Annotated in this window: 109 protein-coding genes, 3 tRNA genes and 1 riboswitch (1 of these 113 cut by a window edge); of the genes, 78 read left to right on the top strand and 34 right to left on the bottom strand. The window is 67.6% G+C overall.

Going from position 1 to position 112,855, the window contains the following annotated elements; translation table 11 throughout:
- Positions 1-350, bottom strand: partial view of an MFS transporter gene (locus ACYVI5_RS14805; protein WP_460580881.1) — the start only. Its footprint begins 1,237 nt before the window's first position; only the first 350 of its 1,587 coding nucleotides appear in the window; its start codon is at positions 348-350; the stop codon falls past the left edge of the window.
- A gap of 195 nt (positions 351-545) precedes the next feature.
- Between ACYVI5_RS14805 and ACYVI5_RS14800 the strand changes: the two genes are divergently transcribed.
- Both ACYVI5_RS14800 and ACYVI5_RS14795 read left to right on the top strand, forming a co-directional pair.
- On the top strand, positions 546-2,441 hold the full coding sequence (locus tag ACYVI5_RS14800) for an ABC transporter ATP-binding protein (RefSeq protein ID WP_460580880.1): 1,896 nt from the start codon (positions 546-548) through the stop codon (positions 2,439-2,441).
- Positions 2,442-2,563: 122 nt separating this feature from the next.
- A complete protein-coding gene (locus ACYVI5_RS14795; RefSeq protein WP_460580879.1) occupies positions 2,564-2,932 on the top strand; it encodes a VOC family protein in 369 nt (122 codons plus the stop codon).
- Between the two features lie 11 nt (positions 2,933-2,943).
- On the opposite strand, the gene ACYVI5_RS14790 is transcribed toward ACYVI5_RS14795, so the two are convergent.
- Genes ACYVI5_RS14790 through ACYVI5_RS14780 form a run of 3 tightly spaced genes read right to left on the bottom strand, consistent with a single transcriptional unit; the run spans position 2,944 to position 6,181 of the window.
- Complete coding sequence (locus tag ACYVI5_RS14790) at positions 2,944-3,243, bottom strand: DUF1905 domain-containing protein (protein WP_460580878.1); 300 nt, start codon at positions 3,241-3,243, stop codon at positions 2,944-2,946.
- Between the two features lie 33 nt (positions 3,244-3,276).
- Positions 3,277-4,686, bottom strand: a complete 1,410-nt coding sequence (locus tag ACYVI5_RS14785; protein WP_460580877.1) for an aspartate aminotransferase family protein — start codon at positions 4,684-4,686, stop codon at positions 3,277-3,279.
- A 10-nt stretch (positions 4,687-4,696) separates the two neighbouring features.
- The gene (locus tag ACYVI5_RS14780; protein WP_460580876.1) at positions 4,697-6,181 is read right to left on the bottom strand and encodes a CoA-acylating methylmalonate-semialdehyde dehydrogenase; all 1,485 of its coding nucleotides are present in this window, start codon (positions 6,179-6,181) and stop codon (positions 4,697-4,699) included.
- A gap of 139 nt (positions 6,182-6,320) precedes the next feature.
- On the opposite strand from ACYVI5_RS14780, the gene ACYVI5_RS14775 reads away from it, so the two are divergent.
- Positions 6,321-8,087 carry a PucR family transcriptional regulator gene (locus ACYVI5_RS14775; protein WP_460580875.1) on the top strand — a complete coding sequence of 589 codons (1,767 nt, stop codon included), beginning with the start codon at positions 6,321-6,323 and terminating at the stop codon, positions 8,085-8,087.
- A 150-nt stretch (positions 8,088-8,237) separates the two neighbouring features.
- On the opposite strand, the gene ACYVI5_RS14770 is transcribed toward ACYVI5_RS14775, so the two are convergent.
- The 3 genes from ACYVI5_RS14770 to ACYVI5_RS14760 form a co-directional block, all read right to left on the bottom strand.
- Positions 8,238-9,455 (bottom strand): ABC transporter ATP-binding protein, encoded by a 1,218-nt coding sequence (locus ACYVI5_RS14770; protein ID WP_460580874.1) that lies wholly within the window; start codon positions 9,453-9,455, stop codon positions 8,238-8,240.
- Positions 9,456-9,511: 56 nt separating this feature from the next.
- Entirely contained in the window at positions 9,512-11,074 is a 1,563-nt protein-coding gene (locus tag ACYVI5_RS14765; RefSeq protein ID WP_460580873.1) for an arylsulfotransferase family protein, read from the bottom strand.
- 167 nt (positions 11,075-11,241) lie between these two features.
- Positions 11,242-11,775: a putative immunity protein gene (locus ACYVI5_RS14760; RefSeq protein ID WP_460580872.1), complete on the bottom strand. Its 534-nt coding sequence runs from the start codon at positions 11,773-11,775 to the stop codon at positions 11,242-11,244.
- A 168-nt stretch (positions 11,776-11,943) separates the two neighbouring features.
- Here ACYVI5_RS14760 and ACYVI5_RS14755 point away from each other — a divergent pair, with 168 nt between their 5' ends.
- The 10 genes from ACYVI5_RS14755 to ACYVI5_RS14710 all read left to right on the top strand — a co-directional run bounded on the left by ACYVI5_RS14755 (position 11,944) and on the right by ACYVI5_RS14710 (position 26,778).
- Complete coding sequence (locus ACYVI5_RS14755) at positions 11,944-13,392, top strand: HNH endonuclease signature motif containing protein (RefSeq protein WP_460580871.1); 1,449 nt, start codon at positions 11,944-11,946, stop codon at positions 13,390-13,392.
- Between the two features lie 104 nt (positions 13,393-13,496).
- Positions 13,497-14,684 carry a MarP family serine protease gene (locus ACYVI5_RS14750; protein ID WP_460580870.1) on the top strand — a complete coding sequence of 396 codons (1,188 nt, stop codon included), beginning with the start codon at positions 13,497-13,499 and terminating at the stop codon, positions 14,682-14,684.
- Positions 14,685-14,846: 162 nt separating this feature from the next.
- Entirely contained in the window at positions 14,847-16,034 is a 1,188-nt protein-coding gene (locus ACYVI5_RS14745) for an imelysin family protein (RefSeq protein WP_460580869.1), read from the top strand.
- Positions 16,031-17,305, top strand: a complete 1,275-nt coding sequence (gene efeB / locus ACYVI5_RS14740; RefSeq protein WP_460580868.1) for a Dyp-type peroxidase — start codon at positions 16,031-16,033, stop codon at positions 17,303-17,305. The genes ACYVI5_RS14745 and efeB overlap by 4 nt, the downstream gene beginning before the upstream one ends.
- A 55-nt stretch (positions 17,306-17,360) precedes the next feature.
- On the top strand, positions 17,361-19,148 hold the full coding sequence (locus ACYVI5_RS14735) for a phospholipase C (protein ID WP_460580867.1): 1,788 nt from the start codon (positions 17,361-17,363) through the stop codon (positions 19,146-19,148).
- A 67-nt stretch (positions 19,149-19,215) separates the two neighbouring features.
- Positions 19,216-20,142: an aldo/keto reductase gene (locus tag ACYVI5_RS14730; RefSeq protein WP_460537282.1), complete on the top strand. Its 927-nt coding sequence runs from the start codon at positions 19,216-19,218 to the stop codon at positions 20,140-20,142.
- Positions 20,143-20,328: 186 nt separating this feature from the next.
- A complete protein-coding gene (locus ACYVI5_RS14725) occupies positions 20,329-21,117 on the top strand; it encodes a ThuA domain-containing protein (RefSeq protein WP_460580866.1) in 789 nt (262 codons plus the stop codon).
- Positions 21,114-22,148: a Gfo/Idh/MocA family protein gene (locus ACYVI5_RS14720; protein ID WP_460580865.1), complete on the top strand. Its 1,035-nt coding sequence runs from the start codon at positions 21,114-21,116 to the stop codon at positions 22,146-22,148. The genes ACYVI5_RS14725 and ACYVI5_RS14720 overlap by 4 nt, the downstream gene beginning before the upstream one ends.
- A gap of 143 nt (positions 22,149-22,291) precedes the next feature.
- Positions 22,292-22,885, top strand: a complete 594-nt coding sequence (locus tag ACYVI5_RS14715) for a MarR family winged helix-turn-helix transcriptional regulator (protein WP_460580864.1) — start codon at positions 22,292-22,294, stop codon at positions 22,883-22,885.
- Positions 22,882-26,778, top strand: coding sequence for an ABC transporter ATP-binding protein (locus tag ACYVI5_RS14710; protein WP_460580863.1), 3,897 nt, complete (start codon positions 22,882-22,884; stop codon positions 26,776-26,778). Before ACYVI5_RS14715 ends, ACYVI5_RS14710 begins: the two co-directional genes overlap by 4 nt.
- Before the next feature lie 22 nt (positions 26,779-26,800).
- Here the strand turns inward: ACYVI5_RS14710 and ACYVI5_RS14705 are convergent, their stop codons facing one another.
- A complete protein-coding gene (locus ACYVI5_RS14705; RefSeq protein WP_460580862.1) occupies positions 26,801-29,098 on the bottom strand; it encodes an FUSC family protein in 2,298 nt (765 codons plus the stop codon).
- 10 nt (positions 29,099-29,108) lie between these two features.
- Complete coding sequence (locus ACYVI5_RS14700) at positions 29,109-30,299, bottom strand: AI-2E family transporter (RefSeq protein ID WP_460580861.1); 1,191 nt, start codon at positions 30,297-30,299, stop codon at positions 29,109-29,111.
- A gap of 175 nt (positions 30,300-30,474) precedes the next feature.
- Between ACYVI5_RS14700 and ACYVI5_RS14695 the strand changes: the two genes are divergently transcribed.
- The 6 genes from ACYVI5_RS14695 (at position 30,475) to ACYVI5_RS14670 (ending at position 37,204) form a co-directional block, all read left to right on the top strand.
- Complete coding sequence (locus ACYVI5_RS14695) at positions 30,475-32,046, top strand: amino acid permease (protein ID WP_460580860.1); 1,572 nt, start codon at positions 30,475-30,477, stop codon at positions 32,044-32,046.
- Positions 32,047-32,078: 32 nt separating this feature from the next.
- Complete coding sequence (locus ACYVI5_RS14690; RefSeq protein ID WP_460580859.1) at positions 32,079-32,804, top strand: FadR/GntR family transcriptional regulator; 726 nt, start codon at positions 32,079-32,081, stop codon at positions 32,802-32,804.
- A gap of 68 nt (positions 32,805-32,872) precedes the next feature.
- Positions 32,873-34,231, top strand: a complete 1,359-nt coding sequence (locus ACYVI5_RS14685; protein WP_460581285.1) for a glutamine synthetase family protein — start codon at positions 32,873-32,875, stop codon at positions 34,229-34,231.
- A gap of 18 nt (positions 34,232-34,249) precedes the next feature.
- Positions 34,250-35,659, top strand: a complete 1,410-nt coding sequence (locus ACYVI5_RS14680) for an aldehyde dehydrogenase family protein (protein WP_460581284.1) — start codon at positions 34,250-34,252, stop codon at positions 35,657-35,659.
- 43 nt (positions 35,660-35,702) lie between these two features.
- The gene (locus ACYVI5_RS14675) at positions 35,703-36,482 is read left to right on the top strand and encodes an SDR family oxidoreductase (RefSeq protein ID WP_460580858.1); all 780 of its coding nucleotides are present in this window, start codon (positions 35,703-35,705) and stop codon (positions 36,480-36,482) included.
- A gap of 14 nt (positions 36,483-36,496) precedes the next feature.
- Positions 36,497-37,204, top strand: a complete 708-nt coding sequence (locus ACYVI5_RS14670; RefSeq protein WP_460580857.1) for a gamma-glutamyl-gamma-aminobutyrate hydrolase family protein — start codon at positions 36,497-36,499, stop codon at positions 37,202-37,204.
- Positions 37,205-37,219: 15 nt separating this feature from the next.
- Here the strand turns inward: ACYVI5_RS14670 and ACYVI5_RS14665 are convergent, their stop codons facing one another.
- Both ACYVI5_RS14665 and ACYVI5_RS14660 read right to left on the bottom strand, forming a co-directional pair.
- Positions 37,220-38,071, bottom strand: coding sequence for an aldo/keto reductase (locus tag ACYVI5_RS14665; RefSeq protein ID WP_460580856.1), 852 nt, complete (start codon positions 38,069-38,071; stop codon positions 37,220-37,222).
- Positions 38,072-38,076: 5 nt separating this feature from the next.
- Positions 38,077-38,532 (bottom strand): MarR family winged helix-turn-helix transcriptional regulator, encoded by a 456-nt coding sequence (locus ACYVI5_RS14660; RefSeq protein WP_460580855.1) that lies wholly within the window; start codon positions 38,530-38,532, stop codon positions 38,077-38,079.
- 117 nt (positions 38,533-38,649) lie between these two features.
- On the opposite strand from ACYVI5_RS14660, the gene ACYVI5_RS14655 reads away from it, so the two are divergent.
- Positions 38,650-38,787, top strand: coding sequence for a hypothetical protein (locus ACYVI5_RS14655; protein ID WP_460580854.1), 138 nt, complete (start codon positions 38,650-38,652; stop codon positions 38,785-38,787).
- A 279-nt stretch (positions 38,788-39,066) separates the two neighbouring features.
- Here ACYVI5_RS14655 and ACYVI5_RS14650 read toward each other — a convergent pair whose 3' ends face one another.
- Positions 39,067-39,387: a hypothetical protein gene (locus ACYVI5_RS14650; protein ID WP_460580853.1), complete on the bottom strand. Its 321-nt coding sequence runs from the start codon at positions 39,385-39,387 to the stop codon at positions 39,067-39,069.
- Positions 39,388-39,512: 125 nt separating this feature from the next.
- Between ACYVI5_RS14650 and ACYVI5_RS14645 the strand changes: the two genes are divergently transcribed.
- Genes ACYVI5_RS14645 through ACYVI5_RS14630 form a run of 4 tightly spaced genes read left to right on the top strand, consistent with a single transcriptional unit; the run spans position 39,513 to position 44,107 of the window.
- The gene (locus ACYVI5_RS14645) at positions 39,513-40,652 is read left to right on the top strand and encodes an ABC transporter permease (protein ID WP_460580852.1); all 1,140 of its coding nucleotides are present in this window, start codon (positions 39,513-39,515) and stop codon (positions 40,650-40,652) included.
- Positions 40,652-42,544 carry an ATP-binding cassette domain-containing protein gene (locus ACYVI5_RS14640; RefSeq protein WP_460580851.1) on the top strand — a complete coding sequence of 631 codons (1,893 nt, stop codon included), beginning with the start codon at positions 40,652-40,654 and terminating at the stop codon, positions 42,542-42,544. The genes ACYVI5_RS14645 and ACYVI5_RS14640 overlap by 1 nt, the downstream gene beginning before the upstream one ends.
- Positions 42,541-43,134, top strand: a complete 594-nt coding sequence (locus ACYVI5_RS14635) for a TetR/AcrR family transcriptional regulator (RefSeq protein ID WP_460580850.1) — start codon at positions 42,541-42,543, stop codon at positions 43,132-43,134. Before ACYVI5_RS14640 ends, ACYVI5_RS14635 begins: the two co-directional genes overlap by 4 nt.
- A 28-nt stretch (positions 43,135-43,162) precedes the next feature.
- The gene (locus ACYVI5_RS14630; RefSeq protein WP_460580849.1) at positions 43,163-44,107 is read left to right on the top strand and encodes a quinone oxidoreductase family protein; all 945 of its coding nucleotides are present in this window, start codon (positions 43,163-43,165) and stop codon (positions 44,105-44,107) included.
- A 19-nt stretch (positions 44,108-44,126) separates the two neighbouring features.
- On the opposite strand, the gene ACYVI5_RS14625 is transcribed toward ACYVI5_RS14630, so the two are convergent.
- Positions 44,127-45,773, bottom strand: coding sequence for a phospholipase D-like domain-containing protein (locus ACYVI5_RS14625; protein ID WP_460580848.1), 1,647 nt, complete (start codon positions 45,771-45,773; stop codon positions 44,127-44,129).
- Positions 45,774-45,886: 113 nt separating this feature from the next.
- Here ACYVI5_RS14625 and ACYVI5_RS14620 point away from each other — a divergent pair, with 113 nt between their 5' ends.
- Positions 45,887-46,783 (top strand): SDR family oxidoreductase, encoded by an 897-nt coding sequence (locus ACYVI5_RS14620; protein ID WP_460580847.1) that lies wholly within the window; start codon positions 45,887-45,889, stop codon positions 46,781-46,783.
- Positions 46,784-46,796: 13 nt separating this feature from the next.
- On the opposite strand, the gene ACYVI5_RS14615 is transcribed toward ACYVI5_RS14620, so the two are convergent.
- Both ACYVI5_RS14615 and upp read right to left on the bottom strand, forming a co-directional pair.
- On the bottom strand, positions 46,797-47,684 hold the full coding sequence (locus tag ACYVI5_RS14615; protein ID WP_460580846.1) for a winged helix-turn-helix domain-containing protein: 888 nt from the start codon (positions 47,682-47,684) through the stop codon (positions 46,797-46,799).
- A 522-nt stretch (positions 47,685-48,206) separates the two neighbouring features.
- Positions 48,207-48,839: a uracil phosphoribosyltransferase gene (gene upp, locus ACYVI5_RS14610; protein ID WP_460537238.1), complete on the bottom strand. Its 633-nt coding sequence runs from the start codon at positions 48,837-48,839 to the stop codon at positions 48,207-48,209.
- 56 nt (positions 48,840-48,895) lie between these two features.
- On the opposite strand from upp, the gene tadA reads away from it, so the two are divergent.
- On the top strand, positions 48,896-49,384 hold the full coding sequence (tadA, locus tag ACYVI5_RS14605) for a tRNA adenosine(34) deaminase TadA (RefSeq protein WP_460580845.1): 489 nt from the start codon (positions 48,896-48,898) through the stop codon (positions 49,382-49,384).
- 3 nt (positions 49,385-49,387) lie between these two features.
- Here tadA and ACYVI5_RS14600 read toward each other — a convergent pair whose 3' ends face one another.
- Both ACYVI5_RS14600 and ACYVI5_RS14595 read right to left on the bottom strand, forming a co-directional pair.
- Positions 49,388-50,320 (bottom strand): cation diffusion facilitator family transporter, encoded by a 933-nt coding sequence (locus ACYVI5_RS14600; RefSeq protein WP_460580844.1) that lies wholly within the window; start codon positions 50,318-50,320, stop codon positions 49,388-49,390.
- Positions 50,321-50,403: 83 nt separating this feature from the next.
- Positions 50,404-51,402, bottom strand: coding sequence for a LacI family DNA-binding transcriptional regulator (locus tag ACYVI5_RS14595; protein WP_460580843.1), 999 nt, complete (start codon positions 51,400-51,402; stop codon positions 50,404-50,406).
- Between the two features lie 169 nt (positions 51,403-51,571).
- Here ACYVI5_RS14595 and ACYVI5_RS14590 point away from each other — a divergent pair, with 169 nt between their 5' ends.
- The 4 genes from ACYVI5_RS14590 (at position 51,572) to proC (ending at position 55,440) form a co-directional block, all read left to right on the top strand.
- The gene (locus tag ACYVI5_RS14590) at positions 51,572-52,666 is read left to right on the top strand and encodes a type 1 periplasmic-binding domain-containing protein (RefSeq protein WP_460580842.1); all 1,095 of its coding nucleotides are present in this window, start codon (positions 51,572-51,574) and stop codon (positions 52,664-52,666) included.
- Positions 52,667-52,739: 73 nt separating this feature from the next.
- Positions 52,740-53,792: an ABC transporter permease gene (locus ACYVI5_RS14585; protein ID WP_460580841.1), complete on the top strand. Its 1,053-nt coding sequence runs from the start codon at positions 52,740-52,742 to the stop codon at positions 53,790-53,792.
- Positions 53,789-54,577, top strand: a complete 789-nt coding sequence (locus tag ACYVI5_RS14580; protein WP_460580840.1) for a sugar ABC transporter ATP-binding protein — start codon at positions 53,789-53,791, stop codon at positions 54,575-54,577. Before ACYVI5_RS14585 ends, ACYVI5_RS14580 begins: the two co-directional genes overlap by 4 nt.
- 20 nt (positions 54,578-54,597) lie before the next feature.
- A complete protein-coding gene (proC, locus tag ACYVI5_RS14575; protein WP_460580839.1) occupies positions 54,598-55,440 on the top strand; it encodes a pyrroline-5-carboxylate reductase in 843 nt (280 codons plus the stop codon).
- 5 nt (positions 55,441-55,445) lie between these two features.
- Here the strand turns inward: proC and ACYVI5_RS14570 are convergent, their stop codons facing one another.
- Complete coding sequence (locus ACYVI5_RS14570) at positions 55,446-56,114, bottom strand: potassium channel family protein (RefSeq protein WP_460580838.1); 669 nt, start codon at positions 56,112-56,114, stop codon at positions 55,446-55,448.
- On the bottom strand, positions 56,107-57,555 hold the full coding sequence (locus tag ACYVI5_RS14565; protein WP_460580837.1) for a TrkH family potassium uptake protein: 1,449 nt from the start codon (positions 57,553-57,555) through the stop codon (positions 56,107-56,109). The genes ACYVI5_RS14570 and ACYVI5_RS14565 overlap by 8 nt, the downstream gene beginning before the upstream one ends.
- A gap of 183 nt (positions 57,556-57,738) precedes the next feature.
- Between ACYVI5_RS14565 and ACYVI5_RS14560 the strand changes: the two genes are divergently transcribed.
- The 4 genes from ACYVI5_RS14560 to ACYVI5_RS14545 all read left to right on the top strand — a co-directional run bounded on the left by ACYVI5_RS14560 (position 57,739) and on the right by ACYVI5_RS14545 (position 59,041).
- Positions 57,739-58,170, top strand: a complete 432-nt coding sequence (locus ACYVI5_RS14560) for an ArsR/SmtB family transcription factor (protein ID WP_460580836.1) — start codon at positions 57,739-57,741, stop codon at positions 58,168-58,170.
- Positions 58,171-58,270: 100 nt separating this feature from the next.
- On the top strand, positions 58,271-58,369 hold the full coding sequence (locus tag ACYVI5_RS14555) for a 30S ribosomal protein bS22 (RefSeq protein ID WP_003792170.1): 99 nt from the start codon (positions 58,271-58,273) through the stop codon (positions 58,367-58,369).
- A 67-nt stretch (positions 58,370-58,436) separates the two neighbouring features.
- Positions 58,437-58,700, top strand: a complete 264-nt coding sequence (locus tag ACYVI5_RS14550; protein ID WP_460580835.1) for a glutaredoxin family protein — start codon at positions 58,437-58,439, stop codon at positions 58,698-58,700.
- Between the two features lie 38 nt (positions 58,701-58,738).
- Positions 58,739-59,041 (top strand): Dabb family protein, encoded by a 303-nt coding sequence (locus ACYVI5_RS14545; protein WP_460580834.1) that lies wholly within the window; start codon positions 58,739-58,741, stop codon positions 59,039-59,041.
- A gap of 15 nt (positions 59,042-59,056) precedes the next feature.
- Here ACYVI5_RS14545 and aspS read toward each other — a convergent pair whose 3' ends face one another.
- The gene (gene aspS / locus ACYVI5_RS14540) at positions 59,057-60,421 is read right to left on the bottom strand and encodes an aspartate--tRNA ligase (RefSeq protein WP_460580833.1); all 1,365 of its coding nucleotides are present in this window, start codon (positions 60,419-60,421) and stop codon (positions 59,057-59,059) included.
- Between the two features lie 236 nt (positions 60,422-60,657).
- On the opposite strand from aspS, the gene ACYVI5_RS14535 reads away from it, so the two are divergent.
- From ACYVI5_RS14535 to ccsB, 6 genes are all read left to right on the top strand, one after another.
- Positions 60,658-61,788 (top strand): hypothetical protein, encoded by a 1,131-nt coding sequence (locus tag ACYVI5_RS14535; RefSeq protein ID WP_460580832.1) that lies wholly within the window; start codon positions 60,658-60,660, stop codon positions 61,786-61,788.
- A 68-nt stretch (positions 61,789-61,856) separates the two neighbouring features.
- The gene (locus ACYVI5_RS14530; RefSeq protein ID WP_460580831.1) at positions 61,857-62,519 is read left to right on the top strand and encodes a histidine phosphatase family protein; all 663 of its coding nucleotides are present in this window, start codon (positions 61,857-61,859) and stop codon (positions 62,517-62,519) included.
- Complete coding sequence (locus ACYVI5_RS14525) at positions 62,516-63,133, top strand: TlpA family protein disulfide reductase (RefSeq protein ID WP_460580830.1); 618 nt, start codon at positions 62,516-62,518, stop codon at positions 63,131-63,133. The genes ACYVI5_RS14530 and ACYVI5_RS14525 overlap by 4 nt, the downstream gene beginning before the upstream one ends.
- Positions 63,133-63,975, top strand: coding sequence for a cytochrome c biogenesis CcdA family protein (locus ACYVI5_RS14520; RefSeq protein ID WP_460580829.1), 843 nt, complete (start codon positions 63,133-63,135; stop codon positions 63,973-63,975). Before ACYVI5_RS14525 ends, ACYVI5_RS14520 begins: the two co-directional genes overlap by 1 nt.
- On the top strand, positions 63,959-65,740 hold the full coding sequence (gene resB / locus ACYVI5_RS14515) for a cytochrome c biogenesis protein ResB (RefSeq protein ID WP_460580828.1): 1,782 nt from the start codon (positions 63,959-63,961) through the stop codon (positions 65,738-65,740). Before ACYVI5_RS14520 ends, resB begins: the two co-directional genes overlap by 17 nt.
- Positions 65,741-65,792: 52 nt before the next feature.
- On the top strand, positions 65,793-66,872 hold the full coding sequence (ccsB, locus tag ACYVI5_RS14510; protein WP_460581283.1) for a c-type cytochrome biogenesis protein CcsB: 1,080 nt from the start codon (positions 65,793-65,795) through the stop codon (positions 66,870-66,872).
- A gap of 8 nt (positions 66,873-66,880) precedes the next feature.
- Here the strand turns inward: ccsB and ACYVI5_RS14505 are convergent, their stop codons facing one another.
- Together ACYVI5_RS14505 and ACYVI5_RS14500 are read right to left on the bottom strand one after the other, a co-directional pair.
- Positions 66,881-67,903 (bottom strand): o-succinylbenzoate synthase, encoded by a 1,023-nt coding sequence (locus ACYVI5_RS14505; protein WP_460580827.1) that lies wholly within the window; start codon positions 67,901-67,903, stop codon positions 66,881-66,883.
- A gap of 41 nt (positions 67,904-67,944) precedes the next feature.
- Positions 67,945-68,325, bottom strand: a complete 381-nt coding sequence (locus tag ACYVI5_RS14500) for a hypothetical protein (RefSeq protein ID WP_460580826.1) — start codon at positions 68,323-68,325, stop codon at positions 67,945-67,947.
- Positions 68,326-68,533: 208 nt separating this feature from the next.
- On the opposite strand from ACYVI5_RS14500, the gene ACYVI5_RS14495 reads away from it, so the two are divergent.
- Genes ACYVI5_RS14495 through ACYVI5_RS14480 form a run of 4 tightly spaced genes read left to right on the top strand, consistent with a single transcriptional unit; the run spans position 68,534 to position 72,954 of the window.
- On the top strand, positions 68,534-69,775 hold the full coding sequence (locus ACYVI5_RS14495; protein ID WP_460580825.1) for a zinc-binding metallopeptidase family protein: 1,242 nt from the start codon (positions 68,534-68,536) through the stop codon (positions 69,773-69,775).
- 9 nt (positions 69,776-69,784) lie between these two features.
- Positions 69,785-70,717 carry a 1,4-dihydroxy-2-naphthoyl-CoA synthase gene (locus ACYVI5_RS14490; RefSeq protein ID WP_460580824.1) on the top strand — a complete coding sequence of 311 codons (933 nt, stop codon included), beginning with the start codon at positions 69,785-69,787 and terminating at the stop codon, positions 70,715-70,717.
- Between the two features lie 38 nt (positions 70,718-70,755).
- Positions 70,756-71,964 carry an AMP-binding protein gene (locus ACYVI5_RS14485; protein ID WP_460580823.1) on the top strand — a complete coding sequence of 403 codons (1,209 nt, stop codon included), beginning with the start codon at positions 70,756-70,758 and terminating at the stop codon, positions 71,962-71,964.
- A gap of 24 nt (positions 71,965-71,988) precedes the next feature.
- The gene (locus ACYVI5_RS14480) at positions 71,989-72,954 is read left to right on the top strand and encodes a prenyltransferase (RefSeq protein ID WP_460580822.1); all 966 of its coding nucleotides are present in this window, start codon (positions 71,989-71,991) and stop codon (positions 72,952-72,954) included.
- A gap of 157 nt (positions 72,955-73,111) precedes the next feature.
- Here the strand turns inward: ACYVI5_RS14480 and ACYVI5_RS14475 are convergent, their stop codons facing one another.
- On the bottom strand, positions 73,112-73,411 hold the full coding sequence (locus ACYVI5_RS14475; RefSeq protein WP_460580821.1) for a DUF4229 domain-containing protein: 300 nt from the start codon (positions 73,409-73,411) through the stop codon (positions 73,112-73,114).
- Between the two features lie 115 nt (positions 73,412-73,526).
- Here ACYVI5_RS14475 and ACYVI5_RS14470 point away from each other — a divergent pair, with 115 nt between their 5' ends.
- Together ACYVI5_RS14470 and menD are read left to right on the top strand one after the other, a co-directional pair.
- The gene (locus ACYVI5_RS14470) at positions 73,527-73,889 is read left to right on the top strand and encodes a PLDc N-terminal domain-containing protein (protein ID WP_460580820.1); all 363 of its coding nucleotides are present in this window, start codon (positions 73,527-73,529) and stop codon (positions 73,887-73,889) included.
- A gap of 34 nt (positions 73,890-73,923) precedes the next feature.
- Positions 73,924-75,699, top strand: coding sequence for a 2-succinyl-5-enolpyruvyl-6-hydroxy-3-cyclohexene-1-carboxylic-acid synthase (gene menD / locus ACYVI5_RS14465; protein ID WP_460580819.1), 1,776 nt, complete (start codon positions 73,924-73,926; stop codon positions 75,697-75,699).
- A 2-nt stretch (positions 75,700-75,701) separates the two neighbouring features.
- On the opposite strand, the gene ACYVI5_RS14460 is transcribed toward menD, so the two are convergent.
- The gene (locus ACYVI5_RS14460; protein ID WP_460580818.1) at positions 75,702-76,949 is read right to left on the bottom strand and encodes an isochorismate synthase; all 1,248 of its coding nucleotides are present in this window, start codon (positions 76,947-76,949) and stop codon (positions 75,702-75,704) included.
- A 136-nt stretch (positions 76,950-77,085) separates the two neighbouring features.
- On the opposite strand from ACYVI5_RS14460, the gene ACYVI5_RS14455 reads away from it, so the two are divergent.
- From ACYVI5_RS14455 to ACYVI5_RS14420, 8 genes are all read left to right on the top strand, one after another.
- On the top strand, positions 77,086-77,805 hold the full coding sequence (locus ACYVI5_RS14455) for a class I SAM-dependent methyltransferase (protein ID WP_460580817.1): 720 nt from the start codon (positions 77,086-77,088) through the stop codon (positions 77,803-77,805).
- Positions 77,805-78,866 (top strand): polyprenyl synthetase family protein, encoded by a 1,062-nt coding sequence (locus ACYVI5_RS14450; RefSeq protein ID WP_460580816.1) that lies wholly within the window; start codon positions 77,805-77,807, stop codon positions 78,864-78,866. Before ACYVI5_RS14455 ends, ACYVI5_RS14450 begins: the two co-directional genes overlap by 1 nt.
- Before the next feature lie 95 nt (positions 78,867-78,961).
- On the top strand, positions 78,962-80,326 hold the full coding sequence (locus ACYVI5_RS14445) for a ferredoxin--NADP reductase domain-containing protein (protein WP_460580815.1): 1,365 nt from the start codon (positions 78,962-78,964) through the stop codon (positions 80,324-80,326).
- Between the two features lie 277 nt (positions 80,327-80,603).
- Entirely contained in the window at positions 80,604-81,200 is a 597-nt protein-coding gene (locus ACYVI5_RS14440; protein WP_460580814.1) for a SipW-dependent-type signal peptide-containing protein, read from the top strand.
- 62 nt (positions 81,201-81,262) lie between these two features.
- Positions 81,263-81,805: a S24/S26 family peptidase gene (locus ACYVI5_RS14435; RefSeq protein WP_460580813.1), complete on the top strand. Its 543-nt coding sequence runs from the start codon at positions 81,263-81,265 to the stop codon at positions 81,803-81,805.
- Positions 81,806-81,808: 3 nt separating this feature from the next.
- Positions 81,809-82,543 (top strand): LPXTG cell wall anchor domain-containing protein, encoded by a 735-nt coding sequence (locus ACYVI5_RS14430; RefSeq protein ID WP_460580812.1) that lies wholly within the window; start codon positions 81,809-81,811, stop codon positions 82,541-82,543.
- Complete coding sequence (locus ACYVI5_RS14425) at positions 82,536-83,066, top strand: hypothetical protein (protein WP_460580811.1); 531 nt, start codon at positions 82,536-82,538, stop codon at positions 83,064-83,066. Before ACYVI5_RS14430 ends, ACYVI5_RS14425 begins: the two co-directional genes overlap by 8 nt.
- Before the next feature lie 49 nt (positions 83,067-83,115).
- Positions 83,116-83,799 carry an A24 family peptidase gene (locus ACYVI5_RS14420; protein WP_460580810.1) on the top strand — a complete coding sequence of 228 codons (684 nt, stop codon included), beginning with the start codon at positions 83,116-83,118 and terminating at the stop codon, positions 83,797-83,799.
- A 28-nt stretch (positions 83,800-83,827) separates the two neighbouring features.
- Here ACYVI5_RS14420 and ACYVI5_RS14415 read toward each other — a convergent pair whose 3' ends face one another.
- Positions 83,828-85,408, bottom strand: a complete 1,581-nt coding sequence (locus ACYVI5_RS14415) for a hypothetical protein (protein ID WP_460580809.1) — start codon at positions 85,406-85,408, stop codon at positions 83,828-83,830.
- A gap of 246 nt (positions 85,409-85,654) precedes the next feature.
- On the opposite strand from ACYVI5_RS14415, the gene ACYVI5_RS14410 reads away from it, so the two are divergent.
- The 8 genes from ACYVI5_RS14410 to ACYVI5_RS14375 all read left to right on the top strand — a co-directional run bounded on the left by ACYVI5_RS14410 (position 85,655) and on the right by ACYVI5_RS14375 (position 93,053).
- Positions 85,655-85,834, top strand: coding sequence for a Flp family type IVb pilin (locus ACYVI5_RS14410; protein ID WP_460580808.1), 180 nt, complete (start codon positions 85,655-85,657; stop codon positions 85,832-85,834).
- A 138-nt stretch (positions 85,835-85,972) separates the two neighbouring features.
- Positions 85,973-86,524 carry a TadE/TadG family type IV pilus assembly protein gene (locus tag ACYVI5_RS14405; RefSeq protein ID WP_460580807.1) on the top strand — a complete coding sequence of 184 codons (552 nt, stop codon included), beginning with the start codon at positions 85,973-85,975 and terminating at the stop codon, positions 86,522-86,524.
- The gene (locus tag ACYVI5_RS14400) at positions 86,512-87,492 is read left to right on the top strand and encodes a TadE/TadG family type IV pilus assembly protein (protein ID WP_460580806.1); all 981 of its coding nucleotides are present in this window, start codon (positions 86,512-86,514) and stop codon (positions 87,490-87,492) included. Before ACYVI5_RS14405 ends, ACYVI5_RS14400 begins: the two co-directional genes overlap by 13 nt.
- A gap of 87 nt (positions 87,493-87,579) precedes the next feature.
- The gene (cpaB, locus tag ACYVI5_RS14395) at positions 87,580-88,311 is read left to right on the top strand and encodes a Flp pilus assembly protein CpaB (protein WP_460580805.1); all 732 of its coding nucleotides are present in this window, start codon (positions 87,580-87,582) and stop codon (positions 88,309-88,311) included.
- Positions 88,308-89,669, top strand: coding sequence for an AAA family ATPase (locus ACYVI5_RS14390; protein WP_460580804.1), 1,362 nt, complete (start codon positions 88,308-88,310; stop codon positions 89,667-89,669). The genes cpaB and ACYVI5_RS14390 overlap by 4 nt, the downstream gene beginning before the upstream one ends.
- 212 nt (positions 89,670-89,881) lie before the next feature.
- On the top strand, positions 89,882-91,228 hold the full coding sequence (locus ACYVI5_RS14385; RefSeq protein ID WP_460580803.1) for a CpaF family protein: 1,347 nt from the start codon (positions 89,882-89,884) through the stop codon (positions 91,226-91,228).
- A complete protein-coding gene (locus ACYVI5_RS14380) occupies positions 91,225-92,178 on the top strand; it encodes a type II secretion system F family protein (protein ID WP_460580802.1) in 954 nt (317 codons plus the stop codon). The genes ACYVI5_RS14385 and ACYVI5_RS14380 overlap by 4 nt, the downstream gene beginning before the upstream one ends.
- Positions 92,178-93,053: a type II secretion system F family protein gene (locus tag ACYVI5_RS14375; RefSeq protein WP_460580801.1), complete on the top strand. Its 876-nt coding sequence runs from the start codon at positions 92,178-92,180 to the stop codon at positions 93,051-93,053. The genes ACYVI5_RS14380 and ACYVI5_RS14375 overlap by 1 nt, the downstream gene beginning before the upstream one ends.
- A 23-nt stretch (positions 93,054-93,076) precedes the next feature.
- Here the strand turns inward: ACYVI5_RS14375 and ACYVI5_RS14370 are convergent, their stop codons facing one another.
- Positions 93,077-93,961, bottom strand: a complete 885-nt coding sequence (locus ACYVI5_RS14370; protein ID WP_460580800.1) for an alanyl-tRNA editing protein — start codon at positions 93,959-93,961, stop codon at positions 93,077-93,079.
- An 11-nt stretch (positions 93,962-93,972) separates the two neighbouring features.
- On the bottom strand, positions 93,973-94,461 hold the full coding sequence (locus ACYVI5_RS14365; RefSeq protein ID WP_460537176.1) for a YajQ family nucleotide-binding protein: 489 nt from the start codon (positions 94,459-94,461) through the stop codon (positions 93,973-93,975).
- Between the two features lie 130 nt (positions 94,462-94,591).
- Here ACYVI5_RS14365 and ACYVI5_RS14360 point away from each other — a divergent pair, with 130 nt between their 5' ends.
- Both ACYVI5_RS14360 and ACYVI5_RS14355 read left to right on the top strand, forming a co-directional pair.
- Complete coding sequence (locus ACYVI5_RS14360; RefSeq protein WP_460580799.1) at positions 94,592-94,999, top strand: LPXTG cell wall anchor domain-containing protein; 408 nt, start codon at positions 94,592-94,594, stop codon at positions 94,997-94,999.
- 209 nt (positions 95,000-95,208) lie between these two features.
- A tRNA-Tyr gene (locus ACYVI5_RS14355) sits at positions 95,209-95,290 on the top strand.
- Positions 95,291-95,364: 74 nt separating this feature from the next.
- Here the strand turns inward: ACYVI5_RS14355 and ACYVI5_RS14350 are convergent.
- A complete protein-coding gene (locus ACYVI5_RS14350; RefSeq protein WP_460580798.1) occupies positions 95,365-96,600 on the bottom strand; it encodes a serine hydrolase domain-containing protein in 1,236 nt (411 codons plus the stop codon).
- A 233-nt stretch (positions 96,601-96,833) separates the two neighbouring features.
- Here ACYVI5_RS14350 and panD point away from each other — a divergent pair, with 233 nt between their 5' ends.
- On the top strand, positions 96,834-97,211 hold the full coding sequence (gene panD / locus ACYVI5_RS14345) for an aspartate 1-decarboxylase (protein WP_460581282.1): 378 nt from the start codon (positions 96,834-96,836) through the stop codon (positions 97,209-97,211).
- Between the two features lie 72 nt (positions 97,212-97,283).
- On the top strand, positions 97,284-97,592 hold the full coding sequence (locus ACYVI5_RS14340) for a DUF3467 domain-containing protein (protein WP_460537167.1): 309 nt from the start codon (positions 97,284-97,286) through the stop codon (positions 97,590-97,592).
- 78 nt (positions 97,593-97,670) lie between these two features.
- Here ACYVI5_RS14340 and ACYVI5_RS14335 read toward each other — a convergent pair whose 3' ends face one another.
- Together ACYVI5_RS14335 and ACYVI5_RS14330 are read right to left on the bottom strand one after the other, a co-directional pair.
- Positions 97,671-98,153 (bottom strand): DUF805 domain-containing protein, encoded by a 483-nt coding sequence (locus tag ACYVI5_RS14335; protein WP_460580797.1) that lies wholly within the window; start codon positions 98,151-98,153, stop codon positions 97,671-97,673.
- Between the two features lie 21 nt (positions 98,154-98,174).
- Positions 98,175-98,453 (bottom strand): DUF6504 family protein, encoded by a 279-nt coding sequence (locus ACYVI5_RS14330; protein WP_460580796.1) that lies wholly within the window; start codon positions 98,451-98,453, stop codon positions 98,175-98,177.
- Between the two features lie 111 nt (positions 98,454-98,564).
- Here ACYVI5_RS14330 and ACYVI5_RS14325 point away from each other — a divergent pair, with 111 nt between their 5' ends.
- A complete protein-coding gene (locus ACYVI5_RS14325) occupies positions 98,565-99,380 on the top strand; it encodes an inositol monophosphatase family protein (RefSeq protein ID WP_460537161.1) in 816 nt (271 codons plus the stop codon).
- Positions 99,381-99,387: 7 nt separating this feature from the next.
- Here ACYVI5_RS14325 and ACYVI5_RS14320 read toward each other — a convergent pair whose 3' ends face one another.
- Positions 99,388-101,115, bottom strand: coding sequence for a glycoside hydrolase family 13 protein (locus tag ACYVI5_RS14320; protein ID WP_460580795.1), 1,728 nt, complete (start codon positions 101,113-101,115; stop codon positions 99,388-99,390).
- Positions 101,116-101,263: 148 nt separating this feature from the next.
- A riboswitch (TPP riboswitch) is annotated at positions 101,264-101,370 on the top strand.
- On the opposite strand from ACYVI5_RS14320, the gene thiC reads away from it, so the two are divergent.
- Positions 101,367-103,088 (top strand): phosphomethylpyrimidine synthase ThiC, encoded by a 1,722-nt coding sequence (gene thiC / locus ACYVI5_RS14315; RefSeq protein ID WP_460537158.1) that lies wholly within the window; start codon positions 101,367-101,369, stop codon positions 103,086-103,088. (Overlaps the previous riboswitch by 4 nt.)
- 56 nt (positions 103,089-103,144) lie before the next feature.
- On the opposite strand, the gene thiE is transcribed toward thiC, so the two are convergent.
- On the bottom strand, positions 103,145-103,795 hold the full coding sequence (gene thiE / locus ACYVI5_RS14310; RefSeq protein ID WP_460580794.1) for a thiamine phosphate synthase: 651 nt from the start codon (positions 103,793-103,795) through the stop codon (positions 103,145-103,147).
- Between the two features lie 24 nt (positions 103,796-103,819).
- On the opposite strand from thiE, the gene thiO reads away from it, so the two are divergent.
- Genes thiO through thiD form a run of 5 tightly spaced genes read left to right on the top strand, consistent with a single transcriptional unit; the run spans position 103,820 to position 108,190 of the window.
- On the top strand, positions 103,820-105,070 hold the full coding sequence (gene thiO / locus ACYVI5_RS14305; RefSeq protein WP_460580793.1) for a glycine oxidase ThiO: 1,251 nt from the start codon (positions 103,820-103,822) through the stop codon (positions 105,068-105,070).
- Positions 105,067-105,324, top strand: coding sequence for a sulfur carrier protein ThiS (thiS, locus tag ACYVI5_RS14300; RefSeq protein ID WP_460580792.1), 258 nt, complete (start codon positions 105,067-105,069; stop codon positions 105,322-105,324). The genes thiO and thiS overlap by 4 nt, the downstream gene beginning before the upstream one ends.
- 3 nt (positions 105,325-105,327) lie before the next feature.
- The gene (locus ACYVI5_RS14295; RefSeq protein ID WP_460580791.1) at positions 105,328-106,101 is read left to right on the top strand and encodes a thiazole synthase; all 774 of its coding nucleotides are present in this window, start codon (positions 105,328-105,330) and stop codon (positions 106,099-106,101) included.
- Positions 106,101-107,279, top strand: coding sequence for a ThiF family adenylyltransferase (locus ACYVI5_RS14290; protein ID WP_460581281.1), 1,179 nt, complete (start codon positions 106,101-106,103; stop codon positions 107,277-107,279). The genes ACYVI5_RS14295 and ACYVI5_RS14290 overlap by 1 nt, the downstream gene beginning before the upstream one ends.
- Positions 107,276-108,190, top strand: coding sequence for a bifunctional hydroxymethylpyrimidine kinase/phosphomethylpyrimidine kinase (gene thiD / locus ACYVI5_RS14285; RefSeq protein ID WP_460580790.1), 915 nt, complete (start codon positions 107,276-107,278; stop codon positions 108,188-108,190). Before ACYVI5_RS14290 ends, thiD begins: the two co-directional genes overlap by 4 nt.
- Here the strand turns inward: thiD and ACYVI5_RS14280 are convergent.
- Positions 108,168-109,490 carry an ABC transporter substrate-binding protein gene (locus ACYVI5_RS14280; RefSeq protein WP_460537144.1) on the bottom strand — a complete coding sequence of 441 codons (1,323 nt, stop codon included), beginning with the start codon at positions 109,488-109,490 and terminating at the stop codon, positions 108,168-108,170. The two genes, thiD and ACYVI5_RS14280, sit on opposite strands and share 23 nt — an antisense overlap.
- 183 nt (positions 109,491-109,673) lie before the next feature.
- Between ACYVI5_RS14280 and ACYVI5_RS14275 the strand changes: the two genes are divergently transcribed.
- Positions 109,674-110,723 carry a LacI family DNA-binding transcriptional regulator gene (locus tag ACYVI5_RS14275; RefSeq protein ID WP_460580789.1) on the top strand — a complete coding sequence of 350 codons (1,050 nt, stop codon included), beginning with the start codon at positions 109,674-109,676 and terminating at the stop codon, positions 110,721-110,723.
- Between the two features lie 86 nt (positions 110,724-110,809).
- Here ACYVI5_RS14275 and ACYVI5_RS14270 read toward each other — a convergent pair whose 3' ends face one another.
- Positions 110,810-111,052 carry a hypothetical protein gene (locus tag ACYVI5_RS14270; RefSeq protein ID WP_460537140.1) on the bottom strand — a complete coding sequence of 81 codons (243 nt, stop codon included), beginning with the start codon at positions 111,050-111,052 and terminating at the stop codon, positions 110,810-110,812.
- 92 nt (positions 111,053-111,144) lie between these two features.
- Here ACYVI5_RS14270 and ACYVI5_RS14265 point away from each other — a divergent pair, with 92 nt between their 5' ends.
- From ACYVI5_RS14265 to ACYVI5_RS14250, 4 genes are all read left to right on the top strand, one after another.
- Positions 111,145-111,645: a MarR family winged helix-turn-helix transcriptional regulator gene (locus ACYVI5_RS14265; RefSeq protein WP_460581280.1), complete on the top strand. Its 501-nt coding sequence runs from the start codon at positions 111,145-111,147 to the stop codon at positions 111,643-111,645.
- Positions 111,646-111,691: 46 nt separating this feature from the next.
- A tRNA-Thr gene (locus tag ACYVI5_RS14260) sits at positions 111,692-111,766 on the top strand.
- Positions 111,767-111,805: 39 nt separating this feature from the next.
- Positions 111,806-111,879, top strand: a tRNA-Met gene (locus ACYVI5_RS14255).
- A 150-nt stretch (positions 111,880-112,029) separates the two neighbouring features.
- On the top strand, positions 112,030-112,740 hold the full coding sequence (locus ACYVI5_RS14250) for a helix-turn-helix domain-containing protein (RefSeq protein WP_460580788.1): 711 nt from the start codon (positions 112,030-112,032) through the stop codon (positions 112,738-112,740).
- Positions 112,741-112,855: the final 115 nt, after the last annotated feature.

Genomic DNA, 112,855 nt, shown 5'->3' with positions numbered 1-112,855 from the left:
CACCACACGCTGGCCAGCGTGAAGACGCCCACTCCGACGATGAAGATCCACTTGTGGCCGAACCGGTCGCCGAAGCGTCCGGCGGGAATGAGCAGCAGGCCGAACGCCAGCGCGTAACCGGAGATCACCCACGACAGCGTCGCCTCGTCGGCGTTCAGGCTGGTTCGGATCGTCTGCAGCGCGACGTTCACGATGCTCGTATCGAGCAGCGCCATGAACATGCCGGCCAGCAGCACGACGAGCGCCCACCAGGCCCGCCGGTTCACCGTGCTCCCTGAGGGGTCAGGGGAGAGACTGAACGAGGATGCGCCGGTGCCGGATGCCCGATGCCGCGCGGTCCTGACGTTCACCGGACAAGTTGACCACGCCGAACGCCGATGTGCGCCGGCTCGCAGCCGCGGGACCCGTGTTCAAGTCGCGAAGTCGGTCGTTATGCGGCCCGATAACGACCGACTTCGCGACGTGAACGGTGGCGGATGATGGCGCTGGCGGGAATGTCGCGTAACGATATATCGTTGATAGTCGCGACTACGAGGAGCAAGCGGATGAGCGGAATGAGACCCAGCGGCGGCCACGGAGGCGGCGGCCACGGAGGTGGGCACAGCGGCGGCGCGCGCGGCGACATCGCTGCGCAGAAGGCGAGGAACGCGCAGGCGCCGAAGATCCCGCACCTGATGCGGCGCATCGGAACGCTGTTCGCGCCGCACAAGGTCGCGCTGTCGGTGACGGTGGCGCTCGTGCTCCTCGGTGCAGCGCTCACCGTGGTGCCTCCGCTCCTCACGCAGCGAGTCTTCGACGACGGACTCTTCCCCAAGTCGGGCCATCCGGACTTCGGCGTGACCACCACCCTGGTGGTCGCGATCATCGTCGTCTATCTGGCCTCCAGCGGACTCGGCGTCTGGCAGACCTACCTCACGGCCACCGTCGGCAACAAGGTGATGGGCGCACTCCGGGTCAACCTGTTCCGGCACCTGCAGTCCATGGAGCTGAGCTTCTTCACGCGCACCAAGACCGGCGTGATCCAGTCCCGACTGCAGAACGACGTCGGCGGGGTCGCGGGCGTGCTCTCGAACACCATCTCGAGCGTGCTCGGCAACATCGTCACGGTGATCGCGGCGTTCGTCGCCATGCTCCTGCTCAACTGGCAGCTCACGCTGATCGCGGTGGTGCTGATGCCGTTCCTCGTCGTCGCTCAGCGGCGGGTGGGTCAGGTGCGTGCGCGCATCGCTACGGCGACCCAGGAGTCGCTCTCCGACATGACCGCGATCACGCAGGAGACGCTGAGCGTCTCGGGCATCCTGCTCTCGAAGAGCTTCAACCGTCAGCCGTTCGAGACCGCGCGCTACTCGGCCGAGAACGAGACCCAGATCGGACTCCAGGTCAAGGAGACGATGAGCGGGCAGTGGTTCTTCGCGATGGTGCACATCTTCCTGTCGTCCATCCCTGCGATCGTCTACCTCGTCTCGGCTTGGTTACTGGGGAACGGATCCACCGACATCACCTCGGGCACCATCGTCGCCTTCACGACCGTGCAGGCCAGGCTGCTCTTCCCGCTGATGGCGATCATGCAGACGGCGCTGAACCTGCAGACATCCAGTGCCCTCTTCGCCCGCATCTTCGAGTACCTGGATCTGAGGCCGGCCATCAAGGATCGACCGGACGCGATCGCGATTCCGGCGGGCGCGACGGTCGGCGCGATCGAGTTCCGCGACGTCACGTTCCGGTATCCGGATTCCCGCCCCAGCGAACGTCCGACGCTCGACGATGTCTCGTTCACGATCCTGCCAGGCCAGTTCGCCGCCTTCGTCGGCGCGAGCGGAGCGGGGAAGACGACGGTCTCCTACCTCGTTCCCCGGCTCTACGAGGCGTCGGAAGGCGCCGTTCTGTTCGCGGGCAAGGATGTGCGTCACCTGCAGCACGACTCGCTGATCGATCACATCGGGATCGTGAGCCAGGAGACCTATCTATTCCACGCGACGATCGCGGAGAACCTCCGGTACGCGGCACCGGATGCCACGCAGGAGCAGTTGGAGGAGGCGGCGCGCGCTGCGAACATCCACGAAACGATCGCCGGGTTCCCGGATGGCTACGACACGATCGTGGGTGAGCGCGGCTACCGGCTGTCCGGCGGTGAGAAGCAGCGCATCGCCATCGCCCGGGTGCTGCTCAAAGACCCCGAGGTGCTCATCCTCGACGAGGCCACCAGCGCACTCGACACGATCTCGGAGCGCGTCGTGCAGCAGGCGCTCGACTCGGCCTCGCACGGCCGCACCACGATCGCGATCGCACACAGGCTGTCCACGATCGTGAACGCCGACGTCATCTTCGTCATCGACAAGGGCCGCGTCGTGGAGCGCGGAACGCACGCAGAGCTGCTGGCGCTCGGTGGCATATACGCGCGACTGTACGACGAGCAAGCCCGCGTGACGGCGCCGGTGTAGGACGGTACCCGACGTGTTCGTGGCTACGCGACTCAACACGTTCCATCGCCTCGGCGTCGCGAGCAAGCTCGCGCCGCGCTCGGCTCAATCACGTGTCGGTGGGTCGTCGTAGCGTCGTGCGCATGATCGGAACATTCGACGTACTGGCCATCGACTGTCCGGACCCTCGCGCGCTCGCGCCGTTCTACGCGGAACTGCTCGGCATGCGGGTGGTCTCGGACGACCCGGACTGGGTCGAGCTCGCCTCGGAGGAGCGGCCTCGTCCGCTCATCGCCTTCCAGAAGGTCGACCAGGAGTACCGGCCGCCTCAGTGGCCAGGGCAGGAGGTGCCGCAGCAGCTGCACATCGACGTGAAGGTGGACGACCTGGATGCCGCCGAGCAGCAGGTGCTCGCCCTCGGCGCCACGAAAGCGGGGTACGACAAGGAGACGTTCCGGGTGTACCTCGACCCGGCGGGGCATCCGTTCTGCCTGGTCAAGCCGAACGACTGAGCTTTCCCCGCTCACACGTGCGTCTCGACGGCCATGCGCACGGTGTCGCCGACGTCGACGCCCTCGCGTGCCCGGATGGACTTCTTGATCGCGAGCACATAGGTGCCGTCGCCCTCGGGGAAGATCGACGTCGACCACCTGGATGACCCGAGCGTCGCCTCCACCTTCACCGAGTTGAATCCGGCAGGCGGGTGCGGCGCGTCGTGGATCTCCTCTGAGACCTCCAGCGGGAGCCGGGCGAACACCCACAGCTCGCGGCGCGCCTCCCACGGGAACAGCGTCGACTCGAACTCGTACCTGATGCCCGCCATGGCACCAGGGTACGAGGCGCCTCCGACGCCGGGTCAGCGGGTGTAGCGGTCCGCCACCGTGAGCGCGGCGTCGTACGCGTCGAGGCCGCGACGCAGCTCGTCCTCGGTGATGACGAGCGGCGGCGCGACGTGCATCCGGTTGAAATGCGTGAACGGCCACACCCCGGCCGCCCTGCACGCTGCGGCGACCTCGGCCATGGGCGCGGCATCCGCTCCCGAGGCGTTGAACGGCACCAGCGGCTCCCGCGTCTCGCGGTTCCGCACCAGCTCGAGCGCCCAGAACAGCCCGCGGCCGCGCACCTCGCCGAGCGACGGATGCGTGTCGAGCCACCCCGTGATGGTCGGCTCGACCACCCGTGATCCGAGGTCCCGAACTCGCTGCAGGATGCCGTCCCGCTCGAAGACCTCGAACGTCGCGACACCCGCGGCACATGCCAGCGGATGCCCGGAGTACGTCAGCCCGCCCTGGAACGAGACGTCGTCGAAGAAGTGGGCTAATGGCTCCGAAATCACGACGCCGCCGAGCGGCACGTAGCCGGAGTTCACACCCTTCGCAAACGTGATGAGGTCGGGGACGACGTCGTAGGCATCCACCGCGAACCACTCGCCGACACGGCCGAAGCCCACCATCACCTCGTCGGCGATGAACACGATGCCGTGCCGGTCGCACAGCTCGCGCACGCCCTGCAGGTAGCCGGGCGGCGGCACGAGCACCCCGTTCGTGCCGACGATCGTCTCGAGCAGGATCGCCGCGATGGTCTGCGGGCCCTCCAGCGCGATCACCTGCTCGAGGTGCTCCAGCGCGCGCTGCGATTCCTCCGAAGCGTTTGCCGCGTGGAACGCGGACCGGTACGGATACGGCCCGAAGAAGTGCGCGACCGAGCCGTCCGCCGGCTCATTCGCCCAGCGCCGCGGGTCTCCCGTGAGCGCGATCGCGGTGGACGTGTTGCCGTGGTACGAGCGATACATCGACAGCACCTTGCGGCGGCCGGTGTAGCGGCGGGCCATGCGCACGGCGTTCTCGTTGGCATCCGCGCCGCCGTTGGTGAAGAACACGTGGTTCAGGTCACCGGGCGCCACCTCGGCGATGCGCCGGGCGAGCTCGCCGCGCACGTCGTTGGCCATCGCCGGCTGGATCGTCGCGAGGCGACCGGCCTGCTCCTGGATGGCTCGCACGAGATCCGGATGCTGGTGCCCGAGATTGAGGTTGATCAGCTGCGAGCTGAAGTCGAGATACGCATTGCCGTCGTAGTCCCAGAACGTGGACCCCTCGCCGGCCGCAACAGGCAGCGGGTTGATCTGGGCCTGCGCGCTCCAGGAGTGGAACACGTACGCGCGGTCGTCGGAGCGCACCCGCTGCTCCTCGGCCTGATCGCCGAACGCGTGGAAAGCGCCGGTCCGGTCCGTGTATCCGGTGCGGGTGCCGTTCTCGGTGATGGTCATGTCGTCATCCTCAGTGATTGCCGGGGAACGCCAGTTCGACACGCGACTGCAACGCTTCAGGCCACCGTGACGTGATCACCTTCGAGCGCGTGTAGAAGTGGAACGACTCCGGGCCGTAGATGTGCGAGTCGCCGAACAGCGAATCCTTCCAGCCGCCGAACGAGAACGATCCGACCGGCACCGGGATCGGCACGTTCACGCCCACCATCCCGACCTCGATACGGAACTCGAACTCGCGCGCGGCACCGCCGTCGCGGGTGAAGATGGCGACGCCGTTGCCGTACGGATTGGCGTTGACGACATCGATGGCGTCGTCGAGCGTGTCGACGCGCACCACAGAGAGCACCGGTCCGAAGATCTCGTCCCGGTACGTCGACGATTCCAGCGGCACCTTGTCGAGAAGCGTGGCACCGATGAAGAACCCGTCGCCCTCGAACTGCTTCTGCGAACCGTCGACGACGACCGTCGCACCCTCGGCCGCCGCCCCCGTCACGTACGACAGCACCCTCTCGCGGTGCTGTGCGGTGACCAGCGGACCCATGCCGCTGGCGGCATCCGTTCCGTCGCCGATCACGAGGTCGTCGATGCGCTTCTGGATGGCCGGAATCAGCTTGTCGCCCGCGTCGCCGACCGCGACGAGCACGCTGACCGCCATGCAGCGCTCGCCGGCGGAGCCGTACGCGGCCGACACCGCGGCATCCGCCGCGGCATCGATATCGGCATCCGGCATCACGACCATGTGGTTCTTCGCACCGCCGAGCGCCTGTACCCGCTTGCCGTTCGCGGACGCACGCTGGTAGATCGACCTCGCGATCGGGGTCGAGCCGACGAAGCTGATCGCGGCGATGTCGGGCGAGTCGAGCAGGGCATCCACGGCAACCTTGTCGCCGTGCAGAACGTTCAGCACCCCCGCCGGAAGCCCCGCCTGAAGGAACAGCTTCGCCAGCAGAACAGACGCCGACGGGTCCTTCTCGCTGGGCTTCAGCACCACCGTGTTGCCGCACGCGATGGCGCTCGCGACCATCCAGAGCGGCACCATCAGCGGAAAGTTGAACGGCGTGATGCAGCCGACCACCCCGACCGGTTGCTTGACGCTGTGCACGTCCACGCCGGTCGAGATCTGCTCGCTGTAGTCGCCCTTCAGGTGCTGGATGAGACCGGATGCGAACTCCACGTTCTCCAGTCCGCGTGCGATCTCGCCCGCGGCATCGGACAGCACCTTGCCGTGCTCGCTCGTGATGGCCGCCGCGAGTTCATCGCGATGCTCCGAGAGCAAGTGGCGCAGGCGGAACAGCACGTCGGCACGCTTGGTCAGGCTCGTGGCGCGCCACCCCGGAAGCGCAGCCTTGGCCGCGGCGATCGCGGCGGCGGCATCCGCCTCGCTCGCCATGAGCACCTGGTGCTGCACGGCTCCGATGGCGGGGTTGAAGACGTCTCCGGTGCGCTCGGGCTCGCCGTATTCCGCGCCGGCGACGAAGTGGCGGATCAGGGCCATGAGCGGTCCTCTCGTTGGGGTTCTCTTACGTACCACTCTGCGCTGCGTCGATCGCTGGATGGCTCGATCCGGACGAATTGACGTAGGCGGCATATAGTCTTGGTGCTCCCATGTTCACAGAGAAGTGGATTCGATAGCGGTGCCAGAACGTCACAGCTTCGTTGGCGGTCGCACAGATCGTCTGGCTGCAGAAGAGCACGGCGCTGAAGCACCTCGCGCCGGCCAACTCACCGGCGACCGGCGAGCGGAGCCAGCCCCGATCGACCTGGAGCGCACCGCGAGGCGTCAGGCCGTTTCGAGGCAGGCGGTGCTGCCGAGCATCCGCGAGGTGCTCCGCCTCGAAGAGGTCGTCACGGCCGTCCCCGAGGTGCTCACCGGCGAGAATGCCCTCGACCGCCCCGTGCGCTGGGTGCACGTGAGCGAGACGGCCGACGTGACGCACCTCGTCAAGGGTGGCGAGCTCATCCTCTCCACCGGTGTCGGATGGCCGACGGATGCCGCAGCGCAGCGCGACTTCGCGGCTCGCCTCGTCGAGGCCGCCATCGTGGGCGTCGTGCTCGAACTCGGACACCGCTTCGCGGAACCGCCGAAGGCGTTCACCGAGGCGGCCGCGCGTCTGGACCTGCCGTTCATCGTGCTGCACCGAGAGGCGCGGTTCGTCGCGATCACCGAGGCCGTGCACTCCCGGGTGATCGCCGACCAGATGGCGGCGCTGAGGGCGCGCGACGAGATCCACGCGCTGTTCACGCAGCTCAGCCTGCGCGGCAGCCCCGCCGACTACATCGTCGCGCAGGTCGCTCGCGTGCTCGGCTCGCCGACCGTGCTGGAAGACCTCACGCACCGCGTGATCGCCGTGGAGGCGATGGGCGATGACACGCGCATCCTGCGCGACTGGGAGCAGCGATCGCGGGATGCCCACGATCGGGCCGCGGATGTCGTCGCCCGCGGCGCGCTCCCCGGCCCTGACGACTGGACGATCGTGCCTGTCGAGGCGCGCGGCATCCGCTGGGGGCACCTCGTCGCGCTGCCCGGCGGTGCGCATCTGGCCGGCCGCACGAACGTGCTCGAGCAGGCCGCGATCGCGCTCGCCCTCGGCCGGCTCGCGGACCGGGGCGCGGACGAGTGGACGCGCACCAGTCACGAACGCATCGTCTCCGCACTGCTGGGCAGGCGCTTCGCAGGGGAGGCGTCTTTCGCCGACCGGCTCGAGGCGAGCGGCGTGCCGGTCACCGGCCGGACGCTGCTCGGCATCGCCGTGCGTGTGCGGGGCAGCGCACAGGGCGCAACCGCCGCCGCGTCCGCGGTGGGAGAGCTCGGCGTGCCGGCCATCACGGCGGCGCATCCGTCGATGGATGCCGGCACGAGCGTCATCATCGTTTCCCTGCCTCCTCGAGGCAGGTTGTCCGACCAGGTGCTGTCGTCGTTCGCCGCCGCGGTCGCGACCTCGTCGGACGCCCAGCTCGCAGACGTGGCCGTGGCGATCGGGGCGGATGCCGACGGCGTGCCCGGGCTGCTGGCATCCGTGGAGCAGGCCACAGAGCTGCTGACACCCCGCGACGACCGCAAGCGCCGCGCCCCGCTCATCGTGCGGGTCGAGGACCGGCCGCTGCTGCGGCTGCTGAACTCTTTCGGCAGCGATCCGCGGCTGCAGTCGCACAGCGAACGGATGCTCGCCCCGCTCATCGAGCACGACCTGCGTCGCGGAGGCGACTTGCTCGACGTTCTCACGGCCTATCTCGCGTACCCGGGCAATCGCACGCGTGCAGCGACCGCGAGCCACCTGTCGCGCTCGGTGTTCTATCAGCGCATCGCCCTGATAGAGGACCTGCTCGGCGTCTCGCTTGACGACGGTGAGATCGTCAGTGCCTTGCATGCGGCAGTGCTCGCCCGTCGAACCGGGCACTGACGACTGAGCCGAGCGCAAAGCGAGCTCGCTCGCTTTGCCGAGGTGATGGAGTCAGTTGAGCGTGTAGCGCGAACACTGAGCGCGAGGGCTGCGCCGCCGACGCCGCCCGGCACAGGCTTGAGCATCGTGCGGCGGAGATCGGCGCCTCCGTCAGCCCGCGCCAGACCCTTCCGTCTGCTCCTGCGCCTGCTCTTGCGCCTTCTCTGCGGCGAGCGGGGTCGGTGCAGGGGAGGGGGCGAGCACGAACGCGTGCGCGGGATCCCACGTGAGCACGACCTGCTCGCCGGGACGCGCACGCGACGAGTCGGCCAGGTTCTGCGCGAAGGCCTTGAGCACGCCGCCCCACGGGGTGGACGCCTCGTATTCGGTGCTCGCGCCGAGGTACGTGGCGGTGATGACGGTTCCGGGCACCGTGTTGGGCATCGAGCCCGGCTCGCCCTGGCGGCCGACGGCATCCGTTCGGGTCACGACGAGCTTCTCGGGACGGATGCCGACCCGCGCGCCCGCCGGCAGGCGCCCGTCGACGCCGCTCACCTCCAGCCGAGTGCCGTCGGGGAGTCGCAGCGCCGTGCCGTGCGATTCGGGTGCGATCACGTTGCAGGTGCCGAGGAATTCGGCGACGAACTGAGTGGCGGGCCGGTCGTACACCCGGTCGGGGGAGCCGATGTCTTCGGTGCGTCCGGCGTTCATCACCGCGAGCCGGTCGGCCATCGACATGGCCTCGTTCTGGTCGTGTGTGACGTAGAGGAACGTGATGCCGACCTCGCGCTGGATACGCTTGAGCTCCAGCTGCATCGTCTTGCGGATCTTCGCGTCCAGTGCACCCATCGGCTCGTCGAGCAGCAGCACCTTCGGCTCGTTGACGAGCGCACGGGCGAGCGCCACGCGCTGCTGCTGACCGCCGGAGAGCTGCAGCGGCCGACGCTTGCCGTACCCCTTCAGCCCCACCATCTCCAGGTTGCGCTCGACCTTCTCGCGGATCTCGGCGCTGGCCACCTTGCGACGCCGCAGACCGAATGCGACGTTGTCGAACACCGTCAGGTGCGGAAACAGCGCGTACGACTGGAACACCGTGTTCACGTCGCGCTTGTACGGCGGGAGCATCGTGACGTCGCGGCCGTCGAGGTAGATGTGCCCGAGGCTGGGCAGCTCGAATCCGCCGACCATGCGCAGCGTCGTGGTCTTGCCGCATCCGCTGGGTCCGAGCAGCGCGAAGAACTCTCCCTGTTTCAGCTGCAGATCGATGTCGTCCACCGCGATCGCATCGCCGAACCGTTTCGTGACGTGCTGGATCGAGATCGCCGGTTCCCCCGTTCCGCCGGGTGCGCCGGAACGAGCGGATGCCGCGGCCTCGCTCGACAGGGTCATTGTTCTCCTTCGAAACGACCGCCTGACAGCGCGGCGGTTGTCGTGACGGGAGAACTCTACGTGGCGACCACCGTCGATGAGCCCAGGGACGTACCGTTCGCGTCGAGCGCCAGGACCTGCACAAAGGCTGCACCGTCGATTGTCGACGTGGTCTCGAAGCCGTCCTTCGGTATGGTGGCGACCGCCGAGAGGGAGTCGTTCGTCGCTCCGGAGAGGATGCGCCACGACGCCACCTCGGTCGCACCGTTCCAGCTCGCTGAGACCCGCAGCCGGCCCGAAGGGTCCGTCACGGTGGCGATGTCGGGATCCGCCTTCGGCTGGCCCACCCACGTGCTCTTGGCCACCCGGTAGCAGTCTGCGCCGAGCCCGGATGCCTCCCACACTGCGGTGCCGTCCGCGGTGAACTCGGTGGCGTAGGGCTGCGTTCCCCAGCCGACCAGCACATTGCCGTTGCCGAGCAGTTGCGTCGAGCCCATCGCGAACCCGACATGGCTCCTGTCGGCGTATTCCTGCTTCAGCGTCGCCGTCTTCGCGGATTCGTCGATGGAGAGCACGAGCCCACGGGAGGTGCCCTTCGAGGTGTTCACGTGGTTGTCGAACATGCTGATCTCGTCAGCCGATTGTCTGCGAGCGTGATGCTGCCACGCGAACGCGGCGTCGGCATCCACGGCGAAGTCGCTCTTCTTACCACCCAGCCGCCAGCGGATCGCGCCGCTCGTTCGATCGAGGGAGTAGACGGTGTGGGTGTGCCGGGCCGACAGCAGCAGCGTGCCGTCGCTGTCGGCCGAGATCGCGTTCAGGTGGTACGGGTCGTAGGCGGTCGGAGCCGTGCCGCCGTCCGATCCGAGGGCGACGTAGCTCTCGGTGAGGGGGATGTGATCGCTCGCCCGCCAGTCGAGGAGCAGTCTGCTGGTAGCGATGTCGATCTCCTGGATGTGGCAGTCGAACATCCAGCCGTCCGTCTTTCCGCCTACAGAGGTGAGGTCGGCTCGCACCGGCGGGTACGACGTGATCAATGCTGTGCCGGCGTCAGTGAGCTCGAACTCGTGCAGGTCCGCCTGGAGGCCGCCCTGCGCATAGACGTGCGCCATCGGCTGATAGGAATTGTCGAGGATGACGCCGTGGCCCTGGCCGTTGCCGTACTGCGAGGTGCCCGTCCAGTAGGTCAGCACGGGCCGGCCCTCGTACTGCTGCACCCGGAAGTCGGTTCCGGCTCCGCCGCCCGGATGCGACCAGATCAGCATTCCGTCCGTGTCGTAGATGGCGGGCGAGAACTGGTCGGTCTGCGGTGTCGCGAAGAGGTGCCCGTCGGCCAGCAGGGCGCCGCTCTGCTTCCAGATGGCGAGCTTCGGAGCGGTCACCATAGTGCTCGTGAATCGCTCGATCGTGTATGCGGACGCGCTGCTCGACGGCGACGACGAGGTCGGCTTCGACCGTGCGATCGCCCTCGCCGCGCCGATGCCGGCGAAAGCCCCTGCGAGACCGAGCGCGATCCCTCCGCCGCCGAACAGCACCTCGCGCCGTCGGATGCCTCGTCGCGGCTTCGGCTGGTCGCCGGTAGGAGCGGTGTTCGTGGGGTCGATGAGAACGTTCGGGGTTTCGGGGGCGGCGGGGGTCATGCCTCGAGAACGTAGGACCTGTGAGTATGCACAGGCCATGCGCAAACTATGCGCCACTCAAGCGCGTCAGTGTTCGCGGGTGATGGCGAAGAAGATCGCCATCGCACGGCCGCGGCCCTCGCGCGGGAAGCCCTGCACGACGAGTCCGATCCGAGGACAGGAACTGGTTATCGGCCGATGCCGGCTTGCAGTCGGCGGATGATCGAGCCGAACTCACCGGAAGTGAGGAGGCCCGCCCCGAGTGGTCCGGCCGAGTTCTCGCCGACGAGGGGTAGGCGCCGGAGTGCATCCCGCGCCGGCGCGGTCAGGTGCCCGAGCTGCCAGCTGATCTCCTCGTCGATTGCCGGGGGATGCTCCGGCGCGGCCAGCCCTGCTGCTTTCGCGGCGTACGCGGCGGCGCCGAGCGCATGCGCGCCCATGTGCGCGATACCGGATGCCTGAGCAGCGGCACGCGCGGCGGCGACCGCTGCTGGTGACTTCGCCGACTTCGCTGCACGGCCTGCCACGAAGCGCCGCCGGATCTCCTCTGCGGCTCCGAGCTCGCCGCGCGAGAAGGCGCGGGCGCGGGCGATCGCATCCCGCGGTCTGTCATCGTCGGCGACCTCGGCCTCGAACAACTGCAGCACTCGTTCCGCGCAATCGGCCGCCCACGCTGCGACGATGCGGCGGTCGGTCTCGCTCAGCGACTGCGGTGAAGGCATGGGAGAGCACTCTCTCGTGGGTGTTCGGTAGAGCTTCCATGATGACGCGGGCGACAGGCCGCCACTTGTCCTCCACAGCTCATCATCTTCGGTCGCTATCCACAGGAAACATGTTCTGATCAGGAATTCGTCGCCGAGAATGTCGGTGGCTACAGGTTGAATGGAGACATGAACGACACGAGAGCGCGGCTCGAATCGGCGGTGGATGCCGTCCGTGCTGCTCTCGAGGTGGCGGAAGTTCCTCGACTCGGCGACGGCGAGCTCCTCGAGGCGCTCGGGCGCATCGAGGAGCTCGGACGATCCGTCGACGCGCTGCGAGTGGCGGCGTCCGCGGAGGTCCTCGAACGCTCACGGCCGTCCCTCGGCAGCGAGCGGCTCAGCGCGCGGAACGGATGCCGTAACGCCTACGAGCTGATCGCGCGCGTGACGCTCGCCTCCGAGTCGACGGCTGCGCGCTGGTGCCGGCTCGGTGCGGGCATCCGGGACCGGGACGCGCTCACCGGGGAACTCTTGCCACCGAAGTACCCCGCTGTTGCCGAGGCTCTGCGGGGCGGCGTGATCGGCATTGACACCGCCGCGACGATCGTCTCCAACCTCGGAGCGATCCAGCATCGTGCTGAGCCGGGCCTGTTGGCCGAAGCGGAGCGGGCGCTCGTCGGCTGTGCCACAGGCGTCGACACCTCGACGGGTGAGCAGATCGTGCCGATGACCGCCGATCAGACACGTATCCAGGCACTGCAGTGGCAGGTGGCGCTCGACCCCGATGGTGTGAAAGTGCGTGAAGACCAGGCGATGGTCGGGCGCGGCATCCTCAAGACCGGGAGTCGAGGCGGCCTCATCACGTATCGCATGAGGTTGATGCCCGAGATCTCGGGAAAGCTGGAGCGCATCTTCGACTCGTGCCTCTCCCCGAAGACCGCCGGCCGATTCCTCACGGACGAACAAAGGGAACTCGCCGAGACGACGGGCGAATCGCGAACGCCCGCCCAGCAGCGGCACGACATCCTTGCCGCTGCGCTGGATGCGGCCGCCCGCAGCGCTGAATTGCCGACCATCGGCGGCGGTTCGCCGACCGTGCTGGTCAGTGTCGACGCCGAGACGCTCCGCAAAGGCTCAGGAGCAGCCTGGGTGGACGGCGTCGACGTGCCCATCTCCGTGGAATCGGCGAAACAGTTCATCTGCACCGGTGGCGTGCAGAAGGCCTTCTTCACTCCGACGGGGCGCCTGATCGCCCTCGGCTCGCCCGAGCGCGGGTTCACTCCACAGCAGCGGCGCGCGTTGTCGCTCCGCGACGCGGGATGCGTCATCCCCGGATGCATGATCCCCGCGGGGTGGACGGAGATCCACCATGTTCAGGAGCACGCGTCCGGTGGCCCTACGCACACTGACAACGGCGCAATGCTTTGTTGGTACCACCATCGCACCATCGAAAGCTCCGGATGGCAGGTGCGGATGAGTGCCGGAGTTCCCGAAGTGAGACCACCGGTCTGGATCGATCGCGCTCGGGTATGGCGACGGGCCTCGAAGTCTCGGGCGCTGGCAAGCGGAGTACGACGGGGGCTGAGCTCGAGCGCCGGTGAACCACCCCCGATCAGACGCCGGCCAATGCGAACATGACGCCGATGCGCTGCTGACAACGAGGAGCGCATCCCGCAGAAGCAACACGGCCGGTCGCCGTACACTCCAGCACCCGCACAGCAACACCGGCGAAAATCGGTGTCGTGGAGATCGCCGTCGACATCGTGCTCGCGCTCGCCGCGGTCGCCGCTATCGCGATCGGCTGGCGCCGCGGAGCCCTGGTCACCGCGCTGTCCATGGTGGGGCTCGTCGCGGGCCTCTGGATCGGGCTTCTGCTCGCTCCGGTGATGGTCGGGTGGGCGATGCCGCTCGGCCACGGCAGCATGATCGCCCGCACGGTTCTCGCGGCCGTGGTCGTGCTGGTGTGCGGAGCCGTTCTCTACGGCGTGGCATCCAGCCTCGGCGCCGTGCTCCGCGGACGCATCGGCCGACGCGGCGCCTTGAACGGCATCGATGCGACGGGCGGCGCGATCGTCGGCCTCGTCGCCTGGGCGGCCGTCGTGTGGCTCGTTGCGGGGTTCGCCCAGTCGTCGTCGATCTACCCGGCCTCGCAGTTGGCATCCGCATCCCGCATCGTCACAGTGCTCGACGACATCGCACCGGTGCCGCCGGCCACAGCCCTCGGCGCGCTTGACGACGCGCTTGCCGGCGCGGGCCTGCCCAAGGTCTTCTCCGGCAACGAGACGATTCCCGACACCGCTGCCCCCGACTCGGCCATTCCGGCCGCCGTGCAGGCCGAGTCGCAGAGCGTCGTCAAGGTGGAGGCGGTGCAGTCCAGCTGCTCTATGGAGTCCAGCGGAAGCGGCTGGGTGGAGGCATCCGGCATCGTGGTCACGAACGCCCACGTCGTCGCGGGCTCCTCGTCCGTAGAGATCGTGTCGCAGGATGATCGCTCGTACCAAGCATCGGTCGTCGCGTTCGACCCGGACCGCGACGTCGCCGTGCTGAGGGTTCCCGGCCTCGGAGCACCGGCGCTCCGTATGGGGGCGACACTGAACGCGGGAGATCCGGCCGTGGTCGCAGGATTCCCGGGCGGCGGCCCGTACACCCTCGGCGGGGCGCGGATCCGCGGCGAGCTCACGGCTGCCGGCACTGACATCTACCAACACGACGCGGTCGTCCGCGACGTGTATTCGCTGCGCGCGATCGTGCGGCCGGGCAACTCCGGCGGTCCGCTGTTCGACGACCAGGGCGACGTGGTCGGCATGGTGTTCGCCCGTTCGACGACGGATGCCGACACCGGCTACGCGCTCACCCTCGGCGAGGTGCGCCCCGTGCTCTCCACCGCGGGCCCTACACCCGTCGCCACCGGGGTGTGCACGTCGGAGTGAACGGGATGCTGGCCGCGGCGCTGGCGGCGCGCCCGTCGGCTTGCCGACGACCGACCGGTCTACCCGCACTGGCAGGCGTCAGAACGAGCACTTGCTGAACACTGCGTGAACTCGATGAACGGCCGGTGAACCGGTCCGAATCCGGTGCCAGCATGGCATCCCGTGCGGCAAGGGGCGAAGTACGGAGCGCTGGCGGGCGCGGTCGTCGTCATCGGTGCGAGCGTCGTGCTCACGGTGCTGATGCGCTCGCAACCCGCTGACGAGCATCCGGATGCCTACGCCGTCGACGCGGGCATCTCCGGCTGCGGCACGGGCTGGGTGCACCCCACGGCAGGTGTGCAGACATTCGACGTCAGGAACACCTCGATCGCGGGCATGGAGGTCTACCTGCAGTCGGCGACCGCGAAGGATGTCTACCTCGACCTGGAATCCCTCGGGGCCGGCAGCACGACACGGGGCCAGGCCACGCTCGGCGCGGGCCGGTACCGGTTCGTCTGCCTTCCGGCCGACGCCGATCCCATCGCCGGACCGGTCGTCACTGTTTCGGGCGCGAAGCACGTCGCGAACGCGACGGCGGGCATCCCACCGGTGACGCAGAACGACCTCATCCCCGCTTCGAAGCAGTACGGCGCATGGATCGAGAGCCGGCTGCCCGTGTTGCAGGGGGAGACGGACGCGCTCGCCGGTGACGTGACATCCGGCGACCTCGCCAAGGCCAAGGCGGACTGGCTCATCGCGCACCTCGAGTACGAGACGCTCGGAGCCGCATACGGTGCGTTCGGCGATGCCGACACGGCGATCAACGGCATGCCCGCCCCCGGTCGCACCGCACTCGATGATCCCGACCTGACCGGGTTCCACAAGATCGAGGCACTGCTCTTCTCCGGTGCGTCGGCATCCGCGATTGCGCCGTACACGTCACGACTGACGAACGACGTCGCCGCCCTGCGGGCGGACTTCCCGAACACCCGCATCGACCCGCTCGACATCGGCCTGCGCGCCCACGAGATTCTGGAGAACGCCCTGCAGTTCGAACTCACCGGTGAGACGGATGCCGGCAGCCACACGAACCTCGCCACGCTCGACGCCAACCTCACCGGCACGACGCACGCGCTCGAGCCCCTGCGGGGCATCCTGAAGACCCGCTACCCCGACCTGACGAAGACGGATGCCGCCATCGCGGCCACGCAGCGGCTGGTCGAGTCGTTCCGGGGTGCGGATGGGTCATCGCAGGCGCTCGCGAACCTCACCACCGCACAGCGCGAGCAGCTCGACGCGCACGTCGACGAAACACTCGAACTGCTCGCGCCGATCGCGGCGATCTGCGACGTGCGGAGGCCGGCGACGTGACAGCGGAACTCGCCCGCCGCGGCTTCCTTCACGGGCTCGTGGGAGCCGGCATCGCCGCACCGATAGCTGCGGTTGGTGCGCATGCCGCCGCGGCGACGTCTGTCCGCGCGGGCGCTCCGACGCCGGCGAGCGATGCGGCGACGACCGAGACCGCGGCCGCCGGCCCCGCCGCCTCGTACCCGTTCCACGGCACCCACCAGGCGGGCATCCTCACCCCGGCGCAGCGAAACGCGACGTTCGCCGCCTTCGACCTCACGGCATCCGGTCGGGTCGAGCTCGCAGACCTGATGAAGGCGATCACCGACCGGGCACGCTTCCTCACCGCGGGTGGCGCCCCGCAGACCGTCGGCATCACCGCACCGCCCGCCGACTCCGGCGTGCTCGGCCCGCAGGTGCCGGCGGACGGGCTGGCCGTGACCGTCTCGTTCGGGGCATCCGTGTTCGACGACCGATTCGGTCTGACCGATCTCAAGCCGCACCGGCTGCGCACGATGGAGGACTTCCCGAACGACGACCTGGACCGCGCGACCTGCGACGGCGACGTGCTGCTGCAGCTGTGCGCTCACAACCCTGACACCGTGACGCACGCCCTGCGAGACATCGCTCGGGCGACTCGCGGCGCGATGCAGCTGCGCTGGCGCAACGACGGATTCGTCTCACCACCCCGGCCGTCGGGAACGCCGCGCAACCTGATGGGATTCAAGGACGGCACCTCGGCACCCGCGCTGGCTGCGGCATCCGCTGCCGACGAACTGGTCTGGACACATGCCGGCGGCGGCGAGCCGAGCTGGGTGGAGGGCGGCTCGTACCACGTGGTGCGGATCATCCGCATGCTCGTCGAGTTCTGGGATCGCGTCTCGCTGCACGAGCAGGAGAACATGATCGGCCGCCGCCGGGACTCCGGCGCCCCGCTCACCGGCACGCACGAGCACGACGACCCGCGGTACGAGACCGATCCGACGGGCGATGTGATCCAGCTGGATGCCCACATCCGGCTCGCGAACAACCGCTCGCCCGAGCAGGCGAAGCAGCAGATGCTCCGCCGTGGCTACAACTACGACTCCGGAATCGACGTGAACGGCAACCTCGACACCGGGCTGATCTTCGCGTGCTTCAACCAAGACCTCGAACGGCAGTTCGTGACCGTGCAGAAACGGCTCATCGACGAACCGCTCGCCGACTACATCTCGCCGACCGGCGGCGGCTACTTCTTCGCGCTGCCGGGCGTGCGGCACAGAGCCGACTGGTACGCCAGCGGGCTGCTGGCCTGAGCATCCTGACGGACTGCGCGGCCGGCAGCATCCCTTCCCGACGAAAGGAACACGAATGCCCACGGTGTTCGGGCGGCGCACACTGCGCGTCGCCGCCATTCCGGTCGCGCTCGCCGCGATCGCGACGACGGTGGCCCTCGCGGTGCCGGCGTCCGCCCATCAGCCCGACCGCTCCGCCAAGACGACGACGCCGATCAAGCACCTGGTGGTGCTTTTCGACGAGAACGTCTCGTTCGACCACTACTTCGGCACCTATCCGAACGCAGCCAACACCGACGGCACGTCGTTCACCGCCGCACCGGGCACCCCGGCCGTCGACACGATGCAGAGCGCCGGACTCATCGCATCCAATCCCAACGCGTACAGCCCGCAGCGCCTCACGCCCGAGCAGGCCGTCACCTGCGATCAGAACCATGGCTACGGCGCGGAGCAGAAGGCGGTGAACGGGGGTGCGATGGACAAGTTCGTGGAGAACACGAGCAAAGACACCTGCACCGGCATGTACGGAAGCCCAGGGCTCGCCATGGACTACTACGACGGCAACACGGTCACGGGTCTGTGGAACTATGCCCAGAACTACGCGATGAGCGACAACGCCTGGGACACCGTCTTCGGTCCCTCCACCCCCGGCGCCCTGAATCTCATCTCCGGGCAGACGCACGGCGTCACCTCCATCGATCCGAAGACCGGGCAGCAGACCGCGGCACCGGATGCTTACACCGTCGCCTCGCCCGACGCGAAAGGCGTCGGGACGGTGATCAACGATCCCGACCCGGCCTATGACGACTGCGCAGACAACAATCACACGTCGGCCAACGCGCTCGCGTCTCTCTCGGGCAAGAACATCGGCGACCTGCTCAACGCGAAGAACGTGACGTGGGGATGGTTCCAGGGCGGATTCGCCCCGACCACGAAGTGGGATGGCACGAACGGCCACTACGCGGTGTGCGGTGCGAAGTCGACGAACGTGGCGGGAGCGGCATCCGCCGACTACTCGCCGCACCACAACCCGTTCGCGTATTACACGTCCACCTCGAACCCGCACCACCTGCCGCCGACGAGTGACGCCGCCATCGGGCACAGCGACCAGGCGAACCACCAGTACGACCTGACCGCGTTCGACACAGCCCTGAAGCAGAACAACCTGCCGGCCGTGTCGTTCCTCAAGGCGGCGGAGTCGCAGGACGGCCACGCCGGCTACTCCGACCCGCTCGACGAGCAGAAGTTCCTGGTCAAGGAGATCAACGCCATCCAGCAGTCGCCGTCGTGGTCGAGCACCGCGATCGTGATCAACTACGACGACTCCGACGGTTGGTACGACCACGTCGCGCCGACCATCCTCAACGGATCGAAGGATGCCTCGAACGACTCTGCGATCTGCACCACGTCGTCCGCCCCGGCGGCCGGCGGATATGCGGATCGGTGCGGGCCGAGCCAGCGACTGCCGTTCCTCGTGATCTCGCCGTTCTCCAAGCAGAACTACGTGGATCACACGAGCATCGAGCAGACGTCGATCACGAAGTTCATCGAGGACAACTGGTCGACCGGACGCATCGGCGACTCCTCGTTCGACGAGCGCGCCGGCTCACTGGCCGGGTTCTTCGACTTCAAGCACCCGCAGCAGCGCGCCGTCGTGCTCGCCGACGATGGGTCGGTCGCGAAGGTGATCCCGGTGCACGTCGGATCCGGAAACGGCAACGGGAACGGCGGTGGGAACGGCAACGGCCACGGCGAGGGGAACGGCAACGGCCACGGCGGTCACTCGTCTCCTGGTCAGGGGAGCGCGGATGCCGTCACGTGGCTCTTCGACCGGATCAGCTTGCTGCTGAAGCACCCGTTCTGAGCCCGCGCTCCGGGTCCGGTCGCCTCGATTGGACCCGGAGCGCGCTCCGGCCGCAATCATGGAAGACATGAAGACCATCACCCTCCCGAACACTTCCATCGAGGCCAGCAACGTCATCCTCGGCCTCATGCGCATCCGCGATCTCGACGACGAGCAGATCCGCACCCTCGTCGGCACCGCCCGCGACGCCGGCATCGACTTCTTCGATCACGCCGACATCTACGGCGGCGACCACGCGTGCGAGCGGCGCTTCGGCGACGCGGTGCGCTTCACCGGAGCCGAACGCGAGCAGGTGTACATCCAGTCGAAGGTGGGCATCCGGAACGGATTCTGGGACTTCTCGAAGGAGCACATCCTCGAATCGGTCGACGAGTCCCTCGCCGCTCTGCGCACTGATTACCTCGACGTTCTGCTCCTGCACCGCCCCGACACCCTCATGGAGCCGGACGAGATCGCGGATGCCTTCAGCACGCTCCACGACGCGGGCAAGGTGCGCCACTTCGGCGTCTCGAACCAGACTCCCGGCCAGACCGAGTTGTTGAAGCGCTCCGTGCGACAGCCGCTCGTCGTGAACCAGGTGCAGCTGAGCATCACGCACGCCAACCTCATCGCGCAGGGAATCGCCGCGAACATGAACGGTCTCGACCAGTCGGTCGACCGCGACAACGGCATCCTCGACTACGCCCGCCTGAACGGCATCACCCTGCAGGCGTGGTCGCCGTTCCAGAAGGGATTCTTCGACGGCGTCTTCCTCGGCGACCGCGAGAACTACGCGGAGCTGAACGACGCGATCGACGAGATCGCGGCATCCTATGGCGTGACGCCCACGGCCATCGCCGTCGCCTGGATCACCCGCCACCCGGCGAACATGCAGGTCGTGCTGGGCACGACGAACCCGCAGCGGGTGAAGGATGCCGCAGCCGGCTCCGACCTCCCGCTCACTCGCCCCGAGTGGTACCGCCTCTTCACCGCGGCCGGGCACACGCTCCCGTAGCGCACCGGCCCTTGCACCACCCCGCGTGCCCGCGTACTCTTGCCGACGGTTCGAATCGATTCGAGGTGTCACCCCTTCGGCTCAGGTCGCAGTTTCTGTCGCCTCGCCGAACTCATCGCGACGAAAACTGCGACCTGAACGGTGCAGACGATCGAACATCCCATCTCTCACCTAACGAGGAGCACCATGCGCATCACCGTGTGGAACGAGAACTTCCACGAGACGACGCAGCCGGACATCGCGGCGATCTATCCGAACGGGATCCACGGCGCGATCGCTGAGGGTCTGGCGGCGCGGCTGCCTGATGCGGGCATCCGCACCGCGACTCTGCAGCAGCCGCAGCACGGCCTCGACCCGGAGACCCTCGAGGCGACGGATGTGCTGCTGTGGTGGGGTCACATGAAGCACGACGACGTCGACGACGAGGTGGTCGAGCGGGTGAAGCAGCGGGTGCTGGCCGGCATGGGCCTGATCGTGCTGCACTCGGGGCACTTCTCGAAGATCTTCAAGGTTCTGATGGGAACGACGTGCTCCCTGAAGTGGCGCAACGAAGCCGAACGCGAGCTGGTGTGGACGGTGAACCCGTCTCATCCGATCGCCGAGGGCATCCCGTCGCCGCTGATCATCGGTGAGCAGGAGATGTACGGCGAGTACTTCGACGTGCCGACGCCGGATGAGCTGGTATTCGTGAGCTCGTTCTCCGGCGGCGAGGTGTTCCGGTCGGGAATCACGTATCGCCGCGGGCTGGGCAAGGTGTTCTACTTCAGCCCCGGGGACCAGGAGTATCCGGTGTTCTATCACGAGGATGTTCGAGACGTGCTGGCGAACGCGGTGCGCTGGGCGGTTCCGGCGCGCGGCGTCTCGCACGTGCCGGAGGTGGCGAACCCGCCGCGAGACTGGTTTGCCCAGCCCTCCGAAGGCGAGCAGGCGCCGGTGGGAGAGCAGGCGTCGGAGCGAGACGGGGAGCACGCGTGAGCACTCTGAAGGTCGGGGTCGTCGGCGCAGGATGGGCCGGTCAGCAGCACCTGAAGGGCTATGCCGCTCTGGAGGGCGTCGAGATCGCTGCGCTGGCCGCCATGGAGACCGAACAGGTCGAGCTGCTGCAGGCGGAGTACGGCATCCCGGCGACCTTCCAGCGCTGGGAAGACATGCTGGACGCGGTCGAGTTGGATGCGATCAGCATCGCGACGCCCACGTTCCTGCACGCTCCGGTGTCGATCGCGGCGCTGCAGCGTGGCATCCACGTGCTCACGGAGAAGCCGATCGCGGCGAACCTCGAGGACGCGCGGGCGATGGTCGAGGCGGCACGGGCATCCGGTCGGGTGCTGCAGGTGGTGTTCAACCACCGGCTGCGTGGAGACATCGCCGAGCTCGGCCGCATCATCGCCTCAGGGGAGCTCGGCACCCCGTATGTGGCGAAGGCCGGATGGTCGCGCCGCGCGGGCATCCCGGGTTCCGGTTGGTTCGCGAAGAAGGAGCTCTCCGGCGGCGGTCCGCTGCTCGACCTCGGCGTGCACGTGATCGACTACGCGCTGCACCTGCTCGGTGAACCGGAGGTGGCGACCGTGTCGGCATCCACCTACGACCAGCTCGGTACGAAGGCGATGGAGGGGTTCGATGTCGAAGACATCGCGATCGCGTTCGTGCGGTTGAAGAACGCCGTGACGCTCACGCTCGAGACCAGCTGGGACAGCTTCTCACGGCACGAGAACGTGTACTGGATGACCGTGTACGGCACCGAGGGCGGCGCCGAGCTGCGCGTGGTCGACTACGTCACCAGCGAGTTCACCGTGTTCCGCAACGAGGACGGCGTGGTCGCCGACTACGACGCGACCCCCGGTGACAACGGGGGACACGACCAGGTCGTCGCCGAGTTCGTCGCGGCCATCCGCGCCGGCGAGGCGGAGTGGGTGAAGCACGACGGATCCCTCGGCCTGCGCCGCGCCGAGCTCATCGACGCGTGCTACCGCTCCGCCGAGAGCGGCCATGAGGTGACGGTGGGGTAGCTCGCGGCGCCTGATCTCATCACGAGACTGCACGCCCGCCCCGAGACCGTGGTCATTACCCGCTGTTTCGGGGTGGGCGTGCAGTCTCGCGGAAACGGAGTCGCGCCGCCCCGCAGCTCCGGCTCTCGTTCTACGATGGTTCGGTGCTCGAACTATCTCAACGCGATGCGGATGCCCGTGCCGCGGTCAACGCGCTCACCCGTGCCTCGCGCGTGCTGGAGCGTTCGCTGCCTGAGCTCAGCCTCGCCGACTTCAGGGTGCTCTCCGCCGTGGCGGAGGGTGAAGCACGGGCATCCCGATTGGCGCACCGGCTCGCGCTCGGCAAGCCTGCGATCAGCTCGACGGTGGATTCGCTCGTGCGCCGTGGACTGCTGAGCAAGCAGGCGCACGACGCCGACCAGCGCGCGACGGACCTCGTGCTGACGGCATCCGGCGAGGTCGCACGCTCTGCCGCGGAGCAAGCGCTGGTCGCAGTCGTGACACAGCTCGTCGACGACACCGATGATGCTGCGGCCACGCTGACCGCCCTCGCATCGCTCGAAACCGCGATCGAGCGCCGGCAGGCATCCATCGCCGCCGCGCGACACGCCGCGGCGGTAGGCGCTGCCGGGTCTGCGGACCTCGGCGCTGCGACCCGGGCTGCGTCGCCTGCGGCCGTCGGTGGAGCGACTCGACCCGTGTCGCAGCCGTCGGAACCCGACCGAACGCCCCGACCATCGGCGGGGGCGACCGTATGACCCAGACGAAGGCGCAGGACGGCACGCAGACCGACGCGGAGCATCCGGCATCCGCCCCGGAGGCATCCAAGCCGGGATGGCTGCGCCGGCTCGGCCACTACCTGTGGCGTCACCGGGTGAACGTGTCGATAGCGGTGGCGGCGGCCATCCTCGGTTCCGCGTGTCAGGTGGCCACTCCGCTCATCGCCAGGCAGATCGTGGACGGCGTCATCATCGACAAGTCCGCACCGCTGCTGCCCTGGCTCGCACTGCTCATCGGGCTGGCGGTCATCGCGTTCGGCTTCGCCTATCTGCGTCGGTACCGCGGCGGGCGCGTGGCGCTCGACGTGCAGAACGACCTGCGCAACGAGATGCACGACAAGCTGCAGGGCTTGGACGCCGCCACCCTCGACACCATGCCGACGGGCCAGCTCGTCGCCCGCGCGAACTCCGACTCCGCGCTGGTGCAGGGCCTGCTGAACTTCCTGCCGCTGGTCTCGGGCAACGTGCTCATGATGGTGCTCTCGCTCGTCGTGATGTTCGTGCTCTCACCGCTGCTCGCGATCATCAGCCTCGCCGTGCTGCCCGCACTGCTCATCGTCAGCTACCGGATGCGCCGCCGCGTCTTCCCCGCCACCTGGGACGGCCAGCAGAAGGAGGGGGACCTCGCCGAGATCGTCGATGAGGACGTCGGCGGTGTGCGCGTCGTCAAGGCGTTCGGGCAGGAACGACGCGAGCTGGAACGTCTCACCGGCACGGCGTCCGCGCTGTACGGATCCCAGATGCGTGCCGTGCGCATCCAGTCGCGGTACCAGCCGCTGCTCGAGGCGGTGCCCGTGCTCGGGCAGGTGGGCATCCTGGCGCTCGGCGGATGGCTCGCCCTCACCGGCAACATCACGCTCGGCACGTTCCTCGCGTTCTCCACCTACATCGCCCAGCTCATGGCGCCCGCGCGGCAGCTCGCGGGCATCCTCACCATCGGGCAGATGGCCCGCACCGGACTCGAGCGCATCTTCCAGCTGCTCGACCTGACGCCGGCCATTCAGGATGTTCCCGGCGCCGTCGACCTGCCCGCCCGCCCCGGAACCATCGAGTTCTCCGACGTCACCTTCGGCTACGAGTCCGAGACACCCGTGCTGCGCGACTTCTCGCTCACCGTGCGACCGGGGGAGCGGGTCGCGCTCGTCGGCGCGAGTGGAAGCGGAAAGTCCACGGTCGGGCGCCTGCTCGTGCGCTACTACGACCCGGACGCGGGTGGTGTGACGATCGGCGGCACGGATGTGCGCGACGTGCGCCTCGGATCGCTTCGGCAGTCGATCGGCATGGCCTTCGAAGACGCCTTCCTGTTCTCCGAGTCCGTGCACGACAACATCGCCTACGGCGCTCCGGATGCCACCGACGACGAGATCGAGACCGCCGCACGCGCTGCGCAGGCTCACGACTTCATCATGGATCTGCCCCGCGGATACGACACCGTGGTCGGCGAGCGGGGCTTGAGCCTTTCCGGTGGCCAGCGGCAGCGGATCGCCCTCGCGAGGGCGATCCTGCGCGACCCGGCCATTCTCGTGCTCGACGACGCCACCAGCGCCATCGACGCCCGCACCGAGCAGACCATCCACGACGCACTGCGCAGCGTGATGGAGGACCGCACGGTGCTGCTGGTCGCACACCGGCACTCCACGTTGCACCTGGCCGACCGCATCGTCGTTCTCGAGCACGGCCGCATCGTCGACCAGGGCACGCACGACGAGCTCATCGACCACAGCGACACGTACCGCGCCCTGTTCGGCGCGACGGATGCCGCCCGCCGCGGCGACATCGACGCGCTCGCGGGTGCGGAGCTCGACGTCGCCGCCGACTCTGACGGCGATGTCGACTCGGCGTCCGGCCACGACCGACCGTCAGGACGGCGGCCTCCCAGCTCCAGCGCGCCCGCGCGCCCATCGGGTGCGCCGCGCGCCACAGGCATCGGCATGGGCCTCGGCGGCGGAGGCGGCGGCATGCGGGGCATGGGGGCAGGCCTCGCGCCCACCCCCGAGCTGCTGGCGCGGGTCGCCGCGCTTCCGCCGGTGAAGGACTTCCCCGAGATCGACCTCGACCGCGAGTCTCGCCACGAGCGCGACTTCTCGCTGGGAAAGGTGCTGGGCGAGTTCCGCCGGCCGCTGCTGCTCGCGCTCGTGTTCGTCGTGATCGACGCGTTCATCGGTCTCCTCGGGCCGGCCGTGGTCAAGACGGGGATCGATGACGGCGTCACCAGAGGCGTCGCAGCCGTGCTGTTCGGGGCATCCGCTCTCTATCTCGTCATCACGATCGCCGACCTCTTCAACGGCATGGCCGAGTCGTTCGTCACCGGACGCGCGGCGCAGCGCATCATGCTGTCGCTGCGCATCCGCGTGTTCGCACAGCTGCAGCGGCTCTCGCTCGACTACTACGAGCGCGAGATGGCCGGCCGCATCATGACGCGCATGACGACCGACATCGACCAGTTCGAGTCGCTGCTGCAGAATGGTCTGCTCGGCGCCTTGGTCGCGTTCGTCACGTTCGTCGGCGTCGGGGTCGCGCTCGTCATCGTGGATGCCCCGCTCGGCCTGGCCGTGCTCACCGTCGTGATTCCGCTGGCCATCGCCACGATGTGGTTCCGGCGGCGCTCGTCGCGGCTCTACGACCTCTCCCGGGAGCGCATCGCCATCGTCAACGCGGCGTTCCAGGAGAGCCTCTCGGGGGTGCGCGAGTCGCAGGCGTTCACGCACGAGGAGGCGACCATGCGCCGCTTCCACGGGCACGGCAGCGCCTACCTGCGCTCCCGGGTCGCCGCGCAGCGGCTGGTCGCGATCTACTTCCCGTTCGTGCAGTTCCTCTCAGCCATCGCCGACGCCATCGTGCTCGGCCTCGGCGCCGCGCTCATCGCGCAGGGCAACCTCACGGCCGGAGCCCTCATCGCGTTCCTGCTCTACATCGACATGTTCTTCTCGCCGATCCAGCAGCTCTCGCAGGTGTTCGACGCCTGGCAGCAGACCCGCGTCTCGGTGTCGCGCATCTCCGGTCTCATGAAGCTTGAAACGCTGACGCCGCAGCCGGAGCATCCGGTCGAGGTTCGGCACCTGACCGGCGACGTCGCGCTCGACGACGTCCACTTCGCCTACCCGACGGGTGCGGTATCGGCCGAGCTGCGCGGACCTCGGGATGCCCACGACCCGCTCTCCCGCGACGCGGCCGTTCGACGACCGCAGGAGGCGCTGGCCGGAATCGGTCTCGGTATCCGTGCGGGCGAGACGGTCGCGCTCGTCGGCGAAACCGGGGCAGGAAAGTCGACGGTGATGAAACTGCTCGCCCGGTTCTACGACCCTGACCGCGGCGCCGTTCTGGCAGACGACATCGACCTGCGCAGGCTCGGCCTGGGCGACTACCGGCGCCACCTCGGCTACGTGCCGCAGGAATCCTTCCTGTTCACCGGAACCGTTGCCGAGAACATCGCCTACGGTCGACCGGATGCCCCGGCCACCGACATCGAGGACGCCGCACGGGCCGTCGGCGCCCACGACATGATCGAGTCGCTGCCGTTCGGGTACGACACGATGATCGCCGAACGCGGCAAGTCGCTCTCCGCCGGGCAGCGGCAGCTGATCGCCCTCGCCCGTGCCGAGCTCGTGGATCCTGCGATCCTGCTGCTCGACGAGGCGACCAGCAACCTCGATCTCGCCACCGAGGCGCGGGTGACGGATGCCATGCATCGCCTCGCCCGCGACCGCACCACGGTGCTCATCGCCCATCGTCTGCAGACAGCGATGGGCGCTCACCGCATCGTCATGCTCGACCACGGCCGCGTCATCGAGGTCGGCTCGCACGACGAACTCCTCGAGCGCGACGGCGCCTACGCCGCGATGTGGCGTGCCTTCGAGCTCGCGACCACGTGATCGACGCGGTCGCGGCGGCAGCTCAGCGAGGCTGTGTCGCGGCACGCCCCGGCACGGTCTGCTCGGGCGTCACGATGCGGGTCTGCAGCCGGCGGACGGCATCCAGGTAGTCGCCGGTCCACACGATGCGCACGGCGGTGGGGGTGCTTCTCCCCGACTCGTCGCCCAGGTCGAGCCGCACCGAGTCGATCAGATCGGACGTGAGAACGGGATTGCGTTCCGGAGCCGCCGGAAGCTCGTCCCGGCGCAGGAGGCGGCCCCCCAGCTGCCTGCACCACTCGCTCAGCACCGCGGCCGACGTCTCCAGCGCGCGCCTGGCCCGTGCACGGTCGCCCTGCGCCGTGCCGTCCTCATCGCTCCACATGTCGACGATCGCGTCGCACACCAGGCGAATAGCGGCAACCCCCGCGACGGCGGCGGATGCCTCGGCGAGCGGCACTCGACGCGTGGAGCGTTCGGTGAGATACGTCCGGAAGGTGTCGTCCAGCCTGCGTGACGCGGCGGCCGTGCGTCTTGCCTCCGTCGCCGGGAGTGGATGCCTGGTCACGCTCGCATCGCACCGGTCGACTCCGAACGCCACTGCGGCGAACAGGTAGTCGGCGAGGGCCGAGTACGCCTCGGCCAAGGCGACGCGCAGCGACGCTGCAGCACCACGCGGCCAGAACAGCAGGCCGAGGAGCAGGCTGACCAGGAATCCGAGAACGACGTCTTCGATGCGGTAGAGACCGATGGTCCAGCCGGTCGGCTCGATGATGTTGAACAGCAGCACGAGCGTGAGGGTGAAGGCGGCCTGTCCTGCGGCGAACGAGATCACTGTCGGTGCAACCCCGGCGATGAGCATCGAGAGGGGGAGCACGATCCACAGCGCGACCGGATTCGTGCCCAGCAAAGCCAGCAGCGCGCCGCCGATCGCCACTCCGGCCGCCGTCCCGACCACTCCGCGCAGGGCGTTCTGCCCGGTGCTCAGCGCGTTCGACCGCAGCACTGACATCGTGCCGAGCACGACCCAGAACGAATGCTGCACCCCGGTCAGATCCGCCAGCAGCACGGCGACCCCGAGTGCGGCTGCTCCGCGGATGCTGTTGTGCAACCACACCGAATGCCACTCGAATTGCGCGCGTGCCCGCTCGATCCCGGCGCTGAAAGATCCGATCAGGTCGCCCGGCTGCCGCCCGAGGGCTTTGTCCCACCAGCTGCGACGCTCGGCAGCAGCTGTCAGCGCGATGTTCTGTCCGACCTGGGAGACCGCATAACCCAGCTCCTGAGCACGGAACCCGGGGTCGAGCGCTGAGACGAAGGCGTCGGCGTTGTCCGCGTCTCCCGTCCCATGGCTCACCCGTTCGGGCAGCCCGGTGAGTGCACGCTCGGCGACGGCGCTGCGTGCGTCAGCGAGCCAGGTGAGCGCTTCCTCCAACTCGTCGCCGGGTGCGCCGTTGCCCAGCAGGATGTCCGCACCGCGCTCGAGCACGTCGGCTGCGGCGATCTTCACCTGGCACACGTCCCGGTAGACGCCATCTGCGCCGGTGAAGGTGAGGCGCGGCACGAACGCGGACTGCGCGACGACCGTCTGCAGCCAGTCGAGCTCGTCGACGAGCCGCACGACGGTGCGCGCAGGGGTGTTCAATCCTGTCGGACGATACGGGGTGGCGAGAAAGAGTGCCCGCAAAGCCTCGACCGCGGCATCCGCTCGCGTGGCCGCATGGTCGCGCGCTTCACCCGCGGCATCGCTTCGCCCGCTCAGCACGAACTCGGCGTCCGCACGCAGCCGGGAGGCCAGGGCCCTGCACGCATCCGCCGCACTGGTGCGCAGCGGCATCCGCGTGGGTGCGGGCCAGAGCAGTGCGATGGCAGCCAGGCCCACCAACGACGCCGTCCCCCAGCCGGCCAGACGCGGCAGCAGGGTGTCGATGCCGCCGGGCAGCGAGACGGGCAGGATGAACGTCAGCAGAAGTGCCGTGCTGGCCGACGCGAGAACATCGCTCACCGTTCCGACGAAGAGCACGACGAACGCGACGACCGCCATCGACAGCGCTCCGAGCCACACCGGAACCGCCAGAAGCGTGCCGAGGCACACGAACACGGCGCCGGCGATCGCAAGAGCGAGTTGCGCCTGGAGGCGCTCCCTGATCGTGCCGCCGAAGCCGACGAAGAGCAGCATCGCGAGCGAGCCGAAGGCGCAGAACAGCGCGAAGTCCGGGTTGTGCACCACGTAGAAGCCGAAGGCGAACAGGGCGGGCATCACAACGGCGGCACGTCCCGCTCTTCGCAGAGCGCCGAGGTCGGGATCGTGGCGCTTGAACCACGCCCATGAGGTGCTCAACACGGCGCCCTCAGACCTTGGCGTCCTGACGGGGAATGAGGATCTGCTTGACGATCAGCAGGATGCTCGCCGTCACCGGAATCGCCACCAGCGCTCCGAGCAGCCCGAGCAGAGTGCCGCCGACCAGCGCGCCGATCACGACGAGCGAGCCGGGGACGGCGATCGCGCGGTTCATGACGCGCGGCGTGAGAACGTATGCCTCGATCTGCATGTACACGAGGTAGATGATCGCGAACACCAGCGCGCCGAGTGGGCTGCTGAACAGTGCGATCACGGTGCCGGCCATCCAGAACAGCACCGATCCGACGAGCGGGATGAGCGTGATGCAGAAAGCCGCCACGGCCATCAGCAGCGGGAACGGCAGCCCGAGGAAGAGGTAGATGAAGAACGCGATGACCGCATTGCAGAACGCGAGCACGACCATCCCGCCGAGATAGCCGCCGATGCCTGAAGAGATCTGCTCCATCATCGATGACACCGTTCGCCGGTTGCGTGCGGGCGCGAGGCGCACGAAGGCAGCCTTCATGGCCGGCAGTGTCGCCAGGAAGTACAGGCTGAGCACCAGCACGATGATGACACCGGAGATCACCGACCCGATCGTGAAGCCCACCTTCACGACGCCGCCTCCGATGGCTGCGATGTTGGCCGGATCGGCGAGGAAGCTCTTGATCTGGTCGGTGATGTTCGACACCTGGTCGCCGAAGTTCGACTGCAGCCAGCTGTAGAAATCCGAGTGCTGGAACGCGGTGATCGTCTTCGGGATGTTGCTCACGAACTGGCTGATCTGGCGCACCATCGTGGGAACGATGAGCCACAGCACACCGACGAGGATGAGCGCGAACGCCGTGTACACGATCACGATGCCCCACGCCCGCTTCACCTTGTGCCGTTCCAGGGTGCGCACGATCGGGTCGAGCCCGAGCGCCGCGAACAGGGCGAACACGATGTAGATGATGATCGTCGACAGGTTCGAGAACGCCACGCCCACGACGAACGCGGCGAGGCCGCCGATCGTCAGCGAGAAGCCCACGACGAACGGATGATTGAGGTTGGCCCAGAAGGTGCGCGACGGCACCGCTTCGTGGGCGCGCACGGCGGCAGCATCCGCCGACTCGAAGTCTTCCAGCTCGGAAGCGGCGGCCGCGGAGCTCGCGTCGAGGTCGGCGGCTGCTGGACCGGCGGGGTCGGACGTCTCCGTCATGGCCACACTCTACGGGCGGCCGGCGCGAGCGTCGTGGACTTCCGGTCATTGGGGCGGTGCTCCGACGTAAAGGTCTAACATCCGACCATTGACAGAAGCGGTCGGCCAGCGCAAGAATCGCGATCGACGCGTCGACGACGACGCGCCCCCCGACCCGATTGGCAGTGACACCGTCATGACCGAAGACACACTGGCTGGGCAGGAACCTGGCGACTCAGACGCGCACGTCGACGACGTGCTGGATGCCGACGCGGCGGCGCTGGCGAAGCTCGGCTACAAGCAAGAACTGCACCGCGGCATGTCCGGCTTCTCGAACTTCGCGGTCTCGTTCTCGATCATCTCCATCCTCGCCGGATGCATCACCTCGTACGCCATCGCGCTGAACTCCGGCGGCCCGGCCGCCATCAACATCGGATGGCCCGTCGTCGGCGTGTTCGTGCTGCTCGTGGCGCTCGCCATGGCCGAGGTGTGCTCCAGGTATCCGACCGCCGGCGGCCTGTACTTCTGGGCAGGACGCCTCGCCAAGAAGAACAAGCGGCAGTGGGCGTGGTTCGTCGGCTGGTTCAACTTCCTCGGCGAGATCGCGGTCACCGCGGCCATCGACTTCGGAGCAGCGACCACCATGAACGCGTTCGCGGCGCTGGTGTGGGGTATCACCCCGACCGCGCTCGGCACGTTCCTCACGTTCGTGGTGCTGATCGTCATCCATGGGCTGCTCAACACGTTCGGGGTCAAGCTGGTCAGCATCCTCTCCAACGTTTCCGCCTGGTGGCACATCGTCGGCGTGCTCATCATCGTCGGCGTGCTGTGGATTCTGCCCACGCATCACCAGAGCTTCACCTGGACGATGACCGCTTGGCACAACGCGACCGGATTCTCGTTCGCCCCGTACGTGTTCCTGATGGGCCTGCTCATGGCGCAGTACACGTACACCGGATACGACGCCTCGGCTCACGTGGCGGAGGAGACGAAGGGCGCGGCCCGGTCGGCGCCGCGGGGCATCGTGATGAGCGTCGTGATCTCGATCATCGGCGGCTGGATCCTGCTCTACTCCATCACCGCGGCCATCCAGAACGGTACGAACGCCGGACTCGACAAGCTGGCGGCGTCGAGCACGGGGCTGCCGCCGGCGCAGATCTTCCTCGACTCGCTGAACAACCCGACGATGGCCAAGTTCCTGCTCTTCATCGTGTGCGGTGCGCAGTTCTTCTGCGGCATGGCATCCGTCACCGCGAACTCGCGCATGAGCTACGCGTTCTCGCGCGACAACGCCATCCCCGGATCGCGCTGGTGGTCGAAGGTGAACCCGCGCAGCGGAACGCCGACGAACTCGGTCTGGCTGTGCGTGTGCCTTTCGGTGATCCTCACCGTGCCCGCGCTGTTCAACAACACGGCGTACCTCGCGGTCACGTCGATAGCCGTGATCGGGCTGTACATCGCCTACGTGACACCGGTGCTTCTGAGACGGCTGAACAAGGAGTTCGTGCCGGGTCCGTGGCACCTGGGCAGATGGAGCCCGTTGGTGGGCTGGATCGCGGTCTGCTGGGTCATCCTGATCTGCATCCTGTTCGTGCTTCCGCCTGTCACGCCGATCACCGTCGACACGTTCAACTACGCGCCGATCGCCGTCGTCGTGGTCGCCGTGCTCGCGGTAGCGCTCTGGTACGGCCGCGGACGCCGCCACTTCATGACCCGGGAGGAATCCGAGCATCTGACCCTCGCCGCAGACAGACTTCTGGAGGAATGACCGACGGAAGGGATGGCTCAGGATCCATGACGATGACACAGACCCCTCTCGTCGACGCGGTGCTGCAGCCGGTGCGCGACCACATGGCCTTCGAGTCGTGCGTCGAGCAGCTCGGCTCAGCGATCCAGCTCGGTGTGTTCCGGCCCGGCGACAAGCTGCCGACGGAACGCGAGCTCGCCGTCCGCATGAACGTCTCCCGCTCCACGGTGCGCGAGGCGATCAGCGCGCTGCGCGCGGCCGGCATGGTCACGACGACGAGAGGCAGGGGCGGGGGATCGGTGGTCGGGCAAGCGGGGGCGGCCCGGCCCCGGACGGATACGGGGGTTTCCGTCTCTCCGTCCCGCGCCGAGCTCGACGATCTTCTCGTCTTCCGACGGGTCGTCGAGCCCGGCGCCTGTCAAACGGCGGCGTCCGCGAGCATCGGCGACGAGCAGCGGCAGCTTCTGCTCGCGGCGCTCGCGGACTTCGACACGAGCCGTGCTCCTGAACTGTACCGGCAGGCGGACGCGCGACTGCATCTCGCGATCGCGTCGGCATGCGGATCGCCCAAGCTGTCCAAGGCGGTCGGCTGGGCGCAGACGAGGGTGCACGAGTACTTGTCGGAGATCCCGTTCCTGCAGGCCAACATCGTGAGCTCAGACGAGCAGCACGCCCGCATCGTGCACGCCATCGTCGACGGCGACGCCGATATCGCAAGAACCACCATGGAGAAACACTGCGACGCCACCGCGGCGCTGCTGAAAGGACTTCACCCGTGACCACGCTGACAGACGGTGCCGCGAGCGTCGGCACGAGTGCCGCGCTGAGGCATCCGCGCAACGAACGGATGCTCACGCTCGACACGCTGCGCGAGGCGATCGACGCCGGCGATATCGACACCGTCATCCTCGGATTCACCGACATGCAGGGCAGGCTGCAGGGCAAGCTGTTGCACGGCCGGTTCTTTCTCGACACCGTCGTCGAGCACGGCACGGAGGGATGCAACTATCTGCTCGCCGTCGACGTCGACATGAACACGGTGGACGGCTACGCCGTGTCGTCGTGGGAGCAGGGATATGGCGACATGGTGTTCGTCCCCGACTGGGGAACGATCCGCCGCATGCCTCACCTGGAGAAGACCGCGCTCGTGCAGTGCGACCTGACGTGGATGGATGGCGAGGATGCCCGCGTGTCACCGCGTTCCATCCTCAAGCGTCAGGTGGCGCGTGCGGCCGAACACGGCTGGAGGGCCCTTGCCGGCACCGAGCTGGAGTTCGTCGTCTACGAGAACAGCTATGAGGACGCGTTCGACCGCGGCTACCGCGGCCTGACGCCGGCGAACCAGTACAACGTGGACTACTCGCTGCTCGGATCCAGCCGGGTGGAGCCGCTGCTGCGGAGCATCCGCAACGCCATGTACGAGGCCGGCCTCAACCCCGAGTCGGCGAAGGGCGAGTGCAATCTCGGCCAGCACGAGATCGCGTTCCTCTACGACGAGGTGGTGGCCACGGCCGACAACCACTCGGTGTACAAGCTGGCCGCCAAGCAGATCGCAGCGCAGGCCGGCAAGTCCATCACGTTCATGGCCAAGCCGAACGAGCGCGAGGGCAACTCATGTCATCTGCACCTGTCGCTGCGTGGGCTGGACGGCGACCTCGTGTTCTGGGACGCGTCCGCCGATGAGGGACGAGGCGGCCGCACTCCGCTCTACGACCACTTCATCGCTGGCGTGCTCGCGACGATGCGGGAGTTCACGCTGTTCTACGCGCCGAACATCAACTCGTACAAACGGTTCGCGGAGGGCTCGTTCGCCCCCACGGCGGTTGCCTGGGGACTCGACAACCGCACCTGCGCGCTGCGACTCGTCGGCCGCGGCTCGGGCGCCCGCGTCGAGAACCGCCTGCCCGGCGGAGATGTGAACCCGTACCTCGCGCTGGCAGCCATGCTCGCCGGCGGCCTGTACGGCATCGAGCACGAGCTGGAGCTGGAACCGGAGACGACGGGCAACGCCTACACGACGGATGCCCCGCACGTGCCGGGCACGCTGCGCGACGCTCGTGAGGCTCTTGCCGGATCGCGCATCGCCCGCGAGGCGCTCGGTGACGACGTCGTCGACCATTACCTGCACTACGCCGACGTGGAGTTGGCCGCGTTCGACGCGGCCGTCACCGATTGGGAGCTGCGCCGCGGCTTCGAGAGACTCTGACCGATGACCCTGACCGACATGCACCATGAAGCGCCGGCATCCGGACTGCCGTCCTCGCCGTATTCGGGCGGCGACAGCACGACCCTGATCGACCCGTCGAACGGACGGCCGTTCCTCGAGCTGTCGCTTGCCGGGATCGACGAGACGGATGCCGCCATCCGGCGCGCCCACGGCGCGTTCGCCTCCTGGCGCCGCGTCGCTCCGGGCGAGAGGGCCCGTCTGCTGCGCGCGTTCGCCGCGACGGTCGACGCCCACCTCGAGGAGCTGGCGGCGCTGGAGGTGCTGAACTCCGGGCACACGATCGGCAACGCGCGCTGGGAGGCCGGCAACGTGCGCGACGTGCTGAACTACTACTCCGCAGCGCCGGAGCGGCACTTCGGACGGCAGATCCCGGTCGACGGCGGCCTGGACGTCACGTTCCACGAGCCACTGGGCGTCGTCGGGATCATCGTGCCGTGGAACTTCCCGATGCCGATCGCCGGATGGGGCTTCGCACCCGCGCTCGCCGCGGGAAACACGGTGGTGCTCAAGCCCGCGGAACTGACACCGCTCACGGCGATGCGGCTCGGCGAGCTGGCACTGGAGGCGGGCATCCCGGAGGGCGTGTTCACCGTGCTGCCCGGTCGAGGATCCGTGGTCGGCGAGCGCTTCGTCACGCATCCGCTCGTGCGCAAGGTGTGCTTCACCGGGTCGACCGAGGTGGGCAAGCGCATCATGCGCGGCTGCGCCGACCAGGTGAAGCGCGTCACGCTGGAGCTCGGCGGCAAGAGCGCCAACATCGTGTTCGTCGATGCCGACCTCGAACAGGCCGCTGCGGCCGCACCGGGCGGCGTGTTCGACAACGCGGGGCAGGACTGCTGCGCGCGCTCGCGCATCCTGGTCGAGCGCAGTGCCTACGACCGGTTCATGGAGCTGCTCGAGCCCGCAGTACGTGGCTTCCGGGTGGTCGATCCGGCCCAGGATGACGCGCAGATGGGTCCGCTCATCTCGTCCGGTCAGCTGCAGACCGTGCGCGGGTACCTGGATGCGGCCGACGTCGCCTTCACAGGATCGGCGCCGGCCGGCACGGAGGGATTCTGGTGCCCGCCGACCGTGGTCATCCCGCGCGGGGCATCCGATCCCGTCTGGCGCGAGGAGGTGTTCGGCCCGGTTGTGGCCGTCGTGCCGTTCGACGACGAAGCGGATGCGATCGACAAGGCGAACGACAGCGACTTCGGCCTGAGCGGCTCCATCTTCACGCGCGACGTCGGCCGTGCCCTGCGCGTTGCACGCGGGGTGGAGAGCGGCAACCTCTCGGTGAACTCGCACTCGTCCGTCCGGTACTGGACGCCGTTCGGCGGCTTCAAGCAGTCCGGCCTCGGCCGCGAGCTCGGACCGGACGCGCCGGATGCGTTCAGCGACGTGAAGAACGTGTTCATCGCGACGTGAGCTCACCGAACTCGACCAGACACAGCAGCAAAGGAATAACCGGATGACAGGCAAACTCGACGGCAAGGTGGGCGTGATCACCGGCGGATGCTCCGGCATCGGCCTCGCGACCGCCCGCAAGTTCCACGCGGAGGGGGCGACGGTCGTGATCGGCGACCTCGATGAGCGCGGAACGGGCATCGCCTCCGAGCTGGACGGCTCGTTCGTGCGCGCCGACGTGACGAACGCGGACGACGTGAACGCGCTGTTCGCGCACGCCAGGGAGCGCTACGGGCGCATCGACGTCGCCTTCAACAACGCGGGCATCTCGCCCGCCGACGACGACTCCATCCTGAAGACCGGCATCGAGGCCTGGGACCGGGTGCAGCGGGTCAACCTCACGAGCGTCTATCTGTGCTGCAAGGCAGTGCTGCCCTACATGCTCGAGCAGGGCGGCGGGTCGATCATCAATACGGCATCCTTCGTGGCGGTCATGGGTGCGGCGACCTCGCAGATCTCGTACACGGCGTCGAAGGGCGGCGTGCTCGCCATGACGCGCGAGCTCGGCGTGCAGTTCGCGGGCAAGGGCATCCGGGTCAACGCGCTCTGCCCTGGGCCCGTGAACACGCCGCTGCTGCAGGAGTTGTTCGCGAAGGACCCGGAGCGGGCCGCGCGGCGCCTCGTGCACATCCCGATGGGCCGGTTCGCCGAGCCGGAGGAGATCGCGAACGCCGTGGCGTTCCTTGCCAGCGATGAGTCGAGCTTCATCACCGCCACCGAGTTCCTCGTCGACGGCGGCCTGAGCCACGCCTACGTGACGCCGCTGGAGAGCGACTTCGAGTGAGCGGGGCGGCGCGGATGCCCGTGATCGGCATCACCACGTACCATCGCCCGGCGACGTGGGGAACGTGGAGCGACGTGGAGTGCGACCTGCTCCCCGCGGCATACGCGCGGTCGGTGACCGGTGCCGGCGGTGTGCCGCTGCTGATTCCGCTGCTCGCCACACAGGATGCCGCAGACGCGACGATCGCTGCCCTCGACGGTCTGATCATCGCCGGTGGGGAGGACATGAACCCGGCGGCGTACGGCGCCGAACCGGATCCGCACGTGACGGGCTGGGTGGACGCTCGCGACACCAGCGAACTGCTGCTGCTCGACGCCGCAGACCGGATCGGCCTGCCCGTGCTCGGCATCTGCCGAGGCATGCAGGTGATGGCCGTGCACGCGGGCGGCTCGCTGATCCAGCACCTTCCGGATGCCATCGGGCACGCCCGTCACGCCGCCACAGACGGCACGTACGCCGACACCGAGGTGCACGTGGATGCCTCCTGCCGGCTCGCCGCTCTGCTCCCCGGCCGCTTCAGCGTGGCCAGCCATCACCACCAGGCCGTGGCGCAGCATCCGGGATTCGTCGCGGCAGCACGCGACGACGACGGTGTGCTCCAGGCGATGGAGGCGGCGGGGGAGAGGTTCGCGGTGGCTGTTCAGTGGCATCCAGAGCAGCAGGACGACCGCGGGCTTTTCGCCGGCCTGGTGGCTGCTGCGGGCCGTTACCGCACTCGGTGAGCGCAGCGCCTCGCACTACCCGAGACGGTCGAGTTCCTCCTGGGTCAGCTCCACATCTGCCGCCGTGACCGAGTCGAGGATGCTCTCCGGCCGCGACGACCCGGGGATCGGGATCACCCTGGGCCCTTTGGCGAGTTCCCACGCGAGCGTGATGACCTGCGGGCTGACGCCACGAGCATCCGCGACGTCTTGGAACGCCTCGAATCCTTCGCCTGCACCGTTGCGTCCGATGCCGCCCAACGGACTCCACGGCAGGAACGCGATCCCGAGCTCCATGCAGTAGTCGAGTTCTGGCTGACTCGAGCGGTACCTCGGCGAGTACTGATTCTGTACCGAGACCAGGCGGCCCTCGAGCACGTCCTGGGCGATGTCGATCTGCTCCACGGTCGCGTTCGAGATGCCGGCCATCTCGATGACACCGTCGTCGAGGAGGTCGCGCAGAGCGGTCACCGACTCCGCGTAGGGAACGGCGGGGTCGGGACGGTGGAACTGGTACAGGCCGATTCGCTCGACGCCGAGGCGACGGCGTGAATCCTCGGCGGCACCACGGATGTAGTCAGGGTTTCCGTTGACCGTCCAACTGCCGTCGCCCGGGCGCAGGTGCCCGCCCTTGGTGGCAACCAGTACACCGGATGCGTCGCCGTCGTACTCGCGCAGCGCCTTGGCGATGAGCGCCTCGTTGTGACCCACTTCGTCGGCGTGGATGTGGTACGCGTTCGCCGTGTCGATCAGCGTGACGCCGGCGTCGAGAGCGGCGTGGATCGCGGAGATCGATCGCTTCTCGTCGGGGCGCCCCTCGATCGACATCGGCATACCGCCGAGTCCGATGGCGCTGACGGTGCGATTTCCGATGGGACGTTGCTGCATGGTGGCTACGTTACCGGCGCGGCACCGTCGACGCCGGTGCGCAGCTTCTCGCACAGCGCCTCGAGCTGCTCGAGCTCCTCTGGCGAGAGCGCACTGCCGACGTGCTCGATGATCGACCGGCCGTGTTGCACCGCGCAGTGCCGGTACAGGTCGTAGCCGGCATCCGACAGGCGGACGATCGCACCGCGGCCGTCATCCGGTTCGGGGCACTTCGAGAGCAGTCCCCGCTCGATCAGACGGTCGACGAGCCGGCTGACGCTGGGCTGGGTGAGCAGCACCTGCGTGCGCAGATCGCGCATGCGGATGCTGCGGTTCTCCTGCTTCGAGATGGTGTGCAGCACGTCGTACTCGGTGAGGCTGAGGTCTGCGTCGCGCGGGAACTCCGCCGTGAGCGCGCGCAGCACTGTCACCTGAGCGCGGAACAACGACTCCCACGCACTGATCGCGGACTTCTTGGCCACGTGTCGCCTCCTCGCACCTCGACGACCTCGCGTTCCAGAGTACGGCGGACCACTGACGAGAGCACGGCGCCGGGTCAAGGTGCAGCCCTGAATCGGCGGCCCGGTTAATCTGGACCCATGGAAGACCGTCACCCCACCTACCCCGCCCGCACCGGCGCATCCGGAGCCTGGGTCTGGATCGCCTTCGGCCTGGCGGTGCTCGGTGCCGCCGGTTTCGTCGTCACGCTCGTGACGAACGGCCACTACGGCAGCTGATCGGAACGCCGGTTACAGACAGGACGCCGGCTTCAGACAGGACGCCGGCTTCAGACAGGACGCCGGCTTCAGACAGAACGAGGGCCGGTCGTAGAGGCTTACGACCGGCCCTCTCCCTTGCACCAAGAGTGTCCTGCAATCACATTCCACACCGACCGCCACAGCAAACAGCCGGTGCTCTTCAACTATATAACGAACAGGTAACGGGGCGCTAGTTATCGGAACGTTATTTTTCTTGTGAACTTGTGATGAGTTCGCAAAAGGGTCGCAAAAGGCCCGTCAGACGAGCGTGACGCGCTGAATCTCCGTTCGCGCGATCGCACGGTCGCGCACGTCGGAAGCCGCGGTGCGCCGCGGGTCGCGCATGTAGGAATCCAGGCCGGCATCTTCGGTGAACTCGATGATCTGCGTCTCGAACGGATGCCCGTCAGTCGACGCGACGTCGCCGCCTTCCGCCTCCGCGCCGTCGCCGGCACGAACGCGGGCCACGACCCGCCCGCTGTGCTCGGGCAGCAGCGCCAGAACCGAGTCCTCGTACTCGACGAGGGCATCCGCCTGCCCGGGATTCGGCCACAACGTCACGCACAGCACCACACTCATGCGATGAACCTATCGGAGCGCAGCCGGATGTCGTCATCCCTGTGTCGTTCCTCAATCGCGGCCCCGGCTTGACACAATTCACCACGCGATGAATTATGGCCTCATCGGGCAACGAGGAGGACACCATGCGCGCGATCGTGCTCAAGGAGTTCCAGGAGCTGCGTCGAGATCGGCGCACACTCGCGCTCCTCATCGTGATGCCGCTGCTGCTTCTCGTGATCTTCGGGTACGCGGCGAACTTCACCGTCGATCACCTCTCGGTGGCCGTGTACGGCAGCGAGGCGAAGACGGTCACGAAGCTCATCGACGACAACTCGCAGCTGAAGGACCACCTCGATGTGGTGACGACAGACTCGAACGGCACGAAATCGGATGCCCGTGAGGAGCTGCGCAACGACCGAGCGGATGTCGCGATCTATGGGGTGCAGGCATCCGGGGCGCCCGCTCCGGGCGGCGTGAATGCCCACATCTACATCGACGGTTCCAACCTGTTCGCCGCGCAGTCTGCGAAGACGATCTTCGCCCAGGTGCAGCAGCAGCTCACGCAGAGTCAGCAGCCGTTGCACCTGACGGTCACCACTCTGTTCAACCCCGACCTCAAGACGTCGTGGGTGATGATCCCGGCGATCATCGGGCTCATCCTCACGTTCATCGGCACGATCATCACCTCGATCGGACTGGTGCGAGAACGCGAGGCGGGAACGCTCGAACAGCTCGCCGTCATGCCGCTGCGTGCGGGTGCCGTCGTGCTCGGCAAGATCACGCCGTACTTCCTGCTGGCGTGCTTCGACATGGCTCTGATCACCGTGCTCGGCCTGCTGCTCTTCGGGGTTCCGTTCAACGGGAACCCGCTGATCTTCATCGTCGGCGCGGCGCTGTTCCTCTTCGTCGTGCTGGGGCTCGGCGTGCTGATCTCCTCGGTTTCGCGCACGACGGGCCAGGCGATCCAGCTCGCGTTCATGGTGCTGCTGCCGCAGATTCTGCTCTCCGGCATGATCTTCCCGCTGTCGGCGATGGCGGCCGGCGTGCGCTGGATCGGCTACTTCCTCCCGCTCACCTGGTTCACGATGATCTCGCAAGGGGTCATGATCCGCGGCGCGAGCTGGGATTCGCTCTGGTTCCCGCTCGTCATCCTCGCCGTCATGGCCGTCGTCATCTTCGGGCTCGCGGTGGTGCGCCTGAGCCGCAGCATCTCCCCGGTCAAGCAGCGCAGCCATCCCGAGCATGCGGATGCCGCACAGCGGCCCGCCACCGAGGTCGCCTGATGCCCGCCGACGGCTCGTTCGGAGTCACCGGCCTCACCGTGCGGTTCGGTCACGTCACTGCGCTCGACGAGGTGTCGCTTCGAGCGCTTCCCGGCGAGGTCACCGCGATCGTCGGTGGTGACGGCGCGGGCAAGTCCACGCTGCTGCGGGTGCTGGCGGATCGCGTGCGTGCGGATGCCGGCAGCATTCGCACCGTTGACCGCACGCGCTTCGGATACCAGCCGGCGACCTCCGGCGTGTGGCCGACACTGACCGTGGAGGAGAACCTCGAGTTCGTCGGCAGGTCGCACCGGATGCCTGCCGCGAGCATCCGGAGCCGCTCTGACGAGCTTCTGGAACGCGCCGGTCTCGCCGAGGCCCGGCATCGGCCGGGGCACGCACTCTCCGGCGGCATGCGGCAGAAGCTCGGCTTCGTGCTGGCGATCCTGCACGAGCCCGAGCTGGTGCTCCTCGACGAACCGAGCACCGGCGTCGACCCGGTCAGCCGAGTGGAACTGTGGCGCCTGATCAGCGCTACCGCGCGCAGCACCACCGCTGACGGCCGCCCGACCACCGTCGTCATGGCGACGACGTATCTCGACGAGGCGCAGCGGGCGGCGTCTGTGCTCGCCCTGGACGCCGGACGGATGCTGGCCTCCGGAACCCCGGACGAGATCATCGCGGCGGTCCCCGGCACGGTCGCTCGACTCGACGGCACAGGTGTCGTGTCCGCCGCGCTCGCGGACCGCGTCTGGCGTCGTGGTACCGGGCGTCATGTGTGGATTCCGCCACGAGGGGGTGTGCAAAATGCGCAAATTGCGCATTTTGCGCACCCGCTCGCGGAGACGGATGCCACGGTCACGCCGATCCCATCCCCCGACTTCGAGGACGCCCTGATCGCCCTGACCCTCGCGTCCACCCCGCGCGCTGCATCGGCTCCCTCGCCATCACGACGGAAGTCGGACCTGGCCGCCCCTCCAAGCTCCAGCGAGCCAGCGGCATCCGCGCGTCACATCACGAAGCGCTTCGGCCACGCCACCGCTCTCGACGACGTCAGCCTCGACGTGCGGCCTGGTGAGGTCGTCGGCCTCATCGGTGCGAACGGTGCAGGCAAGACCACGTTGTTGCGCATCCTGCTGGGGCTCGAGCGTGCGGACGATGGCGACTCGACGCTGTTCGGCGAACCACCGAGCAACGCGTCCCGCCGTCGGCTCGGTTACGTTCCACAAGGGCTCGGGCTCTACACCACGCTGAGCGTGCGCGAGAACGTCGCGTTCCTCTCGCGCGCCTACGACGTGCCGCGCCCGGAGCTCCCGGAGCCGCTCGACGCCGTGCGCTCCACCGTCGTCGGCGAGATCGGACTCGGCCGGCAACGCCAGCTCGCGTTCCTCCTCGCGCTCGCGCACGAGCCGGAACTGCTCGTGCTCGACGAGCCGACCTCGGGCGTCGACCCGCTCGCCCGTGCCAGGCTGTGGGATGTCATCCACGAGCAGGCGGAGTCCGGCCGCGCCGTCGTCGTCACGACGCACTACCTGCAAGAGGCAGAGCAGTGCACCAGGCTCGCGCTGCTCTCCCAGGGGCGCATGGTCGGCTCGGGCGCCGTCGGCGACCTCACCCGCGGCGCCGTCGCCGTGCTCGTCTCCTGCAACGACTGGCAGCGCGCGTTCGACGTGCTGGACCGCTCCGGGCTTCCGATCATGCTCAGCGGCCGTGGCATCAGGGTCGCCGGCTCGGCGGACGCGGGGGGAGCGGATGCCCTCCGCCACCGCGTGCTGCGGCTACTGGGCGGAATGCAGGCTCGTGTCGAACCGGTTCCCGCTACCCTCGAAGAGACCATGGTGCTGCTGGATCGCGAGACGGTGCGCAGGGCTCACGCCGCCGCCGCGGCGCGTCCGCAGGGAGTGGTCGCGTGAGCGGGCGTAGACCAGGAAAGTCGACCACGCGGCAGGAGCTCCTGGATGCCGCACGCGAGGTCTTCGCCGATCGAGGCGTCGACGGCGCGACCACCAGGGAGATCGCGCAGCGTGCCGGCGTCGACCCAGCGATGATCGCCCACTACTTCGGTTCGAAGGGTGGGCTCTTCGAGGCCGTCACGGCGCTGCAGGTCGATCCGCGGCAGGTCGTGCAGCCCGTTCTGGACGCCAGTCCGGAAGATGCCGCGCGTCAGTTGCTGACGGCATTGCTTCATGTGTGGGATGCGCACGCCTCCGTGCTCAGCGCGGTGCTGCGCAGCGCCACGCGCAACAAGGCGCTCGCCGCCCAGGTGCGCTTGTTCATCCTCGAGCGGGCCGTGCATCCGGTGACGGCAAGGTTCTCGTCCGACCCCGACGAGGTCGACGTGCGGGCGGCGCTGCTCGCCAGCCAGATCACCGGACTCGCGCTCACCCGTTATGTGCTCCGCTGGGAGCCGCTGGCATCCGCCGAACCCGAATGGATCGTCGACCACATCGGCCCGACCGTACAGGCCTACCTCACCGCTCCGCTGCCGGCCAACCGGCAGTAGCGTGAGAACGACGATTCGAGGAGGTTCTATGCAGACGGTGGTCCAGTACACGCGGTTCGGCGGTCCCGAGGTTCTCGAGGTGGCCGAGTACCCGGATCCGACACCCGGCGAGGGCAAGGTGCTGATCGACGTGAGGGCCATCGGGGTCAACCCGATCGACTGGAAACTGCGGCAGGGCATCCGTCCGTCCGACCCGATCGAGAAGCCGCGCCGCCTCGGCAGTGACGTCTCCGGAGTGATCGCGAAGCTCGGCGAGGGCGTCGAAGGATGGTCCGTCGGCGACGAGGTCGTGGTGCGCGGCGCGTACGGTGCCTATGCGAGTGAGCTCGTTGCATCCGTCGGCAAGCTGGTGCGCAAGCCAGCGAACGTGTCGTTCGAGGATGCCGCCGCGCTCGGGATCCCGGCCGGTACGGCGTATCAGGCGCTGAAGTCGCTCGGTGTCGGTGACGGAGACGTGCTGCTCATCCACGGCGCGTCCGGTGCGGTCGGGCAGGCAGCCATCCAGTTCGCGAAGCAGCGAGGTGCGACAGTGGTGGGCACCGCGAGCGCGCGCAATCTGGACCGCATCCGTGAGCTCGGCGCCATCGCACTCGAGTACGGCGACGGCCTGGAGGAGCGGGTGCGCGATGCCGTGCCGCGCGGTGTCGACTACGTGCTCGACATGGCGGGAACGGATGAGGCGCTGAAGACATCCTTCGACCTGGTCTCCGACCGCTCGCACATCGGCACCATCGTCGTCGGCTTCAAGGCCGCGGAGCTCGGCATCAAGGCGTGGTCGGGAGGCAGCCCGGTTCCGCTGACCGACGAGGAGGAAGCGCTGCGCGCCGAGGGCCTCGAGGCCGCACTGACGGGACTTGCCGACGGCACGTTCCAGGTGGAGATCGGGGCCAGGTATCCGTTGAAGGATGCCGCCGAGGCGCACCGTGCAGGACAGGCCGGCGAGGTGCGCGGCAAGATCATCCTGCAGCCCTGAGCGGTCTGCTGCCGGTCAGCTAGTCCTCGCGCGTGTGCTGGGTGGCGAGGTGGTCCCAGTCGTGCTGGAAGATGCCGTCGTAGTAGGTGGCGACGCGGGCGCTGTCGATGATCACGCCCGCGTCGCGGTTCTCCAGCGTTCCCGCCGTCGACCAGTTCTGGCTGCTCACCAGGGTGCGTGAGCCGTCGACGACGATGCCCTTGTTGTGCACGTTGTTCTGCAGCTTCACGCCGTGTACGACGTCGAGCCCGAGCTGCTGGAGCTGCTCCAGATATCCGGCGCTCTCGTACTCGCTCATGATGATGCGCACCTCGACACCGGCCTTCTGCCTGGCGATCACCGCGTCGATCAGCGCGGAGAACGCGGCGGACGCGTCCGAGGGATGAGACGGCGGCTCGATGTACTGGAACTGCAGGTGCAGCGAGGTGGATGCCGACTCGATGAGCCCGCGCACCGCATCCGCGTAGACACCGCGATCGGGTGTGAGCAGCGGCGTGATGGTCACCTGGTCTCTGATCGTCTCGGCCGCAGTGAAATGCTCGAACGGTGGCGTCTCGGCCAGTGGCTGAATGAGGAGTTCGGTCTCGAGCGCGACCGACGTTGGCGCCTGGTGCTGCTGCGCGATCGCGTAATCGTGTTTGAGGTAGGCCTCGAAGGTCTTCGCCAGTCCGCCATTGTGGATGACGACATGCCAGTCGCGGTCGCGGGTCCGAGCCTCCGCAGCGTCGGCCGGATTGTGCACAGGGTCGATGTCGGGCTGGTTCGAGTTGTTCCAGTTGCCGCTGGAGAGCCAGACCGTGTTCGAATCCCGCACCGCGACCTTGATGTGGTACGCGGAGGGGAAGATCCAGGCGGATGCGTGTGGGTCGGCACGCTCCAGCGCCCACGCCTGCTCGAAAGCGGCCCCGAGTGACTTCTTCAGAGCTGCGACGGTCTGATCGTCGGTCTGGTCGGCCGTCGGATTCTTCGCCGGATGGTCGAGCACGAACACGATGCGCTTGCCGGTCGCCGCCGTCTCGAACCCCTCGAGCACGTGGGCGGACGTGAAGTCGTAGAGCCCGACAGTCAGTGTCTTCTGCGTACCGGCCAGGAAGGCCGAGAGCACCGGCCAGCCGGAATCCGGACTCGCGCTCAGCTCGAGCTCGATCTCGCCGCTCACGGGGGCGAGCGGCACACCGGGTGGCGGTGTGTAGGCAAGCTGCTCCTTGGCCGGCTTCGCCGCCTCGACGGCCGCACCCTCGAGGGCCGCACCCTCGACAGCCGAATCCTCGAGTGCCGTCGTTTCGAGGGACCGCGCATGCCTGAGTGCGGACTCGTCGGCGAGAACGCGTTCGTCGGAGAAGACCGGAACGCCGCCACGATCCGGCGCAGGCGTTGTCTGCTCGCGCACCTCGGCATGCGAGCCGTGCGCCGTCAGTCCGGCGAGCTGGGCGATCTTCGCCGGCGACGCGACCCGCACGTCGAGCGGTACACCATCGAGTGTTGCGGGGAGTCCGGATGCCCCGGCGTCCGTTCCCGCTGCGACGGTCACGACGATCGCGCGCTTGTCGGTGATCCAGCCATCGCGCATCCGGAATCCCGGCCGCACGCTCAGCACGCCTGGCACACGGAGCCGGTCGAGGTTTCCGTCGATGATGCCCCGGACTTGCTCCTGCGTCGTCGCCATAGCCCCCCCCGTTCGGCGCTTCAGCCGCACGTGCGGCTCCGGTCTCGACGCTACGCCTCCGCCGCCCGCTCAGAACCTGTCGGGGCCGCAATGCGGCATTAGGCTCGATCGTCATGACCGACAATGCCGTTCAGGGTCTATCGCTGGCTGGTCACGCCGCCGTCGTGACCGGCGTCTCGCGTCGCCGCGGAATCGGGTACGGCATCGCCTGCCGGCTGGCCGAACTGGGTGCGAGCGTCTTCGTGCAGCATCACGCGGAACACGATGCCGGCCAGCCATGGGGCAGCGACGACCTGGATGCCGTGCGTGCGGGCATCCGCGAACGGCTCGCACCCGACGCGCGTTTCGGCGACGTCGCAGCGGACCTGTCCGACGCGGATGCCCCCGAGCGTGTCATCGAGGCGGCTCGCTCCGCTGTCGGCCGCCTGGACATCCTGGTCTGCAACCACGCGCGCTCGGGTGGCGACGGCTCGATCTTCGACATGACGGCCAAGAAGCTGTCGGGACACTACGACGTCAACACCCGGTCGACGCTGCTGCTGACGCGGTACTTCGCCGAGCAGTTCGGTGGCGAGACGGGGGCAACGTCGCCCTCTGGCGCGCGACCGGGCGACAGGGAGGGTCTGAACGCGCCCCTCGACGAGTTCGCGACCGCGCGGGTCATCTGGATGACGTCGGGCCAGCAGTCGGGACCGATGCGCGGAGAGGTGGCCTATGCGGCGAGCAAGGCGGCGCTCGCCGGGGTGACGCCGACGGTGGCCGCTGAGCTGCTGCCGCGAGGCATCCTGCTCAACACCGTCAATCCCGGGCCGGTGAACACCGGATATCTGGACGCCGCCACCAGCGACCGCTCACCCGAGACCGTCGCCGACGTGCTCGCCTCGATGCCGTTCGGCAGGTTCGGGCATCCGGATGACGTGGCACGCCTGATCGGATGGCTCGCCTCATCGGACGGCCGCTGGGTGGTCGGCCAGGTGCTCACCTCCGACGGAGGCTTCACGCTCAGCTGACGACGCTCATTGACTAGAACAGGTCGGGGGATGGTGCTCCTGCGTGGCGGATGGTGACGTCCGCGTGGCGGTCGAAGCGGTATCCGACGCCGCGCACCGTGCGCACGATGTCTTCGTATCGTCCGAGCTTGGAGCGCAGTCGCCGGATGTGCACGTCGATCGTGCGCTCGTTCGGCACGTCGTCCTCGCCCGCCCGCCAGAGCGAGGAGATGAGCTCCGCCCGGTCGATCGTGCGACCTTCGCGCAGCACGAGATACTGCAGGAGCTCGAACTCCTTGTACGTGAGGCCGACAGCGTCGTTGTCGAGGAGCAGTCGCTTGCGCGAGATGTCGACGACCACGCCGGTCACCCGGTCCTGCACCGGGTCCGCGGACTGGCGGTTGCGGGCGACGGCGGCGGGGTCTTGCAGCGCGAGGCGCACCACGTCGATGTCGCGTCCGCCTGCAGCCTCCGGGGCGAGCGCGACGGCGGCGTAGGTCTCCGAGCCGGGCGCGATCTCGGCCGCCAGGCGTTTGAGGGCCTCCACGACGTGGCCGAGATCCGTTCCGGCGGCGTCGGCCTTGTCTTCGTCGAACCCGACGTACAGGGCGAAGCCGCGGGCACGGGTTCCGTTCGGCACCGCACGGATGCGCACCGGCGCTGGCGCGTCCTGCACCGGTGCGGTCGCAGGCACGGCGCGCTGCTGTGCGGGAAGCGGCTGCACCGGCTGCGGTGCCCCGGCCTCCACGCGGCGCGGATGCGCGGTGCGAGCGGGAGCGGATGCTGGGTTCGCCGGAGCCTGCGCGACCGGGGCGGTCGGGATGCTCGACGGGACGGCGTGAGCGGCAGGTCGTCGCGCAGGAGCGGTCCGCCTCTCGAGAGTGGTCGTGTCGTTCAGCGGGGTGGCGGTGGCAAGAGACATGGGAGTGAAGTCCTCGAGGCGATGATGCGGGTGAGCCCGGTCCCTGCGCGTGGTGCGCGGTTCTCGAACCGGGTTCGATGATGAGCTGGGCCGCCTGGCGGCCGGGGCGGAAGCTCCTGCGAGATGAGGGCTTCCGGGAAGCGTCGCTATGAGAGACGGATGTCTCGCGAAGGGCTGCGAAATCGGGTCGATCAGCGGCAGGCTACGCCTGCGCTTAGGCTCGATCAGCCGGCGACGGCGGGGCGAAAGGTCGTCGGATCAGCGACACATTCGACAGCACATGACGGCAGCGCGGCCGGGCATCATCATGCCGGCGTGCCCAAGGGCCTCGAAGGAGGTCAGGGTGCGCGTGGGTGCAGTCATGTGTGCAAGTAAAGCGGATGCCTACCGTTCCTGTCAAAGCGAACGGGGTTGCGGGACCTGTCGGACGCTCTACTAGGCGGCGGCTTGTACGCTGCCGAAACCAGCCATATCGGAGAGTCGACCGCGGCGCGCCGGGTGGGGACCGGCGCGCCAAACAACTCAGACCAGTCCGTAGAGCCGATCGCCGGCATCGCCGAGCCCTGGCACGATGTAGCCGTGCTCGTTCAGGTGGTCGTCGACGGCGCCGACGACGAGTGTCACGTCGCGGCCCTCGGTGAGGCGCTCCACGGCGGCGATGCCCTCCGGAGCGGCGAGGATGCAGATGGCCGTGACATCCACAGCACCGCGCTTGAACAGGAACTCGATCGCCGCGCTCAGCGAACCGCCGGTGGCGAGCATCGGGTCGAGTACGAAGCACTGCCGGTTGGAGAGGTCGTCGGGGAGCCGCTCGGCGTACGTCGCCGGCTGCAGCGTCTCCTCGTTGCGCACCATGCCGAGGAATCCGACCTCGGCCGACGGCACGAGCTTGACCATTCCCTCGAGCATGCCGAGGCCGGCACGCAGGATGGGCACGACCAGGGGCTTCGGTTCGGCGAGCGTGACGCCGGTCGTGCGTGCGACGGGCGTCTCGATCTCGATCGGGGCGACGCGGACGCCGCGGGTGGCCTCATAGGCGAGCAGCGTCACCAGTTCTTCGACGAGTGCGCGGAAGGTCACCGCTGGTGTCTCGCGGTTGCGCAGCACGGTCAGCTTGTGGGTGACCAGGGGATGATCGGCAACGTGCACTCGCATAGGCTCAAATCTAGGGGTCGTCATCGACCAGCCGCGAACATCCGCCCGAGGTGGCGATGACGCGGTCGAGAGACGGGAGCGTGGTGCCGGGCATCGATCGAGCGGACTGGATGCGCCGAGCCATCGCCGACGCCCGCCTCGCCCTCGACACCGGCGACGTCCCGGTCGCTGCGATCGTGCTCGATGCGCACGGACGCGTGCTCGGGACGGGACGCAACGAGCGAGAGGCGCGGCAGGACCCGACGGCGCACGCGGAGATCCTCGCGCTGCGCCGGGCATCCGAGCGCACCGGCGACTGGCACCTCACGGATGCCACGCTCGTCGTCACGCTCGAACCCTGCGTGATGTGCGCGGGTGCGATCCTCTCCGCCCGCGTCCCCGCTGTCGTCTTCGGCGCCTGGGATGAGAAAGCGGGCGCCGCGGGCAGTGTCTACGACGTGCTCCGCGACCGTCGGCTGAACCATCGCGTCGAGGTGTACGGCGGTGTCGAGGCGGATGCCTGCGCAGCCCTCCTCGACGAGTTCTTCGCCGCCCGTCGCGGCTGAGGCTCAACCACCGGAGAGTGTCGCGTCGTCGCTGCGCAGCACGTCCGGTTCGATATAGATCACTCCCGCGATCGGTACGGCATCCCGAATGCGCTCCTCGATCGCGTCGATCGACGCCGCCACCTCCTCGAGCCGCCGACCTCCCGGCTGGGCGATCTTCGCGGCGACCAGGAGCTCCTCGGGCCCCAGGTACAGCGTCTTCAGGTGGATGACGCGATCGGTCTCGCCACCGGAGAGGATCGCGTGCTCGATGGCAGCGGCGTCCGCCTCGCTCGCGCCCTCTCCCACCAGCAGGCTCTTCGTCTCGATGCCGAGCACGACGGCGACGGCCACCAGCAGGGCGCCGATGCAAATCGTGCCGATGCCGTCCCAGACGCCGTCGCCGGTGAGGATCGTGAGGCCGACACCGAACAGCGCGAACGTGAGGCCGGTGAGCGCAGCGACGTCTTCGAGGAGCACCACCGGCAGCTCCGGCGCCTTCGCCCGGCGGATGAACCGCACCCACGATCCCGCGCCCTTGTGCGGCCGCGACTCGCGGATGCCCGTACGCAGCGAGAATCCCTCGAGAACCATCGAGATCACGAGCACCGCCAGCGGCAGCCACCACACCTCGAGCGGGTGCGGGTGCAGCAGCTTCTCGATGCCTTCGTACACCGAGAAGACGCCGCCGACCGAGAACAGGATGATCGACACGACGAACGCGTACACGTACCGTTCCCGGCCGTGACCGAACGGATGCTCGCGGTCTGGGCTTCGCTTCGCGCGCCGTCCGCCCACCATCAGCAGGATCTGGTTGCACGAGTCCGCAAGCGAGTGCACGCTCTCGGCCAGCATCGACGACGAGCCGGAGAAGATCCACGCGATGAACTTGGTCAGCGCGATGCCGAGGTTGGCGGCCAGCGCCGCGACGATCGCCCTGGTGCTGCCCTCGGCCATGCGCTCCATCCTAGGGAGGGGTCATCCGCGGTGCCGCCTGGCAGGAGCGGCGCGTTCAGGCGGAGCGGGCGGCGCACGCAGGCTCAGGCGCGAGGCCGAATCTCACCGGAACCCCTGCTGATGAGCGCGGTGGGCACTGTGTAGACCCGTTCCGGGGTCGCGTCGCCTTCAAGCCGACGGAACAGGCGTTCCGCCGCCAGCTCTCCGATCTGCCGCGGGTCTTGCGCGACGACGGTCACCGCAGGTTCGAGAAGGTCCGCGAGCACGAAGTCGTCGAAGCCCACCAGTGCCACTTCGTGGTGCAGCCCTCGATCGCGCAAGGCGCGTACAGCACCGATCGTGAGAAGGTTCTGCGCGCTGAAGACCGCGGTCGGAGGGCTCGGTGCGTCGAACAACCGGAGCAGCGCCTCTCGTGCCGCGTTCTCATCGGTCAGGTCGTCCACGGCAACCGCGTCGTCAACGGGTAGGCCGGCGCGGCCGAGTTCCTCGAGGAAACCCCGTTTACGCTCTCGCGCCGTGTAGATCTCGCGCCGGTCGCCGAAGAATGCGATATTCCGGTGGCCGTGTGCGAGAAGGTGCGCGGTCGCGACGGATGCCCCGTGCGCGTTGTCGCTCACCACGCTGTCGGCGAGCAGTCCGGAAGGCTCGCGGTCGACGAAGACGAGCGGCGTGCCTCTCTCCTGCTCGACGCCCAGATAGCCCTGGCTCTTCGCGATCGTCATGAGGATGAGGCCGTCGACCCGTCGCTGGAGGAGTGAGTCGACGGCGCCGCGCTCGCGAGTCGGATCGTCGTCCAGGCTGGCCGCGATCACCGCGGTGCCGCGTGCGGCCGCCGCGTCTTCGATCGCGCGATGGATGGTGCCCGAGAACGGGTTGGCAACGTTTCCGACCAGAAGGCCGACCGTGCGTGTACGGTGACCGGACCTGCGAAGGTTCCCGGCATGGATGTCGGGGTGGTAGTCGAGCGCCTTGATGGCATCGAGCACCTTGGCGGCCATCGCGTCGGAGACGTTCGGCTCTCCATTGATGACGCGCGAGACGGTCTTCAGCCCCACACCTGCGAGAGCCGCCACCTGTCTCATGGTGGGGCGGGGCTTCTGCGTCGTAGACCGGCTAGGTTCCTTTGACAACGGTGTCACCCTTTTCGTTCATGCAGCAGCGATCAGCTTGACCTTACAGCAAGAATGAGGTAGGCATGGCGATTGACACCGTTGTCAGGCAGGTGCCCCTATCGAGGAGGATGAGCATTCAATGTCGAATCACACAGCACGATCCCGGATCGCGCGGGCCGTGGCGTTCGGGTCGATCGCCGCGATGACCGTGGTGGGACTTGCGGCTTGTTCGAGTCCGGGGTCGGGCTCGAACGACAAGGTCGGAGTCTCGCTGATCGTCAAGACCACCAGCAATCCGTACTTCGTCTCCATGGAAACCGCCGCGAAGCAGGCCGCCGCAAAGGATGGGGTGAACCTGACGCTCGCAGCCGGCAAACAGGACGGCGACACCGACACGCAGGTGCAGGCCATTGAGAACGCCATCTCACGTGGTGACAAGGGCATCCTCATCACCCCGAACGGCCCGGCCGTCAACAACGAGATCGAGAAGGCTCGCAAGGCGGGCCTCTACGTGATCGCTCTCGACACCGCGCCCGACCCTGCCAACACCGTGGACATCACCTATGCGACGGACAACTTCGCCGCCGGTGAGGCGATCGGCAAATGGACCGCGGCAAAGCTCGACGGCAAGAAGGCGGTCATCGCGATGGTCGACCTGAACGCCACGCAGAACATCACGGTGGACTACAACCGCGACACCGGGTTCCTGACCGGCATGGGGATCAAGGTTCCCGACAAGAACAAGAACGGCAGCGAGGCTCCCACCGGCAAGTACACCGGCGGTAAGGGCGGCGACTACCAGATCGCGGGGCACCAGCCTTCCAACGGCGCCGAAGACGGCGGCCGCACCGCGATGGAGACCATCCTTTCGAAGGTTCCGGGCGTCAACGTCGTCTACGCCATCAACGAACCGGCGGCGTACGGCGCGTACCAGGCGCTCAAGGCGGCAGGAAAGACCGACGGCGTGCTCTTGGTGGCGATCGACGGTGGTTGCACCGGCGTGGGCTACGTCAAGCAGGGAATCCTCGGCGCAACCAGCCAGCAGTACCCGTCGAAGATGGCGACGGAGGGCATGCAGGCCATCGTGAAGCTGGCCAAGACGGGCAAGAAGCCGAGTACAAGCTCTGGCCTCGACTTCCACAACACCGGCTCGCAACTCATCACCGACCAGCCGGTCACCGGACTGAAGAGCATCGACACCGACCAGGGCAGCAAGATCTGCTGGAAGAACTGACCGATGCTCATCGCCGTGGTGGGCGGACATCGATCCGGCCACCCCGGGAACGACGAAGTTCAGGAGTAATACCGTGAGCCAACAAGCCACGACAGGCATCGACCCGGTGCCCACATCTCAACTCGATCTGGCCCAGGAGTTCATCCGCCGCAGAACTCCGATGTCGGTCATCCGCGGTGCGCTGCATCGCTATCCGGCCATAAGCCCGGCGGTCGTCCTGCTGATCGCGATCGTGGTGTTCGGCGCGATCAACGACCGCTTCCTCGCACCCGCGAACCTCTCCCTGATCACACAGCAGGTCGCCGTGATCGGAACGCTGGGAGTCGCGCAGACCCTGGTGATCCTCACTGCAGGCATCGACCTGTCGGTGGGGGCGATCATGGTGTTCGTCTCGATGGTGATGGGGCAGCTCTCTGCTTCGCGTGGATTCCCCGCCTGGCTTGCGCTACTGATCGGCCTCGCTGCCGGCCTCGCGGCTGGAGGAGTGAACGGCCTGCTCGTGACCCGCCTTAAGCTGCCGCCATTCATCGTCACGCTGGGCACTCTGAGCATCTTCACCGCGCTCACCCTCCTCGTCTCGAGCGGAACCACCATTCAGGGCAATCAGATGCCCGATGTTGTGACATGGACCGGGGACACGTTCCGGATCCTCGGCGTCGACATCACCTACGGTGTCGTGCTGATGCTCGCGTTGTATGTGATCGTCGCTTTCATTCTGGGGCGCACAGCGTGGGGGCGACACGTGTACGCCGTCGGCGACGACCTCGAAGCGGCTCGGCTCACCGGCATCCGTGTCAACGCGCTTCTGCTCAGCGTCTACATCGCGGCCGGCGCCATCCTCGCGCTCGGTGCATGGGTGCAGATCGGGCGGTCGTTCGCTGCCAGTCCGAACGCCGGCGCAGACGTGAACCTCGACTCCATCACGGCCGTGGTGATCGGAGGCACCAGCCTCTTCGGCGGGCGTGGCACCATCTGGGGCACGCTCCTCGGTGCTCTCATCGTCGGCGTGTTCCGCAACGGTCTCGCGCTTGCGGGGCTCGACGTGCTGTACCAGACGCTCGCGGTCGGTGTGCTCGTCATCGTCGCGGTCGCAATCGACCAGTGGATCAGAAGGGCCCGCAAGTGAGCATCACAGACTCGGCGCAGACCGAAACCCGCACTCCCGTTCTTCAGGCCAAACGCCTGGTCAAGACCTTCGGTCACGTGGTCGGACTCGACGGCGTGAGCCTCGAGCTCTACGCGGGCGAGGTCTTGGCAATCATTGGCGACAATGGTGCGGGCAAGTCGACCCTCATCAAGTGCCTCACGGGGGCCGAGATTCCCGACGAGGGTGAGATCCTGCTGGGGGGAAAGCCGGTGAATTTCAAACGGCCACAGGATGCTAGGGAAGCCGGCATCGAGACCGTGTACCAGTCGCTCGCGGTCTCGCCTGCGCTCGATGTCGCATCCAACCTGTACCTCGGCCGTGAAGAGCGCAAGAAGGGACTTCTCGGGTCGGTGTTCCGCATCATGGACACCAAGGGAATGAGGCAGCGCGCCAGAGCAGAACTCAACGAGCTCGGCATCTCGACGCTTCAGGACGTGGCCATAGCGGTGGAGAACCTCTCTGGCGGTCAACGCCAGGCGGTCGCGGTGGCACGCGCTGCCGCGTTCGGCTCCAAAGTCGTCGTGCTCGATGAGCCGACGGCAGCGCTGGGAGTCCGGGAGTCGCAGCAGGTGCTCGAACTCGTCAAGCGACTGCGCGAGAACGGCGTGCCCGTCATCCTGATCAGTCACAACATGCCTCACGTCTTCGAGGTCGCGGATCGCATTCACATCCAACGGCTCGGAAAACGCGCGGCGACGATTACTCCGCGGTCGCACAGCATGACGGATGCCGTCGCGATCATGACGGGGGCTGCCACGGTGTGACTCGCCCTACGCTGGTCGGCATGAGCGAGAGCGTTGTGGAGCTGCCGAAGATCGCGATCCTGGGTGCGGGGTCGATGGGCAGGGCGATCCTGAGCGGGCTGCTGAAGCCCGGGGTGCACGTTGACGGCGGCATCGTCGTGACCAACAGGAGCGCGCGCTCGGCGGCATCCCTCACCGAACCGGGCGTGACGTCGCTGGCCACCGACGACGATCCCGACGCCAACCGCAAAGCCGTCGCGGGAGCCGGCATCGTTCTCGTCGCGGTCAAGCCCGCGATGGTGCCAGACCTGCTCGCCGGGATCGCCGATGCGCTCGACCCGAACGCCATCGTCGTCAGCGTCGCAGCAGGAGTTCCGGTGACGCGCTTCGAGGAGCTGCTGCCGGCATCCGTCGCTGTGGTGCGGTCCATGCCCAACACCCCGGCCATCGTCGGCAAGGCCGTCACCGGAGTGAGCGCAGGCGGCCGTTCGACGCCCGAGCAGATCGCGCTCGTTCGCGAGCTGTTCGAGACCGTGGGAACCGTCGTCGAGGTGCCGGAGTCGCAGCTGGATGCCCTGAGCACGATCTCCGGCTCGGGCCCGGCTTACGTGTACTTCTTCATCGAGCAGCTCACGGCGACGGCGGTATCGAAGGGGTTCTCACCCGAGCAGGCAGCCGAACTGGTGAACGGCACGTTCATCGGTGCCGCCGCGCTGCTCGACGCGTCGGATGCGACGCCCGAGCAGCTGCGCATCCAGGTCACGAGCCCGAAGGGCACGACCGAGCGTGCCGTCACCGTGCTGCAGGATGCCGACCTGAAGTCGGTCTTCGACCGCGCGACGGATGCCGCGCTTGTTCGCGCGCGGGAGCTCGCCGCCGGCTGACCGCCTCATTCGAGGGCCGCGAAGCGCTCCACGTCGGAGCTCGCCCCCGACACGATGATGAGATCGTGGTCGGAGACGACGGTGTCCATGGTCGCGTAGGTGAACGGCTTGCCCGGCGTCTTCACGCCGACGACCGTGATGTCGTACTTGCGCCGCACCTGCGACTGCGCGAGCGTGATGCCGCGGATCACCTTCGGCGGGTACATCTTCACGAGCACGAAGTCGTCGTCGAACTCGATGAAGTCGAGCATCCGTCCGGCGAGCAGGTGAGCGATGCGCTCGCCCGCCTCCGCCTCCGGGTAGATGACGTGGTTCGCGCCGATGCGTTCCAGGATCGTGCCGTGTGACTTCGAGATCGCCTTCGCCCAAATCTGCGGAATGCCGAGGTCCACGAGGTTCGCGGTGATGAGAACGGACGCCTCCACCGACGACCCCGTCGCGACGACGGCGATCGAGAAGTCCTGCGCGCCGATCTGGCGCAGGGCGTCGATGGAGCGGGCATCCGCCTGCACGGTGTGCGTGATGCGCTCCGACCACTTCTGAACCAGGCCGAGGTCGGTGTCGACGGCGAGCACCTCGCGGTCGAGCCGGTCCAGCTGGCCGGCCGTCGCGGCGCCGAACCTGCCCAGGCCGATGACGAGCACGGGAGCGTCGTGTCTGATGCGGTCACCCAACGATGGGCCTCTCTTCCGGATGCTGGTAGTACTGCCCGCGCTGCGACTGCGCAAGAGCGGCGGCGAGCGTCACGGTGCCCACCCGCCCGAGGAACATGGTGAACGCGAGCACGTAGACGGCGCCCGTCGGGGCGTGCTGCGTGAGACCGGTGGAGAGCCCGCAGGTGGCGAAGGCGCTGATCACGTCGAACAGCGCGTGGTCGAGGGTGTCCTTCGTGATCGCCATCACCGTCACCGTGGCCACGGCCACGATCGTGGCGCCCCATAGCACGACGCTCACCGCCACGCGGAGCACGTCGGTCGGGATGCGCCGCCGGAACGCCTCCATGGAGTCCACGCCGCGTGCCTCGGCCAGTGCGGCCAGGAACAGCACGGCGAGGGTCGTCACCTTGATGCCGCCCGCGGTGGACGCCGACCCGCCGCCCACGAACATCAGCATGTCGGTCACGAGCAGCGTCGCGTGGTGCAGGTGGTCGACGTCGACCACAGAGAAGCCTCCGGAACGGGCCATCACCGACATGAACAGCGACTGGAAGGCGGCGTCGCCCGTTCCGCCAGGGCCGAGGGTCTGCGGGTTGCCGACTTCCAGCGCGAAGTAGAGGATCCAGCCCGCCACCATGAGCAGAGCGAACGTGACGAGCGTGAGCTTGACGTGAATCGTCCAGAACCGCCGTCTCACCCTGCGGCGCAGGTTCTGCGCGATCGCGAAGATCACCGGGAAGCCGATCGCGCCGGCGACCACCCCGACCATGAGTGCGGTGAGAAACACGTAGTCGTCCGCGAACGGCGTGAGCCCGGCCTCGTTCGGGGTGAAGCCGGTGTTCGTGAAGGCCATCGCGGAGTAGTAGAGCGAGTTCAGTGCGCTGTCGTAGAGCGAGAAGCCGTGGGCGAGCATCCGTGGAAACAGAACGACCGCCACCACGAACTCGATGATCACGGCGCTCAACGCCACCGTGCGCAACAGGTTGCCGACCTCGCCGAGCCGGACGGCCTGACCCTCTGCCACCGGGCCGGCGTGCGCCCGTAGCGGGTTGCTGTCGCTGGCGGCGATGAGCTTGGCCCGCAGACCGAGCTTGCGCGAGATCACCATGCCCAGGATCGAGGCGAGCGTGAGCACGCCGACGCCGCCGATCTGCACGCCGAAGTAGATGATCACGTTGCCGAACGCCGACCAGTGCGTTGCCATGTCGACGGTGGAGAGCCCGGTGACACAGATCACCGAGACCGCCGTGAAGAACGCGTCGGCCAGCGGAGTGCCCGAACTGCCCGCTGTGGAGATCGGCAGTGTGAACAGCACGGTGAACACGAGCACCAGCGAGGCGAAGACCACGAGCGCGAACCGCGATGGGCTGGAACCGGCGAACTCGTTGACGCGCAACTGAACGCGGCCCCACCAGGTTGTGGGCACGAGATGCCGGGATGCCTGTGCCGTAGCCCGCATCGGCCGCCCCTCCTGACCGGGTGCTCGAGCGTGGTCGCCCGACTGCTCCGGCACGGTCTGCTTGCGCGCTCGATGCTATCGCGCGCCTGAGCCATATCCCGGTTGCCCCTTCAGGCATGTACCCACGGAACGGATGCCGGTGCTGGCATGGTGTGGCAGGCATCGGGCCAGTAGCCTGGGTGGATGCCGGACATCTTTGACATCGTCGCGGATGCCACACGGCGCGACATCCTGCGCGTGCTGCTCGAGGCATCCGAGAACTCGGACAGTGGCGAGATCAGCGTCTCCCAGATCGTGGGCGGTCTGGAACTGAGCCAGCCGACGGTGTCGAAGCATCTGAAGGTGCTTCGCGAAGCCGGGCTCGTGACGGTGCGTGAGGAGGGTCAGCACCGCTACTACCGCATCGACGTGCAGCCTCTCGAGGAGATCGAGGACTGGCTGATGCCGTTCGTCAGCGGCGAGTTCGACATCGCCGACATCGACGTGGGCGCCGTGGTGGCCGGGCTGAAAGACGAGACCAAGGACTTCGCGGAGCAGATGGGCAAGGTGCTCGCCGACACCAGCCACCGCGTCTCGACGGTGGTCGATCGGGTGCGCCCGAAGCGCAAGCGCTGAGCCGAAGCGCCGTAATCTCGGCCTGCTCCCGCCGGATGGTAGACTTGGCGACCGTTGCCGTACGCCGCGCAGCATCCCGATGAACTTATGTGAGGTCTTTGTGGGTTCCGTTATCAAGAAGCGCCGCAAGCGCATGGCGAAGAAGAAGCACCGCAAGCTGCTTCGCAAGACTCGCCACCAGCGTCGCAACAAGAAGTAGCGCACTGCAGAAAGCGCCGGCCTGCCCGGCGCTTTTTTGCTGCGCGCCGGAGCTTAAGATCGCTATCGTGCCGAACATCCAGCTCACCCTCATCGGCAAGCCGGGCTGCCACCTGTGCGACGACGCACGGGAGGCGATCCGGGACGTGACGCAGGCGTTGCCGGATGCCTCGCACATCGTGCTCGAGGAGCGGAACATTCTCGAGGAGCCCGAGCTGTTCGACCGCTATGCCGACGAGATCCCCGTCGTGCTCATCGACGGCAGGCAGCACACGTACTGGCGGGTGGACAAGGAGCGGCTGACCGCCGCCCTGACCGAGCGACTCGCCTGACGCATACCGATACGAATAAGACAACAGAAAGGCGGACCATGCCGCTTCGGCACGTGGTGACGTGGAAGGTGGCCGGCGACTCCGATGAGGAGCGCGAGCGGGTGAAGGCGGAGTTCCGCGACCGGCTCGAATCGCTTCCGCCGCAGATCGACGTGATCAGGCGATTCGAGGTAGGCCTGAACAACGCGGGCGCCGCCGACAACTTCGACGTCGTGCTGGTTTCGGAGTTCGACGACGAGGATGCCCTGCAGCAGTACATCCATCACCCTGTGCACCAAGAGGTGGTCGCCTTCGTGCGGGCGAACACGGTCGGCCGCGCCGGGGCCGACGTCCTGTTCTAGCCGCCCTGGTGAGCGCTACGGCGTGAGCCGCGTTGGGCCACGGAACAGGTACGTGGTTTCGCGGATCGACTGCTCGCCGAGCAGCAGCATGAGCACGCGCGCGAGGCCCATGCCGAATCCGCCGTGCGGCGGGATGCCATAGCGGAAGAAGTCGAGGTAGGACTCGAGTCCTTCCAGGTCGAGTCCCTTCTGCACTGCCTGCGCCTCGAGCACGTCGATGCGGTGCTCGCGCTGGGCGCCGGTGGTGATCTCGACGCCGTTGTAGATGAGGTCGTAGCTCTTCGTGAGCCCTGTCGTCTCGTCGACCATGTGGTAGAACGGCCGGATGCTCAGCGGATAGTCGGTGAGGAACACGAAGTCGTGTCCGTACTTCTCCTTGACGTGCGCGGAGATCTGGCGCTCGCCTTCGGGGTCCATGTCGCCGTCGGCGCGCGGCACCGTGTAGCCGCGCTCCTTCACGATCTCCAGCGCCTCGGCGAGCGGGATGCGCGGGAACGGAACCGACGGCACCTCGACCTCGACGCCGAACGCCTCCCGGATCTCGTCGCCGTGCTTCTCCTTCACCGCGGTGAGGCCTGCGACGAGCAACTGCTCCTGCATCGCCATCACGTCGTCGTGCGAGTCGATCCAGCTCATCTCGGCGTCCACCGTCGTGAACTCCGTGGCGTGCCGTGACGTGAACGACGGGTCGGCACGGAAAACCGGAGTAATGGCGAACACCTTGCCGAACCCGGCGGCCTGCGCCATCTGCTTGAAGTGCTGCGGACTCTGCGCCAGGTACCCGGTGCCGAGGTCGAAGTACTCGAGCTGGAACAGCTCGGCACGCGACTCGGCGGGCGTGGCCATGAACGTCGGCGTGTGCACTTCGATGAAGCCGTTGTCGATCCACCAGGTGCGCCAGGCGTGCTCGAGCGTGGTCTGGATGCGGAAGATCAGGTTGTTCTTCGGCTGGCGCAGATCGATGAATCGCCAGTCGAGCCGCTTGTCCAGGCTGGAGTCCGATGCGATCGGCATCTCCGGATGCGCGTAGGTCTCCACCGTGAGCGTGTCGATCTTCACCTCGATGCCCCCGAGCTTCACGCGCTCGTCGTGCTTGAGCTGGCCGGTCACGGTCACGAACGAGCCGAGCGTGAGCGACGAGATCGTCTCGGCGACGTCATCCGTCACGCTCACCCCGACAGGAACGTCACCGGATGCCTCCACCACCTCGGCCGCAGGTGCCGGGGTTCGTGGGTGCACGAGCTGCACGTCACCCGACTCGTCACGGAGGATGACGAACTGCACCTTCTTCTGGTCGCGCACCGTCTCGACCCATCCGGAGACGGTCACGGCGCCGTCGTCACGGGCGGCCAGGTTCTTGACGAGTACGCGGGAAGTCACCCAGAGAGTCTATGGGCGATTGAGGCTCGGCCGGGCGAGCCCGCTCGCCCGGCCGACCCGATTGAGCCCGTGAGTGGCGGTGCCGCGATGTGGGCGATCGAGCGCGTGAGCCGCACCGCCGCGATATGCCAGCGATCCGAATGTCATCGTTGACATCTCGCTTCCCGGCCGCCAGAATCGACCGTGCCACGTTCACCGTCGACGGCGGTCCCGCGGCAAGTGAGGAGAAGCTCCACATGACCGACTTCAGCCGTAGGACCTTCGGATCTGCGCTCGTACTCGGCGCCGCCACCATCGCCGGCGTTGCTGCGGTTCCCGCCCCCGCCTCCGCAGCGTCCAGGAGGGGTGCGACGGCCGCGCCGACGCCGATCGCCAGCCCGGACGTGCGCCTGACGGAGGCGTTCCGCCGCTTCGGTGATTCGGGCGGAGGGTGGTCGAACCACCGGGGTTGGGCGGCCTCCGACGGGACTTACACCGCCGAACTACCGGGCCACCAGATCGTCTGGCTGATGAACGACACCTTCCTGGGGCCCGTCAATGCAGACGAGAGCATGACCGCCCCCGGATTCATCCACGGCTCGATCCTGCTCGGCGGGACGGATGGCTACCCCAGGGACACGATCACGGGCGGCACGCATGACGCACCGGTGTCGATAGCCGCCCCGCCCGACGCCGTGAACGGCGACCCGTGGTACTGGAACGCCGCCGGGATCTTCGACGCCGGTCGGCTTCACGTCTTCCAGGGTCGAATCGGGCAGACGGACGGCACGCCGCCGTGGAACTTCGGCTGGCTCGGATCCGACATCGTGACCTACGCGTCGGACTTCTCGGTAGAGAAGATCACCCGCACCTATGGACAGCCGGGCGGCGTCAACTGGGGCAACGAGCTCCTTCGTTCGGGCGGGTACATCTATATCTACGGCGAACTCGACAATGCGATGCACGTGGCGCGGGCCAGGGTCGGCCACCTGCTCGAACAGGGCTGGCAGTTCTACACGGGCTCCGGGTGGTCTGTGCACGAGAGCAACTCCGCCGCAATCGTCCAAGACCTCGGAGCCTCCTACAGCGTCTCGGCGGTCGACGGCCGCTTCGTGCTTTCGGCCACTGCGTCGGCCGTTTTCCTCGACCACCAGATCTATGTTGCGACTGCCCCCACCCCGGTGGGCCCGTTCTCGCCGCGGACGGCGGTCTACACCGCGCCGGAGTCGAATACGCCGGGCATCTACACCTACAACGTCGCGGCCCACCCGCAGATCAGCGGTCCTGGCGAGCTGGTCTTGTCGTACAACGTGAACGCGCAGAACGGCAACGACATCCTGGCCGACGCGAACAACAACCGCCCGCGCTTCATCACAGTGAGGTTCTGAGAGCACAACACGGCCGACGGTGGGAGCGCTCAGCGAATTCACCACCGCCGCGTCCGTACACTGGCAGGGTGGCGGCTTCCCAGGTGCATCTCGTGCGACACGGCGAGGTGCACAATCCCGAGGGCATCCTCTATGGCAGGATGTCCGGCTTCCACCTCTCCGAACTCGGTCGCGAGATGGCGCAGGCGGCCGCCGACGACCTCGTGGCCCGTGACCGTCCGATCGTCGCCGTGATCGCGTCCCCTCTGCAGCGCACGCAGGAGTCGGCCGCTCCGATCGCGCAGGCGTACGGGCTCACCACCGAGACGGATGCCCGCCTCATCGAGGGCACGAACCGGTTCGAAGGGACCGTGATGTCGCGCGCGCTGCGCAACCCGATCAACTGGCCGTGGATGGTCAACCCGCTCCGTCCCAGCTGGGGCGAGGCGTACCGCTCGATCGAGGAGCGGATGCTCGCGGCGATCCACGACGCGTTCGACAGTGCGGAGGCCGCCGCCCGTCGCGCCGACTCGGCCGGTTCCGACGTGGTGCTGGTCGGCCATCAACTTCCGATCTGGGTCGCACACCTCTCGGTGGCAGGCGAACGATTCCTGCACGATCCGCGTGAGCGCCGCTGCTCGCTCTCCAGCATCACCAGCTTCGAACGCCGCGACGGCCCGTTGGTCGAGGTCGGATACTCCGACCCAGCCTCAACCCTCGCCGTCGACTCCACCGATGTGGGGGCCGTGTGAGAGACGCCATCAAGAAGGGCGGGCGCCGTCGTGCGCTCGCCGCGGTGACCGCAGCGCTCGCCGTCGGCGCGCTGCTGGCCGGCTGCAGCAACGACGAACTGGCGAAGCAGTACACGTCGGGCGAAGACAAGAACTACATCGCCGGCAGCGGCGTCACCGAGCTGAAGCCCGCCGACCGCAACGACCCGATCAACTTCTCGGGCACCACCGAAGACGGCACGACGTTCTCCTCGAAGTCCGCCCGCGGCGACGTGCTCGTCGTGAACTTCTGGTACGCAGGATGCCCGCCCTGCCGCGCCGAGGCATCCGACCTCACGAAGATCGCCGAGAAGTATCAGCCGAAGGGCGTGAAGTTCATCGGGGTGAACACGCGTGACGGTGCGGCGACCGCGAAGGCCTTCGACTCGGAGTTCAAGGTGGACTACCCCTCGATCCTCGACGCGGACGGCGGAGCGGTGCAGCTCGCGTTCAGCGGATCGATGCGCCCCAACGCCACTCCCACCACGTTCGTGATCGACAAGCAGGGCCGCATCGCCTCGCGCATCGCCGGCGACATCGCGGCACAGCCGTCCACGCTCACCACCCTGATCGACTCCGCGCTTCAGGGCCAGTGATGGGCGGCGTCGAGAACTTCGTACTGTCGGCACCGCTGTTGCTGACCGTTCCCGTGGCGCTCCTGGCCGGATTGATCTCGTTCGCGTCGCCGTGCATCCTGCCGCTCGTTCCCGGATACCTCGCCTACATCGGCGGGTTCACGGGGCAGACCACTGCGGCGGCGGCCGTTGCAGGCGCCATGAGCGGCGCACCGGCCGGCGGATCGGCCGCCACTTCGCCAGCCGGTACCGCTCCGGCGGGCACCCGCACAGCGGAGCGCCCGGCCCAGCGCCGTCTCGTGCTGGGTGTCGCGCTCTTCGTGCTCGGGTTCGCGGCCGTCTTCGTGCTGACCGGGTTCGTCTTCGGGGCACTGGGCTTCTGGATGATCCAGTGGCGCGACCTCATCACCCGCATCGCCGGCCTGATCCTGATCGTGCTCGGCCTCGTGTTCGTCGGCCAGTTCACGTTCCTTCAGCGCACGTTCAAGCCGCAGTGGCGCCCTCTCACGGGGCTCGCCGGCGCCCCGCTGCTCGGCGTCATCTTCGCGATCGGATGGAGCCCGTGCACCGGTCCGACGCTGGCGGCGATCACGACGATGAGCTACTCCAGCGGGTCCGCGTGGCAGGGAGCCGTGCTCGCACTGTTCTATGCGCTCGGCCTCGGCGTGCCGTTCGTGCTGATCGCACTCGGCCTGGGCTGGGCATCCGGCGCCGTCTCCTTCCTGCGCAGGCGCATCCGCGTGATCAACATCGTGGGCGGTGCGGTGCTCATCGCCATCGGCATCCTCATGGTCTCCGGCGTCTGGAACCAGTGGATCATCGCGCTGACGGGGGTGATCCCGAGCTTTGGAACAGCACTCTGACGGTTCAGCGAACGGCGGAACAGAGACTCTGGATGCCCCGGTAGGCGCACCCGAGACAGCCGGCGACAGCGACCAGACCGTCGCCGACCAGCGGCAGGCCCGTCGCGACAGCCGCCCAGACGGACACGTCGACACCGACGATGCGGATGCCAGCGCTCTGAACCAGCCCAAGCTCGGCTTCGTCGGCTGGCTGCGCTGGACCTGGCGTCAGCTCACCAGCATGCGAACGGCGCTGTTCCTCCTGTTGCTGCTTGCCGTGGCGGCCGTGCCCGGATCGCTCGTGCCGCAGCACTCGTCCGACCCGAACGGCGTCGTGCAGTGGCAGCAGAACCACCCGACGCTCTACCCGATCCTCGACAAGCTGCAGGTGTTCGACACGTACACCTCGGTGTGGTTCTCGGCCATCTACCTGCTGCTGTTCGTCTCCCTGGTCGGCTGCGTCGTTCCGCGCATCAAGCATCACGTTGAAGCGCTCAGGGCCAAGCCGCCTCGCACCCCCGTACGCCTGCAGCGCATGGCCGGGTTCCGGGTGCGGGTACTGAAGGGGACCGCCTCCGACGGCACGGCCGCGGATGCCGCGACCGCACGGCAGGCGGCGGTGACGTCCGCGCAGAAGCTGCTCAAGGCATCCGGCTACCGCACGGTCGTGCTGGAGACGGCTAGGGATGCGTCGGTGTCGGCCGAGCGCGGATACCTGCGCGAGACCGGGAACATCGTCTTCCACGCGGCGCTGGTGGGCATCCTCCTCGCGGTCGGTGTGGGCGGCGGTTTCGGCTACACCGGGCAGCGCGTTGTCGTCGATGGCCAGAGCTTCGTGAACACGCTCGTCAACTACGACTCGTTCAACCCCGGCCGCTTCCTGAACACGGGAACGATGGCGCCGTACTCGCTCAAAGTCACCGGGCTCGACGTGAAGTACGACACCACGAACAAGAACGCACTGGGCGCACCGCTGGACTACACCGCCCACGTCGAGGCGACCGAGAACGGCAAGACCACCAAGCGCACCATCAAGGTGAACGAGCCGCTGGGCATCGGCGGAACGGATGTCTACCTGCTCGGCAACGGCTACGCTCCCGAGATCACCGTGCGCGACCCGAGCGGCAAGGCCGTGTTCCACGACGTCGTCCCGTTCCCTGAGCAATCGGCGAACATGACGTCGCAGGGCGTCGTCAAGGTGCCCGACGGCCTGAAGCAGCAGCTCGGCATGATCGGACTGTTCTATCCGACGGCCGAGAAGCTGCCGAGCGGTGCATACACGTCGAGCTTCCCGGATGTGCGCAAACCCATGCTCGACCTGTCCGTGTACCAGGGGAACCTCGGACTCGACAAGGGCGTCCCGGTGTCGGTGTACGCCCTCGACATCGACAAGCTGAAGGAGATCGCGGGCCCGGGGGCGGCGACCAAGGGTCTCCAGCTCACGCCGGGCCAGACCGTGTCGCTGCCGAACGGACTCGGCACGCTGACGTTCGACGGCGTCAAGCGGTTCGTCAGTCTCGACATCCATCACGACCCGACCGAGGGCTGGGTGCTGCTGTTCGCCGCTCTCGTGCTCGGCGGGCTCCTCACCTCGCTCTTCGTGCCGCGCCGCAGGCTCTGGATGAAGGCCATCACGCTCGAGGACGGCTCGCTCCGGCTCGAGTACGCGGGCCTGGCCAGGGGTGAGGACCCCCGGCTCGACGACGCCGTCGCCTCTCTCGCCGATCGTCACGTCGCCCAGTTGACCGGCCGTTCCACTGTCCGGGCGAGCCGCCAACAGACGTAGGATTCATCACATCGTGCTCGATACGTTCTCACAGATCTTCATCCATGTGGCCATGGGCCTCTATGTCGTCGCGTTCATCGCGTTCGCGCTCGACCTGGCGAGACGGAGCGCGCGTGCCACCATTCCCGGCGCAGTTCGCAGCGCGGCTTCCCGTCGCGCCGCCCCAGCAGAAGACCTCGTGTTCGTCGAGGCCGGGGGAGCGCAGAGCGACGTTGCGTCGGGTTCAGGCGTGGCCGCCGCCGGGCAGGCGACGGCCGTTGCGACCGCCGTCGCGCCCGTTGCGACGAGCACTGGAGGCGGTGGGGGCGGCACGGGACCGGTCGCGCGGCTGACCTCACGACTCGAGGACGGCACCCATCACGGGCGAGTGAAGTCGACGAGCCTTCGCGTGGCGATGGTCGTCACCATCATCGCCTGGGCGCTTCACCTGTGCGCCGACGTGCTGCGGGGTCTCGCCGCCGGGCGCGTGCCGTGGGCGAACATGTGGGAGTTCTCGATGACGGCGACGCTGATCATCGTGGGCATCTTCCTCGTCGTGAACCTCTGGTCGGACCTGCGCTATCTCGGCACGTTCGTGCTGGGCTTCGTCTGCCTCGTGCTCATGCTCGCCACGACCGTGTACTACGTGCCCGTCGTACCGCTTCCGCCGGCCCTTCAGTCGTACTGGCTGGTCATCCACATCCTGGTCGCGATGCTCGGCACGTCGTTCTTCGCGCTCAGCTTCGGTCTCTCAGTGGCGCAGCTGTTGCAGGTGCGACGCGAGCACCGGGTGCAGCAGGAGATGCCGACGAACCTGCGCTTCCTGGGCACGCTACCCGGCTCGGGGACGCTGGAGAACCTGGCCTACCGCGTGACGATCGTCGGCTTCATCTGCTGGACGTTCACCTTGATCGCCGGTGCGATCTGGGCCGAGAAGGCCTGGGGAGCGTACTGGACCTGGGACACCAAAGAGGTCTGGACGTTCATCGTCTGGGTCATCTACGCCGGCTACATTCACGCGAGGGCGACGCGCGGCTGGCGCGGTACGCGGTCGTCGTGGCTGGCGATCATCGGCTTCAGCGCCGTGATGTTCAACTTCGGCGTGGTGAACGTGTTCTTCCACGGCCTGCACTCGTACAGCGGCCTGTCTTAAGGACCGCTCTACGACGCTCTCGCCTTCAGTCGGGAGTAGCAGCGCTCGACGCGGGTGAACCACCAGTCGCGCCTGTCGGCATCCGCAGAATGCTCCTCGAGCAGCGCCTCATCAGCTGCCACCCGGCGCACCGGGATCGCGCCGGCGACCGGTGCGAGCGGCTCGGGCGTGACATCCGCTTTCAGAAGCGCCGCCGTGCCGAGGCCGCAGTCGTAATCCAGGTGCGGAACGGATGCCGCAAGCATCGCTCCCATGGCGAGCCCCACCGAGGTGTCGATCGCGCTCGACACCACGACGGGAAGCCCGGCGAGGCGGATGATCTCCTGCGCCGCCCGGATGCCGCCGAGCGGCTGCGCCTTCACGATCAGCACATCCGCCGCTCCTGCCCGCGCCACGGCGACCGGGTCGGATGCCTTGCGCACGCTCTCGTCCGCTGCGATCGGGATGCCCATGTACTTGACGCGACGCCGCACCTCGGCGAGTTCCTCGACGCTCGCACACGGCTGCTCGACGTACTCGAGGTCGTACGGCGCGAACGCGTGGATGGCGTGCTCGGCCTCGTCCACGTTCCACAGGCCGTTCGCGTCGACCCGGATGCGGCCTTCCGCACCCAGCGACTCACGAACTGCCGCGACGCGTGCGACGTCGTCCGCGAGCCGTTGCCCGGGCTCGGCGACCTTCACCTTGGCGGTGCGACACCCCGGAAATCGGGCGAGCACGGATGCCACGTCATCCGCGGCCACGGCGGGCACGGTGGCGTTGACGCGCACCGAGTCGCGCACCGGTTCTGCGTCTTCGCCCCAGCCGAAGTCGATCGCAGCGGCCAGCCACGCGGACGCCTCCTCGTCGCCGTACTCCACGAACGGCGAGAACTCGGTCCAGCCGCGTGGTCCCCGCGTGAGAAGCGCCTCGCGCACGGTGATGCCGCGGAACCGCGTGACCATCGGAAGCGCGACGACCCGGGCATCCGCCAGCACGTCGTCCAGCGGCGGAAGATCGGCGGCGGGCAACAGCGAGTGATGGTCTGCCATGCTCACCAGTGTGTCAGCGCGCAGGCAAGCACGTCAGTGCGTCAGCGGGGTGAGATGAGGTGCGGTCGCGGGCCCTCGAGCCGCGCCACCGCGATTTTGACCTCCGTGATCTCGCGGCCCATCGCTTCGATCTTGTCTCCGAGATCGGTTCTGACACCGTCGATCTTGTCTCCGAGCCGATGGTCCACTTCGTCGATCTTGTCGGCGAGGAGCCGGCCTTGTTCGTCGATCTTGTCGTTGAGAAGCCGGCCTTGCTGATCGATCCTGTCGTTGAGAAGCCGGCCTTGCTGATCGATCCTGTCGTCGAGTCGCTGGGACATCGCGTCCATTCGCCTGATCATCCAGCCGAATCCGCCCGCGAGCGCGACCAAGAGGCCGGCGAAGCTGATCACCGTCGCCAAGGCATCGATCGACACGAACATGCCTCCATTCTCTGCGTGATTTCCCTGATCTGCCAGCGACGGTATCGCCTGTCCTGGAGCTGGGCATCGCCGAACGGAATCGGTGTGGACAAGAGCCGAGGCACAACAGCTGGGGAGGGATGCCTCTTCGTCGGCACCGGTTTCCCGGTGCAGACTTGCTCCGTGCGGCATCGCCGCGACGTCGGCGCCGAAGACGAGAGGACTTTCGATGGCGATAGATCTCGAAGAGACGTACAAGGACCTCCACAGGCATCCTGAGTTGTCGTACCAGGAGCACCGGACGGCGAAGATCGCTGCCGACGGACTTCGCGGTCTCGGCATCGAGGTCATCGAGGGCGTCGGCCGTACCGGGGTCGTCGGCGTACTGCAGAACGGCGATGGACCCGTGGTGCTGCTGCGTGCAGACATGGATGCACTCCCGGTCGCCGAGGAGACCGGGCTGGACTATGCGAGCACCGAGCGTGGCGTCGACCCCGACGGCAACGACGTCGCCGCGATGCACGCGTGCGGCCACGACGTGCACGTCACGTGCCTGCTCGGTGCTGCCGAAGTGCTCGCCGGCTCGCGGACGGAGTGGCACGGCACGGTCATCTTCCTCTTCCAGCCCGCCGAGGAGCAAGGATCCGGCGCGCTCGAGATGATCGGGGACGGTCTGTACGACCGTGTGCCGAGGCCCGGCATCGTGCTCGGCCAGCACGTCGCGCCCGCACCTGCCGGGATGGTCGGGGCGCACGCCGGTCCGGCATTCGCCGCGACCGACGGCCTGTTCGTCACCCTGCACGGCGAGGGCGGCCACGGCTCGCGGCCCGAGGCGACCGTCGACCCGGTCGTGATGGCGGCGGCCACGGTGATGCGGCTCCAGACCATCGTCTCCCGGGAGATCGCAGGCGGAGAGACCGCGGTCGTCACGGTCGGCACGATGCACGCCGGCACGAAGTCGAACATCATCCCGCCCGATGCGACGCTCGGCATCAACATCCGCACGTACGACACCGCGGTGCGCGACCGGGTGGTCGCAGCGGTGACACGCATCGCGGAGGCGGAGGCTGCGGCATCGGGTGCCAAGCGCAAACCCGATGTCGCCGTCACCGAATCCTTCCCTGTGCTGCACAACGACGAGGAGGCGACTGCACGCACCATGGCTGCGTTCCGCGACGTACTCGGAGCCGAGCGCGTGCTGGACCCTGGGGCAGTGACGGGGAGCGAGGATGTCGGCGCGCTCGCGACTGCCGCCGACGCGCCGATCGTGTACTGGCTGCTCGGCGGCCTGGACCCCCGGCTCTTCGCGACGGCGCCGGCGAACGGGACGACGGATGCCGACGTGCCCTCGAATCATTCACCGCACTTCGCCCCGCTCATCCACCCGACGCTCGAGACAGGCGTTCAGGCGCTCGTCGTCGCGGCCAAGGAGTGGCTGGGCAAGGGGTCAGCAGAACCCGCGCGTCCCTAGGCTGGAGGAATGAGCCAAGAGATCTCGGAGTTGTTCGACGCGGGGGAGTGGGTGCAGGCATCCGTCGGCGAGCACTTCACCGATATCACTTACCACCTCTCGAACGACGGGCGAATCGCGCGCATCGCCTTCGACCGGCCTGAAGTGCGCAATGCGTTTCGTCCGCATACCGTGGACGAGCTCTACACGGCTCTGGACGACGCACGGCAGAACCCCCGGGTGGGCGTGGTGCTGCTGACCGGCAACGGCCCGAGCCCGAAAGACGGCGGCTGGGCGTTCTGCTCGGGTGGCGACCAGCGCATCCGCGGCCGCGACGGGTACAAGTACAGCGATTCCGAGACGGCGGTCGTCGACGGAGCGGCGGGGAACGCGGGAAGTCACGGGGCAGTGGGACGCCTGCACATCCTCGAGGTGCAGCGGCTCATCCGGTTCATGCCCAAGGTGGTCATCGCCGTCGTGCCCGGCTGGGCGGCGGGCGGCGGGCATTCCCTGCACGCGGTGTGCGACCTCACGATCGCAAGCGCCGAGCACGGACGGTTCAAGCAGACGGATGCCGACGTCGGCTCCTTCGACGCCGGCTACGGCAGCGCCTACTACGCCAGGCAGATCGGGCAGAAGCTCGCGCGTGAGGTGTTCTTCCTCGCCCAGGAGTATTCGGCGCAGCGTGCGTATGAGATGGGAGCCGTCAACGCTGTCGTGCCGCATGCGGAGCTCGAGAGCACGGCCGTCGAGTGGGCGCGGGTCGTTCTCGGCAAGTCGCCGACGAGCATCCGCATGCTCAAGTTCGCGTTCAACGCCGTCGACGACGGACTCGTCGGGCAGCAGGTCTTCGCCGGCGAGGCGACGCGGCTCGCCTACGGCACGGACGAGGCGGTTGAGGGGCGCGACGCCTTCCTGCAGAAGCGCGATCCCGACTGGTCGCCGTTCCCCTGGCAGTTCTGAGGCTCCGTGCCGGCAGTTCACGCGGGTAGCGTGGAGGCGTGAGTCGCCCGCTGATCGTCATCGATGCCGGCGACCCGCAGGCTGTGCACCTCGCCTTGCGCGACGCTCTGACCGGAGATGGTCCGGCCGTGCTTCCGCGGCAGCACGCGAGCGGGACCGGTGCGGATGCCGGCGTCGCTGCCCCGGGTCGCGTCCCCCGCAACGTCGCTCTCGTCGTCGAGACATCCGGGTCGACCGGTGCGCCGAAGCGTGTGGCGCTCAGTGCGGATGCCTTGCTGGCCAGCGCCGCCGCATCCGCGGGTGCGATCGGAGGTCAGGAGCCGGGCCTCGCGCGCTGGGTGCTGGCACTGCCCGCGCACTACATCGCCGGCGTCAACGTGCTGGTGCGCTCGATCGCGGCAGGAACAGAGCCGGTCATCCTTCCCCCCGGCCACTTCGACCCGGTCGCCTTCTGCGCCGCGGCCGGCCGGCTGGACTCCGACCAACGCTTCTCATCGCTCGTTCCGGTGCAGCTGGCCCGGCTGCTGGACGCAGCGACAGATGCCGCCTCTCGTGGCGACCACGCCATGCTCACCACGCTGCGCCGCTTCGACGCGCTCCTCATCGGCGGGCAGGCGCTGCAGCCGGAGCTGCGGCGCCGCGCCCTGGACGCCGGGCTGCACATCGTGCGCACGTACGGCTCGAGCGAGACCGGCGGCGGATGCGTGTACGACGGCGTCCCGATCGGCACCGTGCGCGCCCGCGCGGTGGATGGTCGCGTCGAGCTGAGCGGACCCGTACTCGCCGAGGGCTACCTGGACGACACGGGCGCGATCGATCGGGAGCGTACGGATACCGCGTTCCACGCCGCGGACGGCATCCGCTGGTATCGCACAGGCGACCTCGGAGCTGTCGACGCAGATGGAAGGCTCACTGTGACGGGCCGGGCGGACAATGTGATCATCTCCGGCGGCGAGAAGGTCTCGCTGGATGCCGTCGAGCGCGTCGTGCGCCGCCGGCCCGGATTCGAGGAGGCCGTGGTGGTCGCCGCGGCAAGTGCCGAGTGGGGTCAGGTGCCCGCGGTCGCCGTGGCGGGGCATCCGCAGGCCGCACTCGTGGAGTTGCGCGCGCTCGTGCAGTCCGAGCTCGGGCACGCGGCCGCGCCGGCGCACCTCGTGCTGCTCGAACGCATGCCGCTGCTCGCCTCGGGCAAGCCCGACCGCCTCGGGATCGCCGAGCTCGTCGCCTCCCGCATCGAAGGTGCATAGGCCTTCCCATTAAGATTCCCCGTTGTGAGTAGCAGTGCGCGGAACAAGCCGAAATCGAAGCGCAAGGGCGGGCATCCGGCCGGCAAGCGGGGTGCGGTAGCACCGGCGACGTTCCGCGACTGGGTCGGCGGGGCACGGCTCCGCACGCTGCCGCTGGCGATCGCACCCGTACTCGTCGGCACCGGAGCCGCCGTGGATGCCAGCAATCCCGGTGTCTTCCACTGGGTTCGCGCCCTGCTCTGCCTCGCCGTCGCGCTCTGCCTGCAGATCGGCGTGAACTACGCCAACGACTACTCCGACGGCGTTCGCGGAACGGATGCCTACCGAGTCGGCCCGAGCCGCCTCACGGGGTCAGGAAAGGCGAGTCCGCGCGCCGTGCTCGTCGTCGCGCTGGTGTTCTTCGGACTGGCCGCGGTCGCGGGGCTGCTGCTCGTGATCGCCTCGCACCAGTGGTGGTTGCTCATCGTCGGTGCTGCCGCGATCGTGGCGGCCTGGTTCTATACCGGTGGCAAGCATCCGTACGGCTACTACGGCCTCGGCGAGGTGTTCGTCTTCGTGTTCTTCGGGCTCGTCGCGACCGCGGGCACGATGTTCGTGCAGGTGCTGAACGTGTCGCAGGTGGCGTGGCTGGGCGCCGTAGCCGTCGGCTTACTCGCCTGCGCCGTGCTCGTGGTGAACAATCTGCGCGACATCGACGTCGACAGGCAGGCAGGCAAGCGGACCCTGTCGGTGCTGATCGGCCGGGTGTGGTCGCGCGTGCTCTACGCGGTCTTCGTGCTGGTGCCGTTCGGCATCCTGGCGATGATCAGCATCTTGTACACGCTCGGATGGCTGGGCTTCTTCACGCTGATCGCCGCACTGCCCGCAGTGATCATCACACTCTTAGGTCGCACTCCGCGGGAACTCATCACCGCGCTTCAACTCACGTCGATCAGCGCACTCGTCTACGCGGCGTTCCTCGCGGCGGCGCTCGCCTGGTCACCTCTGTGAGTCTTGTGCGCCGCGCAAGCGGCGGCGCACCGCGGTTGGCGGATTGCGTGGTTGCGTCCGGCGGCGGCACAGCCCCCGCCTCGTAGAGCGTGTCGCGTCGGCGACGGTGCGGGTTGTCTCAAGCGAGTCGTCAAATCCCTCCGCATCCGCTGGCAGGTCAGTTCCGCTTGCGCGGGGCGTCCTCGGCTGCGTCGACCGCGGCGTCTTCGACCTCGTCATCGGCGCTGGGCTTCGCCAGGCGCCGATCCCGCTTTCCAACGGTGGCGAGTTGCCCGGCGACGGCTTGCCGAGGGCCGCGCAGAAAGAGGTACGACAGGCAGAAGCCGATGACGACGGCGGCCACCGCCGAGATGTACCAGAGGTCGATCGGCAGCAGGAGAAGCAGCACCGCCAGCGGAACGGCGACGAACAGGAGCCGCAGCACGGTGTAGGTCAGCCATGCCGGAATGTGTTTCACCGTTCAAGTGTAGGGATCGTCGCACAGTGAACGCCCTGGGAGCCCGCGGGCGCCCCCTCCTTCTCGGCGGGACCTCTCAGGGTCGCCGCCGAGGCGCGCGGGTTAACATGGCCACATGATTCGCGTATGGCTCATCGTCGGAGTCATCGCCGCGTTGTTCTACATCTATTCGATCGTGGATTGCGCGATGGCTGAGCGGGAGCGTGTGCGCGGAGTGCCGAAGGCGGCATGGATTGTGATCGTCGTCGTGTTCGCCGTGATCGGCGGCGTGCTGTGGTTCGCGGTCGGCCGCCCGCGGCGCGGGAACGCCGGACGCGTGCGCACGATCGCGCCCGACGACGACCCCGAGTTCCTCAGGAACCTGGAGCGCGACCGTCGCCAGCAGGAACGCATCCGCCGCCTGGAGCAGGAGCTCTCCGACCTCGACGACACGCCGAAGAAGAAGTCCGGCGACACCGACGGCCGCCGGGATGCCTGAGCCCGCGGATCGCCGCGGGTCCCAGCCCCAGGGCATGACTTCGCTCGCGCCTGAGGGCATCGTGGAGCAAGCGCTGCCGCGCACAGGCAATCCCGCCACCGATGCCGCGCTCGTCCTGCTGACCCAGCTCGTGCGCGAGGGGCTCAGGCACATCGTGCTCAGCCCGGGCTCGCGGTCACAGGCGCTCGCGCTGGTCGCCGCCGAGCTGGAACGCGTCGATGCGGTCGAACTGCACGTGCGCATCGACGAGCGGGTGAGTGGATTCCTCGCCCTGGGCATCGCAGCCGAGACGGGGCATCCGGCAGCGATCGTCACCACCAGTGGCACGGCCACAGCGAATCTGCTTCCCGCCGTTCTCGAAGCTCATCACTCCAATCTGCCCATGCTCGTGCTCACGGCGGACCGCCCGAGCGAACTGCGCGGCATCCGCTCGAACCAGACGACGGTGCAGGCAGGCATGTACGGCGCTGCCGTGCGTCGCGCGCTCGACGTGGGCGCACCGACCGGTGCCGCTGGCGAGACGGATGCCTACGCGCACCTCGCCCGCCAGGCGTGGTCGGCGGCGCTGGATGAGACCGGGCCGGTGCACCTGAACCTCGCGTTCCGAGAGCCGCTGTCCGCGGCCGTGCCCGACCTCTCTGCCTTCGCGTCCGAGTTGCGCAGTGAGGGCGAGGGCGTCGAGCCGCCGAGCGACCCGCGTCCCCACCCCGCCGCCCTCGGCCGCCCGCACCTCACGCTGCCCGAGGGTCCTCGCACCATCGTGATCGCAGGCAACGCCGCTGGCCCCGCCGCCGAAGAGCTGGCACGCGCGGGCGGCTGGCCGCTGATCGCGGAGGCGTCGAGCGGGTCCCGCTTCGGTCCGAACCTCGTCGTGGCCTACCGCCGCCTGCTGCGCGACCCCGAGTTCGGCGGGCGGGTGCAGCGAGCTGTCGTGTTCGGACATCCGACGCTCAGCCGCGAGGTGCCGGCGATCCTGAAGCGCGACGAGCTGGAGGTCGTCGTGGTCGCACCCGTCGGCGAGGAGGTGTACGACCCGGCGCGATCGGCGCGCATTGCGGCATCCGCCGAGGCAGCCTCGGCCGGCGAGGATGCCCGCGCCTGGGTCGGGCGGTGGGTGTTCGCGAGCCGCGCGCTGCTCGAGGAGGATGCTCAGGCATCCGCCGATCACGTCGCTCCCGACGTCGAAGCCGGCCGTTCGCACTCGCCGGAGCAACGGCTCGCGTTCGCCAAGACGGAACTGGCCGCGGTGCGCGCACCCGTCACCCGGCGGATGCTCGTCGAGGCGCTGTGGCGGTTCACCTGGCCGCACGATCGGCTCGTGCTCGGCGCTTCGCGCTTGATCCGCGATCTGGATGCCGTCGTGCCCGGCAAGAAGATCCGCGTGCATGCCAACCGGGGGCTGGCTGGAATCGACGGCACGATCGCGACCGCGCTCGGCATGGCGCTGGCCGCCGAGCGGGCGAGCGGCGGGCAGGCGACAGGTGCGACCCGGGTGCTGCTCGGCGATCTGGCGCTGCTGCACGATGTCGGATCGCTGCTGTTCGGCGATGGGGAACGGCGCCCCACCGTGCAGGTCGTCGTCGGCAACGACGGCGGTGGCACCATCTTCGACTCCCTCGAGGTCGCCGCGACCGCTCCCGCCGACGCGATGCGGCGCGTGCTCACGACCCCGCAGCCTGTCAGCGTGGCAGCGCTTGCCGAGGCATACGGTTGGGGCTATCGACTGGTGCAGACCCGCGGCGAACTCGATCAGGCGCTGTCGGCGCCGCCCACGGGAACAAGCATCGTGGAGGTTCCGCTGCCGCGCTGAAGTTACTGGAACGCTTCCGTGATGGGGCGGAACTTCATGCTCGTCTCGGCCAGCTCACGTTCCGGAACCGAGTCCGCCATGATGCCGCAACCGGCATATGCGGTGATGTCGCCCGACGGCGCGACCTGCGCGCCACGCAGCGCGATCGCCCACTCGCCGTCGCCGTCTGCGCCGATCCAGCCGACCGGCCCGGCGTAGCGTTCGCGATCGAAGGGCTCGAGCTCGCGGATGAGCCGCAGCGCCGCATCCGTCGGTGTTCCCGCTACCGCGGCGGTCGGATGCAACGCCGCCACGAGATCGAGCGCACCGGAGCCGTCGCTGAGCGTGCCGGAGACGTCCGTGGCGAGATGCCAGAGGTTCGGGAGCTTCAGTGGGAACGGCTCGCTGCTCGTCTCGAGCGTGGAAGTGTGCGGGGCCAGGGCCTGCGTGACGCTGCGCACGGCGACCGCGTGCTCCTGCACGTCCTTCGCGCTGGCGAGCAGCCCGGTGGCCGAGTCGTGGTCCGATTCCGCGTCGCGCCCGCGACCGCTGGTGCCGGCCAGCACCCGGGCGTCGAGCGTGCCGTGGTGCACCCGCACCAGGGTCTCGGGGCTCGAACCGAGCATGCCGTCGACGGCATATGTCCAGCATTGCGGGTAGCCGAGTGCCAGCTCGACGAGGGCGCGGCGCACATCCGACTCGACCGGCAGGTGCGCCCGGATGTCGCGCGCGAGCACGACCTTCTCGACGTCGCCGCGGCGGATGCGCTCGACGGCGATGCCGACCGCGCGCTTGTACGCCTCGCGGGTCAATTCGCCAGGAAGCATGGTGAGCCGGTATTCGGCGCCGAACGGCTGCGGATGAGGCGCCGCGGGCATCGCGTGCTCGTCGGAGTGACGGATGCGCGTGATCCAGGAACGTCCATCCCGTCGCCCGATGATCACCTCGGGCACCACCAGCACGCTGGTCGCCGTGCTGTCGTCGTCGAACGCGAACGTGCCGAACGCGACGAGGCCGGTGCCGGGCATCCGCACAGAATCGCTGACCGACGAGAGCGCCGCGACCTGCTTCCACGCCGCCGACGCCTGCGCGATGCGGTCGGGACCGCGGAACTCGAGTCGCAGCGCCTCGCCGACGCCGGCGATCCCCTCTCCCTTGCGCAGCCACACGAGCGGGGCATGCGAGTCGGTGAAGGGGATGATGTGTCTGACGTCGTCGAGTGGGGTGGTCTCGACCGTCAACGCCTCTACTCGGGTCGCGATTGCGGTCACTGCTCTAGCGTACGTCGGCGCCCTGCGCGCTGGAGCTAGGAGTAAAGGCCCGGTGGGCCTTTGCCGCGACGCCAGCGCCGAGTCAGCTGCGCTGGCTCGGTTAGTGGTGCAACGCCGCACAACTAAGCTTGACCGAGTGAGTAGGGCCGACCTGAGCAAGCAGCCGTCGGACGTCGCGGCGATGTTCGATGAGGTCTCGGTCGGCTACGACCGCATGAACACCGTGTCGACGGTGGGCATCGATGCGCTGTGGCGCATCGCCACCACGCGAGCCGTCGATCCGCGACCCGGACAGCTCGTGCTCGACGTCGCCGCCGGCACCGGAACATCCAGTGCGGCACTCGCCCGATCCGGTGCGCGCGTGGTCGCCGCTGACTTCTCGCCTGGCATGATCGCGGTCGGAGAACGTCGTCACGCAGGCAACCCGAACATCGAATTCGTTCAGGCGGATGCCACTGGGCTGCCGTTCGACGACGACAGCTTCGACGCCGTGACCATCTCGTTCGGGCTGCGGAACATCGTCGATCCGGATGCCGCGCTGCGCGAGTTCTTCCGGGTGACCAAGCCGGGCGGCAGGCTCGTCGTCTGCGAGTTCTCGCGGCCGCCGGCATCCGTGATCCGGGGCGCGTACTACGCCTACCTCGAGTATGGGATGCCCGTGTTCGCACGGCTGGCGTCGTCCAATCCGGTCGCGTACGCCTACCTGATGGAGTCGATCCGGGACTGGCCCGCGCAGCAGGAGCTGGCGCACCGCATCAGCCGCGCGGGCTTCGAGCGCATCGCGTACCGCAACCTCACGTTCGGCATCGTCGCGCTGCACCGCGGCTTCGTGGGCGAGTCGAAGGGTGACCTCTAGTGCCATCGTTGCCGCTCGCGCGCCGCGGGACCACACTGACCAGTCAGCTCGGGCTGAGCGACCGCATCTTCGCCTCCGGCACCGACAAGCGCTTCGCCGCTCGCATCGACGACGGGCTGGAGCTCGTCGAGCAGGGGCTGCGCGAGCAGGTGCGCTACGCGGACGAGATCGCCGACGTCACGGCCCGCTACCTGCTGAACGCCGGCGGCAAGCGGGTGCGGCCGATGCTCACGCTGCTCACCGCGCAGCTCGGCGAGGGCGCCACGCGCGAAGTGATCATCGCCGCTCAGGCGGTCGAGATCACGCACCTCGCGTCGCTCTACCACGACGACGTGATGGACGAGGCGCAGACGAGGCGCGGGGTGCCCAGCGCGCAGCACGTGTGGGGCAACTCGGTGGCTGTGCTCACCGGCGACCTGTTGTTCGCCCGTGCCAGCCAGCTCGTGGCGAGTCTCGGCGAGGGTGCGATCCGGCTGCAGGCCGACACGTTCGAGCGGCTCTGCCTCGGCCAGTTGCACGAGACCATCGGCCCGAACGAGGGTGACGATGCGGTGGAGCACTACATCCAGGTGCTGGCAGACAAGACCGGCTCACTCATCGCCGCCGCCGCACAGATGGGCGTCATGTTCTCCGGCGCGCCCGAGGAGTACATCGCCCCGGTCATGGCCTTCGGCGAGAAGGTCGGGGTCGGCTTCCAGCTCATCGACGACGTCATCGACCTCTCCAGCAAGGGTGACGAGACGGGCAAGACGCCCGGGACCGACCTGCGAGCGGGGGTCGCCACGTTGCCGCTCTTGAAGCTGCGGGCGCTGGCGCAGACGGATGCCGCGGCATCCGCTCTGCTCGAACGTCTCGACACCGAGGTGCTCGGCGCGCCCGAGACGAAGGATGTGGGCGAGGCGGTCGCGGCCCTCCGTGAACATCCGGTGACGCAGGAGACGCTCGACGAGGCGCACCGCTGGGCGCGGGAGGCGGTCGAGGCGATCGCCCCGCTGCCACAGGGCCCGGTGAAACGGGCGCTCACCCGCTTCGCCGATACGATCGTCGAGCGGTCCAGCTAGGGCCACGCGCGCCCTCACCGGAACGGATGCGTCCCATGCACGCCAGCAGCGCCCTCCACGCGGACAAGTTCCGTAAGGCAGAAAAGGAACCCTCCATGACCAAACTCCGCCTGGCGATCGTCGGCGCGGGACCGGCCGGAATCTACGCCGCCGACATCCTGCTGAAGGCGGAGCGCGAGTTCGACGTGTCGATCGACCTGTTCGACCAGCTTCCGGCACCGTACGGCCTGGTGCGCTACGGCGTCGCTCCCGACCATCCGCGCATCAAGGGCATCATCACGGCGCTGCGGGAGGTTTTGGACCGAGGCGACATCCGCATCTTCGGCAACGTGCGGTTCGGCACCGACATCACGCTTGACGACCTCAAGCAGCACTACAACGCCGTCATCTTCGCCACCGGCGCTGTGCGCGATGCAGACCTGAACATCCCGGGGATCGAGCTCGAGGGGTCGTTCGGTGCTGCCGACTTCGTGAGCTGGTACGACGGGCATCCGGACTACCCGCGCACCTGGCCCTTGGACGCCCAGTCGGTCGCCGTGATCGGCAACGGCAACGTGGCTCTGGATGTCTCGCGCATCCTCGCGAAGCACGCCGACGACCTGCTCCCCACCGAGATCCCCGCCAACGTGTACGACGGGCTGAAGGCATCCCCCGTGACCGACGTGCACGTCTTCGGGCGCCGCGGGCCCACCTCGGTGAAGTTCACGCCGCTGGAGCTGCGCGAACTGGGCGAGCTGCGCGACGTCGACATGATCCTGTACGACGAGGACTTCCACTACGACGACCACGACCGCGAGGTGATCGCCGGCAACAAGCAGGTGCTCGTGATCGACCGGGTGCTGCAGCAGTGGCGGCAGCGCGAGGTGGGGCAGGCATCCAGGCGCCTGCACCTGCACTTCTACGCCCGGCCGGTCGCGCTCGTCGACGACGGCAACGGACACGTGTCGGCCATCCGGTATGAGCGCACCGCACCGGACGGTCAGGGGGGCGTCGTCGGCACGGGTGAGCTTCGCGAGGTGCCGGTGCAGGCGGCGTACCGCGCGGTCGGATACTTCGGCTCGCCGCTACCCGGCGTGCCGTTCGACAAGCGGCACGGCGTGATCCCGAACCACGAGGGTCAGGTGCTGCACGCGAAGGACAACACCCAGTTCTACGGCGTCTATGCCACCGGCTGGATCAAACGTGGACCGGTCGGCCTCATCGGACACACCAAGTCCGACGCGATGGAGACCGTGTCGCACCTCATCAACGACCTCGGCAATTGGTGGACGCCCGTCGACCCGTCCGAGGAGTCGATCGTCGAACTGCTGCGCTCCCGCGGGGTCGAGTTCACGAACCTCGACGGATGGCACAACCTCGACGCGTTCGAGCAGGCGCTCGGCGCCGAGCAGGGCCGCGCCCGCATCAAGGTCGTCCCGCGCGAGGAGATGGTGCGCGTCTCCAACCAGCCCGAGCACTAGTCCGTCACGGCGACCGGCAGCCGGATGTTCACGGTCCGCCGTTAGAGCAGCGCACGCTTCCGCTCGGCGGGGAGGCGGGCTCGGCACCGTGGCGCAGCTGCAGTACGCGGCTCGATGCTGGCGAACGGCGGGTGACTAACGTTCACCACCCGCCGAAGAGGGGTAGAGCCCATCTCTCTACCGTGCTTGACTGGCTCCCGGCCGTATCGGGACGGCCGACGCCGACGGTTCCGGGGACCGGTCGGCGGTCAGAACACCACGGGGGGTGGCGTGGACCATGGCTGTCGCGCGTAATCGTAAGGGGATCATTCGGGCGATCCTCGCGGGAGGAATCGTTCTCGGTGTCGGTGCGGCTGTCACGCTTGCCGCCTGGAATGCCTCCGAGTTCGCAACGGGAACGTTCCAGGCAGGCACGTTCACGATCCAGGGCTCGACGGACGGCACCACATATGCGGCGCATCCGGCGGCACCCGGTGCGACATTGGCGTTCAGTACCGGCGTCTCCAACCTGTCGCCGAACGACACCACGTACGCGGCGTACTGGGTGCAGCTTGGCCCTGGAACCACATCGAACGCCACTGTGACCGTGCAGTCGGGCGGAACGACGGGCACCGTCACGAACCTGACTTACAGCATGATCCAGTTGGCGGCCACCGGAACGTGCAACGCGTCCGCCACCGGCACGACGCTGGTCACGGCGGGAACCGCGGTAGGCACGGTGCCGGCCTCTGTCACTTTCCCGCTGACGGCCGGTAGCCCCACCACGCAGGCCGGCACCGCTGTGCAGGTGTGCATCGTCGTCACGGCCGGATCGGGACTGCAACAGGGTCAGACCGGGGCGGCCACGTGGCAGTTCGCGGCCCAGTCGAGTTGACGATCGCGGCTGATCGAACGAGTTCGCAGCGACCGTCGGGCACTGCACGTGCCGTCGCCGCGGTGCGCAGCACTCTGCTGAACATCGCGGCCGTTCTCGGGTCGCTGTGCATCGTGCTGGTCGTGCTCGCGCTCGTCTTCAACATCAGCCTGATCATGTTCAAGACCGGTTCGATGGCGCCGCAGATCCCGACCGGATCCCTCGCCGTCGTGAAGCAGATACCGGCACACGATGCCCGGGTCGGCCAGGTTGTCACGGTGACGCGGCCGCGCGAGCTCCCGATCACACACCGCGTGGTCGGCTCGCGTCCAGGACCGGATGGCACGACCGAGCTGCTTCTCAAGGGCGACGCGAACCGCGAGCCCGACGCAGAGCCCTACGACGTGCGCACGGTGAAGCTCGTGCTGTGGTCGGTGCCGGGGCTCGCCTACGTGGTGGTGTGGCTCGGCGATCCGTTCGTGCTCGGCGGCATCACGATCGCCGTCGCGGCGCTCATCGTGTGGGTCCTCTGGCCGCGTGACGACAAACGCGACGCCGCGCTCGGTGAGGCCGACGAATCCGCGCTCGGTGACGCCCTCGAGGATGGCCAGGCGGAAGGTAAGTGAACCGTGGAGACCGCGAGCATCGGAGAGGGTCGCGAGCCGGATGCGCCCGCGCGTGAACGGAGAGCACGGTTCAGTGCCCTCGGTTCCGCCGTGTACGGCACCGTGCTGGCCGCGGCGATCGTCGTCGCTGTCGTGGGGCTCGGGCTGCTCCGACCAGACCCTGCCATCGGTGTATCCGTCGCTGCAGACATCCCGCCGCTGGTGCTCACGAGCGACCCGCCCGGCACGGTCCACACACTTACGCCCGGCGAGACCACGCTGTGGAACGTCGGCGTGACCCTGCACCGGATGCCCGCGAGCAGACTCGTCGGCATCCTCACCGCTGCCGGCGGGCTGGCTTCGGGCGAGGCGAACGTCACCACCGACGTTGAGTTGCGAGGTTGCACCACCGCATGGGAGGGGACGGCCTGCACGGGAACGGAGCGGGTCATCCTGCCCCCCACAGCGACGGATGCCTTGACCGGAGCGGCTGACACGCTGACCGAACCGTCGCAACCCATTCCGGCGAACGTGTGGGTGCAGGCGAGGGTCACGCCGGCGGTGGACGCACCGGAGGAAACCTCAGGGGAGCTGCAGCTGCGTCTCACCGTGGATGCCTCGGGAGCGGATGCCACCGGCGGCGGTGATCTCGCGGCCACCGGCGGTCAGCCGCCGATGGGTGCTGCACTTCTGGGTGTCGCAGCCGTGGCAGGCGGCTTCGCCATCGTGGGCCTAGCGCGAAGGCGACGTCATGGCTGAGCGGAATTGGGTGTCGCGCGTCGCCGCCGCGTGCGTCGTGCTCGTCGCGATGTTCGCCGGCGTGGCCGTGCAGCCGGCGCCGACGGACGCGAGCTGGCGGGCATCCGAGTATGCGAGCGCAACCTTCACCGCCATGACGCTGCAGCAACCCAAGATCACCGGATGCACGTATGCCACAGGGGCGCTCGGCCTTGCTCCCGTCGTGACAGTGACGTGGTCGTTCCCTTCTGCGACGCCGCCATACACGATGCCGAGCAATGCGGGCTTCGCGTCGGCGACCGGTACAGTGCCCGCGACCTCGCTGAACGGCCTCGCGACGGGAACGGGTGTGAGCACCACTCCGTTCAGCGGTGCCGCGACGTCGTACACCACGACGATGACGCTTCCGTTGCTGAGCGGCACCCTCTCGGCGAGCTACACCATCGGCATCCGCACTGCTTGGAAGGGCTGGACGTCGCCGTACGCGAGCGCCGTGGCGTCGAGCACGCTTGCGGGTCTCAACCCGACCTGCGCAATCCGCTGACCTGGTTGGACGCGTGGTCCAGTGCCCGGGCCGGCACTACGCTCGGCTCATGCCCTTGTCGCTGCCGGTCCTCGTGCTGGCGTCGGTCGTCGCGGCGGCCGGGGGTGCGGCGCTCGGCTGGTGGCCGCTCACCACGTGGGTGCGACGCGAGCTGCGGTCGAGCCGAGCTTCTCCGAGGGGCATGCGCCTGGCATCCGCGATCAGCACCGGCCTGCTCTGGGGAGTGCTGGTCGGGCTCTTCCTCGCCAGCGTGGTCACCGCGGTCGTCCCGGCACTACTCGCCTTCGCCGCCTGCGGCACCGTGCTGGCCATTATCGACGTTGCTGAGCAGCGCCTGCCGAACCGGGTGTTGTTGTGGACGACCGGTGCCGTCGCGGCGCTGCTGGTCGGGGCTTCCGCTGTGGCGGCCGCATGGACGCCGCTGCTCGTCGCCCTGCTCGGCGCCGGCGGGATGTTCGCTCTCTACCTGGTGATCGCGCTGCTCGCGCCACGATCGTTCGGCATGGGCGATGTGAAGCTGGCCGTGCCGATCGGCATGCTCCTCGGCTGGTTCGGACTGGATGCCTGGCTCATCGGAGTCGTGCTGGGCGTCGTCGTGGGTGGAGTGTTCGCCTGCGTCTCGCTGATACGTCGCACGCGTAGGGGAGAAGGCATACGGAACGGGACGATCTCGTACGGGCCGGCGATGCTCACCGGGGCGGTGCTGGCACTGATCTGGGTGGGATCGAGCTAGGCGGTGAGGCTCTGGCTGAAGGCGACAGTCATCGTGTAGGCAGCCAGAGAGCGAGACGGCCCGCTGACGCCACATGCTGCCACACACCCGAGCGATCCAATGCGGCGGCAACAGGCGACGGGGCGCCGTCGTCGGTGGTGGTGGGCAGGATGATGCACGTCGTCCCCTTGGGGATCGGAGCATGACCGGCACCGATGCGCTGGAATTGAACGAGGTGAGCATGTCCGTAGAAGTCAGCACGCCCGTCGATCCATACCTTCACGTCCGGACGGTCCAGGAGGACCGGTCCGGCGGTTCCTGGCTCCGAGAACAATTGGCATCCAGCGGGTAGCTGCCGCGCGAGCATGACTTCGACAGGGACGACGCTTGTCGCGACGCTGGTGGCGGCCAGCGGAATCATCACGATCATCGCGGCGACCAGCGCGTGCGAGAAGGCTCTACCCGTGGTGTAGATCCGCAGGCGTGAGCTCGGCTCGGGATGTTCGCGCACGATGCGCCTCCGAAGCCGCCCGACCACGTCGGTCGACGCGACTGCCAGGGCCGGAAGAGCCAGGAAGAGCCCGGGAAAGACGAAACGTGCGGCGGTGAGTCCCGCCAGTGAAAAGGGAACCGACATGACGCTGAGCGCGATCAGGGCCACATCGCCCGGAAGCACCGCACCACGGCGGCGAATCCTCATCACGAGGGTCACACACGACAGCACTGAAACGGTCAGACCGATCAGCATCACCACGACGAGTGCGGGTGAACCCTTGGCCATAGCGACCGGGAGCGACCACCACTCCGTGATGATCCCTTGACATGCGGCGGCCACTGCCTCGGAACGTGCGACCGTGAGAGCGATGCCGTACGGCGAACAGACGCAGCCGAGGAAGAGTCCGCCGGCAGCAGCCGCGGCCATCCCGAGACGTGTTCGACGCGGTAGGCCAGGGGCGAAGCACCACGCGACGGTCCACGAAAGGGCGACGAGTGCAGACACGGGCATGAACGAGAGATGAACCCAGTTGCCGATGAGTGAGAGCGCAAAGCCGGCTGCTCCTGCGCCGACGGCCGCAGTGCGAGCCCGCTGCCGTCGCGCCCGGCCAGACCACCAACCCGCGAACAGCGACGATGCGCCGAGCAGCACCATCACCGCGACCGTCGCTCGACCGGAGAGCGAGCTGGAGCCCACGAGTGCCAAGGGCGCGACCACCACAAGGGTGGGCAGCGCTCGGGCACCGGCATGGCGGGCGACGACGAGCAACACGGTGATGAGGGTGCCGCAGGTGAGGATCGCCACAATGGCGAGCCCCCACCATCCCGACGAGTTCCATCCGAGTGCGAGCAGGATGTTCCATGCCGGCGAGTTGGGATACCAGATCCCCGTGGCGGACCAACTCCAGGTGTCGGCGCGTGCGATCGGGATTCCCACGAGGTTCTCCAGACCGGCCCGGGTCTCCCAGAACGTGTCGCGTTCGATCGAGCCCGAGAAGAGAGCCCCGACCTCGACCCACGCCACGAGCACGACCACTGCCCAGCGCGAGCGTTCGGACGTGAACAGCGCGCGCAATCGCTCCGCCGCTTCCCGTCGAACCGCTTTCGGCACTGATGTCGCGGTCGGTGCGGTCATGAGTGTTCGTCCTGTGAATATCGATGTCGGGCCAGCAAACCGCGTGGCCGTAATATCCCGCAATCCCCCATAGGGGTGGAGGGGCGCACTACAAAGAAATACCCCTCGTGGGGGTAGAAAAGCCGCACCCCCTCAAGAATGGGGATTCTTTGTGCCGACGCATCATGGGTATTTTCAATTTGCCCTCCCGGGCTTGTTCATCATGTTCATTCGGGGAATTCGATCAGACATCCGGAGGAGAATCCCATGCTCAAGGCACTTACGTTCGTCCACACCTACTTCAACTCGCTTCGAAGCGAAGAAGCCGGCAATGCCGCAGAATACGGCCTCATCATCGCGTTGATCGCCGTCGTGATCATCGGAGGCCTCACGGCGCTGGGCCTCGCTCTCGGCGGTGTGTTCAACTCCGTCTCCGGGTCCATCTAGTCCCAGCCGGTAGGTCGGCCCTCGCATCGGATGCGGGCCGCGAGTGATGCTCAGGACTGCATGAGTCCTAATCCGCTTCTTTCGCGCGCGCTATGAGAATTCCTCAACTCGTTACTTCTCGCCGCCATCATCGATTTCATGAATTCGTTCGGCAGGAACGGCGATGGAAAAGTGAGTCCGAGAACGACCGCCGCGTATCGTCTTCGGCTGGCTTTATTCGAGAACACAACTCCGCCTTCGAAGTCTGAAATGGGGTGGTGCATGAGCGTGCGTCGTCGCCTCACGCGACTTTTGCGATGCGAAAGCGGCGCAGAGGCGGTGGAATTCGCCCTCGTTATTCCTGTGATCCTTCTCATTGTTTTCGGTGCCATTGAATTCGGCCGGCTCTACAACGAGCAGATCCAGCTGACGGGTGCGGCAAGGTCGGCCGCGCGAGTGATGGCCATCGACAGCTCGACAGTGATCACCGGTTCAGAGTTGCAGTCCTGGGCACCGGCCCTGAGTCCTACGCTGACGGCCTCGGGCAATCTTGCTCTGAGCTATCTCGACGCAAGCGGCGCTGCCGCCAGTGCCTGTTCGACCGGTGGGACGGTGACGGCGACGCTGAACTACGCAGCGCCGCTGCTGACCAGGCTTTGGGGGCCGACGATGTCACTCAGTGCAAAGGCGGTGATGCCGTGCGGTGGCTGAACGAGCGTCTTCGAGACGAGCAGGGAGCGACCGCGGTGTTCTTCGCGCTGGTCCTCATTCCATTGATCGCGATCGCCGCGATCGCGGTCGACGTCGGCGCGCTGTACGCCAACAAGGCGTACCTCCAGAACAGCGCGGACGCCGCAGTGTTGAAGGTGGCGATCGCCTGCGCGCACGACGAGACGTCGCCATCCTGCGTGAGCCCGGACACCTCGTCCATTGCGGCTGCGAACGACCCGGTGAACGGTGCCGTTGTGAACCCACTGGTGGTGAACACCACGACGAACCTCGTCACGGCGGCGGCGAGTTCCGGCGCGTCGACCCCGTTCGCGGCCCTCCTTCCCGGCGGTACACGTTCCACGATGGTCTCGTCGTCGGGTGCGGCCGAGTGGGGGCCCATCACAGGAGGATCCACTCTCCCCCTCGCAATCGGCCTCTGCGACTATGTGGCGCCGACGACTCCGCCCACGAAGGTCACCATCGACATCAACAACAAGGGCTCCGCGAAGACGTGCGACGGCACAAGTGTGCCGGGTGGGTTCGGATGGCTGGCACAGACCACTCTCAGTCTGTGCGCATCCACGGTGGGCACGGGGAATTGGGTCGATATCACGACGGGGAACAACCCCCCGGGCAACCCGAACGGGGCGTGCAACCCTACGTTCTTCCAGGCGCTCATCGGCACGACCGTCCTTCTCCCGATCATCGGCGCCACCTCGTCAGGCGGCAGCGGCGGAATGTATCAGATCACGACCTTCGCGGAATTCTTCATCACCGGCTACAACTTCCAAGGCGGATTCAGCGAACCCGATAACACGGCACCCGCGCCATCCGGGAACACCTACCTTCAGGGCTACTTCACGGACTACGTCTCCGTCGGTGACGGCGATCAGATCACCCCGACAGCCACCTGCCAGCCCGCCGAGCCCTGTGCGATGGGCGCGCGACTCACGCTCCGCACATCGTGAGAGAGCGACCGCAACGTGACCGCTCCGGCGGACGCGTTACCGATCCAGCGCCATAACTCGCAACTACAACATTGAGAAAGGCTTCCCGTGATCCGCATCATCGGCGCCATCGTCGCGGTCATCCTCGTTGTCGTCGGCGGTCTTGCCCTCTTTCTCTACGTACAGGATGCCGACACCCGTGCCGCCCAAGGGCAGAAGCTCGAGTCCGTCTACGTCGTTCAGGCACAGATCCCGAAGGGTACATCGGGGGCGAGCATCGGCAATCAGGTGAAAGTCGAGAGGCTTCCTGCCCTCGCCGTCCAGCCGGGCACGGTGACGAATCTTGCGTCCATCCAGAACGACCTCGCCAATACCGACCTGTTGCCGGGGGACCAGTTGGTGCAGGCTCGCTTCTCGTCACCGGAGGAGCTCGCGCGCGGTGGGTCGGTTCCGGTGCCGAAGGGATTGCAGACGATCACGGTGGCGATGCCGGCACCGGAGGTCGTGGGCGGTGATGTGCATGCCGGCGACCGGGTCGGCATCGTCTACACGGGCCCGAGCCCGACTGGTGGAACAGTGACGCAGTTCCTGTACCAGCAGGTGCTCGTAACCGGCATATCGTATGGGACCACCGCTGTGCAGCAGTCGAAGACGTCGGCCTCGACTGAGGCATCGGCTCAGTCCGCGGGAGTTCTTATGGTCACTTTCGCCGTCACCGACGTGCAAGCGACCAAGATCGCCTTTGCCGCGCAGCAGGGCAACACCCTATGGCTGACGCTGCAGAACACCGATACGACCTCCGGATCGCCGCAGGTGACCGTGCAGAACGTGTTCCAATGAGTCGTTATCTCCTCATCACCCGCAGTGCGGCGTACGAGGCGCGATTGCGTCGCCTCTTCCGCCGGAGGGTACAGGCCATCCCAGGTGAACACCTGGCGTTCGGCGCTGATGAGATCGTTCGGTCGGTGGAGGGTGCTCCGCGCATCGCCCTGCTCGGACCTCTCCTGAGCTACGAAGAGACCAGGGCACTCGCCGACGCGGTGAGCAGGCGTTATCCGGGAATCGGACTGGTCGTCGTACGCGAGCAGCGAGCCGACCTCGAGGACTGGGTGGACGGCATCTCGATGCATGCCGTGCTCGGTCCCGAAGCCTCCGACCAGGCTGTGGTCGACCTGCTGGATCGGCTCCGATCCTGGCTGGTAGCCACGGGTCGGCTGCATGCCGAAGAGGAAGAGTCCGAAGACGATGCCGAAGACGACGACCAGCAGCCCGACGCGATCGCCTTCCTCACGACGAGTTTCGACGAACTGATCTCGGGCAAACCTCCCGACAAGTCCGAGGTCGCAGAGACCACCGGCGACCCGGTGGAATCGGGAACCGAGGCGGACGACGAGATGCTTGAGCCCGTCGATGAGTGGGTCCTTCCACCCATCGTCGAGGGTACGCGCACCGAAGTCATCGTGGTCGCGGCACCCAAAGGCGGACAGGGCAAGACCACGACAGCGGTCAATCTCGCAGTGGCTCTGGCGGAGGTCGAGCCCAACTCGGTCGTGCTCGTCGATGCCGACATGCAATTCGGCGACGTCGCAAGCGTGCTCGATCTCGAGCCGCATCGCACCATCGTGGAACTCGCTCTGGAGATTGACGAGGTGGCGCTCAAGACCCTTCTGACGCGACACGACAGCGCATTCTTCGTGGTCGCAGGGCCGCACTCACCGGAACTCGCCGACAAGGTCGCGGCCGACTCGCTCGGCCGGCTCATCGACCGACTTGCCGGGCTGTTCCGCTACGTCATCGTCGACACCACCCCCGGGCTCGACGACAACACCCTCACCGCCATCGAACATGCCACCGACGCGGTCTTCGTCAGCACGCTGACGGTCCCGGCACTGCGGGCGCTCCGAACCGAGTTCGAGATTCTGGCTGAAGCGGAGCTCATACCACCGAACCGACACGTCGTGCTCAACATGGTGGAGAAGAACACCGGGCTCATCGTCAAGGATGCGGAAAGAATCATCGGGGCGCCCGTCGACGTGCAGGTCCCCAGATCCGCCACAGTCCTGATGGCGGCCAATGCCGGCGAGCCGGTGCTCCGGCGCCAGCCGCGAGATCCCGCATCACGGGCCATGCGTCAGCTGGCCTGCCGGCTCGACGGCCGCGGCATGCGGCGCGCCGCGCGACGAAAGGATGGCGAGTAGTGAGTCTCAGCGATCGCTTGGCGCGCGCCCGAGGCGCACATCTTCCCGAAACCACGTCAGGTGAGGGTTCCCCGGCGTCCGAGGTCTCAAGCGACTGGCCGGCCCCCGTGCCGATCGGTATCTCGTCCACCCGCGATCCCGACCACCACGCGCAAACGGTGGAGGGAAGTGCCGTCGCATTCCAGGCCCATGCGGCCACGAATGATGCTGTCATGGCTCCGCCTGCTTCTGTTCCTGCTGCACAGCGCTCGCTCGTGCGCGACGACGCTGCCCCGAACGATCCATTCGTGGAGCTCAAGGAGCGAGCCGCTCAGGAGCTCTTCCAACGTATCGGCGCCCGCCTCAACGATCCGAGCCTCTCGGAAGAGCGGTTGCACACCATCGCCAGGGAAGAACTCGTGCGTATCGTCGAGACCGAGCAGGTCGCGCTGACGGCGGCCGAACGCAACAGGCTCATCGAGGAGATCAGCGCCGACGTGCTCGGCCTCGGTCCGCTCGAGGCGATGCTCGACGACCCGAGCATCACCGAGATCATGGTGAACCGGTATGACCAGATCTATGTCGAACTCGCGGGCCGGCTGACGAAATCGGCGGGCCGTTTCAACAATGAGGCGCAACTCAGGCGTGTCATCGAACGGATCGTGTCGCGCGTCGGACGCCGCATCGACGAGTCGTCGCCGATGGTGGATGCTCGGCTGATGGACGGGTCGCGTGTGAACGCGGTCATTCCGCCTCTGGCAGTCGACGGTTCAGCCCTCACGGTCCGCAAGTTCTCCCGCACTCCTTACACGAGCAAGGATCTCGTGCGCTTCGGCAGCTACTCTGCGCAGATGGCGGTGCTGCTGGATGCCGCAGTGCGTGCGCGGATGAACATCTTGGTCTCAGGGGGAACGGGCACGGGCAAGACGACTTTGCTCAACGTGCTCTCCGGATTCATTCCGGGTGACGAGCGCATCGTGACCATCGAGGATGCGGTGGAGCTCCAACTGCAGCAGGACCACGTGGTGCGACTGGAGGCGCGTCCCGCGAATATCGAGGGACGCGGCGAGGTCACGATCCGCGATCTGGTGCGCAACGCGTTGCGCATGCGTCCCGATCGCATCGTCGTTGGCGAAGTGCGCGGAGGCGAGAGCCTCGACATGTTGCAGGCAATGAACACCGGACACGAGGGCTCCATATCGACGATCCACGCCAACTCGCCACGTGACGCGGTGTCTCGTCTCGAGACGCTCGTGCTCATGGCCGGCATGGACCTGCCGCTGCGAGCCATCCGCGAACAGATAGCGTCTGCCATCGATGTGATCGTGCAGCTCGCTCGTCTGCGCGACGGCACGCGCCGTGTGGTGAGCGTCACGGAGGTGATCGGAATGGAGAGCGACGTGGTCACCATGCAGGAGGCATACTCCTTCGACTACGGTGCGGGAGTCGACGAGAACGGCCGGTTCCGGGGAAGCTCGGTGCCGACCGGCATCGTGCCGAGGTTCGTCGAACGATTCGCGGACAACAACGTGACGGTGCCGATGAGCGTCTTCGAGCGGCAACCGGTGGTCGAGCGATGACGGTCGGTCTCGCTCTCGGGCTCGTGCTGGTGCTGCTCGCATTGCTCGCGCTGTTGTTCTTCGTGATCGCGCCGCCGCCGAAGCGTGTGGCGTTGGAACGCCGTCTCGCTCCTGGGGAGGAGTATCGTTCCGCTCTCACCCGGGCCACCGACAAGACCGTGACCGCGATCGACTCCGTCGTGGCGCGGCAGCAGCGCACCCTCTTCAACGAGAGCAGACTCGAACTGGCGGGCATACATCAGACTCCGGCAGCATTCACACTCCTCGTCTTCTCGATGGCGTGCGTGCTCGCGCTGATCGGTGTCGCGATGGGATTCGGCTCCTGGCTGTCGCTTGTGCTGGCTTTGCTCTTCGCGGCCTGCGCACCCTTGCTCGCGGTTGTACTCCTTGATGTGCGCACCGCATCCCGCCGGGCGAAGTTCGCCGACCAGCTCGACGACACCCTTCAACTGGTTGCAGGCAACCTTCGGGCGGGCCACGGCCTGACCCAAGCGATCGACTCGGTGGCCCGGTTCGCCGATCCGCCGACTTCGGAGGAGTTCTCTCGTGTCGTCAACGAGTCCCGGATCGGAAGAGATCTCGGCGACGCGCTCGCGGAGACAGCGGTCCGCATGAAATCGGATGACTTCACGTGGGCTGCGCAGGCGATTCAGATCAACCGCGAGACCGGGGGCAATCTCGCCGAGACTTTGAGTCGCACCGCGGCGACCATCCGCGAGCGGAACCAGATCCGTCGGCAGGTGAAGGCACTCAGCGCCGAGGGACGGATGTCGGCGCTCATTCTCATCGCTTTGCCGTTCGTCGTGTTCTTGGCCGTGTTCTTGATCAACCCGCACTACCTCGATCCGTTCTTCGCGAACCTCATCGGATGGATCGTGCTCGCCGCCGCGGCGGTGCTCATGGTTATCGGCATCGTGTGGATGATGGCCGCGGTCCGGGTGAAGTTCTAATGTCGATCCTCATCTACGTCGCCGTCGCCGCCGTGGCGCTGGGTGCCGGAGCGCTCGTCTTCATCGTGTTCACCACCATTCCGTCGAAGCGCGATGTCGCCGCGGTCATGGCGGCTCGTACGATCGCCGAGCGTGAACGAGTCGACCGGGGTTCATTCGGTCAGACGTTGGCGGGAGTCATGCCGTCCGGATACTCCGGATGGGTACAGAAGAAGATCATCTACGCGGGAAAGGCTGGTCAATGGTCGGTCGGCGGATTCTTCCTGGTGCGGTTCGTCGTCACGCTCGTCGCCGTGCCGGTGATCGTCCTGACGCTCGTGCTCTCGCCCGGACTAATCTTCACCGTGGTCGGCATCGCGTTCGCAGTGCTCTTCGGCTCCATTCCGGAGGTCATCCTCTCGAGCCGCGCCGACGACCGGCAGAAGGCGATTCAGATCGCCCTGCCCGACACTCTTGATCAGATGACCATCGCAGTCGAGGCCGGCTTGGGGTTCGAGGCCGCGATGACGCGCGTGAGTCGTAACAGTGCCGGACCTCTCTCGGACGAAATCGCACGCACGCTTCAGGACATCTCGATCGGCCGATCCCGGTTCGACGCATACGCGGCGCTCCTCACACGCACGAATTGCGACGATCTCAAACGGTTCGTGCGTGCTGTTCAGCAGGCGGACCGATATGGCATCGCCATCGCCGACGTGTTGCAGGTTCAGGCGGGGGAGATGCGGGTCAAGCGCAGGCAACGCGCCGAAGAGAAGGCGGCTTCTGTGCCGATCAAGGTCGTGTTCCCTCTCGTTTTCGCGATCCTGCCCGTGTTGTTCATCGTGCTACTCTTCCCCGCCGTGCTCGGAATCATCGGGGCGTTCAGTCACGTCTGATCGTTGCGGGCGCTCATCCGTTCTCAGTCGGCAGCAGCACCGCACCGCATCGTCAGTGTCGCGGTCCCGGCATCCTCGCCGAGTTCCAGCTCGACTGACACGTTACTGAGCGACGCCAGCGACCCCACGTGCGTGCCGCCGCACGCGATGCGTGCTGTGCCCTCTGGCAAGTCGCACACCCAGAACCGCGGGTCGCCGAGACCGTCGCCGTCGCGCTCGATGTGCACGGGCGCATCCGTCGCTATCCAGGTCCGAAGCGCCTTCGAAGCAGCCGCAGCCACGGCCCCGAGCGCATCCGCGAGCCCGTCGGTGGTGAATCCCTTGCGCCGCAGCGACTTGTTGAGCCGGAAGACGTCGACGGATCCGTTGGACACAATCGTGGAGGACTGGATCGCCTCGTGGTCGAAGTCCGGCCGACCAAGCGCATCCTCTCTCACGGGTTTCGTCCATCGGTCCGCGAGCGCTGCATTGAGCGCAAGGGATGCCAGGTGGCACAGCGTGTGGCCGACGGAGAGCTCGCGGCGGTGCGCGGCATCCACGCTCACGACGACTTCGTCACCAACCGCAATGCGGCTCGGCGCCTGAAGCACGTGCGCGACGACGAACGCCCATCCCTCGGTGCCGCGACGCACCGGAACATCGTCGCCGACGAACAGGTTCGTTCCGTCAGTCGCACCGACGACGACGTCGACCATCGGCACCTCCCGCCCGTCGACGAGGATCGAGCCGGTGTCCGGTCCTTGATCGGGCCAAGCGCGGTCGACGGGATGCGCTGGGGTGCGGTCAAGCAGAACGAGTTCCTGCCCATCGCCGTACGGCTGAAGGTGCAGCACGACGGCGTCTGCGCGTAGCGCTTCAGGCCCTGCGGAGGCGTAGAGAACGGTGGTGTCCGTAGAAGGCAGCGGCATGGATGCCCGTCTCAGCGGAAGTTCACGAACTGCAGGTCGACGTCGACGTCGGCCTTCTTGAGCAGCGCGATCGTGGCCTGCAGATCGTCCCGGCTCTTCGACGAGACGCGCACCTCGTCGCCCTGGATCTGGCTCTTCACCGACTTCGGCGCCTCATCGCGGATCAGCTTGTTGATCTTCTTGCCGGCTTCCTGATCGATGCCCTGTTTGAGCGCCACCTCGAGCCGGAACTCCTTGCCGCTGGCGTACGGCTCACCGGCATCCAGGCTCTTCAGCGAGACACCGCGCTTGATGAACTTCGACTCGAGCACGTCGAGGATGGCCTTCACCCGCTCCTCCGAGTTGGCCTTGAGCAGGATCTTCTCGCCGCTCCACTCGACCGATGCCCCCACGTTCTTGAAGTCGTAGCGCTGGTCGACCTCTTTGCGCGCCTGGTTGACGGCGTTGTCGGCCTCCATCTTGTCGACTTTGCTGACGACGTCGAACGACGAATCTGCCATGACACAAGCTCCTCACGCGATCGATTCCGTATCCCTGCGAGTTTAAGGGGCGCACCGAAGGCTGGTGACGCGCGGCAATTCGGCCACCTGTCGCGGCTTTTCGGCCCAGAGGCTCCTCTATGCTTGCCGCGTGACCGAACACTTCGGCGGCCTCGCCGCAACCGGATCCGACGTGACGCCCTGGCTGATCGTCGCCGGCATCATCGTGCTGCTGGGTGTGATCGCGCTCATCATCGCCGGTGCGGTGCGCTCGCGGCGCGCCGAGCGCCAGGTCGAAGACGCGGCGGAAGCGGTAGCGGATGCCGGCGGCACGCTTCCGGAACCCGACCCGGAAGCATCCGGCTCGGCTGAGACGGTCATCGAGGAGGCGTCCGAGCTGGGCACAACGGATGCCCGCACAGCGCCACCTGCGCCACCCGCGTCGCCGTCGCCGCTGGAATCGCCCGCGCCGGGGTCGCCCGCGCCGGGGTCTCCCACCCCCGGTGGGCCCGCGGACGATGGAGAGGGCCCGTCGTCGGACAGCTCGCCGAGGCCCTGACGCCCATCCGATCGACCTCCGGCGCGCTTCGACTCGCTGAAACCGGGGGTTCGTGCTGAGGCCCGGGCACAATGCGCCGGTTTCGGCGCGATCCGCCGGTTTCGCAGCGATCGGGCCCGGACGGCCGACGATTTCACCGGATGCGAGAGCGTGGGTATCCTTGAGTTCGCGCCTTCGGTCAGGTGATCACACGTGGTCGGGAGCGCCTCGGCAGGTTACCCAAGCGGCCAAAGGGATCTGACTGTAAATCAGCCGGCATAGCCTTCGGGGGTTCGAATCCCTCACCTGCCACTGTGTGCGTCGAGCCCCTTCTGACCTGGTCAGGAGGGGCTCGGCAACGTACAGCCGAAGCCGCGGCCGCATCGTCACTTGCTCATCGGCGGCGCGTCGCCGGGAACGAGATATCCGCCGATCTGGCGGAACAGCGTGTCGGACGAATTCGCGTAGTCGCCCTGGTCGTCGAAGGCGGCGGGAGTGAACGTGCACGCGACGGCGATCGCGACCTTCTTGGACGGCAGATAGGCCTCCGTGGCGCTGTAGCCGCTGAGCAGAGGATTCTGCAGCATCCACGAGCCCGAGCGAACCACACCGAGGCCGTAGTTGTAGCCGGGAACCTGCGTGAAGCACGAACCGCCGCACACCGGCAGGTGGGTGCCGAAGCCGATCAGCTTCGAGTCGGTCATCGCGTGGAAACTCGCCTTCGACAGTAGCTTGCCGGTGCCGATCGCCACGGCCGTCGTCGTCATGTCGGTGATGTCGGTGGTCTCGGCCGCGCCGATCGGGGTGCCCCACGCCGGGTTCCAGTACGTCGACTCCTCGTAGAACGGGCTGCCAGGCGGCACCCCCAGCTGCACCCTTCGTTCGGAGCTGTATGCGTGCAGCGTCGGCCTGGGGAAGACCGCTGTCGAGTTCGCGACGGTGTTCTTCAGACCCATGGGATCGAGCACCTTCTGCTTCAGCAGCTGGTCGAGCGGCTTCTTGCCGATCATGGCGAGAATGTGACCCAGGATCATGAAGTTGGTGTGCGCGTAGCTCCAGTTCGTGCCGGGAGCGAACTCCATCGGCCGGTCGAACGCGTATTTGATGCGCTCATCGAACGTGAAGAGGTGGAACGGGTTCGTGTTGTACGCCGCCGTCCACCCCGGGTCGGTCTCGAAGTCGGGGTAGCCGGATGTCTGATTCGCGAGCATCTTGAGAGTCACCTTGTCGGCGTCCGGAAGCTCGGGCATCCACTTGTCGATCGTGTCATCGAGTGCGACCTTGTGCTCGTCCACGTACTGCAGAAGCAGGTTGCTGAGGTATTCGAAGGCGACGGCCCCGTTGCGGAACTGCATATCGGTCTTCGCCGGGACACCGGTCATCGAGTCCCCGAATGCCTGCATGGCCACGACTTTGCCGTTCACCGTCACTCGCACGATGACAGCTTTCAAGTGCTGCTTGGTCATGGCCGTGCGCACGAGCGACGCTATGCCCTCGGCCTGTTTGGAGTCCGGCGCCGATGAAGACCCGGTCGATGCCTTCGGCGCGGGCGACGCAGTGCAGGAGGTGAGCCCCGCCGCCGTCACCAGCGCGACGACAATTGCTGTTCCGATCCAGGTCATGCGGGAGTGAACTCTCGCGACTGCCGGTTCTGGGTGCACCATGGCGGCTCCGCTCGTCGCAGAACGCTGCAGGAGCGGCTGCCCTCCCGACACTACGCGCCCGCACGGAGGACCGGTCATGCGCATTCCGCTCCACAACGGGGGACACGCCTCGATGCTCGGTCGTCTCGATAAACTGTCGCAGCCCGCCCGCTTCGTCCCTTTCGCTGAGGAGCCCCTCCGTGCGCGTAACCATGCTCCGTGCCAAGATCCACCGCGCGACGGTGACCAGGGCTGACTTGCACTATGTCGGGTCCCTGACCGTGGATCGCGATCTCCTGACCGCGTCGGGAATCCTCGTGGGAGAGAAGGTCACCGTGGTCGACATCGACAACGGTCAGCGGTTCGAGACGTATGTCATCGAGGGCGAGCCCGGCTCTGGCGTGATTGGTGCGAATGGTGCGGCCGCCCGGCTCGTCGCCCTCGGCGACCGGGTGATCATCATGGCCTACGGGTCGGTGAAGCTGTCGAAGGCATCCGGGGTGCGACCGAAGGTCATCATGGTGGATGCGCAGAACCGCGTGCAGCACACCGGCGAGGATGCCGCATTCCCCACGGCGTATCCATCGTGATCGGCGACCGCGTCGATTGTGCAGCAGCTGACTCCCCGCTGAGTCAGCGGATGCCCGGATAGGCTCGTCTCCATGCCCGACGAGCAGCGGAACGTGCCGACACAGATCAACTTCGACATTCCGACGGAGGTCGAGGCGGGCAGTTTCGCGGACTTCGCCAGCATCTGGCACACCGACAGCGTGTTCGTGCTCGACTTCGCATCGCTGCGCGGTCCGGCGACCGAGACACTCGACGAAGACGGCGAACCGCAGCGCTCGGTGAACGCGAGGGTCGTGACCCGGGTGCGCATTCCGCCGGAGCAGGTGTTCGAGCTCGCGAAGGCGCTGACCCGCGAGCTCGAGCTCTGGGAGCAGCAGACCGGCAAGCGCTCGGGGCAGTAGCGCAACTGGCGGCGCCTGCTGTCAGCACCGGGGCACCCGGCCCGTCGGCTGGACCGGCGGCCCGTCAGGGGCAGTCCGTCAGGCCCGGTCGAATCGCTTTCCGTAGCCCTGCTTCGGCAGGATGCCGAAGATCACGCCGATCACCTGCCCGGCGAACGGAATGAGGGTGAGCAGGAACCACCATCCGGTCAGGTTCGCGTCGTGCAGCCGGCGCACGAACACGGCAATGGTCGGAACGATCACCGCAAGCACGTACAGCCCGAAAACGATGCCGATCACCGTGCTCCCCGTCGTCGGTCTCGGCGCGAACGGCCCCGCGAGGCCGTTCGCCATCTCGACACCGATTCCCGCGAGCAGGAACACGACGATGTTCAGCGCGTACGCCCACCAGAACTCGCTGCGACTCGCCCTGCCATGGAACACGGCGTATTTCGCGAAGTACCGACCGATCGCCTCCTGAGGCGTCGCTCGGTAGATCGGCTTGTCCGACGGATGCCTGCCCGCGGCGATCTCCGCCGCATCGACGGCATCCTGCGCGAAGTCGTCGGCCCCGGTGCTCACGATCACATGCTGCCACGAGCGTCAATCGATGACGCGAATCAGCTCCCACATGCCGAGCGTGGCGAGGCGCACATCGAACACGCGGGTATCGCCGTCGTCACTCGTGCCCTGGAAGCGCCAGCCCTTCAGCGGCGTCGGCGGATGCGTGATCGCCGGACTCAGCGGAATGCCGGGCTCGGGCCCCAGCCGAGTCGGTGTATCGGTGACGCGGTAGCGACGGCCGGCCCAGAACATCCGTCTCGGAACGCCGTCTTCATCGATCCAGACGGTGACGATGTCGGTGGTATGAGTGATGCTCACGGCAGACCTCCTCGCAGAACAATCGAACAGAGCTTCGATGAAAGGAGAATAGATCGATTGCGCGCGACACGCCAAAGAGATCCTCCAGGCGGCGGCCCCTAGCATCGAGGGGTGCCCTCCACTATCGATGAGCTCCTGATCCTTGCCCGCACGATCGCCTGCGAGGCCGGCGATCTCGTGCACAGCCGGCGCGAGGAGGGTGTCGAGGTCGCGGCGACGAAGACGGCACCGGAAGACATCGTCACGGCGGCGGATCGCGAGTCCGAAGACCTCATAAGAGGACGCATCGCAGACGCCCGCCCCGGCGACGGCTTCTTCGGCGAGGAGAGCGACGCGAGCGCGAGCAGCAGCGGACTGACGTGGATCGTCGACCCGATCGACGGCACCGTCAACTACCTCTACGGCATCCCGGCGTACGCTGTCTCGATCGCCGTGGTGGAGGGCGACCCCGACCCGAACACGTGGCGCTCGCTGGCATCCGCCGTCGTCAATCCGGCCAGCGGCGAGGTGTATACGGCGAGTGCCGGCGGCGGCGCCTATCTCGGACGCAAGCGGCTGCAGGTGGCCACAGGCAAGCAGTTGTCGCTCGCCCTCGTCGGTACGGGCTTCTCGTACGACTCCCGCCGGCGCGGGCTGCAGGCCGAGGCGGTGAGCATGCTCATTCCGCGGGTGCGAGACATCCGCCGTATCGGTGCGGCCTCGCTCGACCTCTGCAATGTCGCGTCAGGGCGACTGGATGCTTACTACGAGAAGGGCCTCAAGCCCTGGGATCATGCCGGCGGCGCGCTCGTCGCCGCGGAGGCGGGCGCGAAGGTCGCCGGCCTGCACGGTGCGGAGGCGAGCCGCGCGCTGACGATCGCGGCGGAGCCGGGACTCTTCGCGCAGCTCGAGCCGATTCTGGACGAGATCGGCGTCGCCGACCGCTGAGCGGGCGTCAGCCCAGAATCCAGACCGCCGTGTCTGCAGGCAGCTCGTGGTCGTCGAGGGGCTCGCTCGAGACGATCACGTCGCCCTCCGGAAGCGGAATGGATGCCCGCCCCAGGTTCGCCAGCACCGTGACGTCCCCGTTGCGGAACGCCACCACGTCGTCGCCGTAGCCCTCCAGCCACTCGAGTATCCCGCTGCCCAGCGAGCGTTCCTCTCGTTCGGCGAGCAGCAGTTTGTAGAGCGAGAGCGTCGAGTCGGGCTCGTCGCTCTCCGCGTCCCGCGCCATCGTCGCCCACTCGGCCGGCTGCGGCAGCCAGCTCTTCCCGCTGTCGCTGAACCCGTACGAGGGACCGGATGCCGTCCACGGGATCGGGACGCGGCATCCGTCGCGGCCGTAGCGTTCGCCGTGCGTGCGGAACCAGGTCGGATCTTGTCGTGCGGAGTCGGGCAGATCGATCACCTCGGGGAGCCCCAGTTCCTCGCCCTGATACAGGTAGGCCGAGCCTGGCAGCGCAAGCATCACGGTCGTCGCGGCGCGGGCTCGCCGCAGGCCCAGCGCCTTGTTCGGGCGGTACGGCGTCTTCGGCCCGATCCCGTGGCCCTGCGGGCTCTCATCCGCGAGTCCGAAACGGGTCGGATGCCGGATCACGTCGTGGTTCGAGAGCACCCACGTGCTCGGGGCGCCGACACCGTTGAACGCGTCGAGCGATTCCTCGATGACTGCACGCAGAGCATCCGGATGCCACGGCGTCTCGAGGTAGGTGAAGTTGAACGTCTGCTGCATCTCGTCGGAGCGCACGTACCTGGCGAGCTTGGCGGGCGGGCTCACCCACGCCTCTCCGCACAGCGCTCGGTCGCCGTCGTACTCCGCCAGCACGTTGTGCCAGTCGCGGAAGATGGCGTGGCCGCCTTCCTGCGCCCACATCGGCGAGCCGGGCTCCTCATCGCTGATGTCGGGCTCGAGCGTCACGCTGGCGCCGCTCATCGAGCCGCCGCGCTGCTCGGGCGTGTAATCCGGCAGCCCCTTCGCCTTGACCATGCCGTGCGCGACGTCGATGCGGAATCCGTCCACTCCGCGATCGAGCCAGAACCGCAGGATGCCGCGGAACTGTTCCCACACCCAGGGGCTCTCCCAGTTGAGGTCGGGCTGCGACGAGTCGAACAGGTGCAGGTACCACTGTCCAGGGGTGCCGTCCGGGTTCGTCGTGCGGCTCCAGGCGGGGCCCCCGAAGACCGACTCCCAGTTGTTCGGCGGAAGCTCGCCGTTCTCACCCTTGCCGTCGAGGAACCAGTAGTGGCTCCTCGCCTCGCTGCCCGGAGCGGATGCCAGCGCCTCTTGGAACCAGCGGTGATCGGACGACGTGTGGTTCGGCACCAGGTCGACGATGACGCGTAGCCCGAGGTCGTGGGCGGCCGCGAGCATCCGGTCGAAGTCGTCGAGCGTGCCGAACAGCGGGTCCACGTCGCAGTAGTCGGCGACGTCGTAGCCGGCGTCGCGCTGCGGCGACGTCATGAAGGGGGAGAGCCAGACCGCGTCGACACCGAGGTCTTGCAGAGCGGGCAGGTGAGCGGTGATACCGGGCAGGTCGCCGAAGCCGTCGCCGTTGCTGTCCGCGAACGACCGCGGATACACCTGATAGATCACCGCTGTGCGCCACCACTCGTTGCCGGTGCTGGTCGGCGTCGCTGCGGTGTCGCTCTGCGGGCCGGTCGCTTCGTGCGATGCCTCCGACATGGCTTCCTCCGTCGAAGGGGCCGTGTTCACCGTTGTATTCACCACTGATACGTCCTTGATTCGAGTCGTTGCATGCGTGTCCATCCATGCTCTCGCACGTGCCTGATGACCGGCGGCTGCCCTTCGGCCGGAACGTTGATAGGGTGATGGCGATCTACACGGGAGCCCTGGCAAGGGCTGAGAGGAAGCTGCCGCAGCTTCGACCGTAGAACCTGTCCGGACAATGCCGGCGAAGGAAGTAGGGCTCCTCCATGGATTCGATCCACCCATCGCACACGCTCGCCTATCTGCGCGACGACGAACACGGCATCCGTGTTCCGGTCACCTCGATCTCGCTGGGCACGACGTCGGACGAGTCGTTCGTGGCCTACCGAACGGCCGGGCCCGGCAGCGACCCGGTGCTCGGGCTCGCGCCGTTCCGTGAGGAATGGATTGCAGCGCGCGGCGACACAGAAACGTACGAAGGCCGCGGCCGCGACCTGAACGATGATGGCAGGGCCGCGCAGCGCCGAGGTGCGGCCTCCGCCGAGTGGAAGGGCGCCAAGCCGGTGCCGCGCCGGGCCCTGGACGGCCGCACGGTGACGCAGATGCACTACGCCCGGCGCGGCGTGATCACCCCGGAGATGCGCTTCGTCGCGTTGCGGGAGAACTGCGATGTCGAGCTCGTCCGCGCGGAACTCGCCGCGGGGCGGGCGATCATCCCCAGCAACATCAATCATCCGGAATCCGAGCCGATGATCATCGGCAAGGCGTTCCTGGTGAAGGTGAACGCCAACATCGGCAACTCGGCGGTGACCAGCTCCATCGCCGAGGAGGTCGACAAGCTGCAGTGGGCGGCCACCTGGGGTGCCGACACCGTGATGGACCTGTCGACCGGGGACGACATCCACACCACCCGAGAGTGGATCATCCGCAACTCACCAGTTCCGATCGGCACCGTTCCGATCTACCAAGCGCTGGAGAAGGTGGGCGGCGACGCGAACGCGTTGACATGGGAGCTCTACCGCGACACCGTCATCGAGCAGTGCGAGCAGGGTGTCGACTACATGACCGTGCACGCCGGAGTGCTCCTGCGCTATGTTCCACTGACTGCCGAAAGGGTCACCGGGATCGTCTCCCGCGGCGGATCGATCATGGCGGGATGGTGCCTTGCGCACCACGAGGAGAACTTCCTCTACACCCACTTCGACGAGCTGTGCGAGATCTTCGCTCGCTACGATGTCGCGTTCTCGCTCGGCGATGGGCTGCGGCCGGGTTCCATCGCCGACGCGAACGACGCCGCCCAGTTCGCCGAGCTCGACACGCTGGCCGAGCTGACCAGGCGGGCGTGGGAGTTCGACGTGCAGGTCATGGTGGAGGGCCCCGGGCACGTTCCGTTCCACCTCGTGCGGGAGAACGTCGAGCGTCAGCAGGAGCTCTGCGACGGTGCCCCGTTCTACACCCTCGGACCGCTGGTCACCGATATCGCGCCTGGCTACGACCACATCACCTCGGCGATCGGTGCGACCGAGATAGCCCGTTACGGCACCGCGATGCTCTGCTACGTCACGCCGAAGGAGCACCTCGGTCTTCCGAACAAGGATGACGTGAAGACGGGTGTCATCACCTACAAGATCGCCGCGCACGCCGCCGACCTGGCGAAAGGACATCCGGGCGCCCACGAGCGGGACGACGCGCTTTCGAGAGCGCGATTCGAGTTCCGGTGGCGCGACCAGTTCGCGCTCTCCCTCGACCCGGTCACCGCGGAGGAGTTCCACGACGAGACCCTGCCCGCGGAGCCGGCCAAGACCGCGCACTTCTGCTCGATGTGCGGGCCGAAGTTCTGCTCGATGCGCATCTCTCAAGACATCCGGGACGAGTTCGGCGGACTCTCCGAGCAGCAGGTGATCGCGGGCATGAACGAACGATCCGCCCTCTTCCGCGCGTCGGGCGGACGGGTCTACCTTCCCGAGCCCGGCGTCGGCCGCCCGTAACCGTCGTGATGTCCGCCCTGATCACGGGGCCGTTCGGCGACGTCCGGACGGCCGGTTCACTGAGGATGCGCGGGGTCTTCCAGAAGGGGCAGGGCGCCGCACAGCCGGCGTGCGGCCTCCTCGGGGTCGTCGGCGTCGGTGATCGCCCGCACCACGACGACCCGCCGCGCACCGGCATCCACCACCTCGCCGATGGTGCTCGCATCGATGCCGCCGATCGCGAACCACGGGCGCGTCGGGCTTCGTTGCGCCGCGAACCTGATCAGCTCGGTTCCCACGGCCGCGCGTCCGGGCTTCGTCGGGGTGGACCACACCGGCCCGACGCAGAAGTAGCCGAGATCGGCAGCGGCGATGGCGGCATCCACCTGCGCAGCGGTGTGGGTGGACCGGCCGATCGCCGTCTGCGCTCCGACGATCGCGCGCGCGGCGGACGGCGGCAGGTCCTTCTGTCCGAGGTGCAGGACAGGGGCACCGGCCAAGCGGGCGATGTCGGCGCGATCGTTGACCGCCCAGAGCCTGCCGTGCTGTGCTGCGACCTCGGCCAGGGCCACGAGAAGCTCGAGCTCTTCGCAGCCTTCCAGCGACTTGTCCCGCAGCTGCACGATGTCGACGCCGCCCCGATATGCGGCGGAGACGAAGTCGGGGAAGTCGCCTTGGCGGGTGCGCGCGTCTGTGCAGAGATAGAGCCGGGCGGCATTCAGGGACACCGGTCCAGCGTAGCGAGGCAGGGAATGCGTGCGACGAACGGGTCGGAGGCAGTCGATGTCGCTGTCATCGGCGGCGGCGTCATCGGGTTGAGCATCGGGTGGATGCTCATGCAGGCCGGGTACTCGGTGCGGGTCATCGATCCCCGACCGGCAAGCGGGGCCACCTTCGCTGCGGCGGGAATGCTGACCCCCATCGGCGAATACCACTATCAGGAGGAATCGCTTCTCGAGCTCATGCTGGCCTCGGCGAGCCTCTATCCGCGGTTCATCGAGTCGGTGCCGGGTGCGGAGGCAGCGTACCTCGCGAACGGCACCCTTCTGGTCGGCCTCGATCGCGGTGACACGCAGGCGTTGGCCGACCTGCACGCCGCACTTCGACAGAGGGACCTCGTGGTCGAACCGCTGACGCGGAGCGGGGCGAGGCTTCAGGAGCCGTTCCTGGGTCCGCGGGTGTCGGCCGCCTATCGCGTGGCGGGCGACCAGCAGGTCGACCCTCGTGTGCTGGCACAGGCGCTCGCCGAGGGGCTCTCCCGGGGTGCGCGGGCCGGCATCGTGCGGCAGCGCGTCGTCGCCCTGGTGCACGCGGATGCCTGCGACCCCGTTTCGCCAGTCGTGGGCGTGCAGCTCGACGACGGCACGTCCATCGCCGCTGGCGAGGTCGTCGTCGCCAACGGCGTTGCGGCATCCGGGCTCGAGGGCCTTGCCGCAGCAGGCATGCCGCTTCGTCCCGTGTATGGCGACATCCTGCGCCTTCGAGTGCCCGAACACCTGCGGCCGCTGCTCACCATGACCGTCCGGGCTCTCGTGCACGGAGCGCCGGTCTATCTCGTTCCTCGTGCAGACGGCACCGTCGTGCTCGGCGCGACGCAGCGGGAAGACGGCCGAAGCGGTGTCTCGGCGGGCGCGGTGCATCGACTGCTCTCCGACGCGCAAGAAGTGCTCCCCGCTGTGGCCGAGCTCGACCTCATCGAGGCGACGACGCGAGCGCGCCCCGCGACGCCGGACAACGCGCCTTTCCTGGGACGGACCGGTGCAGGTGACGGCACGGATGTGCCCGGGCTGATCATCGCCACAGGGTTCTTCCGGCACGGAGTGCTGCTGGCTCCGATCGCGGCCGAGATCTGTCTCGACCTGGTGCGCGGAAGCGAAGACTCGCGCTGGTCCCGGTTCCGTCCCGACCGGTTCGGGCCACGACCGGCCGCATTCGCACCACGGACAGAGCAATACGCACCCAGGGTCAAGTCATTCGCACAGCAGGAAAGGAGCACGTCGTGATCGAGATCGTCGTGAACGGGCGACCGCGGTTCGCCGACCCCGGATGCACGGTGGCCGGGCTGCTGGCCGAAGTCCTCGCATGCTCACCGGCCGAGCCGCAGAACGCTCCACATGATGGGAACGACGCCGAGCGGCGGCCGACGGGCGTCGCGGTCGCTCGCAACCTCGTGGTCGTGCCGCGAGCGCGATGGAACGACACGGTGCTGGCCGACGGCGATGTCGTCGAGGTTCTGACCGCGACCCAGGGAGGCTGACCGGTGCGAACGGACATCCTCACTATCGACGGCGTCGAACTGGAGTCGAGGCTCATCATGGGAACGGGGGGCGCGCAGAACCACTCGGTTCTCGAAGCCGCTCTCGTCGCTTCGGGTAGCCGCCTCACCACCGTGGCGATGCGCCGGCACGTTGCCTCCGCCCAGGGGTCGCTGTTCCGGCTGATCACCGAGCTGGGCATCCGCGTGCTTCCCAACACCGCCGGGTGCCTGACCGCGCGCGAAGCGGTCGTCACGGCCGAACTCGCGCGCGAAGCGGTGGGGACAGACTGGGTCAAGCTGGAGGTCATCGCCGACGAGCGCACGCTGCTCCCCGACCCCGTCGAGCTGGCCAGCGCGACCGAGGAGCTGGTGTCGCGCGGTTTCGTCGTCTTCGCCTACACGAACGACGATCCGGCGCTGGCTCTGCGCTTGGAGGAGGCCGGGGCCGCGGCCGTCATGCCGCTCGGCGCTCCGATCGGTAGTGGTCTCGGCATCCTCAACCCCCACAACATCGAAATGATCGCGGAACGCGCGTCGGTGCCGGTCGTGCTCGACGCGGGAATCGGCACGGCGTCGCACGCGGCTTTCGCCATGGAACTCGGATGTGACGCCGTGCTCCTCGCGACGGCGGTGACGAGAGCGCAGGACCCGGTGGGAATGGCCACGGCCTTCCGGCACGCCGTCATCGCCGGCCGTGCGGCTGCGATCTCCGGGCGCATCCCGGAACGGAGGGCCGCACTTGCGTCCTCCCCGATGGAAGGGCGGCCCGACCTGTGATCGCATCGGAGAGCACGCCGCGGCCTGCGCCCCTCGTGGAGCCCGGCCCGCCGCTGGTGGCGGATGAGTTCCAGCGCTACGCCCGCCATCTCTCGTTGCCCGGATTCGGTGCGATCGGCCAGCGGCGGCTGAAGGCGGCGCGAGTGCTGGTCGTCGGAGCCGGCGGCCTCGGCTCGCCCGTCCTCGCCTATCTGGCGGCGGCGGGCGTCGGAACGCTCGGCGTGATCGACGACGACGTCGTGGAGCCGAGCAACCTGCAACGCCAGGTGATCCACAGCTCGGGCGACGTGGGCAGGCTCAAGACCGAGTCGGCTCGCGCCGCGATCGGCGCGATCAACCCGCTGGTCGAGGTGGACTCCCATGCCGTGCGACTCACCGACCACAACGCGGTCGAACTTTTCGCTCGATACGACCTCGTCGTCGACGGCTCCGACAACTTCGCGACCCGCTACGTCGTCTCCGACGCCGCCGGTGTTCTCGGGATGCCGTGCGTGTGGGGCTCCATCCTGCACTACGGAGCGCAGGTCAGCGTCTTCTGGAACACCTTCGGCCCCGGCTATCGCGACCTCTACCCGGATGCCCCGACCGAGGCGCCGACCTGCGAGTCGGCGGGTGTGCTGGGGATGCTGTGCGGAGCGGCCGGGTCGATCATGGCAGCGGAGGCCGTCAAGCTCATCACCGGTACCGGTCGTTCTCTGCTCGGCAGGCTGGCGGTCTTCGACCTCGGCGAGGCGACCTGGCGCGAGTACCGCATCGCGTGCGATCCACCCGCAACGGGCGAGCCGGGAAGACATACGCCCGGGGCCGCGAACCGCCTCGCGTCCGGCTCCCGCCGGCCGGCAGCCGAGGTGCACGAGATGGCGCCTTCGGAACTTCGCGCGAGGCTGTGCGCTCCCGGAAACGTGGGGCTCGAACTCATCGACGTGAGGGACGCCGGGGAGTACGAGGTCGCCCACATCGAGGGGGCACGATCGCTGCCGCTGCAGCAGCTCGGAGCAGAAGGCGCGCTCCGCGACATCGCCTCCGGCCGTGCAGGACACGACACGGACGTCGTCGTGTACTGCACGGTCGGCACGCGATCCCGCGCGGCCGCAGCGATACTCAGCGACGCGGGCTTTCCACGAGTCAGCGTGCTCGCCGGGGGCATGGAGCGGTGGATGGCGGAGTCCTCTTCGTGAGCGACGCACACGGCCGCATACCGCGCGTGCTGAGCGTCGCCGGAAGCGATCCGACCGGCGGCGCGGGCATCCAGGCGGATCTGAAGAGCATCGCAGCGAACCGCGGCTACGGCATGGCCGTGGTCACGGCTCTCGTGGCGCAGAACACGCGCGGCGTGCGTGCGATGCACGTGCCCGGAGCCGGGTTCCTCACCGAACAGCTCCGGGCTGTCAGCGACGACGTCGCGATCGACGCGGTGAAGATCGGCATGCTGGCCGACGCGGAATCGGTCGGGGCTGTCGCACATTGGCTGCACACGACCCGGCCGCCGAGGGTCGTCTTGGATCCGGTTCTGCTCTCCTCGTCAGGGCACCGCCTGCTCGATGCCGCAGGAGAACGAGCACTGCCCGCACTGTTCGAGGCGGTCGACGTGATCACCCCCAACCTGGACGAATTGGCCGCGCTGACCCGTGCGCCTCGGGCCGGCACATGGCGGGACGCCCTCGAACAGGCGTCCTTGCTCTCGGCGGCGTACGACATGATCGTTCTCGTCACCGGCGGGCACGCGGAAGGCCCGGCCTCGACGGACGCGCTCGTGGATGCCGGGGGCCGGCTGGGCAAGCACGGAAGCCTCTTCGAGGCGACGAGCCCCCGCATCCATACTCGGAACACCCACGGCACCGGATGCTCGCTGTCGTCCGCAATCGCCACGATTCAGGCCCGCGTGAACGACTGGCCGCGGGCGCTCGTCGCCGCGAAGCAGTGGCTTCACGACAGCCTGGCGCACGCGGACGAGCTCGACGTCGGATCGGGTGCCGGTCCTCTCCACCACTTCCATGCGCTGTGGGAAGGCGTCGAGACTCGCGCGCTTCCGGGCATCCACGTTTCCGTTCAGGATGCCCGCGCGCTCACTTCTTCAGCTGCGACATGAGCGTCGACTGAAGCGTGGTGAGCGCTTCCTTCGGCGTGGACTTCTGCGAGAGAACGGATTGGGCGAACGTGGACATCGCCGGCGTGCTGTCGACGAGCGTCACGTTCGAGAACAAAGCCGTGCCGCCGGGTGCCGCCCACGTCTTGCAGATCGGCTGCCAGACATCCACCAGCTTGACGTTGGACGGGTTCGACTTGAACTCGCTGGTGTCGGCGATCGACCTCAGCGGCGGCAGGCCGATGCCGGTGTTCTGGGTCCATAGCGCCGACATGTGCTTGTAGTAGTAGGTCAGGAACGCCTCAGAGCCCTTCTGGCTGGGGGTGTTCTTGTACATCATGATGTTGTTCGGGAAGTAGAGCGCGCCCTTCTTGCCCGCCGCGCTCACCAGCGGGTCGCCGAGCACGAGTTGCTTCTGCACCGGGCCGGTCACGTTCTGCGGAAGGCCCGGCACGTCGATGCCCATCGCGCAGGTGCCCTTGCTCCACTGTGTGTTGGTGTTGGTGCTGGAGTAGCCGAGGTTGCCGGGGTCGACGTACCCCTTGCGAACCATCTCGACCACCCAGTCGAGCGCCTCGATGTTGGCGCTCGTGACCAAGTTCGGCTTCTGCTCCTCATCGAAGATGCCGCCGCCGTTGTTGATCATGACGCCCGTGAGGGTCTGGAAGCTGTTTCCGCCACTCGTATTGCTGCTCAGGCTGAACCCGTACACACCAATCTTCTTCAGCGCCGCTGCCGCATCCAGATAGCTCTGCCAGTCGGTCGGGGGCGTGGCGCCCGCCTTGTCGAGCAGCGTCTTGTTGTACCAGAGCACGCGCATGTCGAGGTTGTACGGAATCGCGACGTAGCCCTTCTCGGTCTTCATTGCGTCGAGCAGTCCTGGGAGGAAGTCGTCGTAGAGTCCGTTGGACTTCCAGCTGTCGATGAGGTGGTCGGCATACGCGATCTTGCCCTGTTTGGCGAACTGGAACGCCTGGGTGCCGCCGCCTGAGCTCACTGCAGGCCCCGTGTTCGACGCGACAGCCGACGAGAACGTCTGGTTGAAGTTCGACCACTGGATCTCCTGGTACGTAGCGGAGGGGAGGCCCTTGGCCGGCTTGTACGCGAGGGTGATCTTCTTGTCCAGCGGATTGAACTTCGTGCCGCCCCACGGCATGTTCCAGAACTTCAAGGTTCCGCCGGATGAGCCGGAGCCGCTCGAGCCGGAGCTGCAGGCCGCAAGTGCCGCGGTGGCGATGCCCGCCCCGGCCGCAGAGAGAAAAGCGCGCCGGGTGAAGGCGCTGGCGGGTGTCGATGTCGACATGGTTCCTCCTCGCGGCACGCGCCGCTTGTTCGTCGTTGAACGTTGCCGTTCCGGGTCCGGGATGTTTGCGCAATACGAGCGCGAAGTTTTCGGTGCTATCGGAAGCATGCCGCGATATGTCTGGGAGCGCAACATATTTCAGGCGATAAATAGTTTGCGCAAGCCGTGCTCTACGATGACGTCGTGCCCGCCAAGAGACCCGCTGCTGGAGAGGGTCGCGCGCGCCGCCCGACTCTGTCCGCCATCGCGGAGCGAGCGGGCACGAGCATCCCGACGGCGTCGAAGGCGTTGCGCGGCGGTACGGATGTCGCGCCTGCGACGAGGAAGCGCATTCTGCGGGTCGCGGAGGAACTCGGGTACGCACCGGCCGGCAGGGACGCCACTGCGGCATCCGGCCAGGACTCCGCGCTCGTCGACTTCGTGCTGGCGTCGGGGGAGAGCTCCTGGACGAACCGTGCGCTGACCGGCGTCGAGGGTGCGGCAGGCGAGGCAGGTCTCGATGTCGTGATCACTCTGGTGCGCGACCAGTCCGACTGGGTGGACCGAGTGCTGCGCCGCCCGTCGCGCGGCGCCATCCTGGCGCTGGTCGCGCCGACGCGTGACCAGTGGCGGCGGCTGTCCGATGCCGGCCGACCCGTCGTGCTGCTCGATCCAATGTCGGCGCCTCCTCCCGGCGTCGGAAGCGTCGGTGCGATGAACTGGCAGGGCGGAAGGTCCGCGGCCGAGCACCTGCTCGCGCTCGGCCACACGCGAGTCGGGGTCATCGATGTCTCCGACTCCTTCGAATACAGCAGGGCCCGCCTCGACGGGTTCCGCTCCGTGCTGGCCGCATCCGGTCTCGACCTCGCGCCATCCCATCACACGCATGCAGGATGGCAACGCTCATCGGGTAGAGACGCCGCGCTGCGCATGCTGTCGGCATCCGACCGTCCGACGGCGCTGTTCGCCTGCACCGAGACGCTGGCGCTCGGCGTGTACGACGCGGCAGCGGCGCTGAAGCTCATGATCCCCGGCGACCTCAGCGTCGTAGGTTTCGACGACCTGCCGGAAGCGGGCTGGGCGTCTCCGCCGATGACGACGGTGCAGCAGCCGATCGCCGACATGGCGGCCTCTGCCTTGCGGATGCTGCTGAGGATCGGCCGGGCGGGCAGCGACTTCGACGACCACCCGCCGCGAGAAGAGTTGGCCACGAGGCTGATCGTGCGAGGCTCGACGGGCCCGGTGAGGCCCTGATTCGATCCTCGGTCGTTTCCGCTCGTTGAGCAGCGATTCCGGCTGATGGCACAGCGACGCGAAGTGCTTCGAATCGAAACGCCGCGCTACGCCGCGCCCAGCGGGCAGACGAGGCGGCTGGCCGTGCGCTGGTCGTCCGACCGCAGAACGGTGTGCGACGTCATGGGTGCGCCGCAGAGTGGGCAGGGGTTGTCGGTGCGACGCACGTCCGGACCTTCCGGATGCCCGGCCCCGAGCTGCGCGGGACCGGTGAACGTGCGGACGATCGCGTTGAACCGCTCGTACCAGTTCCAGAACTTCCGCTGCACGACTCTCCCGCTCACTGCCACGCTAATCATTAGCGTACAAACTATTAGCGTCAGCGTAACATCGTCTCCGGAGGTGCTGCATGGCCAAGCGCGCAAACGGAGCGAGCCGCTCGATGGATGCCGAGGCATCCATCGCATCCGACGTCATCCTCGCTCCCGACGAGCTGCTCAAGCTCGGCAACCAGGTGTGCTTCGCGCTCGCCGTGGCATCCCGCAGCGTCATCGCGCTGTATCGCCCGGTGCTGGAGCCGCTCGGGCTGACGCATCCGCAGTACCTCGTCATGCTGGCGCTGTGGGAGGAGAGCCCGCGCACCGTGGCGGCGATCGGTCGTGCCCTGCAGCTGGAGCCGGCGACGTTGTCCCCGTTGTTGAAGCGGCTGGAGGCATCCGGTCTCGTCAAGCGCGAGCGCGACCAGAACGACGAGCGGATGTTGCGCGTCACCCTCACCGAGAAGGGCCTGCGCCTTCGTGAGAAGGCACTGGATGTTCCACCGCAGATCGTGGAGCGCCTCGGCATGGAACTGTCGGAACTCGAGGCTCTCCGTGGCGCGCTGCACCGTGTGATCGACGCCGCTACGACGGTCCGTCACGTGGCCGATCGGCCCGCCGGATGATGGTATTCTCGTACGGTTGCCGATCGGACCTCACGTCTTTCGGTGCGCCCCGATAGCTCAGTGGTAGAGCACTTCCATGGTAAGGAAGGGGTCGTCAGTTCAATCCTGACTCGGGGCTCCAGCTCGGTGCAGCGGCTGTCTCAGTCGGCACGGAGTCTGCGGCGGGATAGCTCAGGTGGTTAGAGCACACGGCTCATAATCGTGGTGTCGCGGGTTCAAGTCCCGCTCCCGCTACTCACCTAGAAAACACTGGGAACGGCAGTCCTTGAGGGGCTGCCGTTCTGGTGTGTTATGTCTCAGGACATCTCTGACGATGGTGCATCAATAGAGCTCGGACGTTTCGGCGGGGTTTGGTCCTGACAGTTGCCCTCATTGTTTGAGGGCATGAGCCGTGTTGAGCCTGTTGATCCTCGTGTCCGTCTCGCGATCGTTCAGTGGCCGCCGGATGCGCCCCGGGGTTCGATCACGACGTTCTGCGCCGAGCACGGGATCTCACGGGAGACGTTCTATGCGATCCGAAGACGCGCGGCGGAGGATGGGCCGGCGGCGGCATTAGAGCCGCGGTCGCGGCGGCCGAAGGCGAGCCCGTCGAAGATTACCGACGAGGTTGTTCAGAGGGCGCTCGGAGTGCGCGCCGCGTTGGAGGCCTCCGGGTTGGATCACGGGCCGATCAGTGTTCACGAGAAGATGCGCGCACTGCGGATGGAGCCGGTGCCCTCGACGGCGTCATTCGGGGACGACGGGGTGCGAATGACCCGGATCCGCGACAACGGCACCGTCTATGCCCGCGGAACCAAGTTCCAAGTCAGCCGCACCCTCGCCGGAGCCATCGCATACCGCGTCGAGGAGAACGACCGACTGCTGATCTTCGACGCCCTAGGCAGCCTGCTGGCCGAATACCCGTGGCCCCCCCAGGCACCAAATACGTCGGCAGCGGCAAACCCCGAGGACCGAAAGGGCCCCGCGAGAAACCGGGACTGTCAGAGATGTCCTGACACATCCTTCGTCAGAGATGTCCTGATGCAGAAACGTCAGAGAAGTCCTGATACATCACAGCTGCCGTTCTGGTGTTGTTATGTCTCAGGACATCTCTGACGAAGGTGCATCAATAGAGCTCTGACGTTTCGGCGGGGTTTGGTCCTGACAGTTGCCCTCATTGTTTGAGGGCATGAGCCGTGTTGAGCCTGTTGATCCTCGTGTCCGTCTCGCG

The organism is Humibacter ginsengisoli (assembly GCF_054780095.1).
This window is presented reverse-complemented; position numbering and strand designations above follow the sequence as displayed.

What these genes read in the sequence shown, in the direction of transcription:
- ACYVI5_RS14800 (WP_460580880.1), top strand. Translation starts at nt 546, where the DNA reads ATGAGCGGAATGAGACCCAGCGGCGGCCACGGAGGCGGCGGCCACGGA.
- ACYVI5_RS14795 (WP_460580879.1), top strand. Translation starts at nt 2,564, where the DNA reads ATGATCGGAACATTCGACGTACTGGCCATCGACTGTCCGGACCCTCGC.
- ACYVI5_RS14790 (WP_460580878.1), bottom strand. Translation starts at nt 3,243, where the DNA reads ATGGCGGGCATCAGGTACGAGTTCGAGTCGACGCTGTTCCCGTGGGAG.
- ACYVI5_RS14785 (WP_460580877.1), bottom strand. Translation starts at nt 4,686, where the DNA reads ATGACCATCACCGAGAACGGCACCCGCACCGGATACACGGACCGGACC.
- ACYVI5_RS14780 (WP_460580876.1), bottom strand. Translation starts at nt 6,181, where the DNA reads ATGGCCCTGATCCGCCACTTCGTCGCCGGCGCGGAATACGGCGAGCCC.
- ACYVI5_RS14770 (WP_460580874.1), bottom strand. Translation starts at nt 9,455, where the DNA reads ATGACCCTGTCGAGCGAGGCCGCGGCATCCGCTCGTTCCGGCGCACCC.
- ACYVI5_RS14765 (WP_460580873.1), bottom strand. Translation starts at nt 11,074, where the DNA reads ATGACCCCCGCCGCCCCCGAAACCCCGAACGTTCTCATCGACCCCACG.
- ACYVI5_RS14760 (WP_460580872.1), bottom strand. Translation starts at nt 11,775, where the DNA reads ATGCCTTCACCGCAGTCGCTGAGCGAGACCGACCGCCGCATCGTCGCA.
- ACYVI5_RS14755 (WP_460580871.1), top strand. Translation starts at nt 11,944, where the DNA reads ATGAACGACACGAGAGCGCGGCTCGAATCGGCGGTGGATGCCGTCCGT.
- ACYVI5_RS14735 (WP_460580867.1), top strand. Translation starts at nt 17,361, where the DNA reads ATGCCCACGGTGTTCGGGCGGCGCACACTGCGCGTCGCCGCCATTCCG.
- ACYVI5_RS14730 (WP_460537282.1), top strand. Translation starts at nt 19,216, where the DNA reads ATGAAGACCATCACCCTCCCGAACACTTCCATCGAGGCCAGCAACGTC.
- ACYVI5_RS14725 (WP_460580866.1), top strand. Translation starts at nt 20,329, where the DNA reads ATGCGCATCACCGTGTGGAACGAGAACTTCCACGAGACGACGCAGCCG.
- ACYVI5_RS14710 (WP_460580863.1), top strand. Translation starts at nt 22,882, where the DNA reads ATGACCCAGACGAAGGCGCAGGACGGCACGCAGACCGACGCGGAGCAT.
- ACYVI5_RS14700 (WP_460580861.1), bottom strand. Translation starts at nt 30,299, where the DNA reads ATGACGGAGACGTCCGACCCCGCCGGTCCAGCAGCCGCCGACCTCGAC.
- ACYVI5_RS14695 (WP_460580860.1), top strand. Translation starts at nt 30,475, where the DNA reads ATGACCGAAGACACACTGGCTGGGCAGGAACCTGGCGACTCAGACGCG.
- ACYVI5_RS14690 (WP_460580859.1), top strand. Translation starts at nt 32,079, where the DNA reads ATGACACAGACCCCTCTCGTCGACGCGGTGCTGCAGCCGGTGCGCGAC.
- ACYVI5_RS14685 (WP_460581285.1), top strand. Translation starts at nt 32,873, where the DNA reads ATGCTCACGCTCGACACGCTGCGCGAGGCGATCGACGCCGGCGATATC.
- ACYVI5_RS14680 (WP_460581284.1), top strand. Translation starts at nt 34,250, where the DNA reads ATGCACCATGAAGCGCCGGCATCCGGACTGCCGTCCTCGCCGTATTCG.
- ACYVI5_RS14675 (WP_460580858.1), top strand. Translation starts at nt 35,703, where the DNA reads ATGACAGGCAAACTCGACGGCAAGGTGGGCGTGATCACCGGCGGATGC.
- ACYVI5_RS14670 (WP_460580857.1), top strand. Translation starts at nt 36,497, where the DNA reads ATGCCCGTGATCGGCATCACCACGTACCATCGCCCGGCGACGTGGGGA.
- ACYVI5_RS14665 (WP_460580856.1), bottom strand. Translation starts at nt 38,071, where the DNA reads ATGCAGCAACGTCCCATCGGAAATCGCACCGTCAGCGCCATCGGACTC.
- ACYVI5_RS14655 (WP_460580854.1), top strand. Translation starts at nt 38,650, where the DNA reads ATGGAAGACCGTCACCCCACCTACCCCGCCCGCACCGGCGCATCCGGA.
- ACYVI5_RS14650 (WP_460580853.1), bottom strand. Translation starts at nt 39,387, where the DNA reads ATGAGTGTGGTGCTGTGCGTGACGTTGTGGCCGAATCCCGGGCAGGCG.
- ACYVI5_RS14645 (WP_460580852.1), top strand. Translation starts at nt 39,513, where the DNA reads ATGCGCGCGATCGTGCTCAAGGAGTTCCAGGAGCTGCGTCGAGATCGG.
- ACYVI5_RS14640 (WP_460580851.1), top strand. Translation starts at nt 40,652, where the DNA reads ATGCCCGCCGACGGCTCGTTCGGAGTCACCGGCCTCACCGTGCGGTTC.
- ACYVI5_RS14630 (WP_460580849.1), top strand. Translation starts at nt 43,163, where the DNA reads ATGCAGACGGTGGTCCAGTACACGCGGTTCGGCGGTCCCGAGGTTCTC.
- ACYVI5_RS14625 (WP_460580848.1), bottom strand. Translation starts at nt 45,773, where the DNA reads ATGGCGACGACGCAGGAGCAAGTCCGGGGCATCATCGACGGAAACCTC.
- ACYVI5_RS14620 (WP_460580847.1), top strand. Translation starts at nt 45,887, where the DNA reads ATGACCGACAATGCCGTTCAGGGTCTATCGCTGGCTGGTCACGCCGCC.
- ACYVI5_RS14615 (WP_460580846.1), bottom strand. Translation starts at nt 47,684, where the DNA reads ATGTCTCTTGCCACCGCCACCCCGCTGAACGACACGACCACTCTCGAG.
- upp (WP_460537238.1), bottom strand. Translation starts at nt 48,839, where the DNA reads ATGCGAGTGCACGTTGCCGATCATCCCCTGGTCACCCACAAGCTGACC.
- tadA (WP_460580845.1), top strand. Translation starts at nt 48,896, where the DNA reads ATGACGCGGTCGAGAGACGGGAGCGTGGTGCCGGGCATCGATCGAGCG.
- ACYVI5_RS14600 (WP_460580844.1), bottom strand. Translation starts at nt 50,320, where the DNA reads ATGGCCGAGGGCAGCACCAGGGCGATCGTCGCGGCGCTGGCCGCCAAC.
- ACYVI5_RS14595 (WP_460580843.1), bottom strand. Translation starts at nt 51,402, where the DNA reads ATGAGACAGGTGGCGGCTCTCGCAGGTGTGGGGCTGAAGACCGTCTCG.
- ACYVI5_RS14590 (WP_460580842.1), top strand. Translation starts at nt 51,572, where the DNA reads ATGTCGAATCACACAGCACGATCCCGGATCGCGCGGGCCGTGGCGTTC.
- proC (WP_460580839.1), top strand. Translation starts at nt 54,598, where the DNA reads ATGAGCGAGAGCGTTGTGGAGCTGCCGAAGATCGCGATCCTGGGTGCG.
- ACYVI5_RS14565 (WP_460580837.1), bottom strand. Translation starts at nt 57,555, where the DNA reads ATGCGGGCTACGGCACAGGCATCCCGGCATCTCGTGCCCACAACCTGG.
- ACYVI5_RS14560 (WP_460580836.1), top strand. Translation starts at nt 57,739, where the DNA reads ATGCCGGACATCTTTGACATCGTCGCGGATGCCACACGGCGCGACATC.
- ACYVI5_RS14545 (WP_460580834.1), top strand. Translation starts at nt 58,739, where the DNA reads ATGCCGCTTCGGCACGTGGTGACGTGGAAGGTGGCCGGCGACTCCGAT.
- ACYVI5_RS14535 (WP_460580832.1), top strand. Translation starts at nt 60,658, where the DNA reads ATGACCGACTTCAGCCGTAGGACCTTCGGATCTGCGCTCGTACTCGGC.
- ACYVI5_RS14520 (WP_460580829.1), top strand. Translation starts at nt 63,133, where the DNA reads ATGGGCGGCGTCGAGAACTTCGTACTGTCGGCACCGCTGTTGCTGACC.
- ccsB (WP_460581283.1), top strand. Translation starts at nt 65,793, where the DNA reads ATGGGCCTCTATGTCGTCGCGTTCATCGCGTTCGCGCTCGACCTGGCG.
- ACYVI5_RS14505 (WP_460580827.1), bottom strand. Translation starts at nt 67,903, where the DNA reads ATGGCAGACCATCACTCGCTGTTGCCCGCCGCCGATCTTCCGCCGCTG.
- ACYVI5_RS14500 (WP_460580826.1), bottom strand. Translation starts at nt 68,325, where the DNA reads ATGTTCGTGTCGATCGATGCCTTGGCGACGGTGATCAGCTTCGCCGGC.
- ACYVI5_RS14495 (WP_460580825.1), top strand. Translation starts at nt 68,534, where the DNA reads ATGGCGATAGATCTCGAAGAGACGTACAAGGACCTCCACAGGCATCCT.
- ACYVI5_RS14490 (WP_460580824.1), top strand. Translation starts at nt 69,785, where the DNA reads ATGAGCCAAGAGATCTCGGAGTTGTTCGACGCGGGGGAGTGGGTGCAG.
- ACYVI5_RS14470 (WP_460580820.1), top strand. Translation starts at nt 73,527, where the DNA reads ATGATTCGCGTATGGCTCATCGTCGGAGTCATCGCCGCGTTGTTCTAC.
- menD (WP_460580819.1), top strand. Translation starts at nt 73,924, where the DNA reads ATGACTTCGCTCGCGCCTGAGGGCATCGTGGAGCAAGCGCTGCCGCGC.
- ACYVI5_RS14445 (WP_460580815.1), top strand. Translation starts at nt 78,962, where the DNA reads ATGACCAAACTCCGCCTGGCGATCGTCGGCGCGGGACCGGCCGGAATC.
- ACYVI5_RS14440 (WP_460580814.1), top strand. Translation starts at nt 80,604, where the DNA reads ATGGCTGTCGCGCGTAATCGTAAGGGGATCATTCGGGCGATCCTCGCG.
- ACYVI5_RS14425 (WP_460580811.1), top strand. Translation starts at nt 82,536, where the DNA reads ATGGCTGAGCGGAATTGGGTGTCGCGCGTCGCCGCCGCGTGCGTCGTG.
- ACYVI5_RS14420 (WP_460580810.1), top strand. Translation starts at nt 83,116, where the DNA reads ATGCCCTTGTCGCTGCCGGTCCTCGTGCTGGCGTCGGTCGTCGCGGCG.
- ACYVI5_RS14415 (WP_460580809.1), bottom strand. Translation starts at nt 85,408, where the DNA reads ATGACCGCACCGACCGCGACATCAGTGCCGAAAGCGGTTCGACGGGAA.
- ACYVI5_RS14410 (WP_460580808.1), top strand. Translation starts at nt 85,655, where the DNA reads ATGCTCAAGGCACTTACGTTCGTCCACACCTACTTCAACTCGCTTCGA.
- ACYVI5_RS14405 (WP_460580807.1), top strand. Translation starts at nt 85,973, where the DNA reads ATGAATTCGTTCGGCAGGAACGGCGATGGAAAAGTGAGTCCGAGAACG.
- ACYVI5_RS14390 (WP_460580804.1), top strand. Translation starts at nt 88,308, where the DNA reads ATGAGTCGTTATCTCCTCATCACCCGCAGTGCGGCGTACGAGGCGCGA.
- ACYVI5_RS14385 (WP_460580803.1), top strand. Translation starts at nt 89,882, where the DNA reads ATGGCTCCGCCTGCTTCTGTTCCTGCTGCACAGCGCTCGCTCGTGCGC.
- ACYVI5_RS14380 (WP_460580802.1), top strand. Translation starts at nt 91,225, where the DNA reads ATGACGGTCGGTCTCGCTCTCGGGCTCGTGCTGGTGCTGCTCGCATTG.
- ACYVI5_RS14375 (WP_460580801.1), top strand. Translation starts at nt 92,178, where the DNA reads ATGTCGATCCTCATCTACGTCGCCGTCGCCGCCGTGGCGCTGGGTGCC.
- ACYVI5_RS14370 (WP_460580800.1), bottom strand. Translation starts at nt 93,961, where the DNA reads ATGCCGCTGCCTTCTACGGACACCACCGTTCTCTACGCCTCCGCAGGG.
- ACYVI5_RS14365 (WP_460537176.1), bottom strand. Translation starts at nt 94,461, where the DNA reads ATGGCAGATTCGTCGTTCGACGTCGTCAGCAAAGTCGACAAGATGGAG.
- ACYVI5_RS14350 (WP_460580798.1), bottom strand. Translation starts at nt 96,600, where the DNA reads ATGACCTGGATCGGAACAGCAATTGTCGTCGCGCTGGTGACGGCGGCG.
- panD (WP_460581282.1), top strand. Translation starts at nt 96,834, where the DNA reads ATGCTCCGTGCCAAGATCCACCGCGCGACGGTGACCAGGGCTGACTTG.
- ACYVI5_RS14340 (WP_460537167.1), top strand. Translation starts at nt 97,284, where the DNA reads ATGCCCGACGAGCAGCGGAACGTGCCGACACAGATCAACTTCGACATT.
- ACYVI5_RS14320 (WP_460580795.1), bottom strand. Translation starts at nt 101,115, where the DNA reads ATGTCGGAGGCATCGCACGAAGCGACCGGCCCGCAGAGCGACACCGCA.
- thiC (WP_460537158.1), top strand. Translation starts at nt 101,367, where the DNA reads ATGGATTCGATCCACCCATCGCACACGCTCGCCTATCTGCGCGACGAC.
- thiO (WP_460580793.1), top strand. Translation starts at nt 103,820, where the DNA reads ATGCGTGCGACGAACGGGTCGGAGGCAGTCGATGTCGCTGTCATCGGC.
- ACYVI5_RS14280 (WP_460537144.1), bottom strand. Translation starts at nt 109,490, where the DNA reads ATGTCGACATCGACACCCGCCAGCGCCTTCACCCGGCGCGCTTTTCTC.
- ACYVI5_RS14265 (WP_460581280.1), top strand. Translation starts at nt 111,145, where the DNA reads ATGGATGCCGAGGCATCCATCGCATCCGACGTCATCCTCGCTCCCGAC.
- ACYVI5_RS14250 (WP_460580788.1), top strand. Translation starts at nt 112,030, where the DNA reads ATGAGCCGTGTTGAGCCTGTTGATCCTCGTGTCCGTCTCGCGATCGTT.